The sequence below is a fragment of the Geofilum rhodophaeum genome (genome assembly GCF_002210225.1).
GTDB classification, from domain to species: domain Bacteria; phylum Bacteroidota; class Bacteroidia; order Bacteroidales; family Marinilabiliaceae; genus Geofilum; species Geofilum rhodophaeum.
On record NZ_MWUJ01000014.1, the window covers coordinates 1 to 105,075 of the forward strand.

The 105,075-nt window shown below is 49.9% G+C and carries 80 protein-coding genes and 5 tRNA genes; 40 read left to right on the forward strand and 45 right to left on the reverse strand.

What is annotated here, in order from left to right:
- Nucleotides 1–97: 97 nt before the first annotated feature.
- The 3 genes from trpB to B4W65_RS12350 are packed head-to-tail and all read right to left on the reverse strand — an operon-like array spanning nt 98 to nt 3,731.
- Nucleotides 98–1,306 (reverse strand): tryptophan synthase subunit beta, encoded by a 1,209-nt coding sequence (gene trpB, locus B4W65_RS12340; protein ID WP_088655476.1) that lies wholly within the window; start codon nt 1,304–1,306, stop codon nt 98–100.
- A 10-nt stretch (nt 1,307–1,316) separates the two neighbouring features.
- Nucleotides 1,317–2,294 carry an ROK family protein gene (locus tag B4W65_RS12345; RefSeq protein ID WP_088655477.1) on the reverse strand — a complete coding sequence of 326 codons (978 nt, stop codon included), beginning with the start codon at nt 2,292–2,294 and terminating at the stop codon, nt 1,317–1,319.
- 51 nt (nt 2,295–2,345) lie between these two features.
- A complete protein-coding gene (locus tag B4W65_RS12350; protein ID WP_088655478.1) occupies nt 2,346–3,731 on the reverse strand; it encodes an MFS transporter in 1,386 nt (461 codons plus the stop codon).
- A gap of 239 nt (nt 3,732–3,970) precedes the next feature.
- Between B4W65_RS12350 and rplS the strand changes: the two genes are divergently transcribed.
- Nucleotides 3,971–4,318, forward strand: a complete 348-nt coding sequence (gene rplS / locus B4W65_RS12355) for a 50S ribosomal protein L19 (protein ID WP_088655479.1) — start codon at nt 3,971–3,973, stop codon at nt 4,316–4,318.
- A 106-nt stretch (nt 4,319–4,424) separates the two neighbouring features.
- Here the strand turns inward: rplS and B4W65_RS12360 are convergent, their stop codons facing one another.
- The gene (locus B4W65_RS12360) at nt 4,425–6,965 is read right to left on the reverse strand and encodes an AsmA-like C-terminal region-containing protein (protein WP_088655480.1); all 2,541 of its coding nucleotides are present in this window, start codon (nt 6,963–6,965) and stop codon (nt 4,425–4,427) included.
- Nucleotides 6,966–7,161: 196 nt separating this feature from the next.
- Here B4W65_RS12360 and B4W65_RS12365 point away from each other — a divergent pair, with 196 nt between their 5' ends.
- Both B4W65_RS12365 and B4W65_RS12370 read left to right on the forward strand, forming a co-directional pair.
- Nucleotides 7,162–8,610: a PQQ-dependent sugar dehydrogenase gene (locus tag B4W65_RS12365; RefSeq protein WP_088655481.1), complete on the forward strand. Its 1,449-nt coding sequence runs from the start codon at nt 7,162–7,164 to the stop codon at nt 8,608–8,610.
- A 6-nt stretch (nt 8,611–8,616) separates the two neighbouring features.
- Entirely contained in the window at nt 8,617–10,734 is a 2,118-nt protein-coding gene (locus B4W65_RS12370; RefSeq protein WP_088655482.1) for a TonB-dependent receptor, read from the forward strand.
- Between the two features lie 17 nt (nt 10,735–10,751).
- Here the strand turns inward: B4W65_RS12370 and B4W65_RS12375 are convergent, their stop codons facing one another.
- From B4W65_RS12375 to B4W65_RS12390, 4 genes are all read right to left on the reverse strand, one after another.
- Nucleotides 10,752–11,486: a DUF3307 domain-containing protein gene (locus tag B4W65_RS12375; RefSeq protein WP_088655483.1), complete on the reverse strand. Its 735-nt coding sequence runs from the start codon at nt 11,484–11,486 to the stop codon at nt 10,752–10,754.
- Nucleotides 11,480–12,082, reverse strand: coding sequence for a transcriptional regulator (locus B4W65_RS12380; RefSeq protein WP_088655484.1), 603 nt, complete (start codon nt 12,080–12,082; stop codon nt 11,480–11,482). The genes B4W65_RS12375 and B4W65_RS12380 overlap by 7 nt, the downstream gene beginning before the upstream one ends.
- An 82-nt stretch (nt 12,083–12,164) precedes the next feature.
- Complete coding sequence (locus tag B4W65_RS12385; protein WP_088655485.1) at nt 12,165–13,100, reverse strand: YeiH family protein; 936 nt, start codon at nt 13,098–13,100, stop codon at nt 12,165–12,167.
- Between the two features lie 74 nt (nt 13,101–13,174).
- Nucleotides 13,175–14,062 (reverse strand): LysR substrate-binding domain-containing protein, encoded by an 888-nt coding sequence (locus B4W65_RS12390; RefSeq protein ID WP_088655486.1) that lies wholly within the window; start codon nt 14,060–14,062, stop codon nt 13,175–13,177.
- A gap of 122 nt (nt 14,063–14,184) precedes the next feature.
- Between B4W65_RS12390 and B4W65_RS12395 the strand changes: the two genes are divergently transcribed.
- Both B4W65_RS12395 and B4W65_RS12400 read left to right on the forward strand, forming a co-directional pair.
- Nucleotides 14,185–15,096, forward strand: coding sequence for a helix-turn-helix transcriptional regulator (locus tag B4W65_RS12395; RefSeq protein ID WP_088655487.1), 912 nt, complete (start codon nt 14,185–14,187; stop codon nt 15,094–15,096).
- Between the two features lie 85 nt (nt 15,097–15,181).
- Nucleotides 15,182–15,979: a hypothetical protein gene (locus B4W65_RS12400; RefSeq protein WP_088655488.1), complete on the forward strand. Its 798-nt coding sequence runs from the start codon at nt 15,182–15,184 to the stop codon at nt 15,977–15,979.
- Between the two features lie 113 nt (nt 15,980–16,092).
- Here the strand turns inward: B4W65_RS12400 and B4W65_RS12405 are convergent, their stop codons facing one another.
- From B4W65_RS12405 to B4W65_RS17615, 10 genes are all read right to left on the reverse strand, one after another.
- On the reverse strand, nt 16,093–16,581 hold the full coding sequence (locus B4W65_RS12405) for a cupin domain-containing protein (RefSeq protein WP_088655489.1): 489 nt from the start codon (nt 16,579–16,581) through the stop codon (nt 16,093–16,095).
- Between the two features lie 18 nt (nt 16,582–16,599).
- Complete coding sequence (locus tag B4W65_RS12410; RefSeq protein ID WP_088655490.1) at nt 16,600–17,325, reverse strand: carboxymuconolactone decarboxylase family protein; 726 nt, start codon at nt 17,323–17,325, stop codon at nt 16,600–16,602.
- A gap of 11 nt (nt 17,326–17,336) precedes the next feature.
- Nucleotides 17,337–18,980 (reverse strand): carboxylesterase/lipase family protein, encoded by a 1,644-nt coding sequence (locus B4W65_RS12415; protein WP_088655491.1) that lies wholly within the window; start codon nt 18,978–18,980, stop codon nt 17,337–17,339.
- A 75-nt stretch (nt 18,981–19,055) separates the two neighbouring features.
- Complete coding sequence (locus B4W65_RS12420) at nt 19,056–19,979, reverse strand: aldo/keto reductase (RefSeq protein WP_205741270.1); 924 nt, start codon at nt 19,977–19,979, stop codon at nt 19,056–19,058.
- An 81-nt stretch (nt 19,980–20,060) separates the two neighbouring features.
- On the reverse strand, nt 20,061–20,537 hold the full coding sequence (locus B4W65_RS12425; protein WP_088655492.1) for a nuclear transport factor 2 family protein: 477 nt from the start codon (nt 20,535–20,537) through the stop codon (nt 20,061–20,063).
- 13 nt (nt 20,538–20,550) lie between these two features.
- Nucleotides 20,551–21,861, reverse strand: a complete 1,311-nt coding sequence (locus B4W65_RS12430; RefSeq protein ID WP_088655493.1) for an aldo/keto reductase — start codon at nt 21,859–21,861, stop codon at nt 20,551–20,553.
- A 66-nt stretch (nt 21,862–21,927) separates the two neighbouring features.
- Complete coding sequence (locus tag B4W65_RS12435; RefSeq protein WP_205741271.1) at nt 21,928–22,989, reverse strand: alpha/beta hydrolase; 1,062 nt, start codon at nt 22,987–22,989, stop codon at nt 21,928–21,930.
- 17 nt (nt 22,990–23,006) lie between these two features.
- On the reverse strand, nt 23,007–24,368 hold the full coding sequence (locus B4W65_RS17465) for an alpha/beta hydrolase (protein ID WP_205741272.1): 1,362 nt from the start codon (nt 24,366–24,368) through the stop codon (nt 23,007–23,009).
- A gap of 44 nt (nt 24,369–24,412) precedes the next feature.
- Complete coding sequence (locus B4W65_RS12445; protein ID WP_088655494.1) at nt 24,413–25,264, reverse strand: aldo/keto reductase; 852 nt, start codon at nt 25,262–25,264, stop codon at nt 24,413–24,415.
- An 8-nt stretch (nt 25,265–25,272) separates the two neighbouring features.
- Nucleotides 25,273–26,355, reverse strand: a complete 1,083-nt coding sequence (locus B4W65_RS17615) for an alpha/beta hydrolase (protein WP_088655495.1) — start codon at nt 26,353–26,355, stop codon at nt 25,273–25,275.
- Between the two features lie 182 nt (nt 26,356–26,537).
- On the opposite strand from B4W65_RS17615, the gene B4W65_RS12455 reads away from it, so the two are divergent.
- Nucleotides 26,538–27,425: a helix-turn-helix domain-containing protein gene (locus B4W65_RS12455; protein ID WP_088655496.1), complete on the forward strand. Its 888-nt coding sequence runs from the start codon at nt 26,538–26,540 to the stop codon at nt 27,423–27,425.
- Between the two features lie 91 nt (nt 27,426–27,516).
- Here B4W65_RS12455 and B4W65_RS12460 read toward each other — a convergent pair whose 3' ends face one another.
- From B4W65_RS12460 to B4W65_RS12475, 4 genes are all read right to left on the reverse strand, one after another.
- Entirely contained in the window at nt 27,517–27,999 is a 483-nt protein-coding gene (locus tag B4W65_RS12460; protein WP_088655497.1) for a hypothetical protein, read from the reverse strand.
- Between the two features lie 138 nt (nt 28,000–28,137).
- Nucleotides 28,138–28,728 carry a hypothetical protein gene (locus B4W65_RS12465; protein WP_088655498.1) on the reverse strand — a complete coding sequence of 197 codons (591 nt, stop codon included), beginning with the start codon at nt 28,726–28,728 and terminating at the stop codon, nt 28,138–28,140.
- A gap of 59 nt (nt 28,729–28,787) precedes the next feature.
- A tRNA-Ser gene (locus B4W65_RS12470) sits at nt 28,788–28,878 on the reverse strand.
- 19 nt (nt 28,879–28,897) lie between these two features.
- Nucleotides 28,898–28,970 (reverse strand) — tRNA-Trp (locus B4W65_RS12475).
- 238 nt (nt 28,971–29,208) lie between these two features.
- On the opposite strand from B4W65_RS12475, the gene B4W65_RS12480 reads away from it, so the two are divergent.
- The 8 genes from B4W65_RS12480 (at nt 29,209) to B4W65_RS12520 (ending at nt 40,590) form a co-directional block, all read left to right on the forward strand.
- Nucleotides 29,209–30,099 carry a tetratricopeptide repeat protein gene (locus tag B4W65_RS12480; protein WP_146697785.1) on the forward strand — a complete coding sequence of 297 codons (891 nt, stop codon included), beginning with the start codon at nt 29,209–29,211 and terminating at the stop codon, nt 30,097–30,099.
- A 20-nt stretch (nt 30,100–30,119) separates the two neighbouring features.
- Nucleotides 30,120–30,668 (forward strand): nitroreductase family protein, encoded by a 549-nt coding sequence (locus tag B4W65_RS12485; protein ID WP_088655500.1) that lies wholly within the window; start codon nt 30,120–30,122, stop codon nt 30,666–30,668.
- 374 nt (nt 30,669–31,042) lie between these two features.
- On the forward strand, nt 31,043–34,114 hold the full coding sequence (locus B4W65_RS12490) for a SusC/RagA family TonB-linked outer membrane protein (protein ID WP_205741273.1): 3,072 nt from the start codon (nt 31,043–31,045) through the stop codon (nt 34,112–34,114).
- 24 nt (nt 34,115–34,138) lie between these two features.
- Nucleotides 34,139–36,148, forward strand: a complete 2,010-nt coding sequence (locus tag B4W65_RS12495; protein ID WP_088655502.1) for a RagB/SusD family nutrient uptake outer membrane protein — start codon at nt 34,139–34,141, stop codon at nt 36,146–36,148.
- 317 nt (nt 36,149–36,465) lie between these two features.
- The gene (locus tag B4W65_RS12505; RefSeq protein WP_088655504.1) at nt 36,466–37,605 is read left to right on the forward strand and encodes a hypothetical protein; all 1,140 of its coding nucleotides are present in this window, start codon (nt 36,466–36,468) and stop codon (nt 37,603–37,605) included.
- Nucleotides 37,606–37,607: 2 nt separating this feature from the next.
- Nucleotides 37,608–38,870, forward strand: a complete 1,263-nt coding sequence (locus B4W65_RS12510; RefSeq protein WP_088655505.1) for a quaternary amine ABC transporter ATP-binding protein — start codon at nt 37,608–37,610, stop codon at nt 38,868–38,870.
- Nucleotides 38,858–39,724, forward strand: a complete 867-nt coding sequence (locus B4W65_RS12515) for an ABC transporter permease (RefSeq protein WP_088655506.1) — start codon at nt 38,858–38,860, stop codon at nt 39,722–39,724. The genes B4W65_RS12510 and B4W65_RS12515 overlap by 13 nt, the downstream gene beginning before the upstream one ends.
- 2 nt (nt 39,725–39,726) lie before the next feature.
- The gene (locus B4W65_RS12520; protein WP_205741274.1) at nt 39,727–40,590 is read left to right on the forward strand and encodes a glycine betaine ABC transporter substrate-binding protein; all 864 of its coding nucleotides are present in this window, start codon (nt 39,727–39,729) and stop codon (nt 40,588–40,590) included.
- A gap of 68 nt (nt 40,591–40,658) precedes the next feature.
- Here B4W65_RS12520 and B4W65_RS12525 read toward each other — a convergent pair.
- Together B4W65_RS12525 and B4W65_RS12530 are read right to left on the reverse strand one after the other, a co-directional pair.
- Nucleotides 40,659–40,743 (reverse strand) — tRNA-Leu (locus B4W65_RS12525).
- Between the two features lie 8 nt (nt 40,744–40,751).
- A tRNA-Gly gene (locus B4W65_RS12530) sits at nt 40,752–40,824 on the reverse strand.
- Nucleotides 40,825–41,002: 178 nt separating this feature from the next.
- On the opposite strand from B4W65_RS12530, the gene B4W65_RS12535 reads away from it, so the two are divergent.
- Together B4W65_RS12535 and B4W65_RS12540 are read left to right on the forward strand one after the other, a co-directional pair.
- On the forward strand, nt 41,003–42,028 hold the full coding sequence (locus B4W65_RS12535; RefSeq protein WP_088655507.1) for a glycoside hydrolase family 16 protein: 1,026 nt from the start codon (nt 41,003–41,005) through the stop codon (nt 42,026–42,028).
- Nucleotides 42,007–43,845: a peptidase U32 family protein gene (locus B4W65_RS12540; RefSeq protein WP_088655508.1), complete on the forward strand. Its 1,839-nt coding sequence runs from the start codon at nt 42,007–42,009 to the stop codon at nt 43,843–43,845. Before B4W65_RS12535 ends, B4W65_RS12540 begins: the two co-directional genes overlap by 22 nt.
- A 12-nt stretch (nt 43,846–43,857) precedes the next feature.
- Here B4W65_RS12540 and B4W65_RS12545 read toward each other — a convergent pair whose 3' ends face one another.
- A complete protein-coding gene (locus B4W65_RS12545; RefSeq protein WP_088655509.1) occupies nt 43,858–45,906 on the reverse strand; it encodes a TonB-dependent receptor in 2,049 nt (682 codons plus the stop codon).
- Between the two features lie 159 nt (nt 45,907–46,065).
- Here B4W65_RS12545 and B4W65_RS12550 point away from each other — a divergent pair, with 159 nt between their 5' ends.
- From B4W65_RS12550 to B4W65_RS12565, 4 genes are read left to right on the forward strand one after another with little or no spacing between them, the layout of a single operon-like run.
- Nucleotides 46,066–47,145, forward strand: a complete 1,080-nt coding sequence (locus B4W65_RS12550) for a hypothetical protein (RefSeq protein WP_088655510.1) — start codon at nt 46,066–46,068, stop codon at nt 47,143–47,145.
- 19 nt (nt 47,146–47,164) lie between these two features.
- The gene (locus B4W65_RS12555; RefSeq protein ID WP_088655511.1) at nt 47,165–48,943 is read left to right on the forward strand and encodes an aminopeptidase P family protein; all 1,779 of its coding nucleotides are present in this window, start codon (nt 47,165–47,167) and stop codon (nt 48,941–48,943) included.
- 26 nt (nt 48,944–48,969) lie between these two features.
- Nucleotides 48,970–50,388 carry a redoxin domain-containing protein gene (locus B4W65_RS12560; RefSeq protein WP_088655512.1) on the forward strand — a complete coding sequence of 473 codons (1,419 nt, stop codon included), beginning with the start codon at nt 48,970–48,972 and terminating at the stop codon, nt 50,386–50,388.
- 36 nt (nt 50,389–50,424) lie between these two features.
- A complete protein-coding gene (locus B4W65_RS12565; RefSeq protein WP_088655513.1) occupies nt 50,425–51,456 on the forward strand; it encodes a DUF4465 domain-containing protein in 1,032 nt (343 codons plus the stop codon).
- A 23-nt stretch (nt 51,457–51,479) separates the two neighbouring features.
- Here B4W65_RS12565 and B4W65_RS12570 read toward each other — a convergent pair whose 3' ends face one another.
- Nucleotides 51,480–53,714, reverse strand: coding sequence for a T9SS type A sorting domain-containing protein (locus B4W65_RS12570; RefSeq protein ID WP_088655514.1), 2,235 nt, complete (start codon nt 53,712–53,714; stop codon nt 51,480–51,482).
- A 350-nt stretch (nt 53,715–54,064) separates the two neighbouring features.
- Between B4W65_RS12570 and B4W65_RS12575 the strand changes: the two genes are divergently transcribed.
- The 3 genes from B4W65_RS12575 (at nt 54,065) to B4W65_RS12585 (ending at nt 60,378) form a co-directional block, all read left to right on the forward strand.
- A complete protein-coding gene (locus B4W65_RS12575; protein WP_088655515.1) occupies nt 54,065–56,308 on the forward strand; it encodes a nitric-oxide reductase large subunit in 2,244 nt (747 codons plus the stop codon).
- A gap of 109 nt (nt 56,309–56,417) precedes the next feature.
- On the forward strand, nt 56,418–58,118 hold the full coding sequence (locus tag B4W65_RS12580) for a PepSY domain-containing protein (RefSeq protein WP_088655516.1): 1,701 nt from the start codon (nt 56,418–56,420) through the stop codon (nt 58,116–58,118).
- Between the two features lie 25 nt (nt 58,119–58,143).
- Nucleotides 58,144–60,378, forward strand: coding sequence for a helix-turn-helix domain-containing protein (locus B4W65_RS12585; protein WP_205741275.1), 2,235 nt, complete (start codon nt 58,144–58,146; stop codon nt 60,376–60,378).
- Nucleotides 60,379–60,434: 56 nt separating this feature from the next.
- Here B4W65_RS12585 and B4W65_RS12590 read toward each other — a convergent pair whose 3' ends face one another.
- From B4W65_RS12590 to B4W65_RS12610, 5 genes are all read right to left on the reverse strand, one after another.
- Entirely contained in the window at nt 60,435–62,801 is a 2,367-nt protein-coding gene (locus B4W65_RS12590) for a glycoside hydrolase family 31 protein (protein ID WP_088655517.1), read from the reverse strand.
- 244 nt (nt 62,802–63,045) lie between these two features.
- Nucleotides 63,046–64,062, reverse strand: a complete 1,017-nt coding sequence (locus B4W65_RS12595) for a glycoside hydrolase family 43 protein (RefSeq protein ID WP_088655518.1) — start codon at nt 64,060–64,062, stop codon at nt 63,046–63,048.
- A 78-nt stretch (nt 64,063–64,140) separates the two neighbouring features.
- Nucleotides 64,141–65,001: a mechanosensitive ion channel family protein gene (locus B4W65_RS12600; RefSeq protein WP_158522848.1), complete on the reverse strand. Its 861-nt coding sequence runs from the start codon at nt 64,999–65,001 to the stop codon at nt 64,141–64,143.
- 120 nt (nt 65,002–65,121) lie between these two features.
- Nucleotides 65,122–67,872: a phosphoenolpyruvate carboxylase gene (locus tag B4W65_RS12605; protein ID WP_240509572.1), complete on the reverse strand. Its 2,751-nt coding sequence runs from the start codon at nt 67,870–67,872 to the stop codon at nt 65,122–65,124.
- A gap of 513 nt (nt 67,873–68,385) precedes the next feature.
- Entirely contained in the window at nt 68,386–69,717 is a 1,332-nt protein-coding gene (locus tag B4W65_RS12610) for an acetylxylan esterase (RefSeq protein WP_205741276.1), read from the reverse strand.
- A gap of 106 nt (nt 69,718–69,823) precedes the next feature.
- Here B4W65_RS12610 and B4W65_RS12615 point away from each other — a divergent pair, with 106 nt between their 5' ends.
- The 8 genes from B4W65_RS12615 (at nt 69,824) to B4W65_RS12650 (ending at nt 75,632) form a co-directional block, all read left to right on the forward strand.
- Nucleotides 69,824–70,144: an ArsR/SmtB family transcription factor gene (locus B4W65_RS12615; RefSeq protein WP_088655521.1), complete on the forward strand. Its 321-nt coding sequence runs from the start codon at nt 69,824–69,826 to the stop codon at nt 70,142–70,144.
- Between the two features lie 77 nt (nt 70,145–70,221).
- A complete protein-coding gene (locus B4W65_RS12620) occupies nt 70,222–70,470 on the forward strand; it encodes a thioredoxin family protein (RefSeq protein WP_088655522.1) in 249 nt (82 codons plus the stop codon).
- Between the two features lie 112 nt (nt 70,471–70,582).
- Nucleotides 70,583–71,020 carry a nitrophenyl compound nitroreductase subunit ArsF family protein gene (locus B4W65_RS12625; RefSeq protein ID WP_088655523.1) on the forward strand — a complete coding sequence of 146 codons (438 nt, stop codon included), beginning with the start codon at nt 70,583–70,585 and terminating at the stop codon, nt 71,018–71,020.
- 22 nt (nt 71,021–71,042) lie between these two features.
- On the forward strand, nt 71,043–71,741 hold the full coding sequence (locus B4W65_RS12630) for an aromatic aminobenezylarsenical efflux permease ArsG family transporter (protein WP_088655524.1): 699 nt from the start codon (nt 71,043–71,045) through the stop codon (nt 71,739–71,741).
- An 88-nt stretch (nt 71,742–71,829) separates the two neighbouring features.
- Entirely contained in the window at nt 71,830–73,149 is a 1,320-nt protein-coding gene (locus B4W65_RS12635; RefSeq protein ID WP_088655525.1) for a permease, read from the forward strand.
- A 110-nt stretch (nt 73,150–73,259) separates the two neighbouring features.
- On the forward strand, nt 73,260–73,685 hold the full coding sequence (locus tag B4W65_RS12640) for an arsenate reductase ArsC (RefSeq protein ID WP_088655526.1): 426 nt from the start codon (nt 73,260–73,262) through the stop codon (nt 73,683–73,685).
- A gap of 16 nt (nt 73,686–73,701) precedes the next feature.
- A complete protein-coding gene (arsB, locus tag B4W65_RS12645; protein ID WP_088655527.1) occupies nt 73,702–74,733 on the forward strand; it encodes an ACR3 family arsenite efflux transporter in 1,032 nt (343 codons plus the stop codon).
- Between the two features lie 377 nt (nt 74,734–75,110).
- Nucleotides 75,111–75,632, forward strand: a complete 522-nt coding sequence (locus tag B4W65_RS12650) for a hypothetical protein (RefSeq protein WP_088655528.1) — start codon at nt 75,111–75,113, stop codon at nt 75,630–75,632.
- 183 nt (nt 75,633–75,815) lie between these two features.
- Here B4W65_RS12650 and B4W65_RS12655 read toward each other — a convergent pair.
- The 5 genes from B4W65_RS12655 to B4W65_RS12675 all read right to left on the reverse strand — a co-directional run bounded on the left by B4W65_RS12655 (nt 75,816) and on the right by B4W65_RS12675 (nt 80,519).
- Nucleotides 75,816–75,889, reverse strand: a tRNA-Pro gene (locus B4W65_RS12655).
- Nucleotides 75,890–76,051: 162 nt separating this feature from the next.
- Complete coding sequence (locus B4W65_RS12660; RefSeq protein WP_240509573.1) at nt 76,052–77,452, reverse strand: dicarboxylate/amino acid:cation symporter; 1,401 nt, start codon at nt 77,450–77,452, stop codon at nt 76,052–76,054.
- Between the two features lie 40 nt (nt 77,453–77,492).
- Complete coding sequence (gene aroC, locus B4W65_RS12665; RefSeq protein ID WP_088655530.1) at nt 77,493–78,569, reverse strand: chorismate synthase; 1,077 nt, start codon at nt 78,567–78,569, stop codon at nt 77,493–77,495.
- Nucleotides 78,570–78,947: 378 nt separating this feature from the next.
- Nucleotides 78,948–79,472 carry an FKBP-type peptidyl-prolyl cis-trans isomerase gene (locus B4W65_RS12670; RefSeq protein ID WP_088655531.1) on the reverse strand — a complete coding sequence of 175 codons (525 nt, stop codon included), beginning with the start codon at nt 79,470–79,472 and terminating at the stop codon, nt 78,948–78,950.
- A gap of 804 nt (nt 79,473–80,276) precedes the next feature.
- Nucleotides 80,277–80,519, reverse strand: a complete 243-nt coding sequence (locus B4W65_RS12675) for a GlsB/YeaQ/YmgE family stress response membrane protein (protein ID WP_088655532.1) — start codon at nt 80,517–80,519, stop codon at nt 80,277–80,279.
- Nucleotides 80,520–80,755: 236 nt separating this feature from the next.
- Here B4W65_RS12675 and B4W65_RS12680 point away from each other — a divergent pair, with 236 nt between their 5' ends.
- Together B4W65_RS12680 and B4W65_RS12685 are read left to right on the forward strand one after the other, a co-directional pair.
- Nucleotides 80,756–81,565 (forward strand): SDR family oxidoreductase, encoded by an 810-nt coding sequence (locus B4W65_RS12680; RefSeq protein WP_088655533.1) that lies wholly within the window; start codon nt 80,756–80,758, stop codon nt 81,563–81,565.
- Between the two features lie 8 nt (nt 81,566–81,573).
- A complete protein-coding gene (locus B4W65_RS12685; RefSeq protein WP_088655534.1) occupies nt 81,574–81,978 on the forward strand; it encodes an acyl-CoA thioesterase in 405 nt (134 codons plus the stop codon).
- Between the two features lie 116 nt (nt 81,979–82,094).
- Here B4W65_RS12685 and B4W65_RS12690 read toward each other — a convergent pair whose 3' ends face one another.
- The 3 genes from B4W65_RS12690 to B4W65_RS12700 form a co-directional block, all read right to left on the reverse strand.
- On the reverse strand, nt 82,095–84,200 hold the full coding sequence (locus tag B4W65_RS12690; RefSeq protein WP_088655535.1) for a glycoside hydrolase family 97 protein: 2,106 nt from the start codon (nt 84,198–84,200) through the stop codon (nt 82,095–82,097).
- A 195-nt stretch (nt 84,201–84,395) separates the two neighbouring features.
- Nucleotides 84,396–86,036, reverse strand: coding sequence for a DUF6377 domain-containing protein (locus B4W65_RS12695; RefSeq protein ID WP_088655536.1), 1,641 nt, complete (start codon nt 86,034–86,036; stop codon nt 84,396–84,398).
- A 15-nt stretch (nt 86,037–86,051) separates the two neighbouring features.
- Complete coding sequence (locus B4W65_RS12700) at nt 86,052–86,690, reverse strand: LysE family translocator (protein WP_088655556.1); 639 nt, start codon at nt 86,688–86,690, stop codon at nt 86,052–86,054.
- A gap of 161 nt (nt 86,691–86,851) precedes the next feature.
- On the opposite strand from B4W65_RS12700, the gene B4W65_RS12705 reads away from it, so the two are divergent.
- The 3 genes from B4W65_RS12705 to B4W65_RS12715 all read left to right on the forward strand — a co-directional run bounded on the left by B4W65_RS12705 (nt 86,852) and on the right by B4W65_RS12715 (nt 91,820).
- A complete protein-coding gene (locus B4W65_RS12705) occupies nt 86,852–89,098 on the forward strand; it encodes an inorganic phosphate transporter (protein WP_088655537.1) in 2,247 nt (748 codons plus the stop codon).
- 341 nt (nt 89,099–89,439) lie between these two features.
- Nucleotides 89,440–90,432, forward strand: coding sequence for a porin (locus tag B4W65_RS17395; protein WP_088655538.1), 993 nt, complete (start codon nt 89,440–89,442; stop codon nt 90,430–90,432).
- Nucleotides 90,433–90,476: 44 nt separating this feature from the next.
- A complete protein-coding gene (locus B4W65_RS12715) occupies nt 90,477–91,820 on the forward strand; it encodes a hypothetical protein (RefSeq protein ID WP_088655539.1) in 1,344 nt (447 codons plus the stop codon).
- A 426-nt stretch (nt 91,821–92,246) separates the two neighbouring features.
- On the opposite strand, the gene B4W65_RS12725 is transcribed toward B4W65_RS12715, so the two are convergent.
- The 6 genes from B4W65_RS12725 to argF all read right to left on the reverse strand — a co-directional run bounded on the left by B4W65_RS12725 (nt 92,247) and on the right by argF (nt 99,042).
- Nucleotides 92,247–92,960, reverse strand: a complete 714-nt coding sequence (locus tag B4W65_RS12725; protein ID WP_088655541.1) for a LytR/AlgR family response regulator transcription factor — start codon at nt 92,958–92,960, stop codon at nt 92,247–92,249.
- A 456-nt stretch (nt 92,961–93,416) separates the two neighbouring features.
- Nucleotides 93,417–94,100: a TrmH family RNA methyltransferase gene (locus tag B4W65_RS12730; RefSeq protein WP_088655542.1), complete on the reverse strand. Its 684-nt coding sequence runs from the start codon at nt 94,098–94,100 to the stop codon at nt 93,417–93,419.
- An 89-nt stretch (nt 94,101–94,189) separates the two neighbouring features.
- Nucleotides 94,190–94,462 carry an HU family DNA-binding protein gene (locus B4W65_RS12735; protein ID WP_088655543.1) on the reverse strand — a complete coding sequence of 91 codons (273 nt, stop codon included), beginning with the start codon at nt 94,460–94,462 and terminating at the stop codon, nt 94,190–94,192.
- A 202-nt stretch (nt 94,463–94,664) separates the two neighbouring features.
- Nucleotides 94,665–96,593 (reverse strand): LTA synthase family protein, encoded by a 1,929-nt coding sequence (locus tag B4W65_RS12740; RefSeq protein ID WP_088655544.1) that lies wholly within the window; start codon nt 96,591–96,593, stop codon nt 94,665–94,667.
- Between the two features lie 268 nt (nt 96,594–96,861).
- Nucleotides 96,862–97,902 (reverse strand): aspartate--ammonia ligase, encoded by a 1,041-nt coding sequence (gene asnA, locus B4W65_RS12745; RefSeq protein WP_088655545.1) that lies wholly within the window; start codon nt 97,900–97,902, stop codon nt 96,862–96,864.
- A 138-nt stretch (nt 97,903–98,040) separates the two neighbouring features.
- Nucleotides 98,041–99,042: an ornithine carbamoyltransferase gene (gene argF / locus B4W65_RS12750; RefSeq protein WP_088655546.1), complete on the reverse strand. Its 1,002-nt coding sequence runs from the start codon at nt 99,040–99,042 to the stop codon at nt 98,041–98,043.
- A 212-nt stretch (nt 99,043–99,254) separates the two neighbouring features.
- On the opposite strand from argF, the gene B4W65_RS12755 reads away from it, so the two are divergent.
- From B4W65_RS12755 to B4W65_RS12770, 4 genes are all read left to right on the forward strand, one after another.
- Entirely contained in the window at nt 99,255–99,968 is a 714-nt protein-coding gene (locus B4W65_RS12755) for a hypothetical protein (protein ID WP_146697786.1), read from the forward strand.
- A 121-nt stretch (nt 99,969–100,089) separates the two neighbouring features.
- Nucleotides 100,090–102,534, forward strand: a complete 2,445-nt coding sequence (locus B4W65_RS12760; protein WP_088655548.1) for an FtsK/SpoIIIE family DNA translocase — start codon at nt 100,090–100,092, stop codon at nt 102,532–102,534.
- Between the two features lie 544 nt (nt 102,535–103,078).
- Nucleotides 103,079–103,741: a LolA family protein gene (locus B4W65_RS12765; RefSeq protein WP_088655549.1), complete on the forward strand. Its 663-nt coding sequence runs from the start codon at nt 103,079–103,081 to the stop codon at nt 103,739–103,741.
- A 263-nt stretch (nt 103,742–104,004) separates the two neighbouring features.
- Entirely contained in the window at nt 104,005–104,973 is a 969-nt protein-coding gene (locus tag B4W65_RS12770) for a bile acid:sodium symporter family protein (RefSeq protein ID WP_088655550.1), read from the forward strand.
- The last annotated feature ends 102 nt before the right edge of the window (nt 104,974–105,075 follow it).

Here is a 105,075-nt window from a genome sequence, read left to right on the forward strand (position 1 = left end):
GTTTCAACCCTGGGGGGCCTGGGAGGCCTCTGAGGCCCGGGGAGGCCCGGGGAGGCCTCAGAGACGGAGGCCCGGGGAGGCCTGTGCCCCGCCCGCCCTACAAACCATAATCCTTCCCATAGTTATCCAAAACAAAGTCCACATCCTTGTCTCCCCTTCCGCTCAGGTTCACCAGTATGGACGTCTGAGGCTCACGCTGCGCCAGTTTAATGGCATAAGCCACCGCATGGGCACTTTCCAAGGCGGGAATAATGCCTTCGAGGCGACTCAGTTCAAAAAAGGCATCGATGGTTTCCTGGTCGTTGATCACATCGTAAGTTACTTTCTTCAAATCGTGCAACATACTGTGCTCGGGACCAACACCGGGGTAGTCGAGTCCGCTGGCAACGGAATAAACGGGACTGGGCTCTCCTTTTTCGTCCTGCAGCAAGTAGCACTTAAAACCGTGAATGATTCCGGGCTTACCCTGAGTCATGGTAGCCGCATGCTCTCCAATACTCATGGAACGGCCCCCCGGCTCAATGCCGTACAAGTGACACTCATCGTCATTTAAAAAGGCGGTGAACATGCCCATGGCGTTACTGCCGCCACCCACACAAGCCACCACACTGTCGGGCAACTCACCAGTCATTTCCTGAAACTGCTCACGGGCTTCAATACCCACCACCCGCTGAAAGTCACGCACCATCATCGGGAAGGGGTGCGGACCCACCACAGACCCGATACAATAAATCGAATTCTCGGGATCCTTCAGATAAGCTTCAAAGGCCGAGTCAACCGCCTCTTTCAAAGTTTTAAGACCATGAGAAACCGGGACAACTTCAGCGCCCAAAATTTTCATACGTACTACATTGGGGTGTTCTTTGGCGATGTCCACCTCTCCCATATGTATTTCGCACTCCAGACCAAAATAGGCGGCTGCAGTGGCCAGGGCCACACCATGCTGACCAGCGCCTGTTTCGGCAATCAGTTTTTTCTTACCCATATACTTGGCCAACAAGGCTTCTCCCATACAATGGTTGAGCTTGTGGGCCCCTGAGTGGTTCAAATCTTCACGCTTCAGGTAAATGCGACCGCCATACTTTTCCGATAAACGATTGCAATAGTACACCGGCGTTGGACGCCCCTGATAATGCTTACGAATACTGCGCAACTCGGAAATAAAATTGTGCGATTTACTGATGGCAAAATAAGCATCGTTGATGCGCTGCATTTCTGCCTCCAGGTTGGGCGGCAAAAAAGCGCCACCGTACTCTTTGTAAAACCCTTCTTTAGATGGGTAGGTCTTAAAATAATTTTCTGACATGATTGAAGGTTTATTTGTCTTGCTCCTTCCACACCAAAGCGCTGGCGCCCACTATGGCAGCATCGCCGGCACTCAGTTCGGAGGGCAGAATTTTTATCTTGTTCTTAAAGATGGGAAGCAAATGCGCTTCCAGACTCTCGCGCAAGGGTTTAAAAATGTAGTCGCCGGCGGCCGTGGGACCACCAAACAGAAAGATGGCTTCGGGAGAAAGGTGGTGCACCGTATCGGCCAAACCCTGGCCCAGATATTGCCCGGTTTTTTCAAACACTTCCAGGGCAACCTTATCGCCTTTTACGGCTGCCTCATAAATCATCTTAGACGACAGCTCGTTAAAGGACTTATCGGCCAGGAGGCTGTCGCTGGCATTATAATACGCCAACAGCTCAAAGGCGGTACGTTTCATGCCGGGAGCAGAGCAATAGGCCTCCAGGTGGCCATGTGCCCCACAACCACATACACGACCCCCGGGGATCAGCGTGGTGTGTCCGCATTCACCGGCAAAGCCATCGTGGCCGTAAACCAAATCACCATTGACCACCACGCCACTGCCTACCCCGGTACCCAGGGTGTACATTACGAAATTTTTCATGCCTTTGGCGCCGCCGTACACCATTTCACCAATAGCAGCAGCATTGGCATCGTTGGTCAATGCAACATACTGGTACTCGGGAAATTCGGCCCGCATCAACTCCACCAAATGTACTATGCCCTTGAAGGACAAATTGGGCGCATACTCTATGGTACCACTGTAATAGTTGCCGTTGGGCGCACCAATACCAATCCCCAGAATTTCTGAGTCGGGATTGGTCAGTTTCAACTTCTTGGCCATATCTTTTACCGAGGCACCCATTTCCTTTACATAACGTTCTGCATCGCCATGCGAGGGGGTATCGATCCCCCCCTTTACTACGACGTTACCGGCTTCATCAACAATTCCAATGGCGGTATTGGTTCCACCTATATCAATTCCAACTGAAAACATTTTCATACTCTTTAATCTTTAAAAATTAATTTCTCAATCGCTATCCATCAGCCAAAACTATTCGGCACTCGCAGTTCTGATTAAACTTCCTTTAACGGCGTAAAAGAAGATGTAAAGATAACACAGGGCGGGCACCACATAGGCATAGGTATAGCCATAATTATCAGCAATGGAGCCCATCAGGGGCGGAATTACGGCTCCACCCAGAATCAGGGCATTGATGATGCCCGAAGCAGAAGCCAATTCGCCACCCTTCAAATCTTTCACGGCCAGGGCAAAAATATTGGGGAACATAATGGAGTTAAACAAACCAATAGAAACTACGGTCCATAAGGCCACTTGCCCTTGGGTAAAAGTGGTCACCAAGCCCAACATACCGGCCACCAAAGCAAAAACGGCCAGGGTACGGGCAGGTTGTCCTTTTCCAATCAACATAAACACAAAGTTAACGGCTGAGGCGCCCATAAAAACAAGACCTATGGTCCAGTCCCAATCGGTTACAAATGCACCGGAAACCAAGGCCAGACCCAACACCAAAACGGCATACAAATACTTCTTTCCTCCGGCGATGTCCGAAAACATAATGGAGCCAAAGAATCGTCCTACCATAGCACCACCCCAATAAATAGCGGCATAGGTAGCAGCCATTTCGGCAGAAAGCCCCAAGGAACCACTCTTCAGATAATTGGTCATTAAGCCGGCGTTACCAGCCTCAGCACCCACATAGCAGAAAATAGCAAAGGCCCCTAACAATACGTGCGGATACTTATAAATGCTGCCGCCCTTCTCACTTTTTTCACTGATAATGGCAGGCAATTTCATCATAAGCAACACCACAGCAACTAAAACTACCACCAGCGCCATGGCAATAAAGGGGAAGGGTATGCGGCCGGCGACTTCCAAGCCATAGGTCAATTTTTCTGCATCCGTTGCATCGATGGGCAGATCCAGCCCTTTAAAAATTACCGTAGCAATCAGCCAGGGGGCTACCATTGTAGCAATAGAGTTCAAGGCCTGGGTAAGATTCAGCCTGCTGGAAGCAGAGCTTTCAGACCCCAAAGCAGTAACATAAGGGTTGGCCGATACCTGCAGGAAAACCACGCCGGTAGCCAAAATAAAGGTAGCCATTAAAAACAGCGGATACGATGGGATGCGGGCAGCGGGAATAAACACCAAACTACCCAGGGCCATCAATATCAGGCCGGCTACCACGGTATACTTGTAACCGATGCGATTAACCAGCCAACCGGTGGGTACCGACATAATGGGATAGGCAATAAAAAAGGCCGAAGTCAGTAACTGGGCCTGAAACTCAGTGAGGTTAAATACCGCCATTACAGGGGCACTGAGCTGAATGATAAAGGTGGTGGCAAATCCAAAAATGAAGAAGATGGCACCAAAGGCGGTCATTCCCACCAAGAAATTGTTGTTTTTCTGTTCCATAAAAAATAAATGTTAGATGTGTAGTGCAATGTTACTTTAAATTTCAATTTTTTACAAAACTTCAAGGATGGAAACAACGATAAAATATGCGGCCTGCAACTTTTTCACCGACATTACAGCAGCTGGTCTTTTAATATTAAAATAATTGCTGTACTTTTGCACCCAATTCGTGTAATCTCTTGCTGAACATGAGGGGTCATGCAATATTGCACTAAGTTTAATCTTCAAAAGCAAACAAAATGAACTTGATGAAAGTTGCTGAAGAAGCCTTCAACACAGGTGTTGAAGTTCCTGAATTCGGCGCAGGTGACACAGTTTCGGTGCACTACAAAATTAAGGAAGGTACCAAGGAACGTGTTCAGGTTTTTCGCGGGGTTGTAATTCAGGTTAAAGGTTCAGGCGCCGGCAAGCGTTTTACCGTTCGTAAAATGTCCGGGAACGTTGGCGTAGAACGTATTTTCCCCATCAATTCGCCCTTTATCGAGAAGGTGGAATTGAACCGCAGAGGAAAAGTTCGTCGTGCAAGAATTTACTATTTCCGCGATCTTACCGGAAAGAAAGCACGCATCAAAGAGAAAAGAGTTTAATCCTTCGGGAGGTCAATTCATTAAAAACGGCAGCTGTATCGGCTGCCTTTTTTTATGGCACTAAAATTAGAAAGCCTGCCGCAGGGCAGGCTTTCTAAAAATCATGTTATCGGAATAAATCGCGGAGCTTCTTCCCCGCCTCTTCTATTTTCTCCTTGGTCTCGGGATCTTCCATCAACTTCTCTACCGCTTTCTCGGCTTCCTTCTTCAGCTCCTCGCCCACTTCTTCAGCCGCCTTTTTCACCTCATCCTTCACTACATCGTTCAGCGCTTCGGCGTTCAGACTCAACTTTGGATCATCGGGAGTACCGGTTATGTTGATGCCAATTAAAACGTCCTCCCCGGCTGGCAAGGAAGTCCCCAAAAAGCCGGCAACACTATTGATCTCGTTGCGACTCACCGGCATCTTTATTAAAAAGTCCATGTTTTTATCCAGACTCTGTTTCCCGGAAATATTGGCGTTTTTACCAAAAACATTCACATCAAAAGGATCGACGTAAACATTTCCGCTGTCGATGCGGAAATTGACCAAAAAGTCGCGCGCTTTAGCCACCGCATACTTTTCGTCTTTCAGCAGGGAAACGAGGGCCGTTTGCGCCTTGGCACCGGAGACTTCAATCTCCTTAGAGCTGAGCTGTCCCCCGCCATTAAAGGAACTCAGAATGGGCGAAAAGTCGTCGCCCAACAGCGAACTGAACTTCATTTTGGTACTGATGCGTCCGTTGGCATTGCGGGCCACGGGCAAAAAGGACTCCACCATAGAGAACGAATGGGCCGCCTGATTGATGTCCACGGTATTCACCGCCAAATCAAAATCCATAAAGGGCTTCAGTGTATCCTGGGTATTGTATTCCCCATTCATCACCATATCTCCCTGCAACAGCTGGGTGCGTACATCATCCATCACCACACGGGCATCTTTTACCACCAAAGCACCCTGGGTATTTTCAAGCGTCAACTTATCGTAGAGCAGCTTGTCTATTTTGGTGGTCATGGTAAAGTCGATGTTATCGGGCACCAGCACCTTACCCATGGGGGCCTCTTCGTCTTCGTCCACCACCTCTTCTTCACCCGAGGCCATGGCCATCAGTTCATTGGTGTTGATGTAGCGCGAGGCATGCTCAAGTTTTCCTTTGAGCGTGCCGTCCTGCAAGGCATAAGCCAGGTAGTTTTCGAGGCGACCGGTTAGACTGAAATCGCTCTCGCCCATTTGCATATTAAAAGAACGCAGCTCTAAATATTGAGGGGAGAAAAACAGATCGGCCCCACTGATGAGAATGCCCATGGGGAGGTCGGGACTCCGAAACGCAAAGTCTTTCATATCCATTACCCCATTGGCTTTTAAATCTTCGTAGCGCTCCTGCTCAATCATCTCATAATCCCCGTCGAGGGTTAAATCGGCATTTACCACCCCTTTCAGCTCAATACTGTCCATAGGAAAAGCTTCGGCCAGGGAAGCAAAATCGATGGTTCCCTTCATGCCGCCCTTAAAGGTCGCATTGGACAGCGGGGTGGTCACCCGCAGCTGTGCCCCAAAAGGATTGTTGCCTACACTAAATCCGAAACGACTGATGTCGGTCACCGTAGCATCCATGGTACCACCGGGATTGTCGACCAGCATATGCACCTGAATATCGTCGATCGACTTGGGCAGATCGGGATACTGAATGCGTCCGTCCTTCACCTCCAAAAGCAGTTTAAAAGCAGGCAGATGGTCGGCATCCACAAACACCCCCTTGGCCGTCGCCTCCAGAGTCAGACCACCGGCTGTCTCCAAGCCCTCCAAATCGCTCATATATTCCTCAGGAACGAGGGCCAGAATGGTTTTAAAAGAAGTCTCACTGGCTGCCAAACGCAAATCCATGTCAAAACCCTCTTCCAACATCGCCAGGGTTCCCTCCATAAACAGGGGCAGTCCACTAAAATTCAAAGCATTGTCTTCAAAGGTAAAAACCATATTCTCCAGATCGGCACCAACATCTGCACGCAAATCCACCGGTGCTGCATTCACATACTTCACCCCCTCCATAATGACATCCAGGGCTTCGATGCTGCTTTGCAGCGAAAGCGTGGTGTAAGCTTCCGTCATATCGCCCCTTAGCTGCGCGTTAAAACCGCTTAAAGCGGTTTTAAAATCCATCGTTGCATCCGAATAACTCAAAGCCGCATCACGAATTTCAAAAGATTGCAGTTGTACGCTAAAAGAGGCCGCTTCGCCCTCCTCTTCTACCACCTCTTCCACCTCTTCCGACATAGGTACAATGTCCCAGTTGGCCAGACTATCGGCGTTTACTTTAAGATGCACCAGAGGCCGGTCGATGAGGACCGACTTCACGTCAATGGCCGCACCGCGCAGCGCGCTCATCACATCTACCGAAGCAGAAAACCTGCCGACATAAAGCAAGGTATCGCCGGCAAAAGGAGCAGCATTAACTACCGAAAGCCCTTCCATTCCCACCCCCAAATTGGGGAAGTTCCGGATGAGCGATACCGAAAAACCATCCCAGGCCACAGTCGCCTCCAGCTCTTCATTAATCAGCTCCTTGACCATGGTTTCAATTTTGCCTTTAAAGGCAAAGGGCAATATCAGGAGCAACAGAAACAGGCCCACAATCACCCCCAAAAAAATCTTAAGAAAACGTTTCATACAATTAGAAATTTGTTCTTTTGTTAAGGTTTCAACAGCTAACCAAATTTAGGCAATAGCCGCATCTTTTCCTACAGGAACCCCACCGAAATGCTCAAAGTCCCTCATTAAAGTGTCGCTTTTATAAATGAACCAAAAAGCTTAACTTTTGGTTTAATTGAAGTAGTGAAGTTTTTCATCCTAAAATCACCCACTCATGCAGAAAAAACACCGCTTTCTTTTTCTGGGACTCTCCCTAGCCCTTACTGCGCTTTGGCTGCTGACCGCAGCCCAATGCCAGCAGGGCAGTAAGTCTGCCAATTTTGACCTGAGCATCGGCAACAAGCAGTTGGCGGTAGATAATTACGCCCAATACTGTGCCTCTTGTCACGGCTTGAATATGGAACGTTTTGCCGGTGCCGACCGGCAAGCCCTCTTCGCTACCCCCATGGCCGATATGGTAGCTGTCATCAGCGACGGCGATATGGAGACCGGCATGCCGGCCTTTGGACACGTGCTGTCTCAGGACGAGATAGCCGATATCTCGGCCTACATCCTCACCGATATGAAGGAAGCGACCGACGGACAGGAACAGCGGCCCGCCATGGCCGAAATTCAGCAAAGCGAGAAGCTGGATTTTAATCTGGACACCCTCATTACCGGACTCGAAGTGCCCTGGGGCATGACCTGGCTGCCCGATGGCGACATGCTGGTGGCAGAGCGGGGGGGACAATTGTTTCGCTTTCGCAACGGCACTTTTGTAGCGCAGATCGAAAACCTTCCTGAAATATTTGTACACGGTCAGGGTGGCCTGATGGACGTACGTCTGCACCCCGATTACGAAAACAACGGCTGGCTGTACCTGGCCTACGCCACAACCGGAGAGGGCGGCAGCGCCCAGGGCGGCAATACCGCCATCATGCGGGCCCGATTGAAAGAGAACCGACTGACCGACAAGCAGCTCCTGTTCAAGGGCTTGCCCGATACGCGTGCCGGCGTGCACTTTGGCACGCGCATGGTCTTCGACAACGACGGCTACCTCTACTTTTCCATTGGCGACCGTGGACACATGCCCAACGCGCAAACCCTGGGCAACCATGCCGGTAAAATTCACCGCATCAAGGACGACGGAAGCATACCGGCCGACAACCCCTTTATCGACACCCCCGACGCCATGCCCACCATCTGGTCCTACGGCCACCGCAATCCGCAAGGGCTCGTTAAACACCCCCAGACCGGTGCCCTGTGGTCGCACGAGCACGGTCCTCGCGGCGGCGATGAAATCAACCTCATCCAACCGGGCCTCAACTACGGCTGGCCCGAAATATCTTACGGCATCAATTACGACGGTACCATCATTACCGAAGACACCACCAAAGCAGGCATGGAACAACCCATACATCAATGGACACCCTCCATTGCGCCCTGCGGAATGACCTTCGTCAGCGGAGAACCCTTTAAAGCCTGGGAAAATAACATTCTGAGCGGCTCACTCAGCTTCCGCTACCTCGTACGCAACGAAGTGGTTGGCAACGAAGTGGTGCACCAGGAAATCCTGCTTCGCGACATTGGTCGACTCAGAAACGTAGAACTGGGTCCCGATGGCCTCCTATACGTAGCAGTTGAAAATCCCGGCGTAATTTACCGCCTGAGTCCCCTTCCCTAACGGCCTATGAGGAAGTCGCTAAGCCCACTCCTGCTCACACTTTATCTTTCCGGAATCCCCTCGGTCGCCTTGACCGGGGGGACTCCGGATACTTCTTTGGCACCGGCCGACAGTCTTTCCCAAGCCCAACTCGAAGGCGGGCAACAGGAAAGCGCCCAACTCGAAGGCGGGCAGCTGGAAACCGTTACCGTAAGCGCCATCCCCTTTCGCGGCAGTCTCGGTACCACCACCGGCAGCCTCAGCTACCTCAGCACCGAACAACTCCGTGCCGGTCCCCAAACCCACATCCAGCCCCTCCTGCAGGAAGTCGCGGGCCTCCAAATGCAGTCCGCCACCCGCTCCACCGCACGCCTTACCCTGCGCGGCATGGGCAGTCGCACCCCCTACGCCTCCAACCGGGTAAAAGCCTATTTCAACGACATTCCCCTGACCTCCGGCGACGGCGCCACCATCATCGAAGACCTGGAAATCAGCACCCTCCAAAGCGTTGAAGTCCTCAAAGGCCCCGCCTCCGCCCTCTACGGACCCGCCCTTGGCGGCGTAATCGTCCTGCGCACCAGTCCCCCCACCTACGGCAGCCACTTTGGCGCCGAGCTCGAAACCGGCTCCTTCAACAGCTACAAAACCGGCGCCCAAATGAGTTGGGGCGCCCCCAACCACTACCTGCAAACCGCCCTGCACCACCAGCAAAGCGAAGGCTACCGACAAAACAGCAGCTACCGACGCAACAACCTTTTGCTGGAGGGGGGACTCACCCGTGGTCGCCACCACGTGGCGCTCACCGGCACTTACACCTATTTAAAAGCCCACATACCCAGCTCGGTGACCTACGACAGCTACCAAAATGCGCCCCAGAATGCCGCTGCCAACTGGCTGGAAGTGGCCGGCCATCAACGCTACCACAAAATTCTGGGCGGCTTGCGCGTCCGCTCCCAATGGACCCGGAACCTGTCCAACAAACTGGTACTCTACACCCTTTGGAAAGACGCCGGGGAAGTCCGCCCCTTCAACCACCTCAGCGAAAACACCCTTACTCTGGGCTTTAAGAACCAGCTGCAATGGACCCGGGGGGAGCAGCGACTGATGGCGGGTGTGGAACTGTTCCGTGAAGACTACCGTTGGCAGACCCACGAAACCCTGGAGGCCGGTGCCCGTGGCGACCTCCTCAGCGACAGCCAGGAAGCACGCCACTTCATCAACCTGCAAGTCCACGCCGAAACCCGTCTGGGCCCGCGCACCCTGGCAACCGCCGGTCTCAACCTGCACCATTTGCAGTACAGGCAGGGCGACCAACAGCAAGATGGTCCCCAACAAAGTCACAGCTACCGCTGGGTAGCCTCTCCCCGTCTGGGCCTGAACCACCGCATCCGACAAGGCCTCTACCTACACAGCTCCGCTGCCCACGGCTTTTCGGCCCCCACCTCCGAGGAAGCCCTCTTGCCCGACGGGAGCATCAATCGCGACCTGCAACCCGAACAAGGCTATAATGTTGAAGTCGGTCTGCGAGCAGCCGGAAACAAGCAACGCTGGCAGGCCGATGTCTCCGCCTACCACCTTTGGGTACGCAACCTGCTGATGACGAGGCGGTCGGCCGAAGACGTTTTTTACGGAGAGAATGCCGGGAAGACCCGGCATTCGGGACTGGAAAGTCAACTGAGTTACCAGCTTCTGGCCCCCGATCTAAGCGAAAGAGAATTAAGTCTGACCCTCACCCATACCTACATGCACAACCGCTTTGTGGTTTTTGAGGACGAGCAGGGCGACCATCGGGGCAACACCCTTCCGGCCCAACCGGCCCATATGCTGCACCTAAAGCTACAAATACGCAGTGCCCGCGGCGCCGGACTCCAAATCCGCTACCATTACGACGGTCGCCAATACCTGAACGACACCAACAGTCTGAGCTATCCGGGCCACCACTTGCTGCACCTGCATGGCGACTGTACGCTGCTGCGCCACGAAAAACAAAGCTTAAAACTCTACGCCGGCATGCGCAACCTCGGCAACAGCCATTACGCCGCCATGTTGCTGGTCAACGCCCCCTCCTTTGGCAACCAGCCCGCCCGCTACTACTATCCCGGCGAACCCCGCAACTTTTACCTGGGACTGCGCTACCAATGGTAAAAGCACGGGCCTTTTTGTCACACCAAGACCCACAACCATTTGAAGACGAGCGTCGCCAACATGGCCAGACCAAAACTCAACAAGGTTCCGATAAGAATGTATTCCGTTAATTTGCGGTCGCGCCCACGCGTGAGGTCGCCAAAACGGAAAATGGACTTTGCGGCCAGCAGAAAACCAATGCCCGACCATTGGTTAAGCAGAATAAAGCCAAAGATAAACAGGCGCTCGAGCATGCCGATGTACAAGCCTGCCGAAGCCAGGGACGTACCCTTCCTGCTAGATTTGGGCACCTCCAACTCACGCTGACTCCAACGCGACAAAAAATTCTTCACCATAATGGAAATCCCGTAAGTCATCAGCAGCACCGCAATGAGCGCCAGCACAAAGCGGTCCGACCCCAACCAGGCAAACGACCATTCATCGGGATAATACCAGTAAGCCAGTCCCACCAACACCAAAAAATGCAAGAGCTGATCGCCCACAAACAACAATACCGGCTGATCCAATCGGTTCAAATACAACTTGGCCGCATCAATCACAAAGTGCGTCACCACCATCACCAGCGCCGCCCAATAATAAGTCGGCTTAAATCCAAACACCAGCAAAAAAAGCAGCAGGTGCACCAAAACATGCGCATAGAGGCGATTCGAGCGCAGCTTGTGCTTTGCTTTGTGTCTGATCCACCCATCGGGTTGCAGCACAAAATCGCCCAGCACATGCACCAACACCATTTTTAACAAAAAACTTAACATAGCTCAGCAATACTTTTCGAATAATAAGCGAACAAGCGCTCCAAGGCCTCAAAACCCCCTCGCTTCAGTCCCTTGCTGATGTCGCTTTGCTGCTTATTGAGCCACTGCGCCACCTCCGTCTGTCGGGCCTCCGGATGCTCCAAAACCGTTTTAATAATCAGTGCCGAATTAACCGTCCATTCATCCGCCTTTAAAGCCGCCAGCTGCAACATCAAATCCAACACCTTATCCAGCTCAGGCCACGGGGTTTTAATGCCCAGCGTCTCCTTCTTTAATGCATCGAAACGTTCCCCGGAATGAATAAAGGCACTTCCGTTGGATTCCGTAATCTTTTCGCCGCGGTAGGCCACATCGCCCAGACCCAAAGCCAAACGCACATCCAACTCCTTAAACTGCTTAACAACCGCCTTTAGGTGAAACAGGGCCCGGAGCGCCTCCTGCGGAGGCAGCTCCAGCTGAAAACTATCGCCACGGAAAATCTCCCACTGGCGGGGACTGCTTCCATAACGTTGCAAAGCCTCTTTTAGTACATCCAGCCAAAGTGGCTGTTTCGCCTTACGCGACCCCACTATGTCGCCGGTAATAATTGCATTCATAACACAATGTTTCCCCAAATGTATCCTTTTAATACGGAATAGTCAACATTATGCATAAAAGACGGAATAAACAGCAATATTCCTAAACAGAAGAATATTTAAGCACCAACAAGGCGACCGACCCCACCAGCAACCAGAGCAAAACCCCCATCGCAAAACTGCGCCAGCCCGCTTTACGAGCCTCTTTAAAAGAAAGGCCCGACCCAATTAGAAACAAAGCCATGACCATGCCCCGCTTTCCGAGTGCCCCCAGCACACTGTAAACAGGCGCTGCCGAAGGAAAGAGCCACACCATGCCAATACTGCCAGCAAAAAGAAAGATGAACCAGGGCACCGAAAAGCGTCCCTTTTCGCCGCGCCCATACACCAGAGAAAGCACCAAAGAGAGCGGCAAAATCCATAAGGCCCGCACCAGTTTGGTGGTAGTGGCCACCTCCAGCGCCTGGGGCCCATAAACCGCCCCGGCACCCACCACGCTGCTGGTATCGTGAATGGCCAGTGCCGCCCACCAACCAAAGGAAGTCTCCGACAGCTGGAACAAATGCCCCAACCACGGAAAAAGAAACAGCGCCAAAGCATTCAGCACAAACACCACCACCAGCGCAAAGCTGGTCTGCTCGTTACGCGCCCGCACCAGGGGCGCTACCGCCGCAATGGCACTGCCCCCGCAAATGGCCGTGCCCGAAGCAATCAACAAGCCGGTAGTTCCTTCCACTTTTAAACAACGCGCCAGTACATAGCCGGCAGCCATAACCAGGACTACCGAAACGGCGGTACTGATCAGACCGGTTTGAGAAGCCTCGAGTACCTCAGCGACCTGCATGCCAAAGCCCATCAGCACGATGGATGCCTGCAACATAAAAGAAGCATAACGCGAAAACGACGGCAAACGCCAACCCAGCAAAGAAAAAAGAATGCCCACAGCCAAAGCCCCCGACGCAGAAAAAAATGGGAACAAACACAAAACCAACACGAGTGCATACAGCACTGCCAACTTTTGAGACCCAAAACGCATCATCCTACATTTTTTATAGGTTCAAAAGTAGCGTAACACTATAACACGGCAAAATACAAAATCCTGATTGGTAATAACTACAAGTTATAGTTCGTCAGAAAGTCGACAAACAAACGGGCCGGTGAAATCAAATGCCCCTGCCGCGTAGCCACGCGGAGCGAGCGACGGATGGAAAAGCCACGCAAGGGCAATTGCACCAGGCTGCGTAAGCGCAGCTCTTTATCAATGGCCTTTTCAGAGACCAGCGCCACACCGGAAAAACCGGGCAGAAAATTCTTGATGGACTCCGTGCTGCCCAGGTGCAAAAAAACATTCAATTGCTCCAGGTCCCACCCCTGCTGTAGAAAAGCCTGCTGAATCACCTCCAGCGTACCAGAGCCCGGCTCGCGCAATACCAGGGGAATGCTTTGTAAATCCTCAGCACGCAGTCCCCGCTCCCGGGCATACACCCCGTCGGCCGCCGTCACCGCCACAATCTCATCGCTGGCAAAATCCAGATACCGCAAATCCGGATGCACAGCAGCATTCTCGACCAGCGCCACATCCAAATCGTTGGCCAGCAGGCGACTTTCCATTTCCACCGAATTGCCGTTGAACAAGTAAAGATCGATGTGTGGATAACGCTTGTAAAAAGCGGCCAATACCGGAGGAATAACGTACTGCGCTATGGTGGAACTGGCGCCTACGCGCAAGCTCCCCTTATAATCGCCCTTGGCTTGTTCCAAATCAAAAAGCAACTCCCGGTACAAGGCACGAATGGGTTTGAGGTGACTGTACACCAGCTCGCCGGCAGTGGTCAGCTTGATACGAGGTCCCTTGCGTTCGAACAAATTGACCTCCAGTTGCGCCTCCAACTCACGAATGTGGCGGGTTACCGCAGGCTGACTGATGCGCAGCGCTGTACCCGCTTTCGAAAAACTCAAGTGCTCGGCCACCGCCAAAAACACCCTGTCTCTAAAATCCATAGTGCCGACTTAAAACAAATAAACGCCTCAAAGATACAAGTTCAGGGAGAAAACTTAAGCCTGCGACACCATTTGTCATACCTTGTGCCTATCTTTACTTCAGCACCTTTAAAACATACCGTATGGCCACCCGCGAAACACTCAACCGTTACAACATCATCATCAACCGTCTGCGCCAGAGTCCCGCCAGTTTTTCAGAAATTCAGGACCGGCTTCATCTGGAATCAGACATTCAGGGTTACGACTTCAACATATCCAAGCGCACCTTTCAGCGCGACATCGAAAACATCGAATCACTCTACGGCATAAGCATTGCCTTTGATTTTTCGCGCAACGAATGGTACATACAGGAAGAAGACAATACCGAAGCCAACACCCGATTACTGGAAGCCTTCGACACCTTCAGCGCCCTGAAAATGACCAATCGCCTGCCTCAGTTTATCGACTATGAAAAGCGGCGCCCACGCGGCACCGAAAACATGAACGGCCTGCTCCACGCCATTCAAAACACCCTAAAGGTGCGTTTCACCTACCAAAAGTTCTGGGCCGACGAAAAACGAACCCGCTTTGTGGCGCCATTGGCCCTCAAAGAATCGATCAACCGCTGGTATGTAATTGGCATCGATCAGGAAAAAAAAGTCCTTAGAAATTTTGCACTCGACCGCCTTTCCCAACTTGAGATTGGCACAGAAAAATTCAAACGACCGGCCGATTTTAATGTCAAACAAATGTTTAAGCACAGCTTCGGCATTATTGTGGGCGATCAGCTGGAGCCCCGTGAAGTACTCCTGGCCTTCCGCAAACCCCAGTCGCAATACATCCTCACCCTGCCCCTGCACCCATCGCAAACAAAAATAGAAGAAACCGAAAACGAAGTTGTTTTTCGACTTCAACTCTACATCACCGAAGATTTTGTTCAGGAACTAGTTTCCCACGGACCACGCGTAAGGGTATTGCAACCCCAAAGCCTCATCCGCGAAGTGAAGACCTATCACCAGCAAGCCCTGGATTTATATTCTGGAAAAACACCCTAACGGCACAATTATTGCAAAACCCAAGGCGTCCCATCGTTATTTAGCCGGCACACGATTGTACTCATTTGCCAAGCCCCAAATTACGATGACCCCAAAAAACTTCAAGTCCGTCCTGCTGCTTTTCAGTCTCCTGGCACTGTGTACGGCTCCAAGTCTTGCCCAATCCGACTCTTTAGTAGTGTGGGTCGGCAGCATCCGCTCCCAAAGCGACAACGCCCTCATACCCTACGCCACTGTAGCCAGCTACATGCAAGTCAGCGCTTTTGGCGCCGACGACCACGGCTACTTTGCACTTATGTTGCCCTACAACGACTCCATTCGCGTAGCCGCCCTGGGCTTTGAGCCACGCACCATCGTACTCAACCAAATGGAAAAGGACAGCAACGGCACCATCCAAATCAGACTGAAACAACACTCCTATGCCATTAAGGAAGTCACCGTTAAAGGCTACACCGGCATGCTCGACCCCCTCATTTTTCCTAAAATACCGGACGACCCCAACGCCCTCGATCTGCACCTGCCGGCGCACTTCGGAAGTAGAATCTCTAAACTGCCTCCCAACGAGCGACCCGACATCGGCAATGTAGGCCTGCTGGGCGCCATAAGAAGTCCCGCAGGCTTCATCTTTTCACGGACCAACCGACTTGAAAGAGCCAAAATCAATCTGCCTGAGGTCCGTGCCCAATCCACACTGTGGGACCACCGCGACGCAGTAGCCAACCCCGAAATCATCGCCCTGGTTTCCGGATATGAAGGCGAGGAATTGGAAAAATTTGTCATTTACTGCAACATCCACCTGAAAATCAACCTCAGCGACAACGGCATCACCGCCTCCCGAAAAATTAAAGTCCTGCTGGAAGAGTACGAGAGGGAGAATTTCTAAAATGAAACAGCTCCCCATAGTCTTATCTTAAAGCCCACACAGCCTAATCCCATTTGAAAGACCACTGATCCTTGAACACCTAACTTTCCATTATTCATTACCATGAAAGCATTTTACTTTGTTGCTTCAAGGTATTCTTCTTCAAGCACAGTACTAAACCAGACCGCTCCTCCTAAATCTGTGTTCAGGCTAACAGCAATATGTGCAAATTCGCTATCGGGAGCAGCTCCATGCCAATGGACTATATTGGGTTGGATTTCCACAAAATCGCCCTTTTGCAACAATTGGGAGGGTTGCCCTTTTGCCTGATAATAGCCCTTTCCTTTGGTGATAAAAAGAATTTGCCCTCCCGGATGTGAATGCCAGTTAGTTCTTGCTCCCGGCTCAAAAGTTACATTACCATAACTGGCATGTAAAGTAGTATCTTTGGCTCCCATCATATTCAACCACACTGTGCCGGAAAAATTCGGACTGTTCAATAATTCACCCTTGGGAAAACAAGTTTCGTTTAGCGCAAGGGGTTCATTGCTGCTTTTATTCATAGTGCACGATGCAACAAGAATCACACAAAAGAGTAAGCAGTATCTAAAAATATTCTTCATTATCAAATTGGTATTTAATTATCTGGATCTAAGAATTTCATTTAATACAACCTGAGCCGCCTTCGCCTCTTTTTTCCCCACGGTTGATTTTATGACACTTAAAAATTCATTCAATTGTTGTGGGCTTAAACCTAAATTAAGGCAAATGGCCAAATGACTTTTAAGCATTGGTTCGGCACCGCCAATTGCACTTATTACAGAGATGGTTACCAATTCTCGGTCAGCAAAGGTCAAAACATTGCGGTCGAAAATGTCGGCAAACAAATGCTCTTTTAGAAAGACCTCTATTGTCGGAGCAAATGCAGCATAACCAGTTTGTGGCCCGTTTAACGGCCTCCCGATTAGTTCTTCTAAATTTGCTTTCCCCCGGTCATATTTACTTCGTTCATCGCTTATTGGTGATGCATCCGCACCCAATTCATCTTCAATTTCTTTAGCCTTTCGCTCATCAAGAACCTCCATTAATGTCTGTAAACCACGAATACTGCGAGGAAATCCGCAATAGGCATACAGATGTACCATTATTTCCTTTATTTCATTGATAGTCAATCCCGCCTGCAAACCAGCGTTTAGGGCCGATTTTAAAGTTTGCAGTTCGCCTTGGGCTGTGAGCGCTGCAATGGCAACAATATTTTTCTGCTTCAAAGAGAGTTGCGAACCAGTAGTCGTTTCATTTTGAGCATTGAGCTGAAAACTTAGAAAGCTAAATGCAATTACTGCTTTGAGTAAATTACTAAAGTTCATATCGTTATCTTTTAAATTCCACCACGATTTTGCATCCGTTCCCTAAACTTAAAGGCCTTTTCAATAACATCCAACCTGGCTTTCCGGGGTTCGGGTTTCGCTATTGGATTACCGTCCAATTCAACATCCAGAATCTCTTCTTTTTCATAATTGTAGAGTGGCCAAACCGGAAGGCCTTCTCCATTTGGATTTCCTGTTTTGGCAAAGTTCACCCAATAAGCATTCATTGTTTTGGCCAAATCCTGGTCTTTGTGGGCTACTGGCGAACCATCGCGATTCATCAGGTTGTTGAATACAAAGCCAATCTCGGCTCCATGTCCGGCACCATAAGGCATCCAGTTTTTCATAGACGCAGGCACGTATCCGAATTGGTAAACGAAAACGGGTGTTTGGCTATCAACAAAAGTCCTCGCAGTAAACCGGGCAGGTTCAGCCCATACCCAATCGGTGTTGAAAAGAGTTTGCACTTCGGCAAATTCCTTTCTCCCTGACGGGTCATAGGCTGCTTTCGCATCCGCTTTAAGTTCACCAAATGATGAAAACAATGCTTCCTTAGTAGTACTCAAATTAACAAAGGCTCCCCCAATTTCACCACTACAACTCCCTATTACCAGAGGAACTTTCGCCTGTCTTCCAGCGTTATATGCGCTCTCCGCAGTTTCTGTCACCAGCTTACCATCGAGAATCGGGCCGGAATTAATTCTTTCTCCACCTTGACCATCGGTTTCCTGACCTCCAGCTACAATTTGCTCGACACTTAAGGCACGAAGTTTGGCCAGCGCAGCTTCGTCTGTACCTTCAATACCCTGTTTACGGGCAAAATTCACCCCGATGGTTTCAGCTGAAACAGGATAAAGTGCATCTACATTGTCTTCACTTAGTGGTCTGCCTGTAAGCACACCATTTCGTCCACCTCCTGATTGGCTGATTGCTTTATGAAAAAGTCCACGGGCATCAGGGATTGACAACAGTGAATGAACAGCAACTCCTCCGGCAGATTGGCCAAAAATGGTTACATTATCCGGGTCACCACCAAAAGCAGCAATATTCTCTTTTACCCATTTCAGAGCAGCAATCATGTCCATAAATGCGTAGCTCCCTTTGGGTTCGTCAGGATGCTCTTTGGTTAAAGCAGGAAATGCAAAATGACCCAAACGACCAAGCCTGTAATTAAAGGTCATTAAAATAACACCTTGTTTGGCAAAGGCTTCTCCGGAAGTAACCTGTCCGGCACCGCTACCTCCCGTAAACCCACCTCCATGAATCCAAACCATCACTGGAAGTTTTGCATCCGATTCGGCATTGGCAGGCAGCCATAAATTGAGGTAAAGGCAATCTTCCGAAGAACCCTCCTGAAGGGTGCCGGCAGCAGCTCCCCATCCTCCTTGTGCGCAATTTGAACCATACTTATTTGCATCGAGAATTTCATCCCAAGTTTTAACAGCTTGTGGTGGACGCCAACGAAATTCACCCACTGGTGGAGCTGCGTAGGGTATGCCTTTAAAAACCGACACGTCACCTTCAATTACCCCCCGAACTTGACCTGAAGATATTTTCACTATGGGCACTTCTATTTCAGAAGTTCTATTTGGTTTTTGAGCCTTTAAGCCACAAACAAAAACAAATAAAATAAGTCCTGACACTAAAGTCTTCATCTCAATACATTTATCAAAGGGTTGAGCAATAGCGTTTACAGCTGCCTGAAGCCATTTCGAGAATCGTCATCCAAATTATCTGTCAGCCCAGCTGTCAAGCTGCTCTAAGGTAACATTGAAAAAGCGTTTGTCCTTATTCAGAGAACGCATAGTGTCCATTTCTTCATCACTCAACTCAAAATCGAAAATACTGATGTTCTCCTTGATGTGGACAGGGTTTGTCGCTCCGGGTATAACGGAAAACCCCTCTTGAGTGTGCCAACGAAGAATTATTTGAGCTATACTTTTGCCATGTGCATCAGCAATTTCTTTAATTGCCGGGTCTGACAATAAACCGGCATCCCCATGCCCAAGTGGATACCAACATTCTATAACGATATTGTAAGGTTTTACCCACTCACGTATGTCATTGCGCTGCGCATAGGGATGACATTCTATTTGCAATGCAACAGGTTTAATCTCCATGTGGTCAACAATTGCATGAAAGCGTTCCTTGCTGGCATCAAAATTACTGATGCCTAACGCACGAACTTTTCCTGACGCAACTGCCTTTTCCATCTCTTTCCAGGCATTAACATAGTCGCCAATAGGCTGATGAATGTAAAGCAGGTCAATATAATCGGTCTGGAAGCGCTTCAAAATGCTGTCTATTGATGCGAGAGTTTTGCCATTGGCATAATCGGAAACCCATAATTTGCTGGTTATAAAAAATTCTTCACGAGGGATACCACTTTCCTTCATAGCTTCTCCAACTGCTCCCTCCACGCGATAGGCCGTGGCGCAATCAACATGACGAAATCCTTTACTAAATGCCTCAAGACAGGCCTCCTTCGCTTGTTCGTATGAAATGGCAAAAGTGCCTATTCCCAATTGTGGCATGTCAATGCCGTTATTCAGTTTTAACATTGGCACATATTCTTTCCCCTGTGCGTTAGCATGAATTATACCAACGGAAAATAGGACTGCAATCAGCAGAAAATAAGTTTTAACTGTTTTCATTTTTTCTTGATTTTTTTTGTTTGTAATCACTGCTTTCTTCGTTCGCTAATGCGAATTATTATTGTAGAGTATTATCTGTATTTATTGAGCAGGGGGAGTCATCAACCGGGTAAATGATAATGAACCTAATTTCCAGTTATCACCCTGTTTAATATACACCTCTGTTACCTCAAAGGGATTGGTAACCTCGTTGCCTCCCACTTCGGCTAATAAATCAATACGGTTTAACAGGATGGCGGTATTGTCAATAATATTTACAGATACTTCGTGAATATCAGCTCTCTTGTACCAAATACCACCTCCTATAATAATATTAAGTTCCTGTTCTGTTCCCCAAGCTCCTCCCATATGAACAAACACGGCTTTTTCGTGAAACAGCATGTATAGTTTATCGACATTTTTATCAGCCATCCATTGCCATTTATCTTTGGAAAGCTGAATGATTTCCTGTTCCGCAGCAGTGAAGGCTCTGTTGGTGGGGTTTAAAGCAGGATGTTGCCCAAAAGACATTTGCACACTAAAAAGGATTAAAACAAATCCGATAATTATTCTTTTCATTTAAAGTTTGTGTTTATCTAACAAATACTTTTCGGACAAATCCATCGCTTGGGCGGACTATGTTCAAGCCCTTTTGCAGGCGAAATACCCGTTTGCCGTCCAAAGTGTAAATTTGACTTTCACTGTTGTTGGTGTCGGTCTGGACAGATTCAATGAAAGCAGGCGTGTTGGTATGGTCATAGGTGTAATCCTGAAAGTTTCCGAAATTCCAGTTACCGTATGAAATATTGAATGACCTTCCCGCATCGCCAAGGTCAATGGCACGGATGGCCGACATTTCCTCATCGGACAGCTCAAAGTCGAATATGCTGATATTTTCGAGAATGTGATCCGGGTTAGTCGAACCGGGAACAGGACAAAGCCCTTCCTGCATGTGCCAGCGGAGAATGATCTGATAGACCGATTTTCCGTTTGCAGCAGCTATCTGTAAGAGTGTGGGATTACTAACGTCACCTCTGTTGTGATTAAGCGGATACCAACATTCCACCTGAATGTCGTAGTTGTCTGCATAAAGTTGTCTGGCCTCCTTTCTTTGAGCAAGTGGATGACACTCTATCTGTGCCACTTGCGGCTTGATTTCCGCATTTTGCATGATATAGTTGAACGCCTCCATGCGATTATCGAAATTACTGATACCGAGTGCACGTATTCTGCCTGCTTTGTACTCATTTTCCATCACACGCCAACAAGCAAGGATATCTTCCAAAGTGCCGGCGGGATGATGAATATATACAAGGTCTATGTAATCGACTTGTAACCGTTGAAGCATTCCTTCAAACGCATTTTGCGCATCCGCCAGGTTCCCGGATATTTTGCTTGTCACCCATATTTCTTCTCGTGGAATGCCGCTTTCCTTTATTCCCCAGCCTGCTCCACGCTCATTATAGTAAAACATGGCATCGTCCAAATGACGATAACCCGACCGGAGTGCCGAGATGACCATGCCACGAACCGTCTCATTAAGCAGCTGTCGTTGGTTTGCGCCTTCCAAACTCTGCACTTGGGTCCCCAGTCCGAAACGAGGCATCATGACGCTATTGTTGAGCCTTACAAGCGGAACTCCGGAAACTGATGTTATATTCGACACTGCCTGTGGCCCTCCATCGGAAGTGTTTCCACCCGGTGCCGGCTGGGTCACTTGATGGTCAAAATTCCCGAGCGGATAAAGCGATTCGCTACTACTGTTAAAATTTTGTGCCAGCGTATAGGCACTCAGCACGCCGGCAGCAATTATTGTTAAAACCTTTTTCATTGTTTCCTGTAGATATAACGTATTGCATACAGCCATTGCCGCGCTCAATACGGTTGTAATTGTCTTTTTCATTTTTTATTCGGTTATAAATACCCTACTTAGTTTTTTCATAGCACTTTAGTTTAATAATTGTTTACTTTATAAAAACTTACTGAAAAACACACTGAGTTTATCCATTGCCTGGTTTACATACTCAACAACATAATAAGTTTGTATATGAGTAGCTCCGGGTATCAAGTATAATTCCTTTTCGGTGGTTCCTGTTGCTTTACTGAAAGCATCTTCTGTCATGTAGTAAGTATCGGCTTTGCTTCCGGCCATCATTAATAATGGCTGGTTGATTAACGCCATATTGGTGCTTGTATCAAAAGCCATAAGGTCGAGCAGGCTGCTGGTGGTGTACCTGAAAGTAGAATTGGGGTGAGCGTGGGTACGGTTGTAATAATAATGTCCCTCGCGGTACAAATCAAATGGCATTTTGTCTGCCTGTTCATCGGTTGTTTTGGCATTGGCCGTGTATAACACTTCACCCCCTGCGGCTTCCTGTGCCCGGGCATCAGATGCCTGTTTTAAACGCTCCTGTATGGTTGAAAGTTGTGAGTCCATAAAACCATTGCGCCTTACTAAACCTGAATTAAACATGCTCAGGGTTGCTACTGCTTTAAAGCGTTTGTCGGTTTGGGCAGCGGCCAATGAATAACCACCGCCACCGCAAACACCTAATAAGCCGAGTTTTTCAGCATTTACACCAGCATATTGGGTAATATAATCGGCCATTCCACGTATATCTTCAATGCGATTGGCTGGTTTATCAACATTTCGAGGTTCTCCACCGCTTGCTCCCTGATAGGATGCATCGGCAGCAATGGTGATATAGCCCAATTCGGCTAAACGTTGTGCATATAATCCGGCCACCTGCTCTTTAACACCACCGTTGGGGTGCGCAATCACAACAGCAGGGTAACTCTTTGATGGGTCATAGTTAGCAGGTGTATAAACATTTGCTGCTATTTTTATGCCGTTTAGATAATAGTTTACAGGGTGAATATTTACTTTACCCTGAATATTTTCGTTTATAGCATCTTTGTAAACAAGTCCAAAAGGATTGTCTGTTTTATTTTGAGCCGAAGCAATTATACTTGTTGCCATACATATAGTACTCATAATAAATGTTCTAATTATTTTACTTATCATCAACATGTTCAATTGTTTAAGTTTTACATTATGGTGAATAAACTAAAATCGTCAATATTCAATTCCTTCGCATGACTACGTACAATTCTAATGGCACGAGCCAAATCCAAGGCTCCCTCCTGCATGGTGTATGGACGTAAGCGATAGTTTACTACAAAACTATGATACCCCAATGCATTTAGATATTCAGCCACAGGAGCACCATCATTCTCACTCCGAAATTGAAAAGCACCCCCAGCGCAAAGAAGTACCGCTCCTTTGGGTTTCACCCCTTTTTTTACGGGATAATAAACCATATTGGGTCTAAATTCCGGCGGATCGAAATAATTTGAATTGTTTACATTGTACACTGTCGTAGCCGGAATATTTCCTTCATTCCAGAAATATGTTATTTCCTGAAGAGTGGTCTGAATACTCCCGGAATCAATATGACGTTCCCAAAATTCAACAGCCAAATCAAGCCATCCTTCGGCATCACTTCCGGTGCCAAGTCCAAATCCATGACCAGCAGTTTCGTATCTTTGATACTCAACTTCTACACCTGCATTTCGAAGGTTTGCAACTCTGTTTTCCACAGTATTGATATTCACAATACCATCGTTAGCTGCCACAGCTATAAATGAAGGAGAGAAACCTCCTGAAAAGGTAGATTGACCTGTGTAAGCAATATCATCAGTATCTACACCTAACTCTTCAGCATTTCTAAAAATAAAGGAAATAGCAGCAGCCAAATCCTCTGTTGCTATCTGTTCACCACCAATTCGATATCGAAGTACAAAAGCATTATAGCCTTTTTCACTAATTACCTTTGCCAGTGGAAATCCTTCATGAAGTGAACCGACATAAGAAAAACCTCCGCCGGGGCAAATAATGGTAAAAGGGGCACCGGGATTACCCCTAAAGTAGAATAGCCCTATATTCCCTTTAGCGGTATTGCTTTGCTTTTGTTCTTCTGAATAAATATCATAGAAGATATTTCTGCCTTCATTTACATCGTCTATCATTCGATTAAGTGACCCAACAACATCATTTGGCACAACATGCCCGTGATAAGGCATTAGCGAACCAACATTATTTAAAGAGGTATTGTAATAGCTTGAATTATCATCGTGAGGTAACAATAATTCGCCAAAACCTTCGAATGCCGTGTGGTTCACAATATCCCTGACAAAATTATTTATTGAAAGATGGTTGTATATAGTGTCATCTACCTCAGAATTAGTATCATCAGTAATAATGTCATCATCATTCATCGAATTAAGCTCTGTACAACTTATAAATGTTGTAACAAACAATAATATGCAGATTTGCATCACAAATTCATGCATGACTTTATTAATCATGCTTAGAATTGAGGATAAATCTTTTTTATTCTTCTGATTCATAGTAGCATTATTAAAAAAATCATGCAATTAGTGTTTAATTAAAATTACAAGTCTGCCTTACTCTCACCAAGCCATTTAACCATCGCCGGGTCACGGTGGTCGAAAAAGCTTGTAGCTTTCATATCAAGCGTAGCTATTGCATCCATATCTTCGGTTGACAGTTCAAAATCAAGGCTGTTGTAGTTTTGCACAATTCTATCTTTGTGAACTGATTTGGGAATGGCAACAATTCCCCGTTGAGTTAACCAACGAAGAACAACCTGTGCAACTGACTTGTTATATTTCCTGCCAATTCCAGCCAACAAATCATTTGTAAAGAGCTTGTTTTTCCCTTCTGCAAATGGCCCCCACGATTCCAGCTGAACACCATTGTCGAGAAGGAATTTATGTGTTTCAGTTTGTTGATGAAATGGGTGCGTTTCAATCTGGTTTACCGCTGGAACTATTTCATTGTGTACAATAATGTCCATCACCCTGTCGGGGTGGAAATTACTTACACCAATAGCACGTATTTTTCCCTCCTTATACATTTCTTCCATCGCACGCCACGAGCCATGTACATCGCCATAAGGCTGGTGTATCAAATACAAATCAAGATAATCGAGTTGCAATTTGTTTAGTGATTTTTCGAAAGCTTTTTTTGTTTTCTCGTATCCGGCATCTTGTACCCAAACCTTGGTCGTAATAAAGAGGTCTTCTCTGGCAACACTACTCCTTTTGATGGCATTGCCAACAGCAGTCTCATTCAAATAAATCGCTGCCGTATCAATTAACCTGTAACCAGTCTCAATAACTGTTAGCACGCTATTTTCGCATTCTTTTAAGTCTGACATTTGAAACACACCAAAACCGAGGATGGGCATTTCTATGCCATTGTTTAATTTTACTTTTTTCATACTATCTTTTAATTATCTAATTCTTTTTCACTTAACCATTCCGACATTAAATCGGCAATTTCAACATTGTTCAAATCAGAAAACGGGAAATGGGTATTGCCTTCAATCCCGACTTCCGGCAAATGCACCACGGTGACATCGCCGCCATATTTATTGACACAATCGCGCCAGAGTCTCGCCATTTCAAGACGTACACGCCAACCATCCTGTCCGGGATTTGAATTTGGTTCTTTGGGGATGAAATCGCCATAGTAAATGACAATGGGAATTTGTGTTAACTTCATAAAATCCTGCATGGGAACACCAAATGCTTCCAGTGTTCCACCGGCACTTGGCATTGGTGCAGGGACTTCCCCTTCGGGAAATAAAAAACCACTTCCGGGTTCATAGGAAACAATGGCTTTAATATTTTGATTTTTGATTGCCGTTAACCAGCCCATACCGCCCGAATGCGAATGCGTAATCAAAATACCCTGACCAATTTTATCAAATAATGCTGATACGGCTTCTACATTGACATTTACATCAACAGCACCAACATCAGGGGTCATGCTGCGGAAATATTGTTCCAATGTTTGTTCGTCACGTGCAAATTGAACACCTTCAAAATAGTCTGGCCAAATGCCGATACGAAATGTTCCAAACCATTGCTGCTCATCAGAAATTGGGTCAATTTGAGCAGAAACTGTACTTCGTCCGGCATCGCCTCTTCTCGGCTGGTCAATTAAATAAACAGGAAATCGCCTACGCAAAAAAATGTTCTGATACCCTTCGCGCCCATCAGGAGTGGTTTCCCACGTTTTTGAAAACTGTCCAAAACCGTGCCACATTACCAGCGGATATTTGCGGGCATCCGCAGGGATTTGGTAAAAAACATAAGCATGGTCGCCATGCAAGGTTTGCCCCTCTGGAGTTGGATTATAAGGATTAAATGTTCCGGGGTTTGTAATTACAGAACCTCCAACCATAAAGCTGCCTTGTTCATGAATAATTATCGAATTATCCTTGTTTGTACATTGGGTAAATACCAATATTGAAATTGTGAGCAATATCAGCTTTGTTATTTGTAATGTTGTGGTTTTTGTATTCATAGTCAAACGAAGTTTTAATTTTCCTAATTTCTTACAGTACAAAAGTATGGCGATAAGGCTAGAAGGCTTGTATATGTATTACTGTATTTATTACCAATATTACTGATGTCGCAAGCATACTGTTCTTTCAAATGAATTATTACGTAAATTTGCATGAATAATTTATTTGAAATCAATTGGATATGACAACCTTTGAAACAATAAGTGATTATAATGATTTCAACAATCACGAAACACTTCATCCTTTAGTAAGTGTAATTGACTTTTCGAAAGCCGAAGTACGAATAGGAAAAAAAATGTACTTCGGTCTGTATTGTATTTTTCTAAAGGATGTGAAATGTGGTGACCTAATTTACGGACGAAATTACTATGATTACCAAAAAGGAACTTTGGTATTTGTTTCACCCGGTCAGGTTGTAGATGTTGCCAATAAAACCGAACCCTATCAACCAACGGGTCATGGATTAGTTTTTCATCCGGATTTATTGCATGGCACATCACTGGGTAAAAACATAAAATCCTTTCACTTTTTCAGTTACGACACCAACGAAGCGCTGCACCTTTCAGACAAGGAACAATTATTGGTTTTGGATTTGTTTTCTAAAATAGAGTCAGAATTGGAACTGGGTGTTGACAAGCATAGTAAAAAGCTGATTGCTACGAACATTGAATTATTCTTAAGCTATTGTGAACGTTTTTACGACAGACAATTTATTACACGTGAGGATGTTAACAAAGGAATTTTAGAGAAATTTGAAATTCTTTTGGATGAATACTTTCAAGGCGGCCTCGCTCAGGCTATTGGTTTGCCTTCTGTCGCTTACTGTGCAGAAAAGCTGAATCTGTCAGCTAACTATTTTGGTGACCTTATAAAAAAACTAACGGGCAAATCGGCTCAGGAGTGTATCCAAAACAAAGTTATTGAAGTTGCTAAAGAGAGGGTTTTTGACACAAATAAATCCATTAGTGAGGTAGCCTATGAATTAGGCTTTAAATATCCTCAGCATTTTAACCGATTATTTAAACAGAAAGTTGGGTTTACACCAAACGAATACAGGAATATAAATTAATCGAAGCCTGCCCCACATCGCTCTTTAAGCAACTGCAAACCTTTGACTGCTAAAGTTATTTCAACATCATCAAAAAACTCCGCTTCATTGGTCAATTGCGAAAAGTCTCGCCCAAATCAACAATGGTTCCCAACACATCCAGAACATCCTCAAAAGCTGTTTTAAGCAGCTCAGGTAAGGGCTTGCTACTGAGCACCGCCTCCAACAAATCGTTATTTAACTGATATACCGCTGTCCTTCTGGCTTTGCGAAATCCTGTGGTACTCTTCTTTTGCACCATAAAATTTCGCTCAACAAGATCCCCCAAATCGTCCTGAAACTTCAATAAGCGCAAAGCACTGCAATCGAAGTGCCTAAAAACCTCATCGAACGAGACAGTTTCTCCATCATGGCCCTTATCGAACAAGATCGATAAAAAAGCAGCCTGAAAGCGGTTCACCTTAAAATAATCACATAGAACATCCATCTCCTGACCGATGTCGCCAAAGGACGGGTCTTTCAGACGACTCTTCCTTATCTTGTTATAAACCTCTTCCAAACAACCCAACAACAAGTATTTAATTGACTGTGTCATAGCTTTGATTTTTCAACAAAGCTACGTCCAGCCTCTGCCAAAACATGTCGGACCTTCATCTCTCCAAAAAAAGCCACCCTGCTGCGCAGGATGGCTTTCTAAAGCTTATTGAAAAGTCGTTGTAACAATCAATCCCCCCTAAAACAAGTATCCAAAGGCTACTCGGCTGTTGAAAAGAACGTCTGAATCGGTATGGCTGTAGGTGCGCCCATCGGGATAATCGTATTTCTGAAATTCCCATCCATAGCCGAGACCAACAGCAAACTCGAAATTGAATCGTTTACCCATATTTCGCCGTAAGCCATAAGTCGGAACGATATAGGCCGCAGGAAAAATGTCAATATCGCCAGACGAGATGCCAAAACCGGGCTGATAACAGGCAAAAAGTGACCAGTAGTTTCCACTGTTTCCATCGATTCGCTTTCCTTTTTCGACACGACGGTTCAGATTATAGTAAAAGCGTGGCTCAACAATCGCGAAGGGCAGGGCTGCCCAACTCAGGGAACTTCTCGTGTTACTTCCAATGTAACTGTAACTGGTAAAACTGAGTCCAAAGGCCAATTCACTGCGCAGGGCAATGCTGTTGGTGAGTTTTGTTTCGTTGTAAACAGACAAGGGCAGCATCAATGCCTGCACGCCCCAAACATTATCTTCCACGCTGGCATTCTGAGCCTTACTGCCTGTAGAGAAAATTCCGAGAAGTAAAACGACGGTAAGTAGGATTTTCATGGGTAAAGAATTAAGATTATGGTATAAAAAAAGCCATCCTGCTGTACAAGATGGCCTTCTGGCGGAGAGTGAGGGATTCGAACCCTCGAAACCCTTGTGAGGTTTACACACTTTCCAGGCGTGCGCCTTCGACCACTCGGCCAACTCTCCAGTAATATTTCCACTAAAGCACGGGAGGAGAGACTCGAACTCCCGACACCTGGTTTTGGAGACCAGTGCTCTACCAACTGAGCTACACCCGTGTTTATGGTGCTGCAAAAATAGAACTTTTGCGCTACAAACCGCAAGCTTTGCACAAATATTTTGAGGGTCACAGCTAAGCGACTGAGTCTCACAAGTATTTTTTAATCTAAATTATGTCCCCTTAGCGTAAAGCCGTCTCTACGCTTGTAAACACCGCAGATACTGATTATTTTTACCGGTCTGCGCTGTTTGGTGCAAACTTTGCAGTATATTAACCTCACAAATAAAGAAAGTAAGATGCGAATGTTTAAGAATGTATTGTTGTTGTCCCTCGTCGTTTTGGCGGCCTGTAGTCCCGTTAAGAAGATCACCTCGCTCGAAGATGAAATGAACACTTTGTTCCGGCAGGAACAGTACAGCCAGGTTTTGGAGCGTTTCAATGAAGTTGAAGCATTAAGCATAAAGGGGAAGCTCCCCCTATCCGATGCCACCTTGCTGGTGGCCGCTCAGGCGGCACACCAGAGTGGCAATTACGAACAATCCGCCCAACTTTTTCAACAAATCGAGACTGCGCTTGATGGCGCCACGCTGATGATGGCGGGTAAAAACCTGCAGGAGTTGGGCCGATCGGCCGAAGAACTTGCTTTTTGGTCGGACAACCTGCCCTCGCTGACTGAAGAAAGCCATAAACTCAGTGCCTACAAGCGTCAATTTGCCTTGCACCAGCAACTGGGCAGTTATGAAGAAGCCGCTGCTGTTTGGCCGCTATTGCAGTCCTTAAACGATCCGGATTTGATGTACGCGCAGGTAGAGGTGCTGGATAAGCTGGATAAAAAGAGTGAGGCGCTGAAACTGAACGACCAGATTCTGACTGTGGACGACAAGCACGAGGGGGCCCTCTTTTTTAAAGCCGACTATTATTACCATAAGGCTGAGAACTGGTACCAGGACGAAATGACCAAGTACAACCGCAATGCCAACTACACGACTTATGCCTATTTGCGCCGCGAATTGAAGAAAATTTCCACAGATTTCAGAACGGCCCGCGACTTGCTTGAAAAGTTGCATCAGCTGCAACCCGAAAACAAATTGTATGTAGGCTACCTGGTCAACACCTACACCCGTCTGGAAATGCGTAACGAAGCCAATGCGATGAAAAACAAACTGCAAGCGCTGAAGAACCAATAACATCCCCTAAATTAAGCCTAATGGAAAAACCAGCCAACTTATCCAACAAGGTACTTCAGTGCATACAAAAGCGCCGAAGCTGTAGAAAATTTACCGCCCAGCCCGTGGAAGACTATAAGGTAGAAAGCCTGCTTAAAGCGGCTTTATGGTCCCCCACCTCCAAAAACAACCGCCCCTGGCACTTTGTGGTGGTTGACAACCCGCAACTATTGGGTAAGCTGTCCGAATGCAAGCCGCATGGCTCCGCCTTTTTGGCAGAAGCGCCACTGGCCATCGTGGTACTGGCCGACCCTTCAAAGAGCGATGTTTGGGTAGAGGATTGTGCCATTGCGGCCATTCTGATGCAAATAACTGCCGAAGACCTGGGACTCGGCTCTACCTGGATTCAGATTCGCCAACGCCTGCACAACGAAAAGGAAAGTGCCGGCGAATATGTCAAAAACCAGCTTAAGGCACCAGCAGGTTTCGAAGTAGCCTCCATCATTGCTTTAGGCTATAAGGAAAAGGAACGCGCGCCTTACTCTGAAGAATACCTCCTGCCCGAGCGTGTGCATCGGAACAAGTTCTGAGAGAGACAAGCTTCGAAAAAACCGATAAAAACGTTCAGCATGCTGAACGTTTTTTTTGCTACTGGACACCTCTGTTCCCACTCAAAACTCTTATCGATACGATACACATTTTGATTTATTTTAACCAATCAAAATATCAAAACAGAGCACATTCATCTACCCCAAACGCCCGGAATACCGCACAGGAAGCACCACACAGAACAAATTCAGAGCCATATAAAAACAGCACCGGTGTTAATTCAACCACCATTATTCGTCAAAAAAACACCCATAAAGACAGAAAAGCCTTTCTAGATTTGTGAATAATCCGTAATTTTTGTTGTGAATCCCTTAAAGCAGCAAAAGTAAATGACAAATCTTAAATTCTAATCAACATGAGAAAAACACTGCTTAAATGCATGACACTGGCCGGAGCGCTTCTGTTCTCCACCATGGTGTTTGCACAATCTTCACTCACCGTTAGCGGTACCGTCAGCGATTCCGGCGGCGTTCCTCTGCCAGGAGTAAACGTACTTATTGAAGGAACCACAGTAGGAACCATCACCGATATTAACGGTCAGTACAATCTGGAGGTACCCAATCCCCAGACCGCTTCACTGTTCTATTCCTTCATTGGTTTTCAGCATCTCACCGTACCGGTCAACAACCAAAGCACATTAAATGTCACCCTCCAGGAAGACTTTATTGGCTTGGACGAAGTCGTAGCCATTGGTTACGGCGTGGTACGCAGAAAAGACCTTACCGGTTCGGTAGGCTCGGTGGATTCCGAAGAAATTGCCAAAATCACCTCCAGCAACGCCATGCAGGCCATACAGGCCAAGGTGCCCGGAGTTGATATTCAGCAATCATCGGGCGAAGCAGGTTCCGGCGTCAGCATCAACCTGCGCGGTAACCGTTCGTTAACTGCCTCCAACTCGCCACTTATTTTGGTAGATGGTATTGAGTACGGCTCAACCCTCGACATCAACCCCTCCGACATCGAATCGATGGACATCCTCAAGGATGCTTCCTCTACCGCTATTTATGGTAGCCGGGGTGCCAACGGGGTTATTCTTATCACCACCAAAAAAGGAGAGGCAGGACAATCCAGGGTAACTTTCAACAGCTTTATCTCTTCCAATCAGCCCACACACGTTCCTCAGGTAATGTATGGGCGTAAAGAAGTACAGCGCTGGATTGATCGCGGCAACTACATGGCCGATGCCGAATCGGGCAACTGGGGCACCAGCAACCTAAGCGTTGAACAAGTCCTGACAGAAGAAGGAGAAGATTTTACCGAAATGGATGTTTACAACAACAATTCCTACACCGACTGGTTGGACATGATTCTGCAAAATGGCGTTACCCAAAACTATGAGCTCTCGGTTACCGGAGGTGAAAAAAACACCACCTTCAGCCTTTCGGCAGGTGCAATGTTTGAAGAGGGACTCATGAAAAACGACAAATTGGGACGTTACAACGGCCGAATGAGTGTTGATCACAAAATCAACGACTACATTAAAACGGGTGGTAGCTTGCTGGTTACTTACCGCGACCATGATGCCCGCAACTCCAGTGTATTTGGTCAAGCCCTTAAAATGACCAGTATTGCACATGCTTATACCCAGGATGGCGAGATTATTGAAACACCCAACCCCAGGTATGCAGCCCACGTGAACCCACTGCTCGACGAGGTAGATGGCGCCTATTCAAGAAATACGGAAAGCACTCGCCTCTTTGGTAATTACTATGTTGAGATCAGCCCCATTGAAGGCCTCCTTTTCAGATCAAACTTTGGATTGGACCGCAACAATATGCGTCGCGGTACTTACCAGGATTACAACAGCGTTGGACGTGCCCAATCCACAAGAACAAGCTACATCTCCAACGAAAATCAAGTTCGTACCAAATACACTTGGGAGAATGTACTGTCGTACAACACCTCTTTAGGCAGCGACCGCCACGACTTAACCGCTATGCTGGGACAAAGTATGGATCAGTCGGTTTATGAGCAAAGTATGGTTCAAGGAGATGCCGGTCCTGAGCATTATTACAACAGCACCTTTTACGATCTGAGCAAAATTGCACAGCTGACCCCGCCCACCAGCGATTGGGAAAAGATCAATCACCTTTCGTACTTCGGACGGATTAATTACCAGCTCGACAACAAGTATTTGCTTACCGTTTCCATGCGCGCCGATGGTGCCTCTCCCTTGGCCGAAGGCAACAAGTGGAGTTCTTTCCCGTCGGTTTCAGCTGCATGGCGAATCAACGAAGAGCGCTTTATGGAGGGAACCAGAACCTATCTCACCAACCTGAAACTGCGCGCGTCCTGGGGGATTACCGGAAACTCAGCCATTGAGCCCTATCAAACCCTGGGGACTTTAAGTCAAAGGCAATCGTATTACTATATGAATGGAAGCGACGTCGCTTTCAACATTCCCGATAACTTTGGCAACGATCAGCTCAAATGGGAGACAACCAAGGCTACAAACATTGGTATCGACTTCGGATTGTTCAACAACCGGGTTTCTGGTAACATCGACATTTGGAGCAGCAGCACCTACGATTTGCTGTACTTCAAAAGCGCTCCTCCTTCTTCTACCTATCCCAGCATCATCGACAACATTGGTGAGACCAAGGCCAATGGTATAGAAATAGGACTCAACACCGATGTGATACGTAACAGCTTTATTACCTACAACATCAACTGGTCGTACAGTACCTTCTCCGACGAGGTGGTAGCCATTGGTGATGGCCTTACTAAAAACCAGTTTGGTCGCCAGGCCCACATCGTGGGAGAGCCCGTATCGGTTTTTTACGACTATGAAGCAGACGGCAACTGGGATGTAGGTGAATTCGACGACTACCTTGCCGATTGGAATACTAAAAATCCGGATCAGACTGCTAACTACGCCTCAGGCTACGGCGCCCCCGGTACCATCAAGATTGTTGACCAAAACAACGATGGCCAATTGGACGACGACGATAAAATCACCTACAACCGATCGCCCAAGCACATTTTAGGTATGAACAACAGTCTTACAGTAGGCCAATTCGACTTATCGGTTTTGGTTTATGCCCGACTGGGTGGCTACCTCGAATACGGGATGAATTCGCAACTGAACTTTGAATCAGCCAACTGGGGCGATTTGGATTACTGGACGCTGGACAACAGGGGAGCCAAATTCCCTAACCCCGGCTCTGCCAGCTCAATGCATGCCACCTATGGTTCAGCCCTGCTTTACGAGGAAGCCAATTACGTAAAAATAAAGGACATTACTCTGGGCTACAATTTACCCCTTAATGCGCTTTCGACCGTGGGTTTAAGCAAGGTTCGGGTTTACGGATCACTGAAGAACTACTTTACCTTCAGCAGCATCGACAATTACGACCCCGAACGTGGCGGCTCTGTTAACTTCCCGCTGGCCAAGCAATTGGTGTTTGGTCTAAGCGTACAGTTTTAATCACAATCACTTAAATAATTGAAAATGATGAAGAAAATATTGATATCCTTTGCAGCTTCAGCGCTCATTCTGGCGGCCTCTTCCTGTTCCGATTACCTGGAAGAAGAAGTGAAGGTCGGCGCTGCTCCGGAGTTGGCGTTTTCAACAGCCTCCGGAATTGAAGGGCTGGTAGCCAACACCTATTCTTTTGCCCGCGGTTGGTATGGCAAAGAAGCAGGCCTGGGGCTTTCCGAAATGGGAACCGATTTGTTTTACTATGGGTACGACAACAAGCAAAAGTCGCTGAACTCCTACAACCTTACTGCAGAAAGTTTGGATGGCAATACCTCCGACAATGCCTGTCTGGACCAATACTGGGAACTTTTTTACAGTGCGGTAGATGTTTGTAACCGGGCTTTGAAGTATGTGCCGGTGAATGAATTCATCAACGACACCAAAAAGGACCAGTTTATGGCCGAAGCCTACTTTATGCGCGCCTTCTATTACTGGCACATGGTGAATATCTGGGGCCCCATTCCTTACAACGACCAGCCCCAGTCCGAAATCATCTATGCCCCCGAGCGCGTCTCTGAAGAAGTGATCTACAGCAACATGTTGGCCGATTTGGACGAAGCCATCCGCTTATTTGATGCCGCTGGGTACAACATTAAGACCGAAGGACGTGCCAATTACTGGGCCGCCCGGGCATTAAAAGCCAGAGTACTGCTCTACGCTGCCTCCTGGCTTGGTGAAAGCAGTCTCGGTGGCGATTACAGCGGGAACTTGTACGAAAAAGCGCAAGCAGAAGCAGAAGCTGTTATTGGAAGTGGCATTGCCAGTTTCTACGACAACTATTCAGACACCTGGACCATGGCCAACGAAGACATTCGCCAAAACCAGGAAGCCATTTGGGGCATCTCCTACTCCCCCGATGTATCTGGTCCGGCCAACACCATACCCAAGAGATATCGCAAGAACAACAGTGGCGACCCGCTTGATTACAACGGTCTGATTACCCGTACCGGTTACGGTCGCGGTGGCAGCGCAATGGTTCTGATGTTTGCCGGAATGTGGAACAACGGCGCCTCAGATCTTGGTGGGAACGGCAAAGAAGTCTTTGTCAGAGCCCTGGGCGAAAGCACCTTCTACATTACCCACTCCGTTACCGGCGAAAAAGTTTGGGTGGCAGAATACTACTCTCCCTACAGCCGGGGTTTTACCCGCTATTTACCTTCTCTGTATTTGTTCCAATCTCTGGAAGAAATACGTGCAACCGACCAGCGGCCCGAAGCCACGTTGCAAAATGCCTATACCATTGCACCGGGTTTGGAAGGAAGCGCCCAAAAGTATCCCAGCATTCAGGATACCGCAATCTACTATGCTCCGCTCGACGGCAATTCTCCGGAAGGGCAAGCACTACAGGCCTGGGCAAAGGATCGTTACCGGGTACAATTTATGGCTGGCGGTGATATTCCCTTGTACACCTCTATGGATCCGGCCTTCGCCCTACCCACTGAAGCCGCCAAGGAGACTTCTGATGTTTATGGAGACGATCGCTACAACACCTATAAAATTGGTGGATGGTGTTCTTTCCCGGGCATCAAAAAATTCCAGAACGACGTTTGGGATCCCAACTACCCGACGCCCGACATCTCGCACCGCGATGCCATTGTACTGCGCCTGGCTGAAATGTATCTTATTAAGGCCGAATGTCAGCTGTACACCGGCAACGGAAGTGCCCTGGAAACCTTGAACGAACTGCGTGAGGTTAGAGCCATTGAGGGTCAGGAAGAAGCCAACAAACTGAGTGGAACGGCAACTCTCGAAACCGTGTTACACGAGCGTGCTTTGGAGCTTTGCGGCGAGCAGCAGCGCTGGTTCGACCTCAAGCGTACACGTACCTTGGTTGACCGGGTGAAAGCTTACAATGCCCAGGCTGGTGGACAGGTTACTGCCAACCATCTCCTGCGCCCCATTCCACAGGCCCAATTCGATGCCATTACCAACGAAAGCAATACCCCTGGCACAGGTTTTTGGCAAAACAGTGGTTATTAATTTTGTATCTCTCTCTTTTCTTAAACACCAACAGGCGGTCCTCCGGGACCGCCTGTTTTATTTTCCAACGAAGGATCCCAAAGGTCAAATTTCCGTTTGTCCTTTTAAAACCTTATATTTGCAGGCTGTTATGCATGAAACCAAAAACAGCACACACTTCATCACCAGTCTCTCTCTCATTTTGAAGGTTCAATCGGGAAGGTACGTACCTCCTACACTTTATTGAACGATCTATCTGGTTCACTGCTCATCACACCTCCCCTGTTTGACTTTAGAACAGGAATTGTCGTATTTAGTATTAACCAAAATATATTTATATGAATTTCAAGAGAAGTTTACTTCTGCTTTTTATTCTGGCAGGCATTGGTGCAAATGCACAAAAAGAAGACTACGTTAAATTTGGCGGCGCACTCCGTTTTAACGTCTTCGACAAAAGCTGGGTAGATAATGCCACCCAGCCGGAGGCCACCCTGGATACCTGGCGCCTTAATGTCGATGCCCGCACCGCCGGAGTCGACCTCAGTTTTGAATACCGTTTTTATCCTACGGGAGATTATCACTTTCTGCATCACGGCTACCTGGGTTATGGGTTTAATGAAGACCTGTATATGAAACTGGGAGTTTCTCAGGTGCCCTTCGGGATCACAAGTTTTGCTTCGCACAACTACTTTTTCCAGATCCCCTACTATGTTGGTCTGGAGGACGATTACGACATGGGAATCAACTTTGACTATACGGGCATCGAAAACCTGGAACTTAATTTCGCTTATTTCCGCCAGCCCGAATTCAATGGAGGAATTGGCGCCGGCGATGAATATTTGGATCAAAATGCCTCGCGCTATTCCTACGACATTACCCCTTCTGAGGAGGCCTCCATTCGAGAGTTGAACCAATTTAACCTCAGGGCAGCCTACATGCTCAGCGACGAAATGGAAGTCGGCCTGTCCGGCCAATTCGGCGAAATTTATAACGATGTTTTAGAAGAAGGCGAATGGTCAACGGCTTTTGCTGCTCACCTGGAGGCCAACTACGGCAACTTCAACTTTAAGGGAGAGTACATTTACTACAACTATGCTGCCAAAGATAATGCCGGCAACACCCTTGACAAAATCCAAATGGGTGCTTATGCCTACAACTACAATGTTGCTGCCGAGGCCAGCATGCTGGTAGCTGGTGCCGCCTACACCATTCCGGTAGAATGGGGCCCCATTTCGAGCATTCAACCCTATATCGACTATTCTTTGATAAATAAAGCCGCAGCCGGTTTTGAAACCACCCACCACCTCATTCCCGGAATGATGATCACCGCAGGCAGTATTTACACCTATGTGGACTACGCCATGGGTAAGAACAATGCCTGGCTGGGTGGCGATACCTGGACCGACGGATTGGCTGAGGGCAATCCCGATGCCAACTGGGAAAAGCGTTTCAACATTAATCTAGGTTATTACTTTTAATTATGGCTGAAACGAACAGAAACGTAAAAATTGCGGTCAAGGATCTGACGCTTATTTTCGGAAAGAATAAAGCGCAGGCCCTGGACATGCTCAACAAGGGACACTCAAAGACCGAGATCCTGGAAAAAACGAAGTGTACCATTGGGGTCAGCAAGGCCAATTTTGAGGTTTACGAGGGCGAAATATTTGTGGTAATGGGCCTTTCGGGCAGCGGAAAGTCAACCTTGATCCGTTGCTTAAACCGTCTGCGTAAGCCCACCGATGGCCAGGTATGGCTCAACGGTCAGGACATTACCAAGGAGACCAACAACGAGCTTTTGGAAACGCGCCGTACCGAAATGAGTATGGTATTTCAAAACTTCGGCTTGTTGCCGCACCGCAGCATTATTGAGAATGCAGCCTTCGGCCTCGAAATACGGGGCGAAGATAAGGAAAGCCGCTTGGCCAAAGCGCAAAAAGCTTTGGAGACGGTGGGACTGCAAGGATACGAAAACCAATATCCTTCTGAGTTGTCGGGAGGTATGCAGCAGCGGGTGGGACTGGCCAGAGCTTTGGCCAACGATCCGGAGGTGTTGCTGATGGATGAAGCTTTTTCGGCCCTGGACCCGCTCATTAAATCCGACATGCAGGATGAGCTGCTGGCCATTCAGGAAAAGGTTCAAAAAACCATCGTCTTTATTACCCACGATTTGGACGAAGCCATTAAGCTGGGCGACCGCATCGTGATTATGAAAGATGGGGTAATTGAGCAAATTGGTAACGCCGAGGAGATAATGACGCATCCGGCCAGCGAATATGTAGAGGCTTTTGTGGAGAAGGTGGATCGCAAGACCATCATCACGGCAGAGTCGCTCATGTTCAAAAAACCAACCGTTGTGCAGTACGAAAAAGACGGCCCGGAAGTCGCCCTTCGCAAGATGCGCTCGGCCTCGCTGGATGTACTCCCCGTGGTGGATAAGCACAAAAAGTTTTTGGGTTTTGTGTGGCTCAACGATCTCATTGAGCTCACCAAAAACAAGACGCAAAAAATTGATGAGGCCATCAAGACGGAGGTCCACAGTGTGCAAAAGGAGTTCACCGTTGAAGACATGTTGCCCCTGATTTCCGGGATGCGCTCTCCCCTGGCGGTGGTGGATGAGAAGGATGGCAGACTCGAGGGCATCGTCTCTCAGACCTCCATCATTATCGAAGCCACCAAATACGACAAAAAGGAGATTAAGGATTTACAGGAACAAGCTAAAGAACTATTCAAATGGACAAAGTAATCGATTTAGGAAAACACATCGAGCAAGGGATCAATGCACTCGAAAGCAATTTTTCCTTTTTGTGGTCGGCCATTGATGAGGGCATTTCGTGGACCGTCGACACCATGAACGACGGCTTACTGGCCACCCCCTTTTGGATCATCATCTTGCTTGTTGCGGCCTTTGCCTACTATCTTAATGCGGGAACCAAAAGTTTCACCCGGGCAGGATTCAAAAAGGGAGTCGGCATTGCCGGGTTCATCATTTTTGGCTTCCTCCTCATCTATTTGATGGGCTATTGGAAGGAAACCATACAAACCACCACCCTGGTTTTGGTGGCTACCCTGATTGCCTTGCTGCTGGGCATACCCATTGGAATATGGACCGCCCGCAGCAAATGGGCAGACACCCTGATCAGGCCCCTGCTGGATTTTATGCAGACCATGCCGGCCTTTGTCTATCTGATTCCGGCCATCTTCTTTTTCAGCGTAGGCAACACCCCGGGTGTAATAGCCACCATCATTTTTTCCTTGCCACCGGCGGTGCGCCTGACCAAACTCGGCATACAAAACGTGCCCGGCGAGGTCATTGAAGCCGGCTATGCCTTTGGTGCCACGGAGAAACAAATTCTGTATAAAATCCAATTGCCCCTGGCCATGCCCTCCATATTGGCGGGTGTCAACCAGGTTATTCTTTTGTCGCTGTCGATGGTGGTGATTGCCTCCATGGTGGGAGCCAGAGGATTGGGCAGCATTGTTTACAGAGGCATTCAACAAAACAATGTAGCCTTAGGATTTGAGTCGGGTCTGGGTATTGTCATCCTGGCGATTATCCTGGACAGAATAACACAATCTATCGGACGTAAAAACAAATAAAAATGAAGAAAATGATTAATTTGAAGAAAATCAGCGGACTGCTTTTAGCCGCAGCCATGGTCTTTGGCCTTGGTTCATGCAACAGCCAAAAGGGCAACGACGCAGTAAAAGTCACCATTCTTTACCCCAACTGGTCAGAAGGCATCGCCATGTCGCATCTGGCTAAAGTTGCCCTGGAGGCAGATAGTTTTGAAGTGGAACTGATCAATTTGGAACCAGGTCTGATTTTTGGCGAGCTCTCCAAGGAGAACTCCAAAGGAGATGTTTTCCTGGATGCGTGGTTACCTCACACCCATGCGCCCTATTGGGAAGATTATGGCGACGATTTGGTTATGATGGGAAAAATATTCGAAGGCGGTACTACCGGTCTGGTTGTACCCAGCTATGTACCCATCAACTCCATTGAGGAATTGAATGCACATAAAGAGCAATTTGATGGTGAAATCATCGGTATTGGCAGCGGGGCAGGCATTCATGCCGCCACCCTTAAGGCCATCGACGAATACGAGCTGGACTTTGAGCAGATCACCTCCAGCGGACCGGCTATGGTGGCCAGCATTCAAAAAGCCGTTAGAGACGAGTCTTGGATTGTTGCTACCGGATGGAAACCTCATTACAAGTGGGCCAACTTCGACCTTAAGTACCTCGAAGATCCCAAGGGCGTTTATCCCACCGACTACATTGGCATTGTTTCGCGCAAAGGTTTTGAAGAAGATAAGCCTGAGGCAGCCCGGTTTTTCAAGAATTTTAAACTGAGTGAGGAGCAATTGTATGCTTTGATGGATGCCGTGGACAAGAACGGCGAAGAAGCCGGAGCAAAAGCCTGGTACAACGCAAACAAAGCCCTGGTTGACGGCTGGAAATAGCCTGAAATGAAGCAGCTGAGGATTATAAAAAAACCTTCTAAACATTTGATGTTTAGAAGGTTTTTTTGTGCCCAGAACAAGACTCGAACTTGCACGCCGTAAACCGGCACCAGCCCCTCAAGCTGGCGTGTCTACCAATTTCACCATCTGGGCAAAAGAAGAGCGAAAGACGGGACTCGAACCCGCGACCCCGACCTTGGCAAGGTCGTGCTCTACCAACTGAGCTACTTTCGCGTTTCAAAATTGCGTGGCAAAGGTATAAAAAATAACCAATCTCCAAAACCCCGACCGCAAAATTATTTCAATTTACTCCATTTCGTGATTTTTTACTAATTTGCCGCACCAAACTAAAACCACATGCGTTCTTATTACGTATGCAACTAGCGCAAAAGCTCATTAAACCGAACCAACTATGGCCAATATCTTTGGAATTCAACTGGGAAGCAAATTCAAGTCCACCAAAAAGATTGAAGCAGAACGCAGCAGTCTGCAAAGCGACTACGAAAGATTCAATACCCTTGCCGCCTCGGACAAGCTGCAACGCTTCCAGGAACTGGATCCTCTGGTACACTCCGGAGAATTTCAAAAGAAAGTACGCGAATACAAGCGCAAGGAGTACAAGCAGAGCGAGGAATACCATCAAATAAAGGAACATAAGGCGCTGAGTAAGGACAAGGACCTGAAATGGTATCAGGCTACCAAAAGGAACTACCCCTTTAAGGAGCTTGAAAAATGGGAAATTACTTTTGAAGACGACTTCGACAGTGCGCGACTCGACAGCTCAAAATGGATGACCTCCTACTACTGGGGCAAAGCCCTGATGAACGACTCCTACGTACTGGCGGGCGACAAGCAAAACTTCAACGACGACAACATTGAGCTGCGCGACAGTATGGCACGCATCCACGTAAAAAAAGAAGAAAGCAAGGGCAAAGTTTGGGACACCACCCACGGCTTTTTAATTCACCCCTTTGCCTACAGCTCAGGTTTGATCAGCACCAGCCAGAGTTTTCGCCAAAAACACGGCCGTTTCGAGGCCAAAATACGCTTCAGCAGCGCCTGGCCCCTCTTGCATGCCTTTTGGATGGTGGGCGAAAGCATGACCCCTCAAATCGACATCTTCAAAACCTCTTTCCGCAAGAATTCTCTGGTGGAATGCGGTCTGCATACCGGAGAAAAAGAGCAGAAGAGCAGCAAAATGCGCAAAATTAACGGCGCTAAGTTTGCCGGCAACTTCTTTATTTACAGTCTCGAATGGTCGCCCGAAAGCCTTATTTGGCGCATCAACGGCAAGGAGGTGCATCGGCAGACCAACAACATTCCGCAGGAAAGCATGTACCTGACCTTCAGCACTACCCTGCCAGCCGAACCAAAGGACAAGCAGGTGCCGGGATTGATGGAAATTGACTGGGTCAGATGCTACCGGAAGAAGGACTAACTCGTACGCTCGAGCTCCTGGCCCCGGCCAGAGATGCCGACACAGGAATTGCCGCAGTAGACCACGGAGCAGATGCCATTTACATAGGCGCCTCGCAATTTGGCGCACGCAAACAAGCCGGGAACTCCCTTCAGGAGCTGTCCCGGCTACTTGCCTATGCCCACCGCTTTAAGGCACGGGTGTACGTCACCCTCAACACCCTGTTGTACGACAACGAACTGGAAGCGGCGCATAAACTCATTTGGGAACTTTACCAACTGGGCGCAGACGCCCTTATTGTGCAGGACATGGGCATTTTGCAAATGGACCTGCCTCCCCTGCCCCTGCATGCAAGCACGCAGACCAACAACCGCAGCCTCGAGAAAGTACAATTTCTGGAACAGGCCGGTTTTCAGCAAGTGGTCCTGGCCCGCGAACTCAGTCTGCAACAAATTGCCCACATCAGCCAAAACACCCGTGTACCGCTCGAATTCTTTATCCATGGGGCCCTGTGTGTGTCGTACAGCGGACAATGTTACATGAGTCACCACCTGAACGGACGCAGCGCCAATCGTGGCGAATGCAGTCAACCCTGCCGCTTTGCCTACGACTTGCAGACCGAAGACGGCAAGACCCTGGTACGCGATCAACACCTCTTGTCGCTGAAGGATCTCAACCTGTCGCACCAACTGCAGCAGTTGGTGGATGCCGGCATCAGCAGCTTTAAAATTGAAGGACGTTTGAAGGATCCGGCCTATGTAAAAAACATCACCGCCCATTACCGGCGTCTGCTCGATAACCTCATCGAGCAGGATGTCCGACTCCGTCGCAGCTCCTCCGGGAGGGTGCAAACCGCCTTCACACCCGAACCACAAAAATCCTTCTCACGCGGCTTCACCACCTATTTTGTGGAAGGACGCCAAAAAAGCATCTGGTCGCCCCACACCCCCAAATCACTGGGCGAGAAAATAGGACGGGTACGCAAGGTACAGTCCCACCACTTCGAACTGGAGAACGGAAATCTGCTGAACAACGGCGACGGACTCTGCTTTTTAAACCGGAAGCAGAAACTGGTGGGACTAAGAGCCTCGCGGGTGGAAGGACAGAAGGTGTATGGCGACCGGCTGCAGGAGCTTTATGCCGGAGCAGTAATCTACCGCAATCAGAACAACGACTTTGAAAAGCAGGTCGATAAGAGTCGTGAGACCCGAAAAATAGCCATCCGACTGCTCCTGAAACAGCAAGGCAGCACCTTCAGTCTGCAATTGACCGATGAAGACGGACTGCAAAGCGAGGTACAACAAACCTTTGTGGCGGAAGCGGCTGAAAAGGCTGAAAAATCGCTGCAACAAATCCAGCAACAACTGGCCAAATGGGGCGGCACCCCCTTCGCGTTGGAGAGTCTGGTGTGCGACTGGCAGCAAGTCCCCTTTTTACCCGCGGGCTTTCTCAACCAATTGCGTCGGCAAGCCGGCGAAAAGCACCTGCAACTGCGAGACGCCACCTACGAGCCACCACGCTTTGTGCTGCAACGCAGCACCCATCCCTACCCCGAAAACTGCAGCGATTACCACAGCAACATCACCAACCAATTGGCCAGAGACTTTTACCGCCAGCACGGCTGTGAAACCCCTGCACCGGGTTTTGAACTGGAAGCACCCAAGGGTCCTAAAAAAGTCATGACCACCAAGCACTGCATTCGGCACGCCACCGACCAGTGCCCCAAAGAAAATCCCGGCGCTTCAGCAGCACCCTTGCTGCTGAAGTCCGGGAAAAACAACTACCGTTTAATTTTCGATTGTAAAAACTGTGAAATGCAGGTCTTTACACAGGATTAAGGGCGGGGCGACCTAGCGGGGGAACCTGCAACGCAGGCCCACTTTAAACCAACGGCCGGGCTGCTCCAGCTCGCCCAAATCGGCATAACGCACATCGGCCAGATTGGTCACCTCAGCATACACCTGCCACCACGAACGGGCGTAACGCACCCGCACATCGGTGAGCCAAAAAGGCGAGTAAGCCACATCCGAGCCGGTGAGCGACGAACGGTAAAAACCCTCCCGATCGCGCCACTGCACATTCCACTGTGCCGAAAGGCCCGGTAGGCCCAGGGAGTGGGCCAGACTCACATTCAGCTTATTGCGCAGATGGTCGAGCACGTAGTACGACTCATAGCCATCGCGCGCCTCTAAATCCTGCCAGACATAGGCATAAGTCGCCCGCAAATCCTGCAGCGGACCCTCCGACCACCATCCACGCAAGTCCACCTGCGCAGCCAGTTCCAGTCCCAAAGCCTCCACACGGTTAATGTTCGAGGTGGTATATTTGTCCTCCCCCGGCTGGCGTCCCCAGTCAATCATATTTTTACCCACCCGGTAAAAGCCCCCCAGCTGCACATCGGCCGTTCGTGGCCGCCAGCGAAAGGAAGTCTCCACGGTACGCGCCTCCTCAGGCTGCAGGTTGGGGTTGCCCTGGTTGGTGGGACCGGAATAAAACAAATCGGTAAAAGTGGGCAAGCGCAAGGAATGGTTGTACGAAGCCATCCACTTGAGCTCAGGCAACAGCCAGTAGCTGACATCCACGCCCGGAAACCAATCGAGGCCATAGCCACTCTGCGAAGCCCGGTTGAGCAAGACCCCGCCCGAAAGGTTAAAGCGCCCCAGCAGTACATTGTGCTCGGCAAAAATGGAAATATTGCCCCGGTGAAAGTGGCGCGTAAACTGGCCCTCCGGCTCGCCGGGCACTTCCATAGGGGCATCCATAGGCAAGCCCAATACATTGCTCCAAACAGCCTCACCCCTCACCTCGCCGCCCAGCGAAGTGGTACCTGCCGCCCAGCTGGTAGAGGCATTGACCGAAGCCCCTGCCACATCGGTCATGTGGTAATTGTGTCCCTGGTACCAATCGGGCCGCTCGTAACCCTTCCTGAACAATTCAAAGCGATCGTGGTGTCGTCGCCAATACACAGTGGGGCGCAGCTTAATGCGCCCCCCGCTTTCCATCGACAAGGCCCCAAACAGCGTGCGGGTAGCCTCAAACTGGTTGGGGTAGGTGGCCGAGTAGAAGGAATTGGCCCCAAAATCCTTTTCGTTGTAGCCCAACTGAAGCAACAACTTATCCGAGCCCAGTTTCAACTGACCCGAATAAAAAAGATTCAGCAAGTCAAAATCGGTATTGGCCCGGTACCCGTCGCTGCCTCCTTTCTGCACCGCCAGGTAATGGCCCAAAGCACCGCTTTGGGCACGCACGGACGCTGAGGTACTGTAAAGGGCGTGACTGCCGCCTTGCAGCGACACCTCCACGCCCTGTCCTTTGGCCTCCGTCGTTATAAAATTAATGGCCCCATTAAAGGCATTGGGACCATATACCCGGGCAGCCGGACCCTGAAGGACCTCTACCCGGTCGATCGACGCTAAGTCTACCGGCAAATTAAGGGCGTGATGCCCGGTTTGCGGATCGGTAATATTAACCCCGTTGAGCAGAATCATCACCTGATCAAACGACCCGCCGCGCATACTCACATCGGCCTGCATACCCAGCGGTCCCCGCTCCCGCACATCCACACTGGCGGCCATGCGCAGCAACTCAGGCACACTCTGCACCGGCATACTTTCGATTTGGGCCCTCGACAGCACAGTAACCACCCGTCCCGCCTCAGCGTATAAGGTTGGGGCGCGACGCCCCGCCACTTCCACCTCGTCGAGACGAATTTTAGTATTGATCGAATCGGTTTCGGTGGCGGCAAAGGTCGACAAATAGCCCAGACAGGTAAAATAACTCAGCACCAAGGCGCCGATGCGCACTTCGCGTCGCAGCGAAGCAAAAACGGCATAGCCGGTATGCTTCCATTGCTTAAAATAAACCAAGCCCTTAAGGGCAGAAAATAATTTCTTCTTCATACAAATACGACATTAAAAATTAAAACAAATGCAAGGGCCAAACGGTAGTCCAAGGCAGTTGCAGAGCGCAAATATACACATAAAGCAAAGGCGCTCTCCCTTAAAATTCCTACATTTGAACTACCTTTATTGGCACAAGTATTGCTAAACAGCTTAAACATGAATACAATAAAAGCACTTTTCCCATTCCTCTTGCTGGCGCTCGTTTTTCCGGCAAAGGATCTGCAGGCGCAGGACCAGGTGCAAGACCAAGCCCGCCGGCAGCACCAGACCCGCGACGATCAGTTTGCTGCAGCCGACGTGCAAAGTCTCAGCATCACAAACCGTCACGGCAGCATTTTTTATACGGGGTGGAACAAAGAGGAGGTCACCGTGCGCGTCCGCATTTGGGTAGAAGCGCCCAACCAGACGCTGGCCGAAGAAGTCCTGAACCTAATCACCGTATTGCAAGTCCCTGGCGGTAAGCAGCTCGATTACCGGACGGTGTTCGCCGATGAATTTTTCTCCAATTACCCCTTCGGCATCGACTACCACATTTATGGGCCCGATACGCTCGGACTGAAGCTCATCAATCGCCTGGGCAAGATCCAGCTCGAAAACTATAAGGGCCGTGCCCGGGTGGAGCTGAACTTCGGCAATTTTGAAATCAAGGATGAAAAAAGTCTGCCCGACTCACTTCACATTCAACTGACCAATGGCAATCTGAACCTGCAACAACTGCGTACGGCCAACATCCAGCACAGCAACGGCAAAGTGACCCTTGGCAAAGCCGAACAGCTGCAAATGCAGGCCGATTTCAGCACCATTCAAATCAAACAAGTGGCCGACCTGCAACTGGAGGCTACAACCAGCCATATTCAAATAGAAGAAGCGACCCATATTCAGGGTCACACCAGCAACAGCGAGCTGGAAATTGCCTACCTTGTAAGGGGTGGATTTTTAGAAATGGAACGCGGTGAAATACAAATCAAGCGCCTCAGCAACGCCATTCACGAACTGACCCTGGCCGGAAATCACACCAACATGCGCCTGCACACCGACAAAAACATGGATTATAATCTGCACGGACAAATCATCGATGGCAAATTACATTTTCCCGACAGCAAACAAATTACTATTTTAAGGGAAAATAATCTGCTGACCTTTTCGGCCAAAGCAAAGGTTAGACCGGCCAACGGGAATGCACCTGCCCTGATTCTTCTGAACAACAACAGCGACATTCACGTTTTAAACAAATAGTCAAACAAAAATCACAGCTATGCAAATATCTGAGCGACTCCTGGCCCTTCGAAACAAAATGGACGCCCTGGGCGTGGAAGCATGTATCATTCCTTCCGGTGACCCGCACTTAAGCGAGTACCCTTCAGAACATTGGAAAATACGGGAATGGTTCAGCGGGTTTACCGGTTCGGCCGGTACCCTGGTGGTAACCACCGAAGAAGCGGGTTTGTGGACCGACTCCAGGTATTTTTTACAGGCAGAGGACGAGCTCGATGCCCAATGCATTCAGCTGTTCAGAGAAGGCGACCCGGGCGTACCCGATTACACCCAATGGCTGGGTGAAGTGCTCATGCCCGGCAGTAAAGTAGCTGTCAACGGAGAAACCGTTTCGGTAAGCCTCCTGCGTCGCATCAGTCGCGAATTGCGCACCGCCCAGGTCAGCGTAGATGCGTCCCATGCGGCAGCTGAAGAAGTTTACGACGGGCGTCCCCCCATCCCCGAAAACGAAGTATTTCTGCACGAAGAAAAGTGGTGTGGCGCCAGTCGCTCCGAAAAACTGGAACAGGTGCATCAAATCATGCGCAAAAGCGGTGCCAGTCACTACATCAGTGCAGCCCTCGACGAAATTGCCTGGGTCCTTAACCTGCGGGGCAACGACGTTCCCTACAATCCGGTATTTCACGCCTTCATGATCGTAGAAACCAGTCAGGTCAAACTCTTCATCAACCCGCACAAGCTGACGGCCCAGATTGCACGTAAGCTGGAGGCCGACAACATTAAAGTGTCCCTTTACGAAGAAATTTACAAGCACATCCGCCACATTCCTGAAGACGCCACCGTGCTCTTGGATCCGGACCGGACCAACTCCGCCATCTTCGCGGCACTCTCCCCCAAGGTCACCAAAAAAGAACAACTCAGTCCCCTTACCCGCCTCAAAGCCCAAAAATCGGACACCGAGGTACAGCACCTGCGCGAGACCCTGCTCAACGACGGAGTAGCCATGGTGCATTTCCTAAAATGGCTCGAAGACCATGTGGGTAAAGAAAAAATCACCGAGCTCTCCGCAGCCCAAAAACTCAAGTCCTTCCGCGCTGCCCAGCCCGGATTCGTCGGCGAATCCTTCGGAACCATCTCCGGCTATGGGGGGCACGGCGCCATTGTACATTACAGTGTAAATGAAGAAAGCGATGTTGAATTGAAGCCCGAAGGACTCTACCTCATCGATTCCGGGGGCCAATACCACGGCGGTACCACCGACATCACACGTACCGTGCCCTTGGGTAAGTTTCCGGAGCAGGCACGCACCGACTACACCCTTGTACTGAAGGGGCACATTGCCCTGGCCTGTGCCGTATTTCCCAAAGGGACCCGAGGCGTCCACCTCGACATACTTGCACGCAAAGCCTTATGGGAGCATGGTCTCAACTACGGACACGGTACCGGGCACGGCATCGGCTACTTCCTTAACGTGCACGAGGGACCACAGAGCATCCGACCGCAAGACAACGGCATTGAAATGGAGCCCGGTATGATCAGCTCCAACGAGCCCGGGGTATACCGACGCGACCAATACGGCATTCGCATCGAAAACCTGATCCTCAGTCGCGTAAAGCAAGAAAGTGAATTCGGCACCTTTATGGACTTTGAAACACTAACGCTTTGTCCCATCGACAGCCGACTGGTCGATACCAGCTTACTCACACCCGATGAAAAAGCCTGGTTCAACAATTACCACCAAGGCGTTTACGAGCAATTGGCACCGCGTCTCGACCAGGACCACCAACAGTGGTTGAAAGAAAAAACCAAAGCAATTTAAACAAACCAAACGATTTGTCTTTTATCATGAGAAAACATATCGCTCTTTTGTTGTTGCTGGCAGCTGCAGTCGTCCTACCGGCGACTGCAGCCCAGGGGCACAACATTCAGGTACAACTCAACGGCTTTCAAAACCAGGAATTAATCCTGGGCTATTACTTCAACAAGCGCATGTACGTAACCGACACCGTACCCATCAGCGGGACGGGACTGGCCGTGTTTCAACAAGAAGAAGCCCTGCCGGGGGGATTGTATTTGTTTTACCTGCCCAACGGCAAGTATTTTGACGTTCTCATTAACGACGAACAAAACTTCAGCATCCAAACAGACACAGCCGATTTGGTTGGAAAAATGCAAATCACCGGCTCCAAAGAGTCCAGCCTGTTTCTCGACTACCAGCGCTTTTTAATGCAAAAACAAAAAGAGTCCGAAGCGCTGCGCAACGAAATTAAAGCCAACGAGGGACAACAAGCCAGGGTGGCCGACCTGAGCCAACAACTGCAAAAGGTCAACCAGGAAGTGTCCGACTATTGGGATCGCGTTATGCAAGAGCACCCCGGAACCTTCTTTGCCAGCTTCATAAAAGCTATGAAAGACCCGGAGATTCCCGATTTTGAGGTACCCGCCAATACCTCCAATCCCGACTCAGTGCTGCAGGTCAAACGTTACCACCATTACCGAGCACATTATTTCGACAATATTGATTTTCAGGACGAAAGACTTTTGCGCACACCCTTCTTTGTCAATAAACTGGAGCAGTATTTCGATCGATTACTGCCTCAGATTCCCGACACCGTGAGCGAGGCTTCCATTCATCTCATTGAACAAAGTCGCGGCAACGACGAAATGTTCCGCTTTTTGGTACAATTCCTCTTCAATCGTGCCAACGAAAGCAAAATTATGGGTATGGATGCCGCCATGGTCGCCCTGGCTGAGCGCTACTATCTTTCGGGCGAAGCCTACTGGTCGACCGACGAATTTTTGGAACAACTGCGCACCCGGGTTCGTGAAATTAAACCAACACTGCTGGGCAATACCGCACACGACCTGCAAATGGAAAGTCTCGACGGCGCCATCTACCGTTTGCACGAAGTACAGGCTCCCGTAACTATCCTGGTCTTTTACGAACCCTCCTGCGGACACTGTAAAACCGCCATACCCAAACTGTATAAGGACGTATTTTTACCCTACCGGGAGAAAGGCGTTCAGGTTTTTGCGGTTTACAGCATGGCCGACAAAGAAGAGTGGCAGGGTTTTGTGGATCAACACGGCATGTACGATTGGATCAATGTGTACGATCCTTACCATCAGACCCGATTTAGAGCCTATTACGACATCCGTTCCACCCCCATGATTTATGTCCTCGATCGCGACAAGAAAATTGCGGCCAAGCGCCTCGATGTGGAACAATTGCCGGGCTTCATCGATCACCTGCTGAAGCAATAATACAGGCTTCACAGCTCACCCAAGCAACAGCTGAAAATGAAAACTACAACAGCAAATAAGCGATCCGTACGCCATAGTTTAACGGGTCGTCTCCTTCGATCTGTCCTACTCGCCTTGCTGCTTGTTGCCGCCTCCTGCGCCAACAACGAGAAAGACATTCCGGCACCGGGGGCCCACATTAAAATGCCGGACAACGGTTTTGAGTTAGAGGTGGGCGACACCCTGCGCTTATCCCCGCGCGTTAGTTACGAAGTAGATGCCAGTTACCAGTGGCTGCTCAATAACGAGTTGTTGTCCACCGAAAAAGAACTGCTGCACCAGTCCCGGGAATTGGGACAGCTCGACTACCGCTTTGTAGTAAGCACCCCCTACGGGAGCGATACCCTAGTGATTCCTGTCAGCACCATCATTTGGGTAAATTTTCAGGAATTTGCGCTCAACAGCGACAGTCTTTGGTTGCAAATGCCGGAAAACCCTTCCAATGGTTTCAGCACCAAGAACCTCTTCTTTCCAAGCTACGGCAACCAGGAAGAAGACTGGACCGGTTTTGCACTCAGCAATCTTTCGGGACAAAGTTTCAGCACGCTCCCCTCTCCCTTTTCGGCCCATGCCCCCAAAAAAAGCGATGAAGTTTTCATGCTTATGCACCAGGACGACGAAGCCAGTGGCCGCAATTTTTATTTCCCTGACGGCAGGGAACACCAATTTCACAGCATCAGTCTGACCAACTCCGCCCTGACCTACCAATACATGCGCACGGGTCTGGAAAATTTCCCTCGCTTCGGCGATGAGAGTCAGACCGACCCCCTCGACTGGTTTTTAGTGACCATCGAAGGCTACGACAACCTGGGCAATAAAACTGGCGAAATCCCCTTTTACCTGGCCGATTTCCGTTTTGAGAACCGGCGCCGCAATTACCTTATTGAAGAATGGACGGTGGTTGACCTGCGTTCACTGGGAGCCGTTAATGAAATCAGACTGCGTCTGAGTTCTTCCAGAGACGAGCCTACGTCGGGCGCACGGCTACCATTCTACCTTTGCATCGACAACCTGAAAATAACCGGATAGACCGCTTTTGGGGCTGGGGGGGACTATTGTACCACCAGTTTTTCAACAAAGCGACGTTCGCCCATATTTAGGTGAAGGAGGTAAATCCCGGGAGCCAAAGTGCCGGTGGTCAAGGTGCCTCTGCCATTGTAGATCAGTACCTGCTGCTGTTGTACCCGCTGGCCCGACAGGGTATAAATGGAAACCCGGGCATGCCCGTTAATTTCGGGCAATAAAAGCGTTAAAGTATTTCCACGTAAAGGATTGGGAACCACGCGAGCAGCGCCTGCTGCCGGCGGTGCAACCAGCGTGTCGAGCAACTCCACCTCCGACAACAACACATCCACCCAAAAAGAGGCGGGTCCCACATCGGGATATCGCTCATCAAAAGCCAACCACTGGCCGTCTCCTCCTCGCAACCAGGCGGTATTCACTCGCTCCAGGGAGTAGGGCGACTGATACAAGGCAAAGCTGTCGATGCCGGCAGGGTAGTTCAGCTCCATGCCCACCCAAATTTGGCCACTCACTTCAAGCGGAGCAGCTAAAGATACCAGGTATTCGCGACCATCGGGCAATTGAGAAAGACGCAGGTTGTTGGCCGACCAGATCAGGTCTTCGGGCGCATCCACACCTTGCCAGATCTTCAGATTCAATTGCTGGGTACTGGCTTCGGGCACCGGCAAGGGCGATCGGGCCGGAACCACATAAAAACCATGCAGTTTGGCTTTGGCAAAGGTGCCGTACATCTCTGCAAAGGCCACATCGCGCGCAGCGTTATGTCCCGAATAAGGTCCACCACCAGTTGGCGGTGCCCACCAGCCGGCTGTTTCATCAATATGCTGGTTGGACCAGCGCTCCACCGGTTCAGAATAAAACCAGGTCCCCTCGAGGGACTGGGAATGGGTACCCTCCGGATCGAGCCAGGCCGCCAATTGGGCCTCGGCATCAGCGATATAATCCCAGGCTACGCCCAAACGGCCAAAATAATCGTTAACCGGATCGCTACAGGTGGCCCAACCACCCGACAAGTAGCCGATAAGTTTCCCCTCAGCATCAAAAAGTCCCCCGCCCGAAGAGCCGCCCTGCGTAGTTCCTTCCTCCCAACGCGCCACCTGCCAGTGTCCCTGCGGAGCAAAATACTGGAAAGTTGTGGCCACAGGGGCGCTTGCCGAACGGGACACGGATTTCACATCTCCTTCGGGATGATGAATGGAGCGCACAGGTGCCTGGGGCGACTGCGTGCGGGTCCACCCCGCCCAATAGGGACGATAGGCCGCCGGAGGCAGTTCAGACATCTCAAGAAGTGCCATATCCAATTCGCTTTTGAAGGCGCGTCGCGATGAGCCCGAAACCGTTTGAACAAAACTGCCCTCGATGGCGGCATTGCAGTTGGGCACCTGGTAATTAAAAGTAAAAACTACCGTGTTGTGCGAATCCTCCCCGGGCAAACAATGGGCTGCCGTCAACACATACGGCGTGCCGTCGTTACGACTGTTGTTCATAAGGGTTCCTGAACACAACTCGGTCCCGTCAATTATCAAGCGACAAACAGCCTGTCCGGCTGCCTGAATAAGTGGATCTTCCTCGCAGGAAACATCGGCATGGCAGGTGCCACGGCGACCAAAGCGACTGTTTTTCAAAGCCAGGAGGGAGCTCACATTCAGATAATCGTGATTGACTGCAGCTATCAGCAGGTCCGACTGCCGCTTAGACGAAGCTGCCACCACCAACTCTACAATTATTTCATCCCCGGGAATGGGCGCAGTGGCCAAAACACCGGAAGCCTGATTATTTTTTTGCGTAAAGGCACCCAACACCACCTCTTGCGATGGATTATACAAATAAAGACTGTCGCTCTCAGCGAGGGAAAAACGATCAAAAATCAGGTTAAGCGAATAGGCACCGGGCGACTGTAAAGCCAGTCGCCATACCCGGGTCCCGTCCTTTCGTTGCTGCCAAATGCCTGAGTTTTGGGGATTGTAATTTACAAAAAAGGGATGGGCGAAACGTAAGGGTTGTCCCTTACCGGCCTGTACCGCCGCGCGGTCGGCCGCCACCGATTGGGGCAAAGCCGGCATACGCTCAACCGGCACGCCGGCCTCATAGGCCTTAGTGGCAGGAAGCGAAAAAGGCTGCCCGCCATGCCCAACCTGGGCTTGCAAAGCAAGGGGACTGCCCCAACTTATTACAGTTAGGCCAACCACCAGCACCAGCAGCCTGATCTGCTGCAATAAACAAAACAAAAAACGAAACAGCATCTGGTCTTTATATTTTTTCATTTAATACCCAAAAATCAACAAAAAGTTGCAGCAGTCCCCCCACCACACACCAAACAAAGTAAAACATATTCTTCTTTAGTCCTTAATAACAAGCCCTAAACTTTTGCCCTCAGTACCAACATCAGACCCCTGCAGTTAGAATTATTCTAAATAAACCCAGGCAGGAGGGCCGAATAAAGACCCATATTATTCACATAATCAATCATTTTACCCACAACCATCAGGTTTTCAAATGAAAATCCTACCCTTTCAATGTGGACAATAGGGTCTTTTTATATTGTTTTAATATTAACTTTGCATCACACAAATTAAGGTTATACATAACCATCACAAACCAAAACTGAATACGTATGAAGACAAGAAAGCTGTGGTTGGGCTTCATAGCCGTAATGACCATCTCCTTTGCTGTACTCCTCTACTACGGCAGGGAAATTTACCGGGAGGCACCCCCCATTCCGGATAAAGTAGTCGCCAGCGACGGAGCTGTGCTGTTCTCCGCGCAGGACATAAAAGACGGACAGAATGTCTGGCAATCGACCGGCGGCCAGCAGTTGGGGTCCATTTGGGGACACGGAGCCTATCAGGCGCCGGACTGGACGGCCGACTGGTTGCACCGCGAGGCGGAATTTATGATTAACCGCCTGGCCAGAGAGGCTTACGGCAAGGACTATGGGGTCTTGGCGGAAGACGAAAAGGCTGCGGTTCAGGTACGTTTGCAACAGGATATGCGGACCAACACCTACGATCCGGAAACCGGTCTGCTTACCATCTCCGACTTACGTGCCGAAGCTTTTGCCCACAACAGTGCCCATTACGGGGGACTGTTTACCAACGATCCGGAACTGGCCCACCTGCGTGAGGCCTACGCCCTGCCTCAGGATGCCCTCAAGGATCCGGAGCGGGTACGCCTGATGAATGCCTTTTTCTTTTGGGCGTCATGGGCCTGTATTACCGAGCGACCGGGACAGGACATCAGCTATACCAACAACTGGCCGGCCGATGAACTGATTGGCAACAAGCCAACCGGAGCCATGATTTTGTGGACCGGCTTCAGCGTGATTATTCTGCTGGCCGGTATAGGCCTGATGGTTTGGTACTATGCCTCCAAACGCGAAGAGGAAGAACTTAAGGCTCCGGACAAGTCTCCGGTGGCCGATGCCAAACAAACGCCCTCTCAAAAGGCTACACTCAAATACTTTTGGGTGGTGACGCTGCTGATGTTGGTGCAAATTGTGATGGGCATAGTAACTGCGCACTACGGCGTAGAAGGGCACGCCTTTTACGGCATACCGCTGGCCGACTGGTTGCCCTATTCCATTTCGCGGACCTGGCACGTGCAACTGGCTATTTTCTGGATCGCAACCTCCTGGCTGGCCACCGGCTTGTACTACGCCCCCTTCATTTCGGGTTACGAACCCAGGTTTCAAAAGCTGGGCGTAGATGTCCTCTTTGGCGCTCTGCTGGTTATTGTAGTGGGCTCGCTGGCGGGACAGTGGTTTGGCGTAATGCAAAAACTGGGCCTGACCGCCAATTTTTGGTTCGGACACCAGGGCTACGAGTATGTGGATTTGGGTCGCTTTTGGCAGAGTTTCCTGCTGGCCGGTCTCTTTATCTGGCTCTTCTTGATGGCCCGTGCGGTTATTCCTGCCCTTAAAAAGCATCCGCAAAGCCGCAACCTGCTCATCCTGTTTTTAATTGCCTGTGTGGCCATTGCCTCTTTTTATGCGGCGGGACTGATGTGGGATCAGCAGACCAACCTGGCCATTGCCGAGTACTGGCGCTGGTGGGTGGTGCACCTGTGGGTAGAAGGCTTCTTTGAGGTTTTTGCCGTCACCATTATGGCCTTCCTTTTTGTACGTATGAACCTGATTCAGGTGAATACGGCCACCGTTGCGGTACTCTTTACCACCATCATCTTTTTAACCGGGGGTATTTTGGGCACCTTCCATCACCTCTACTTTACGGGAACGCCTACGGCGGTTATGGCGATAGGCGCCTCCTTCAGCGCGCTGGAAGTAGTGCCCCTGGTATTGGTGGGTTATGAGGCCTACGACAACCTGAAAATGTACCGCAGTGCCGAATGGGTGAAGGCTTACAAATGGCCCATCTACAGTTTTATAGCCGTGGCCTTCTGGAACCTGGTGGGTGCCGGCATCTTTGGCTTCCTCATTAATCCACCCATTGCCCTTTACTATATGCAGGGCCTCAACACCACCCCGGTTCACGGGCACACCGCCCTCTTTGGCGTGTACGGCATGTTGGGGATCGGACTCATGCTCTTTGTCTTGAGAGATATGAATCCGACGGTAGTCTGGAAGGACAAGTTTGTGAAGTGGGCCTTCTGGCTCATCAACATTGGTCTGATGGCCATGGTCCTCATCAGCGTTCTTCCCATTGGTCTGGCCCAAACCGTTGCCAGCGTTCAGGAAGGCTTGTGGTACGCCCGTTCTGCAGAGTTTCTGAATCAGGACTACATGATGACCCTCAAGTGGCTGCGCTCCATCGGCGATACGATGTTTGCCCTTGGGGTTCTGGCGCTGGCCTGGTTCATTTTTGGCCTAAAGGGTGGCTGGAGCATTGAAAAGAAACACTAGGCGAAACGCTTTGTGCATGCCGACTGGTCAACACGCAACTTTGTAGCGAAAGCCTTTTAAACGTGCTGTAAGCGACCACTGACAGCGCTAGAATTGAAGCTTCAATTTTATGCTGTACAACACAAATCCCGATAAAAGACTACAAAGTCTTTTATCGGGATTTTATTATCTTTGCACTCGCTTGTGGGACTTCGGCAAACGGGAAAACGGATGCGAATCGTGGAATGGGTTCGTTTTCGGATCCACAGAACAGCTGCAAGCAAATCAAATCACCATGAAAAAGAACTGGCTCCTTTACTATAAACTGCACCGCTGGCCGGGACTCATCCTGTCCTTTTTCCTTTTATACTTTGGCATTACCGGCATTTTTCTGAATCACCGGGAGACTTTCAGCGGGGTGGATGTGCGCAGGCAGGCACTGCCCAAAGCCTATCACTACGACAATTGGAACAATGCCGCAATAAAGGGGCAGTTGAACCTGGGTGGCGACAGTCTCCTGCTTTATGGCAGCATAGGCATCTGGCTGAGCGATACTGCCTTTTCACGCTACGAAGATTTTAACAGGGGACTGCCCCAGGGCTCGGATCCGCGAAGGGTTTTTGATATGCATCGCTGTGACCGGGGGCACCTATATGCCGCGACCCTCTTTGGTTTATATGCCTACGACCGTGAGCAGCAGAGGTGGCTGCCGTTTGACCTGGAGGTGGACATCAAGCGATTTGTGGGCATTGAAACGGTGGGCGATACGCTTTACGCCATTAACCGCTCCCACCTGTTTAGGGGACTGTCGGCGGGACCGGCAACGCAGTTCAGGAAAATGGAGCTGCAGGCAACGCCCGACTACCAACAAAGAGTCAGTCTGATGAAAACCATTTGGCAAATCCACTCGGGCGAAGTTTTTGGTCTGCCCGGCCAGCTGTTTGTGGACGCCCTGGGACTGGTCACCATCTTTCTCTCTCTCACAGGCATCGTTTGGTTTTTCTTCCCCGATTGGATCAAGCGACGCAGACGGGCCGGGAAACCGCGACGCAAACTCATCAAAATCAATACCTGGTCGCTGCGCTGGCACAATAAGATGGGCGCATGGACCTTTGTGCTGCTGGCAGTGCTGTATTTTACCGGAATATTTTTGCGTCCGCCCTTTCTCATAGCCATTGCCCGCTCGGAAGTACCGCCCCTGCCCTACACCCATCTCGATCAGCCCAATCCGTGGTACGACAAGTTGCGCGACCTGCTCTACGATGCGGAACGCGACCGCATGCTGGTCTCCACCCTCGACGGCATGTTTTGGCTCGACCGCCAAAGCAAGGCACTGCACAAGTACGAGAATCAGCCTCCGATAAGTGTAATGGGCATCAATGTCTTTGAGACCTACGAAGGCGGGGCCTACCTCATTGGCTCCTTCAGTGGTCTGTTTCTATGGCATCCCGCCCACCCTGAAATATGGAACTTTGCCCAGGGCAAGGTGCATGTGGACCAAAGCGGGGGGCGACCGGTGGGGGATTATAAGGTAACGGGGGCTTTGCGTGATGCAGCAGGCAATCGCTACATGGTGGATTACGACCAGGGGGTGCTTCCGCTGTGGCATGAAGCGCGTTTTCCGGCTATGCCGGAAAACATCCTCGAAAGCTCGGGGATATCGCTGTGGAATGTTTCGCTCGAAATCCACACCGGGCGCTTTTTCTCCTTTCTGTTGAGCGATTTTTACATTCTGATTGTCCCGCTTGCGGGACTGGCAGGAGTGATGGTGGTCATCAGCGGCTACATCCTCTACCGGCGAAAGTACCGGCGACGTTCTGCTAAAAAATAACTATTTTAGGCAAAAAATTGCCGAAGTGTATTGCTGCAACTTTAAGAAAACGCTGCTTTTCCTAAGCCTGGTTCTTGGGGTCTCGGGGAAGATGCTGGCCAACGACTTCCTTTTTACCCCTGTAAACACCTCCAATGGACTGAGCGACAACCACATTCGCTACATTATGGAGATGCCGGACGGGCGACTGGTTTTCACCACCCAAACGCACATCAATTTGTTTGACGGAGTGCACTTTAGCCACTATGCACGCAAACCGGAACATCGCTACCCACTCGAGGCGTACAGCGGGTTCACCCATCTGTATTTACAAGGCGACTCCCTGCTTTGGCTGAAAGACCACCATCAATTGAGCGCCTTTGATCTAAAAAAGGAACAATTTGTCAACGACCTCGAACAGTACTTTGTGCAACAGGGACTGACTGAGTCGGTAGACGATTTGTTTACCGATCAGCAGGACCGCCTGTGGCTGGTCAGCGGGGGTCAGTTACTGCAAGAAGACCTGCAGTTTAAGCTGGATCTGCCCCCCTCTCCTCAGCATTTGCAGGATTTGGCCAGCGACCATGAACACCTGTATTTATTCTTTAATACAGGTGAAGCAAGCTGTTACCAACTAAACGGTGGTCAGCGTCTCTACACACGTGCTGCCTACCCGGCTGCCGAAAGCAGTAATTTCGACAACACTTCCCTCATCATCCCTAAAGGTGAGGGCTTTTACCAACTGCGCAATGGCAGCAAAGGCGGCTTTTTCCATTTTGATGTCCCCTCACGAAAATGGACACGGATTATGGAGAAAGACTACACTTTAAACACCTTGATGATTACCGGGGACAATAAGGCCTACATCACTTGCGTTCAGGGATTTTGGATTATTGATTTAAACAGCCATGAACAACAACACCTGCCTGCTTTAAGGACGCAAAGAGGCAAGGTGCTGGCTACAGAAATCAGCACCATTTACCAAGACCATCAGGAAGCGCTGTGGCTGGGAACCTTCAGCCGGGGCTTGTTGTACCATCATCCCCACCGCTACCTTTTACTGAGCTTGGATAAAACCGACACCTCCTTATCATGGAAGCACCCGGGACCCACCACCTACTTTGGGGAAGACCGTAGCGGCAACATCTACCTGAACGACCGGGGCAAAAACTACCAACTGAACGTAGATACAAGCGGCAAGAGCCAACTCTTGCCGATAAGTCCGACCCAGGTACCCAAAGAATTGCAGAGGGAATACGGTTCGGACGCCGCTTTCAGCGCCTCCGACGGCAGCTTATACTTTGCCGACAAGGACGGCTATAGTGTTTATTTGTCCCATCCCGACCTGCCGACTCCTGCCCTCTCACACCCTCCCGTTTTTACCGCCTTTTACCTGCAGGGCGAAAAAATACTACCCAACAAGAGCTACCACAGCCGAGTGGTATTGCCCAGCCACCCCCCTTATGTCAATCACATCGAACTGAACCACAAACAGAACTTCATCATTCTTGAATTTTCGGCTTTAAATTATTTTGACCCCAAACGAACCCACTACCGCTACCAACTCGAAGGAATCGACGAAAACTGGGTTTATGCTACCCACAACCAACAAAGCAACGGCATACTGCAGGCCCACTACACCAACCTGCCCCCCAATGAATACCGTTTTAAAGTTGCCGCATCGGTAGCCCCTGATCGTTGGGACGAAAAAAATACCACAAGTATTCAGCTCGTGATCCATGCCCCTTGGTGGAAAACTCCATGGGCCTACCTGATTTACACGCTCCTTATCCTTTTAATCACTTATGCTGCGCTGCACCTTTATATTTATCAGACCAAAAAACGGCTGGAACGAAAAAACAAAGAGGACCTTTTGCTGGAGCGCATCCGCAGTCTTATTGAGGCCACCGCCACAGAAGACAACACCAAACCCGACCAAAACCAACCCGAATCGCCCTTTATTGCACAGGCGGTACAGCTCGTGGAACAAAACCTGCACCTACCCGGCTATTCGGTAGAACAATTGAGTCGCGATTTGTGCATGGACCGCACCGGCCTGTACCGAAAACTGGTCACCCTTCTGGACCAGTCGCCCAGCCTTTTCATTCGCAACATTCGCCTGCAGCGAGCGGCCCAACTTCTGCTCCAAGGCCAGCTGAGTATTGCAGAAGTGGCAGAACAAACGGGCTTCAGCAGCTCCAGTTATCTGAGCAAGTGCTTTCAGGAGAGGTATGGCTGTCGCCCCTCCGAATACGCCAAAACAAAAGAAAATGCCCGATAAGAGAAACCGCAGTTTCCCCATCGGGCATAAACATTATGGACTCAAACAGGGCTTATTTATAACTTCACAACCACTTTCTTGCCCTTGTAATCCACAGTTTTGCTTGATCCGTCAGAAAGGGTAATCGTAAATTTTCGCTCGCTAAGCATGCCTTCGAAAGTCCCTCTTCTGGCGCCAATGGTTAGCTTTTTTGCCCCATCGTTCCAGCTGATCGGAATCTCTGAAAAGGCCCCCTCCTCATAATTGTAGTTGTCCCCTTCGTCTTCATACAGCACAAAGCTGCCGTCGTCGCCGGCAAAAACCTTCAGCTCCAAATGGTCCCAAGGCTTTTCAGCCGCATACTGCACATCGGGTCCCAGTGGCAAAATGGCTCCGGCTTTTACATACAAAGGAATAAGGTCGATCGGCGCCTCCCGGCTTATGGTCTGTCCACCCTCCATACGCTCACCGGTCCAAAAGTCATACCATCCGGCGGCCTCCGGCAGATACAACTGGCGTGACTTCACCATGCTGAAGTCGGCTTTGCCATCAACGGTATACATTCCTTCGGTAACAGGACACACCAGAATTGATTTTCCAAACATAAATTGATCGTTGATGTCCAAAGCCTTGGTGTCGTGAGCAAAATCCATAACCAGAGCGCGAGTCATGGTCGATTGTCTGGCCGACACCTCCCACGAAGTAGAATAGATGTAGGGCAGCAAACTGTAGCGGAGACGAATGGCTTTTTCGAGGGCATCGTAAATCGGCTCGCCCTTTTCGCCGAACTGATAGATTTCACGCGGAAAACCTTCTCCGTGCGAACGCATCATAGGAGTAAAAGCCCCAAACTGCATCCAACGAACCTGAAGTTCGCGATAATCGGGATTGTTTAAGGGATCCCTGAACTCCCACAGAAAGAAACCACCAATATCGGTATTCCAGTGCGGAATGCCCGTCAACGAAAAGTTCAATCCCGCAGAGATTTGCTTCTTATAGTTCTCCCACGAAGCCACCACATCGCCGGTCCACGTATTGGCCCCATAGCGCTGCTGACCGGCAAAAGCCGAACGCGTTAATATAAACACCCGCTTATCCGAATCCAGCTCCCGCTGATTTTTATACACTCCGCCCACCGTCATCAAGGGGTAGGCATTGCGTACTTTTCTGAACGACCCCATATACGTAGGATTGTCGTAGTCTTCGGGTTGAATTTCGAGGTGATCAGGCTCTGTAGAGTCCATCCACCAGCCATCAATCCCCAACGACCACAGGCCTTCCTTTAAATGTTTCCAATAGATGTCGCGTGCCTCCGGATTATAAGCATCGTACACCCTTACACCGGAGGGATAATCCATATTGGGCGGCCATTTTTGTATGCCCGACTGGGGCCAGGTGGTGAAATCCATCAAAGCATCGATTTTCTCTAACTCGCGGTACTGCTTGGTATGGGGACCAAAAGAAGACCAGATGGAAATAATCATGTGGGCATTGAGATTGTGTGCATCGTCCACCATTTTCTGAGGGTTGGGAAACTCCGGATTCAGAAACTCCATGGCATTCCACAGGTAATTACTGCCCCAATACTGCCAATCCTGAATAATGCCGTCGAGGGGCACTTGCAAATCCCTGTACTTTTTCACCACCCCCAACAACTCATGCTGACTCTTATAGCGCTCCCGACTTTGCCAGAAACCGTAGGTCCACAAAGGAAACATTGGCACCTGTCCGGTTAGTTCACGCATGCAAGCCACCACTCCATCGGCATTTCCTCCATACATAAAATAATAGTCGATGCCGTCGCCGACCTCCGACTCAAAAGAAGTAGCTGCTTCACTATCGGCAAAAGTAGTGGGCGAATAATTGTCCCAAAACAAGCCATAGCCCTTATGCGATTGAATAAAAGGAACCACATCCTCCACATTACCCTGAATCAGGTATTTGGTCTGATGACGCTGCGACATTTTTCCATCCTGCATCAGGCCCAGCCCATAAATGGCCTCCTCTTTATCCAGCACAAAACTTTGCTTTACCCGGAAAGTTTCTTCTTCCACATCTTTAAAGGGCACAAATCCGGCCCCACCAGCCTGCTCTTGCAAAAGCGGCTGTCCCTTTGCATCGGCAAAGGACAGCTGGCCGGTTTCTAAATCGAGCTGCACCTGCATCTGCTTGCTTTTAACGCGAAGCACTTGCTTTACTTGGTCCACCACCAGGTTTAAGTTTTGGGGACTTGCAATAACCGACAAGCTCTCCTTGGTAAAAGTCCGATTGGCCGGCGATTTAATTATTCGTACAACTTTGGGCGAATAATACGCAATTTCGACCTTTACATCATCAACAACAGCTTTAATCCCATGTGTTGTTTGTTCAAAGTTTTGCCCCTTTACGGCAAAAACTACCGCGAGCAGCAGCAACAACACGCTTGCCCTTAAATTCATTTTCATAGTCGTCCATTAATAAGGTTAAACACTTAGGATAAAAGTAAAAAGAGTTGTTTTTGGTGAACAACAGTGTGGTTGAAACCTACAACAAATTTGTTGAATTCCTGCCAAACCTGTGGTCAGTAGGTCTGTAGACCTTGAATATTCTGTGTTTTAAACTTGTCTTATGAATACAATAAAAAAGGATGACTCGTTCTTTTGAGCCATCCTTTTAACAAATATCGTTTAGGTCAAGCCTAATGCATACTTAGTCGTTCACATCGTGACGAAAATCCGGAAAGCCGTCTTCGCTCCAGTGCAGCACCCGGGCACGGGTGTGCCGGTTGGGATCGTGTAAAGGTTCTCCTTGTATCTCTTTGTATTCACGGGCATGATAAATCATGATGTCGGTCTTGCCGTCCTCTGCAACGGTAAAGCTGTTGTGGCCTGGGCCAAAACGCTTGAACTCATCGTGGGTGGCAAATACCGGCTCGGAAGCTTTGTTCCAGGAGGCTGTATCCAGCAAATCGGCATTTTCATCGATCCACAGCAGGCCCAAACAATAATTGTGATCGGTGGCACTGGCCGAATAGGTGACAAAAATCTTTCCGTTGCGCTTGAGCACAGCAGGGCCTTCGTTGACTTGGTGGCCAATTTTTTCCCACTCGTACTCGGGTTCGGTAATCACCACTTGGGGACCTTCCAGGGTAACGGCATCTTTCATTTTTGATAGGATGAGTCCGGTATTGTAGGGTTTGGCCCGCTCCGCCCAAATCAAATAACGCTGCCCATTGTGCTCAAAGGTGGTGGCATCGAGGGCAAAATCGTCCCGCTCGGTCATTATTTGTCCCTCCTCTACCCATTCGCCTTCCATGGGGTTGGCGGAGGTGTTCGACAGTACGTGCATCCTGATTTTCCAACGTTCTTCAGCGGTGCCGGCTGCAAAATAGATGTGCCACTTTCCGTCGAAGCGATGCAATTCGGGAGCCCAGATGTGATTGCCCATGGGTCCTTCATTGTGTTTGCGCCAAATTACTTTGGCCTCGGCTTCTTTTAGTCCGTTAATGCTTGCTGCACTGCGGAGCTCAATACGGTCGTACTCGGGTGCTGTGGCAATAAGGTAGTAGGTGCCGTCCTCGGCTTTGTACACCCAGGGATCGGCTCGCTGAAACACCAGGGGGTTCTCAAAGGTGATTGCTTTGGTCTGGGCCTCGCTGCAACTCTGAGTGAATACGCCAAAAACCAGCGCAAAAGCCATCAAAGTCAGGTACTTTTTAATTTTCATATTCAATAGATTTAGTTTGTTATGATAAAAGCGGTATGTATCCTCAGCCAAAGATAGCATTCGTGGGGTAAAGGCGTGCTATTTTGTGAAAAAAAGCAGGTCGGAGAAACGAGCAGAGACCAACTCAATCAGGGATGATCTCACTTGAGCGCGCAGTTCAAAATCAACAACAAATTCTACCACCAGGAGTAATTTCTCCTGCTGCACATCACTGAATATCCTGGTGTACTCGTGTTGCACAGACAAATCAGCCAGGGATTCGCGCAAACCCTGTACCCGTGAAGCAAAGTCAGCTGGCAGGGCCGACAAAGGAAATCGCATACGATCGTATACCGATTTTTTGCCTATTACCTGAATGCTTTTTTCGAGAAAGAAACGGTTGGGCACCCGGGTGTAATCTTCCGGAGTGTTCTCCGTTTTGTCGAGGTGCACATAAAAGGTCCCGATATGCAACACCTTTCCCTCCTCTTCGCCTATGCGTATGTAGTCGCCTATGCGGAAGGGCTTTTTTCGGAGTACAATCATCCAGCCAAAAAAGGAGAGCAGGACTTCGCGAATGGCGAAGGCCAGACCGGTAGCCAGCAAACCCACAAAAAGGGTAAGATTGCCCAAGGATACGCCGGAGTGGTGCAAAAGCACAAGCGCCCCAACGGTGTAAACCGTCCAACTGTATATTTTGGTGTAAAAAATCCTTTCCTCAGGCCCCTCAAACCAGTTGAAAACCCTGCTGATGGTCAAACGCAACAACAAACTGGTGCCCAACCAAATGGCGAGCACAAGGGAAACATTGTTGATGATTTTTCGAACCAGATCGGGCAGCTCCACCATTTTGCGCAGCTCCATAAACAAGAGTCCCTGCAACACCAACAAAAGCACCAGTCCCAGCACTACCGAAAGACTAAGGAAGCGCACCCTGCGCTTTTTAAAACGCTTACTCATAACCATTGAATTTTGAGAAATACCCAAATCCTCATCGTAAAATCAAGCCATTAATACAACACCACTCATTTTCTGAAATCCTGCTGTTCTTTTGACAGAGCGCTTCTGGGAGTACCGGTATCAGCCGGTACTCTTAACGCCGCCCGAAATGGCTGTGGTAATGACCAGCAGCTTTTGCAGCAAAGCGTCTGCCTTCTGAGGATCTTCGTCCTTCAATTTACGCCACTCGCGCAACTTGTTAACTTGCAGGTGGTGCAGGGTAAACAGGGGCCGCTTGCGTCGGTCGATGTTGGCCAGGAGACTCACCCTTCGGCTTTCGGTCTGATCGCCCAAGAGGGAGGCTATGTGCTGCAGACTCTCGCGGTGCTCCTCCAAAATGCGCTCCATAAAGGTATTGCGCACCTTATCGTCGCTTACCAACGAAGCATACTCCTGCATCAAACGCGTATCGGCATTCAGAAGGTTGGTCTCTATATGAATGAGGGTGTAGCGCAAAAAGGGCCACGACTGGGCATAGTTGCGTAAGGCTTCATACTCCTGGGGATGATCTTTTTGCAGGGTGTTGAGGGCGTGCCCTACGCCATACCAGGCGGTGAGGTTGAAGCGCGACTGGTTCCAGCTGAATACCCAGGGAATGGCCCGTAAATCGTTGAGGGTCCGCTTGCCGGTTCGTCGCGACGGTCTGGAACCAATTTTGCTTTGCTCGAGCACGTCGATGGGGGTACATTCGCTGTAAAAACGAATGAAATCGGGGTGCTGTATCAATTCCTGGTAATGTTTCAGCGAAAGTTGATTGAGTAAATCCAGTGCATCCACCGGATACTGACGCGGCTCCACCGGATATTTGTAAAAGCCGGTCTGCAAGGAGGCCCCGGCCAGCAACATTTCGAGGTTGTAGGTGGCATTTACCAGGTTGGCAAATTGCTGGGCTATGGTTTCGCCCTGAACGGTCAGTTTAATTTCGCCGGAAAATGAACCCAGGGGCATGCTGTCCAAAAAGCGGTGGTACTTACCGCCTCCGCGACTGATGGTTCCGCCTATTCCGTGGAAAAAGCGCAACTTAATGCCGTGGCGATTGGCGACTTCGGTGAGGGCGCGCTCTGCCTTATAAATGTTCCAGCGACTGGCTACAATGCCACCATCCTTGTTGCTGTCGCTGTAACCCAACATTACTTCCTGTACGGTGCCGTTGTCTTGTTTCACCAGATGCACCGAGGGGTGCGACAGGTAACGCTCCATGATTTCAGGTGAAGCATGCAAGTCGTCGATGGTCTCAAACAAGGGCACAATCTGCAATCCTGCGTCTTGGAGACCAACCTCGCGCAAAAACAGCTGAACCACCAACAAATCGCTTACCCCACGGGTCATGCTCACAATCAGGGCGCCCAGGCCCTCGGTGCCGTATTTTTTAATGTGATCACGCAATTCGAGATAGCAAGCCAGCACCTGGTCGGCTTCGGGACCAACCGAAACGCCAGAAATTACAAAGGGGCGGCGACTTTCCAGTTCCTGACTCAGAAAAGCAATGCGCTTTTCTTCGTCCCACTTCGAAAAATCGGTATCTCCGGCCGAAGCAAAAGCGAGCATCTGCTCTATGGCTTTATCGTGAAAGTCACTGTTTTGGCGGATGTCCAGCTTGGCCAAATGAAAGCCAAAGGCCTTCACCTGGCGCTCTACGGGAAACAGGAAACCATCCACAATACGATCGGCGCCTATTTTTAAAAGGGTTTTTCGCAAAAACAACAGATCGGCTGCCAACTCCTCAGAGTTGGCGTACAGCGAACCCTTGCCCCGCTCTCTTTCCTTCCGGGTATTGCTTAATTTTACCAGACATAAATTGAGGTACTGCCGCCAGGGCTCGTGCAAGTTGCGCTCCAGGGCCTTTTTCCCCTGCTTTCCCAACTGAGCGGCCATTTGCTGAATGCGCTTCATCAGCTCGGCCGGCACATCGTTGCGCCCTTCCGAAAAGCTCATCTGCGTAACCAGATTGGTCAGTTGACCCTCCAGTAAGTCCAGGGCCCCCATGCGCAACTCCATCAGGGTTTGCCGCGTTACATCTGCCGTAACATAAGGGTGCCCGTCCCGGTCGCCCCCTACCCAGCTCCCGAAAGTCACCTTCGGGTAGTTATTGGGATCACGCAAAACCTGGCGATCAAAGCCATGCGCCCGCCAGGCAAAACGCAGGCGCTCGTCGCTCAACTTCAGTGCCTCAGGAAACACCTTCTTAAAATAGTGCATCACACTGCTGCGCTCCGAAGCCACATCGGGCTTCTCCAGATAAACCTCTCCCGTGCGCCACCAACGCTCCAGCAAAGCACGTATCTGCTCATTGATCACTTTTCGTTCGGTCTCCGACCAAACAGCATTCTCCTTTTTTACCAACAAAAGATAGAGCTCGCGGTGCAATTCCAAAATCGTAATCCGCTTAGCCTCAGTGGGATGTGCAGTTAGCACGGGATTGATATGAATATCAGGCAAGATGCTTGCAATCTGCTCCTGGGTAAGTCCCCGCTTCTCCCACTTTTTAAAAGTCTCGGCCCAGGAACCGCGAATTTTAGCGGCGCCCAAACGGTTCTCCACTTTTCGGCGAAACTGCACGGCAGCATTCTCCTCCACCAAATTCATCAGCTGAAACAGCACACTTAAGGCCTGCACCAGCTTATCCTCCGAAATCTTGCTCTTAGATATTACTTCCTCATCGTCGTTGATGGCCGACAAAACCCTGGCCACGGAGTCCTCCTTCAAGTCCTTCAGCATCTCTCTGAAATACTGACTCAAAGACCCCAGATCCTTTCCAATTTTCTGTAAGCCCTCCGACTCCACTTGCTGCTTCAACGCAGCCATATCCTGCAGGTCATTACCCTTTTTCATAAAATAAGCATTAGGTTCAATTCTCAAACAAGCCAACCCCTCCGCCGGTTCAAACACTCCACAAAGATACAAGATTTTCTTTCTGCCCGCAGCGCCGCGTGGACTTCAGTCCACTTACAAAAACAGGCGCATAGCGCCTGACAACTTCTTCCCAATCATAACCCAGGACTTCAGTCCTGGGGCCAGCGCCGGCCCCTCCCAGCCCGGCCAAACCCGTGGATATCCCCCACCCAAAAAGGCGGCTATGCCGCCGCGTGGACTTCAGTCCACTTACAAAAACAGGCGCAAAACGCCTGACAACTTCTTCCCAATCATAACCCAGGGTTTCAACCCTGGGCTTATTATGCAGAAGTGGGCCCCAAAAAAAGGCCCCACTTCTACATAATAAGAAAGGGACCCGCTACCGAAGCAACGTGATCCCTTTCTAACCTTAACCCTAACCCGATACAAACATACAACATCTGCTGTTACCCACCAAACGTTTTAAATGTTTTTCATACTTAATAAGAGACCTTAACGCAATTGACCCCGCAGCCAATCAAGGATGCGTTGCCTGGTGACCGTCGAAATCCAGTGCTCATTGACCGGCGTAATCAAGGCTTCTTTTGGGGCAGTCAGCACATTATAAGTGATGTAGCTGGTGGTGGGGGGACAAACATCATCGTTGTAGCCCCAGGTCATAAAGACGGGCACTTCTATAAAGCGGGCAAAATTCACCACATCGTAATAAGCCATCGTTTCCAACTTTTCTGGCGTATCCATCCCCTCAAAACGGGTAAAAAAGTGTGGATACCCGCCGGCTCTCCCCGCCTTATAACCGGCCATATCGGCCAAAGCAGGATGGTTGGCCGCGCAAGCAGTAATTCGCTTATCCAGCGCCGTCAGCACCAAGGCCAGGGCGCCACCCTGACTGCCTCCCTGTGCCAGCAGGTTTTTTCCGTCCCAGTTGGGTAAGGTGGTTAGGAAATCGACCGCACCCATCAAACCCAGATACACCTTTTTCATATAGTAATTATCGCGGTCGTCGAGCCCATTCACCAGATAGCTGTTGCCTCCCCGTGCAAAGGCGCGACTCACCTCCTCATAGGCGGCTCGGTCCATATCGGGACGAATGCCGTGAATCTCCATATCGAACCGAATGAAGCCCTGTTCGGCATAGAAAATATCCTTGAGGGGATCCATCGGTTTTACGCCGGCGCCCGGTGGTGCTATCACCACCGGGTACTTCCCTTCCGCCTTGGGCATCGTCAAATAGCCATACATAAATTGTCCCTTTTCAAACACCTGCAGTTTCACCAAATAACAATCCACCAGCTCGTTCGAGTAAGCAGGTACGTATTCTTTTTCAACTTTGGGGGGACAGGCAGCAGCTTTTTCCTTGGCGGCATCCCAAAAAGCAGTGAAATCATCGGGCAGTTGTGTATAGGGCTGTAACAAATGCGGATCAAAACCCACCTTCACATGGTGACGAAAGCGTTCTCCATCGAGTTCAACCCACAGGCGACAATCCAAAAAGCCCGGCTCATCAAGGGTTCCCAACTCCAACACAGCCCTGCCCTCTTTCAACTCCAGCACCCCCTTTTCACGCGCCGGAAACAACTCGGGTCCCACCTCATAATGCACCTTTGCGCCCTCCTTCAGCATCCCATAGTAATAAAGCGCAACATCCACACGCGCCACTTCTCCACAGGCATACCGCCAATCGTTGTGATCGGGGGTGGTTACCCAAAGCACATCACTGCGGTGCGGATAGTTTTGAGCGACACTCGTCCCGCTCACCAAAATCAAAAGGACCAGCATCCTTACAAATAATCTTTTCGAAAATGATACGTCCTGCTTTCTCATAACCATATAATAAAACCCATTTGTTTCAGTATGTACAACCAAAACTATAAAAAAGCCATTTGAAAAAAATACTTACTTTTGACAACAACCAGAATACAACACTAAAATGACCAAAAACACCAACAAAAACGCCTTTAACCCCATTCCCAGTCCCCAACAAAACCAAACGGCCCGCTATGCCAAGGCCCTGAGTCACCCCATTCGACTCTACATCCTCTCCCTCCTATCTAGCCAGAGCTGTTGCTACAGTGGCGATTTGTCGCAGGACCTGCCCATAGCCAAGTCCACCCTGTCGCAGCACCTTAAAGAACTCAAGGAGAGCGGACTCATTCAGGGAGAAACCGAAGCACCCCGCATCAAATACTGCATCAACAAAAAAAACTGGGAAGAAGCCAAAAATCTTTTCAAAGATTTTTGGAGCCTCTAAAAAATTTTTACTTTTGTTCGTAGTTTTACGAACAGCGAACAGTGAGCGGACAAACAGACACATTTAATAATACAATTATGGACATTAAAGTATTGGGCCCCGGCTGCCCCAAGTGCAAAACCTTAGAAAAGATAACCCGCGATGCGGTAGAAGAACTGAACCTGGATGCCCAGATCAGCAAGGTCGAAGACATTATGGAAATCATGCAGTACAATGTGATGAAAACGCCTGCCCTGGTGGTCAACGGAGAAGTTGTGCACAAGGGTGGACTCCCAGGCTATGAAGCACTGAAGGACCTGCTGCGTAAAGCTCAGGCCCAGGCCTGAGCAGACCGATAGGACCGAAGGCCCAACCAACAAAGAAGCAGCTCATCTGTAGGTACAGGCCTTTTCATACAAAACCATCTGCTGCACAAATCTGCCACAATAATCTAAAACCATGAAAAAGAAAATCACCCTCCTTTCCGGCTTCCTGTTTATGGCCCTTATAGCCATCACCGCCCAGTGTTGCAACACGGCAGCACCCAAAGCCAATGAAGCCAGCGAAGCGGGCATGCAAGTCGCTGCCAACGAAGAAAGCGCCATTGAAGTGTACTACTTTCATGCCACCCGACGCTGCGCCACCTGCAACGCTGTTGAGGAGGTCACCAAGGCAGCCCTCGCAGAAAAATACGGCGATACAATCAGGTTCTTTTCCATCAATCGTGAAGAAGAAAAAGACCATCCTTTGATCAAACAGCACCAAATCAACGGTCAAACCCTATTGATTATTAAGAACGATAAGGTAGAAAACCTGACCAACTATGCCTTTATGAATGCCCGCACGCATCCCGACCGACTGAAGGACAAGCTTATCGAGACCATCGCAGCGCTTTAAGCACCGCTCAAAAGCCACTAGCATGGAGTTTTTACAGAATCTGCTGGAGCAGACCGAACTGCCCATTTTAACAGCGTTTTTACTGGGACTGATGACCGCCATCAGTCCCTGCCCTATGGCCACCAACATCACGGCCATCGGCTTTATCGGTAAGGACATGAAAAGCAGCAAACAGGTGTTTGTAAACGGACTCCTTTACACGCTCGGGCGCAGCATTTCCTATACCGCCATTGGTCTGCTCTTCTTTTTTAGTGCCAGTCGCTTCGAATTTGCCGGCTTCATTCAGGAGTGGGGCGAAAAGGTCATTGGCCCCATTCTTATTGTCATCGGACTGTTTATGCTGGGCGTAATCAAGCTCAACATTCCGGGACTCGACGGGCTCAATAAAAACATGGAAGAGCGGGCCCAAAAGGGTTTTTGGGGCGTTTTGTTGCTGGGCATTGTTTTTGCCTTAGCCTTTTGCCCCTACAGCGGGGTCCTTTACTTCGGCATGCTTATTCCCATGACCGTGAGCAGCGTAAGTGGCCTATATCTGCCCATTGTGTTCGCTCTGGGCACCGGCATCCCGGTCATTGTATTTGCCTGGCTCATTGCCTTCTCCGTTTCATCCATCGGCAACACCTACAATAAAATCCGAAGCTTCGAAAAGTGGTTCCGGCGCATAGTAGCCATCCTCTTCATTGGGGTGGGCCTCTATTACACCATCCTTTTACTGCTCTGACAAACAAATTGTACTATAAAAACTAAATAGCGCTATAAAATCCAAAACAGCGCCATTCGTAAAAAGTAAGCAAACAACAACACCTACAATGGAAATCAAAAATGAATTCAAAATATTGGCTTGGATCATCGCCATTTTCCTCTTTGCCTTTTTTCTGCCCCTGGACAGTGCCCGTTTTCAGGAAGCGGTAACGGCTACCCTCGACTTGAGTAAATGGTATGCCCGCGAGCATGTGATCCTTTGCCTGCTGCCCGCCTTCTTCATAGCCGGCGTCATCGCCGTCTTTGTCAGCCAGGGCGCCGTTATGAAATATTTTGGCGCCAAAGCCAAAAAATGGCTCGCCTATACCGTCGCTGCCGTATCGGGCACCATCCTGGCCGTATGCAGCTGCACCATTCTGCCCCTGTTCTCCAGCATTCACAAACGCGGAGCCGGTCTGGGACCCGCCATCGCCTTTTTGTACAGCGGACCCGCCATCAACATCCTGGCCATCATCCTTACCGCCCGCATCTTAGGTATAGAGATGGGCATTGCCCGCGTCGTTGGTGCCGTCGTATTTTCCATCGTCATTGGCTCCGTGATGTCGCTCATTTACCGCAAAGAAGAACGTGCCAAACGCGAAGCCCAATTGAACTTTCCGGATGTGCCCGAGGAGAGGCCAATATGGCAGACCGCCTTCCACTTTTTTACCCTCGTCCTTATTTTGGTATTCGCCAATTGGGGCCAACCCGGCGAAGGAGTTACCAGTGGAGGTTTTTATTGGCTGTGGGCCAATAAATGGACCATCACCAGCTTCTTTGCCCTGCTGCTCGTATTCTCCCTTATTTACATTCTGAAACTCAAGTGGCAGCATGTGTTGCTGGGCGTTGCGGCTACCGCCGCTGCGGCCTTCCTCAGCACCTCTCCCCTGGTGCCCATGGTAGTAGGTATTGCCGCCCTCAGTATGGTAACGCTGGTCGACAAGCAGAACCCTGAGAACCGCGAATGGACCCTGTCGGCCTGGGACTTCACCAAGCAAATCATGCCCCTGTTGGCCATTGGGGTTGTCGCGGCAGGCTTTCTCTTAGGCTCTACCCACGACGACACCGCCCTGGCCGGCATCATTCCCAACGAATGGGTGGCCAGTCTGGTCGGCGGCAATTCGTGGACATCTAACCTCTTTGCCTCCGTTTTAGGGGCCTTTATGTACTTCGCCACCCTCACCGAAGTGCCCATCTTGCAAGGACTGCTGGCTGCCGGAATGGGCAAGGGTCCCGCCTTGGCCCTCCTGCTGGCCGGTCCCTCCCTCTCCCTGCCCAACATGCTGGTCATTAGAGGCGTAATCGGCACCCAAAAAACCCTGGTATATGTTGGCCTGGTAGTAGTTATGGCCACGCTTTCGGGTTTACTGTTCGGAACGTTCTATTAAAGAAATGCTTGGGATAAAAGCAGTCGCTCCTTTTTTGAGCTACTGTTTCAGAACCAGATTCAATGCAAATAAAACAATTAGAACACAAATAAATTTCAAAACCTCAGTTTATGAAAATTCTTATTCTTTGCACCGGAAACAGCTGTCGCAGCCAAATGGCCCACGGCTTTATGCAGTCTTTCAACAAAAACCTGACCGTTGCCTCAGCCGGCACCGAAGCCAGCGGCAAACTCAACGCCAAAGCCGTTAAGGCCATGGCAGAAATCGGAATCGACATCAGCGGGCATACCTCCGATTCGGTTTCCAAATACCTCAATGACGAGTGGGATTACGTAATCACCGTATGTGGAGGCGCCAACGAGGCCTGTCCCACCTTTTTGGGCAAAGTCAAAACCCGCCTGCACATGGGCTTCGACGACCCTTCTCACGCCACCGGTACCGAAGCATTCATCTGGAGCGAATTCATCCGCGTGCGCGACGAGATCAATGCCACCTTCTACAAATTCTACAAAGAAGAAATTGAACCCCAGCTTTAACCAAAAACAGCATAAGATGACAACAGAAAAACGACAAATCGGATTCTTCGAGAAATACCTCACCATTTGGGTCGCCCTCGGCATCCTCGGCGGCATAGCCATCGGTCACCTGGCCGGCGATTCCATGGCCTTTATCAGTAATCTGGAAATTGCCAGGGTAAACATACCGGTAGCCGTACTCATCTGGCTCATGATTTACCCCATGATGCTCCAGATTGATTTTTCAAGTATCAAGAAGATTGGGAAACGTCCCAAAGGTGTTGTCCTCACCCTCGTGGTCAACTGGCTCATCAAACCCTTCACCATGGCCTTCTTCGCCTGGCTCTTCTTTTCCAAACTCTACCAGGCATGGATCACCCCCGAGATGGCCGGTGAGTACATCGCCGGCGCCATAATTCTCGGTGCCGCCCCCTGTACCGCTATGGTTTTTGTGTGGTCCTACCTTACCAACGGCGACCCCAACTACACCCTGGTGCAGGTCTCCATCAACGACCTCATCATTCTGGTTGCCTTTGTGCCCATTGTTGGCCTGCTGCTCGGTATCACCAACGTCACCATTCCTTACGACACCCTCATTGCCAGTGTGCTCATATTTGTTGTAGTACCTCTTGTCGCAGGCGTGCTCACCCAAAAATTACTGGTAAAAAGTCGCGGAGAAGCTTGGTTCAAAAATCAGTTCCTGCCCAAATTAAAACCTGTAAGCATCGTAGCGCTGCTGGCCACTCTGGTGCTTCTTTTCGCCTTTCAGGGAACCAACATCATCAGCAATCCCTTCATCATTTTGCTGACCGCCATCCCGCTGATCATCCAGACCTATTTCATCTTTTTCCTTACCTGGTTTGCCGGTAAAAAACTCAAATTGCCCCATCCGGTATGCTCCCCCGCTGCTATGATAGGCGCCAGTAACTTTTTTGAGCTCGCTGTGGCCGTAGCCATCGCCCTCTTCGGCCTCCAATCCCCCGCCGCCCTCGTCACCGTAGTCGGCGTCCTTGTCGAAGTCCCCATTATGCTCTCCCTCGTTGCCCTCGCCAACAAGTGGAAGTACTAAGGACCTCCCATCCGTTCACACAGCCTGGGGGCACGGGTGCCCACAGGCCGTGGACTTCAGTCCTGGGACCAGCATGGGGGCCCTCCAGCCTGGCCAAAGGCGGCACAGCCGCCGCGTGGACTTCAGTCCACTTTCCAGAACAAGCGCAAAGCGCTTGACCTATTTCTCCCAATCATAACCCAGGGTTTCAACCCTGGGAGGCCCTGTGCGTCGGAGGACTTCAGTCCTGGGAGGCCCTATGCATCGCAGAAACTCAGTCCTGGCCCTGTGTGTCGCAGAGACTCAGTCCTGGACCCTGCTCCTGCCCACCCCTGGCACCTGCCCCCCTCCCCAACCTCCAAAAATCTCCTTAACTTTAGCCCTCAAAGCCATCACCTATGTCCAGAACCGAACTCCAGCATCTGCTCCTCCATGCCTCCAAGAAGGACACCACAGCCTATATGCAAGCCCATCCTCACCATTTCCAAGACGCCTTGGAAATGGCTTTAAGCGATCGTCAGCCCCTGGCCTGGCGAGCCGCTTCCCTGGTGAAAGATTGCATGAAACCCAACGACCCAAGGGTCAGTCAGCATCTGAATCGCATCGTCAAGCTCCTCCCAACCAAGAGTGACTCTCAGCTGCGCGAACTCTTGCTCATCCTACAAAAAATGCGTATTACTGAAGAGCTCGAGGGCCCACTCTTCGACCTTTGCCTACAGGCATGGCAAGCCGTCGACAAGCGACCTTCCATCCGCTACACCGCCCTTAAAACCATCCTTACACTGGTAAGGAAATACCCCGAACTCAGCAGCGAAATCAGCTTCCTTACCGAAGACCATTACCTCGAGACCCTGTCGCCCGCCATCCGACGCGGCGTCCAAAAATCAGTTGCCCAACTGGACCGTCCCCCAAACACCTGACCACCCCCTCCATCACCAAGGCGGCACAGCCGCCGCGTGGACTTCAGTCCACTTACAAAAACAGGCGCAAAGCGCCTGACCTATTTCTCCCAATCATAACCCAGGACTTCAGTCCTGGGCCTTTTATGGGGCCTAAGCCCCATAAAAAAAGCCCCCAGTAATACTGAGAGCTTCTTGAAAATGTCGGGGTGACTGGATTCGAACCAGCGACCCCTACGTCCCGAACGTAGTGCGCTACCGGACTGCGCTACACCCCGATTTTCAATGCTGCAAATTTATAAAAATATATCAACCATCAAACAAAAAACGTCGATTATATCTCACCTGAAGAGCGGCCACCTTGCCCCCTCTTCAACTCGATCAGATTAGAGGTCTGTATATTACAAGGACGGGAATGCAACTAAAAAAAAACGATCAGACTAACGCTTATCGATTTTATCCAAACCTGTTGATTTTCCAATGATTACACTTATCGCTGCATCGCCCGTTACATTAACCATGGTACGTACCATATCCAAAATCCGATCTACCGGCAGAATAATAGCCACCCAGGCAGGATTCAGTCCCACCGAACTCAACACCACCATCAGCATAACTATGCCTGCACCCGGAATCGCAGCCGACCCAATGCTGGCCAAGGTTGTAGTAAGCACCACCGTCAACTGTTGACCCAAGGTCAGTTCCACCCAATGCATCTGGGCAAGAAAAACCACGGCTATGGCCTGATAGAGACTGGTACCATCCATATTTAAGGTGGCCCCAATGGGCAATACGAAACTCGACACCTTGGGATCTACCTTCAAATTCTCCTCCACACACTCAATGGTTACAGGCAAAGTCGCAGCACTGCTGCTGGTCGAAAAAGCCAACATTTGCGCTGGACTGATTCCCCGTAAAAAGTCCATAAACGAAAAACGTTTGATGAACACACTCATAAATGCCGGATACAAAACAAAGGCAATAAACAGCAAGCCAGCCAGAACAGCCACCGAATACCAGGTCAGGCCAACAAAAAGCTCAAGCACTCTGGCAGGATTGTCTCCGGCCATTTCCCCCACCATGCCGGCCATCAGCGCAAAGACAAAGAAAGGCGCACCCTTCATCACCAAATCCACCATCTTAATAAAAGCCTCTGAAACAGCATCCATAAAACCAGTCAGGTAAACAGCTTTCTCTTTAGGCAGAAACAACACGGCAATGCCAAATAAGATGGCGAAAAAGATGACCTGCAACATATTGCGGTTATCGCTCAGCGACAAAAAGATGTTTTCCGGAACCATGTCTTCCAAAAAGGTAAGCGGTCCGCTTTCCCCTGCTTTTTGTGCAACGGCCAAACGATCGCGCACCTGACCAATGTTCTCGTAGCCGGTGCGACTGGCTACCTCTGCCAGTGTTTTTTCGTAGGCCTCATTCTGCATCAGCCAACGGCCATCGTGCGGCACCATACCCTCTTGCTGCAGCCACAACTCGTAGCTCAAACGATTTTCCAGTCGCGAAGTCTCATCAAAGCGCTTTCCGGGCTGCACTGTATTCACAATCAACAAGCCCAGACCAATAGCCATAAAAGTAGTCAACACATACAAACCTATGGTTCGCAAACCCAAACGCCCCAGGTTACGCGGATGCCCCAGCTGTACAATACCGCCAATTATGGAGAAAAAAACCAACGGAACGGCAATCAGCTTAAGCAAATTCAGAAAAATACGACCAAAGGGAGCAATCCATTGGGCAGTAAAGTCGGACCACCCCAGCCAGCCCCCAAGCAAGGCCCAAACAATGCCGGCCAGTAAGCCAACAATAATTTGAACATACAAAGGCACTTGTTTTAATCTGAAACCAAAAACCATCCGCTGCAATTCGTTAACGATAAGTCTTGTTCATTAAAAACGCATCGGCCAAAACCATGGCCGCCATCGCCTCCACAATGGGAACGGCACGCGGGACCACACAAGGATCGTGACGTCCTTTGGCCTTCATAACAATCTCCTGGCCCGACTTATCTACAGTGTTTTGATCTTTAAGAATAGTCGCTACCGGCTTAAAGGCCACCTTAAAATAAACATCCTCGCCATTGCTGATGCCGCCCTGTATCCCGCCGGAGCGATTGGTACGCGAACGCACCTTATCCCCTTCCATATAAAACTCGTCGTTGTGCTCCGAGCCCAACATCTCCACGGCTGAAAAACCCGATCCGTATTCAAAGCCTTTCACGGCATTGATGCTCAGCATGGCCTGGGCAAGACGGGCATGCAGTTTATCAAAAACCGGATCGCCCAAACCCACCGGCATACCGGAAAGCACACAGGAAACCACGCCTCCTACCGAGTCGTGGTCGCGTCGGATCCCATCAATGTAGGTAATCATTTCTTCGGCCAATTGAGGGTCGGGACAACGAACAATATTCTTTTCCGCCTCTGTCAGGTCCAGCTCCCGGTAATCTTTGGTCATGCGCAACTTGCCCACTTGCGACACGTAGCCGTTCACCTGAACACCCTCCTCGCGCAACATCAGCTTAGCCACAGCACCTGCCACCACACGCGCAATGGTCTCCCTTGCCGAAGATCGGCCGCCTCCACGGTGGTCGCGAATACCGTATTTCGATTCATAGGTATAATCGGCATGCGAAGGCCTGAAAACATCTTTCAAATTGTTGTAATCGCCCGATCGCTGGTCCTTGTTCCAAATTACAAAAGCCAACGGCGTACCGGTGGCTTTCCCATCCATTACTCCGGAGATAAATTCTACCCCATCCTGCTCATCGCGCGGCGTAGTAATGGCCGACTGCCCCGGACGTCTGCGATTCAATTCCTGCTGAATAAAATCCATATCCAACACCAGACCCGGTTTAACGCCTTCAATAATACCGCCAACACCGCGGCCGTGCGACTCCCCAAACGAAGTCAGTTTATAAAGTGTACCAAATGAATTCCCAGCCATATTTGTTATTCTTATTAAGATTTGGAAAGAATACAAAAATACACCATCCGTTCCACACTACAAAAGTCCGCCAACAAAAACAGGCGCTCCCGCGCCTGACCATCCTTCCTCCCAATCATAAGGCGGCTATGCCGCCGCGTGGACTTCAGTCCACTTTCAAAAACAGGCGCAAAGCGCCTGACCACTTACTCCCAATCATAACCCAGGGTTTCAACCCTGGGAGGCCCTGTGCGTCGGAGGACTTCAGTCCTGGGACTGGGACCTGCACCCTATACCCTGCACCAGCGCCTCTCACCCTGCTGCCTGGCCACCCATGACGCCCGACCTGTAGGCCCCCCGGGGACGCTGTCGCCCCCGGGACCCACAAAATCTTATACACTAGCAGCTGCAGCCTGAACCGCAACTTCCACCTTCGCAACCGTGACCGGCAGCCTCCATCAGTTCCTCTTCGGTAGCCTCACGAACCGCCAAAACAGAACCGGAGAAATGCAAATCATCACCAGCCAAAGGATGGTTAAAGTCCATTTTCACCTGCTCATCAGATACTTCCAAAACGATACCATTCAAGCGATTGCCCTGAGCGTCCTGCATAGGAATAGCATTACCCACAGTCAACATCTCCTCATCGATGGCACCATTCACCTCAAAAATATTTTTAGGCAATTCCACTACTGCGTCGGGATTCACCTGACCGTATGCTTCATCAGCCTTCAACTCAAAACTAAACGCCTCACCAGCCTTCATGCCTTCAAGTTTGTTCTCAAACATCTGAATCATACGACCGGCACCAAACAAAAACTCCAGTGGGCTATCTTTTGTAGTCTCTTCAACCATCTCACCTTCAGCGCCATTCAAACGCAGTTGATAAGTCAATGATACAAATTTGTTTCTTCCAATTTCCATGGTATCTCCTTTAAAAAATTACTTAGCGTCCACAAACCCAAGAGCATCCATCCCGACTCACAAAAGCCCAATTTCAAATCCCGTTTGTCGACAAAATTAAAGTTGCAAAGAAACAGATAATTTGACGCTTATCAAAAAGTCGCGCGCAAAAAAGTACACTTCCATCCGATTACCCAAGCCCACCAACGAAAACAGACGCTCCCGCGCCTGACCACTTTCTTCATATCATAACCCAAGAGACAGACACTACATCTACCTGGTGACCTCACACCCGCACAGCCGCAGGGGCACGGGTGCCACAAGGCCGCGGACTTCACTCCGCTTTCCAGAACAGGCGCTCCGCGCCTGACCACTTCCTCCCAATCATAACCCAGGGGACAGGCACTCCATCTACCTAGTGACCTCACACCCGCACACCCGCACAGCCGCAGGGGCACAGGTGCCACCAGGCGTGGACTTCAGTCCACTTTCAAGAACAGGCGCTCCGCGCCTGACCTTATTATCCCAATCATAACCCAGGGTTTCAACCCTGGGAGGCCCTGTGCGTCGGAGGACTTCAGTCCTGGGAGACCCCTGGGAGGCCCTGTGCGTCGGAGGACTTCAGTCCCGGCAGCCCCCTGGGAGACCTCTGGGAGGCCCTGTGCGTCGGAGGACTTCAGTCCTGAGAGACCTCTGAGAGACCCCTGGGAGGCCCTGTGCGTCGGAGGACTTCAGTCCTGAGAGACCTCTGGGAGGCCCTGCACCGACAGCCGGACCGCCCCCCTACAGGCCCAGCCCCAAAGGGCCTGGGCCTACTACCACCAGCTACTTCTTCCTAAACAAAGACACGATCCACAACAAAATGACCGCACCCACAGTAGCAGAAATCAATTGCCAAAGTAAGGTAGCTCCACCAACTCCCAACATACTGAACACCCATCCGCCCAACAAGCCACCAACCAAACCTATAATCAAATTCAGCAACAAACCTTGTCCGCTGCCTTTCATAATAAGACTACCCAGATAACCGGCAGCCAAACCAATCAAAAGTGACCAAAGAAGTCCCATGACTCAAAAATTTTAAGTTATACAATAACGCTTTCTAAATTTACCACTATTTTTGACAAGACAAACAAAACCGGGATGAAAACCCCAGTGCCCTATAAGTCCTCCCGGATCCGTTTATTAATTATGTTCCTGTAGATACGAAACCCGGTGGCATACTGGTTCATAAGGAGCCAGTAACAAAGCTGATACAGATTTACGCCATGGTTTCATCAGGCCCTAAACAGCCTTAAATAAAAATGAAAAATAAAGTAGTGATCATTACAGGCGCTTCCTCAGGCATTGGACTGGCAACAGCCAGAGAATTTGCCCGAAGAGGAGCTGCTGTATCTTTAGGTGCCAGGTCGGCCGACAAGCTGGAGGCCATCAAAGCAGAACTTCTGGAACAAGGGCATCAGGTTTCAGTAACACCTACCGATGTCAGCAATGAACAGGATTGCCAGCGACTGATCGAAGACACCATTCAAGCCTTTGGCAAAATAGATATTCTGATCAATAACGCAGGACTATCGATGCGTGCCCTTTTTAAAGATCTTGATTTGGAGGTGATGCGGCGCCTCATGAACACCAACTTCTGGGGCACGGTCTATTGCACCAAATACGCGCTTCCCTACCTGCTTGAGCAAAAAGGCTCAGTCGTCGGCATCTCCTCCGTAGCGGGCTACATCGGTCTGCCAGGCCGTGCCGGCTATTCCGCCTCCAAATTTGCTATGCACGGCTTTTTGGAAACACTGCGCACCGAAAATCTCAGGACCGGGCTACACGTTCTCATCGCAGCCCCGGGTTTTACAGCTTCCAACGTACGCAAATCGGCCTTAACGGCCGATGGTCATGCCCAAGGAGAAACCCCACGGAGCGAAGAGAAAATGATGTCGGCCGACGAGGTGGCTGTGCATCTTTATCGCGCCATAAAGCACCGAAAACGCACACTCATCCTCACCTTCATCGAAGGCAAATTTTCGGTCTGGCTCCGTAAATGGTGGCCCTCACTGGTCGATGATCTCACTTACAGAATCATGGCGCGCGAGCCGGACAGTCCCTTTAAATAAAACCAATTATGCTTTACAACAAAACCCAGATAAAAGTACGCTACGGCGAAACCGACCAAATGGGCATTGTCAACAACGCCGTTTACCCCAGCTGGTTCGAGATTGGTAGAACCGAGCTCTTCGACGAGCTAAAACTGCCATATTCGGAAATGGAGAAACAAGGTATTATGTTGCCCCTTTCCGAACTCCACATCAAATACCATTCACCCGCCTATTACGGCGACACGGTAAGTATTGAAACCTCTGTGAAAGAGATGCCGGGTGTACGCATCACTTTTGATTACCGGGTAACGCACAACGAGCGACTGATTGTTAGCGGCCAAACCGTTCAGGCCTTTATCAGTGCTGAGACCCGACGCCCCATCCGCATCCCGGATCACCTCCGTCACGCCCTCAGTCCCCACTTCCAGTAGACCTGGTCCCAATCAGAGGCGGCACAGCCGCCGTGCGGACTTCAGTCCTGGGACCTGGCCAGCCAAAAAAGGGGGCCTAAGCCCCCTTTTCCCCTTCACCCTTCTCTCTATACTCTTTACTCTGCTGGCCGGAAGCTGATCGCATAACCACCACCCGGAGCACATTGTATTTTCAACTTCGTCTTACTGCTGACCTTTTTCTTCTCAATTTTATAGGCCTGAGCATTGTTCTTGTAATGCGCATCCTTGGCATCCTTATATATAATGGCCTCATACTTTCGGTTCGCATCCAGAAAATCCAGACTAATTTCAGAAGTATGGCCATTTTCATCCACCGTACAGCCTACAAACCATTCGTCACGGCCCTTGGCTTTACGCGCATAGGTCACATAATCACCCGGTTCGGCCTCCAGTACACGACTGTCGTCCCAGTCCACCGCCACATCTTTAATAAACTGGAAAGCATCCATAAAACGCAGGTAGTTCTCGGGCAAGTCTGCCGCCATCTGCAGGGGACTGTACATGGTAACATACAATGCCAGCTGACGGGCAATGGTGGTATTTACCCACGAGTGATTATCGGGATTCAACTTTTTAATGTCCTGCTCAAAAATACCCGGCGTGTAGTCCATGGGACCCCCAATCTGACGGGTAAAGGGCAAAATGGTGGTATGATCGGGTTTGCTGCCGCCAAAAGCCTCGTACTCGGTACCGCGGGCCGACTCGTTGGCCAGCAGGTTGGGGTAAGTGCGCGACAGGCCGGTGGGACGCACAGCTTCATGTGCGTTCACCATAATTTTGTATTCGGCAGCCTTTTCCAGAGCATAGATGTAGTGGTTCACCATCCACTGACCGTAATGATGTTCACCACGGGGAATGATGTCGCCCACATAGCCACTCTTTACCGAATTGTATCCATGGTCCACCATAAACTGGTAGGCCGCATCCATATGTCGCTCATAATTGCGTACCGAGCTTGAAGTCTCGTGGTGCATCATCAAGCGCACCCCTTTTTCGGCCGCATAGGCGTTCAACATTTCCACATCAAAATCGGGATAGGGCGTTACAAAGTCGAACACATAGTCCTTCGACTTGCCAAACCAATCCTCCCAGCCCACATTCCAGCCTTCTACCAATACCGCATCAAAACCATGCTCGGCAGCAAAATCGATGTGCATCTTAACGTGTTCGTTGTTGGCCCCATGCTTACCGTTGGGTTCCACCTTCGAATAGTCGGTCACCCCCAGCTTTACCGCAGGCAAATCGCTATAGGCCCAGCTGCTTTTACCGGTAATCATCTCCCACCATACGCCAATGTACTTAATGGGCTTAATCCACGAAGTATCTTCAAAACGGGTAGGCTCATTCAAGTTCAGCGTTATTTTACTCTCCAAAATGGTGGCTGCCTTGTCGCCCACAATTACCGTACGCCAGGGCGAGTTAAAAGGGGCCTGAATGTAACCCTTATTGCCTTGTGCATCGGGTGTTAGGTGCGACTCAAAAACAAGACTGCGGTCGTCCAGCTCAAGGTGCATGGCGCTGTACTCCACCAAAGCCGCCTCGTGCAGATTAATGTACAAACCATCATCGGTCTTCAGCATCAAAGCCGTCTGCACGCCCGTCTCCGAAAAGGGGGTCTGTGAAGCATTCGGGGTTACCGCCTGCTTCATCAACCCCCTGATCTCTGTCAGGCGTGACGTAGTGTAGTCGTATTCTTGTGTATCGTAATCACCGGCTATCCAATAAGCGGTATGATCACCCGTCATCGCAAACTGCGTACGCTCCTCGGCAATTACAAAATAAACCAGCTCGTCCTGCTCCGGAAACTCATATCTGAAGCCCAAGCCATCATCAAAAACCCTGAAACGGATCACCATATCCCTTTCGGTGCTGGTCTGACTCAGCGTAACGGCCATCTCGTTGTAATGGTTGCGAATGGTCTTCCACTCGCCCCAAACCGGCTCCCAGGTCTCGTCAAAAGTACTGCGTTGTACATCACTCAAAACGAAACCCGTCAACAAATCGTCCACGTCCTTTAACTCCAAACCCAGACGACTGTCCCTAATCACCGGCTTGCCCTTGTAGTCCAATCGGTAAACCGGCGACCCGTTGCGCACTTCAAACCGAAGCACCATATTGCCATCGGGCGATTTAAGCTCCTCTGCTTTCATCGAAAGCGTAACTGTCATGACTGCCATAATCAGCAAAAAGATTTTTTTCATACTATCTGAATATTAGTGAGATCACAAATGCTTAGCAACAAAGTTAGGCACTCATCCACACCAATACCAGCGCACCCAGTAAAAAAGTAGTAAAACGCAGCAACAAATAAATCACAAAAACACTAGCAAACAACAACATAGACTTTAAACCCAGTGCACAAAGCCCCCTAAAAAAGTAGTAGAAAATAAAAGGGTTCAGGCCTTATCGAGGCCAATCTTCAGCACCTCGGCCTCCAAAAGTCCCCGTTCGCCCGCTGCTTTATTGCGGGTACGCGTACGGTAGTTGTAGATGGTCGAAACCGAATAACGAAGAAAGTGCGCAATCTTTTCGCTGTCGCTGATGCCCAAACGGATCAAAGCAAAAATCCTTAACTCGGTATTCATTCTTTCCCCCGGTTTCAGCTCAATGCGCTCAGGCGCATGGAGCAAGGCGTTAAAATCCTCCACAAAAGAGGGAAACAGCCGCAAAAAGGTTTCGTCAAAGCCCCGGTAAAACTCCTCCAACTCAGCGTCCACCCCCTCGTAAGTCTTCACAGCCTCCTGCAAAGCCTTGGCGCCGCCTGTCTGCGCCGTCTTCTTCAGTACCGAACGGTAATCCTCCAGCTTCTTCAGGTACAGCGAACATTGCTCCATGTAGCGACCAATGTACTCTTCCTTAATCATACTGCTGTCGCTGATCAGCCGATTCATTTCCTGCAATTGCCGGTTACTGTCGCGCAACTCACGGTTGGTGCGCTCCAACTCCACGTTGAGGACCGACAAGGCCTTTCGTGCTCTGCGCAAACGCTTCAGCTGCACCCCAACCAACACCACTGCCACCACCAATACCAGGGCCAACAAGGCGATTGCCAGTAAAAAACGGCGCAGTTGCTGCTGCTGCCCCGCAATCTTACTCCGGTAAGCTGCCTCAATTAAAGGATAAATGCGCGAAATACCAATCGTGCGCAAACGCGCATTCCCCGCCGTTGCATCGTCCAACGAAGTCTGCACATAACGGTAAGCCCTATCCACATCGCCCCGCTCATACAACAAACCCGCCAACTGCCAAAGCGAAATGTATTCCTTCACCGCCGATTTCAAATCCGACACCGACGACAAAGCCAGATAATGCACCGCACTATCGGCCTCTCCGGCACTCAAAAAAGCATTGCCCATTAAGTGATACACAATGGCCCTGTGATGCTCACCACCAGCCTCAAGTCCGGCATCATCTTGCAACAAACGCAAAGCCGCAGCATAATCGCCCTGCTCAGCCAAAACTTCAAAAGCCGCCATAACATAGCCCGATGCAGAAGGCACATCATACTTTAAAACCGAATCGCGGTACTGCACCCGCAAAGCCTCGTAATGCGCCTGTTCCGAAGCAAAAGGCACATAACGACTCAGCGACTCATAGAGAGAACGACTCAAATAGAACATCCGGAGGCGACGACCGACGTCGGTCGCGCCTTGCTCCACCTCAGCCAACAAGTCCACCGCCTCCCTATACAACCCCGTGGCATTATACACCGCCACACGGTCCAACAATGCATCCGTCCGCCAATCCTCCCGCCCCTGCTCAGTAGCCAAAGTGTAACGAAGACCTGCATAACGGTAGGCCGAATCGGCATTGAAAGATAAATTGGCAGCAAACAAGCGGCCCATCAAAGCGAAGCGAGCTCCAGGATCCCTTGTCAGCACCAGCACAGCGCGCAACTCCGTCAGCTCAGCCTCACGCTGCGCCACATAGTGTTCCCGCTCGTCGAGCACACGATCCAAGCGCTGCAAAACCTCTTCCGAGGCCTGCAACTCAAAAACCGCCAACAACGAAAAAAGGAGAACAAACCGGAGCACCATAGCGATATCCTATTTTTACAGCAAAAACTCTCGGAAAAGCCAGACCACCAAGCCCACAACAACCAAAACAATAATGGTCGCTCCGGCAATTTTATTGATCCAGAACAAACGCCGCAAATTCACTGCCTGCCTAAACAATCCCACCACCGAAGTCAACAGCAACCACCAGGTAGTTGCCCCCAAAAACACCCCCAAAATCAGCACCAGCTGCCCCGCCAGTCCCGAATTGGGCGCCACCACCCCAAAACCGGCAAAGAAGGCGATAAAAAGAAAGAGCGCCAGGGGATTAGATATGGTAAGCAAGAAAGTTGATACAAAATCCTGCAAGTACGAACTCTTGCTGCGCCGCTGCCGGCGCAGCTGAACCGCAGGATTCGAGCGATAAATGTGCGCACCCAGCAAAAAGAGAATCACCGCACCAAAAATCTGAATCCAAAAAATCTGTTCCTCAATAAAAGCAACAATAAAAGAGAGACTAAATCCAGCAATAACGGCGTAAATTGTATCCGAAACAGCAGCACCCAAACCAGAGAAGAAACCCGCCAGTCTGCCTCGCTGCAAGGTACGTTGGATGCACAAAACGCCAATTGGCCCCAAGGGAACCGAAGCCGAAAAGCCAACAATCATACCTTCAAATATGCCGCTCCAAGTCATATTGCAAATATCCGAAAAAAATCCAAAGCCAACAGGCAATATCACGAAAAATGGCCCTTTCAGCACTTAACAATTTCTTAACATAGGTTTAACAAACACACAATATCCACCACAAATTATGCACCTAAGTTTGCCGGCAATAAAACCACAGGAATAAAACAATGGAAAACATTTATCTGATTTTGGTCGTCGTACTGTTTGTACTGGCCATATCCGACTTGGTTGTAGGGGTCAGCAACGACGCCGTCAACTTCCTCAATTCAGCCATCGGCGCCAAAGCGGCCCCATTTAAAATCATCATGGCTGTAGCAGCACTCGGAGTCTTCATCGGAGCCACCTTTTCAGGCGGCATGATGGAAATTGCCCGAAAAAGCATGTTCAACCCCGAACATTTTTACTTTCAGGAAATCATGATCATCTTCCTGGCCGTAATGATTACCGACGTCGTGTTGCTCGACTTATTCAACACCTTTGGCATGCCCACCTCCACCACCGTATCCATAGTCTTTGAACTGCTGGGAGCCGCCGTTGGGGTAGCCATCATCAAAGTCATGAACGACCCTTCGGTATCCATGAGTCAATACATCAACTCCGCCAAGGCCCTGGCCATCATATCCGGCATACTTATTTCCGTAGTCGTTTCCTTCACAACGGGAGCCATTGTTCAGTACATCACACGAGCCGTTTTCTCCTTTCGCTACCAAAAGCGCATCAAATACCTCGGCGCACTCTGGGGCGGCATCGCCATTACCGCCATCACCTACTTTATTCTGGTAAAAGGCGCCAAAGGAGCCTCCTTCATGACTCCCGAAGCACAAAGCTGGATCAACAGTAACAGCAACCTCATCATTGTATACAGCTTGTTGGGGTGGACCGTCTTACTGCAGATTTTCCACTGGCTATTCAAGCTTAACATACTCAAACTAACCGTATTGGTAGGCACCTTTGCCCTGGCCATGGCCTTTGCCGGCAACGACCTGGTCAACTTCATTGGCGTACCCCTGGCCGGTTTCGATGCCTACAAAGCCTACATGGCCACACCCGGCGCCACACCCGCCAACTTTTTAATGGGCAGCCTGGCAAACCCAGTCAAAACAGAGACCTACATCCTGCTCATTGCCGGCCTGGTTATGGTAATTACCTTATGGACCTCCAAAAAAGCCCATCGGGTAGTGAAGACCTCCGTCGACCTGAGTCGTCAGGGCGAAGGCGATGAGCGCTTCGGCTCCTCCTTCTTTGCCCGCTCACTGGTCAGAGGATCCATTGCCCTGTCCAACTCAGTAAGCTCCGTAATTCCCGCTCCCATTAAAAACTACCTGAGTAAGCAGTTTGAAATGCCCGATGAGCCGGTAAGCAAAAAAGCGGATGCACCCGCATTCGACATGCTGCGCGCCTCCGTCAACCTGGTCGTTGCCAGCATTCTTATCGCCAGCGCCACCTCCCTCAAGCTCCCACTGTCCACCACTTATGTCACCTTTATGGTAGCCATGGGCACCTCGCTGTCCGACCGTGCATGGGGACGCGATAGTGCCGTTTACCGCATCACCGGCGTGCTGTCCGTCATCGGTGGCTGGTTCTTCACCGCCTTCTCAGCCTTTACCATCGCCCTGCTGGTAGCCCTGGCCATCAGCTTCGGCGGATTCTGGGCCATTGGCGCCCTCCTGGCCCTGGCCATCTTCCTGCTGGTACGCACCCACCTGTTTGCTAAAAAAAGCGACAGCCAGACAAAAGCCAGTGAGTTGGAAATAGAAGAAACCGAAGGCGAACTGGCCTCTGACCGCATTCTCGAACAATGCAAAGGCAGTGTAGCCGATGTATTGCAACAAGTATCGGGACTCTATCTGAAAACACTTATATCCTTTGAGTCGGAAGACCGCAAACAACTCAAGGAAGCCACCAAAGAAGTAGAGGCCCTGAATCAGCACACCAAAAAGATGAAAACCAACATCTACCGGACCGTGCGCAAGCTGCAGGAAGAAAGCATCGATTCGGGACTGTATTACGTTCAGGTTCTCGACTATTTGCGGGAAACCGCCCATTGCCTCAACTACGTAACCAAGCCCTGCTGGGAGCACCTCGACAACAATCACAAAATCTTCTCCGACGAGCAGTTCTACGACATCAACAACCTGCAGGTTAAAGTCAAAGGTATCCTGCAAAAGTCCGTGAATATAATAGAAGGCGACAATTACGACCAACTGCCTAAGCTCCTCGAAGAACAGGCCAAAATACTTGAGCATTTGCGCCTCCTGCGTAAAACCCAGCTCAAGCGCATCAAAAAAGAAAAATCGGGAACCCGCATCAGCATGCTTTACCTGGGCATTTTGCACGAAACCCAAAACATGATGCTGCATCTGGTCAACCTGCTTAAGGCCCAGCGCGATTTTGCCACACTCATTAAAGAATAGTAAACATAGAAGAGACCGTTTCCGGGGACGCCCGGAAACGGTCCTTCAATACAACCTAAGCAAAAAAAAACATATCTTAAGCACTTTAATCAGCCCCCGGTATGGGGCCACCCCAGCCCGGCCTTCTATGCAAAACCCACTTCTTTAAAGACTTTGCGTAAGCAGACCAACAAACATTTATTAATAATTTATTCGTCACCACCGGCCTGCATCTTCACAGGAATGCCTGCCGTAATTCAATAAATACAAATTCCTTTTGCACCAGCGACACGTAAAGCCCGTCGTCAACTTGCACAAATCAGAAAAAAAGGTTTTATTTATTGGGAAAAACCGTCGGGAAAATGCAAAACAAATTCATCCTTAGCAGCCTGGCTCTGCTCCTGCTGTTGGGTCATACCACCACAGCACAAAACCAGACCGAAGATAAAGGTTACGTATACGGCCGAATCTTCTCCGAATTCAACACCACCCTCGAAGGGCCCAATGACCAAACCGCCTTCGAAGTAAAACGTGCCTACTTTGGTTACTACCGCGAGTTGCAAGACGGTTTTGCGGCCGAAGTAACCCTCGATATTGGCTCACCCAACGACGTATCCAACTACTCCCTGCTGCGCCGCTTTGCCTATTTCCGCAACGCAGCACTGTACTATACCCACAACAACCTGCGACTCGAATTTGGTCTCATTGGCACCGCCCAGTTTAAAGTTGCAGAAAACTTCTGGAGTCGCCGGTACATCTACAAATCCTTTCAGGACGAATACAAATTTGGCCCCAGTGCCGACATCGGGTTAAAAGCCGTATATACCACAGGGGTTTTCGAATTTGATGCCGGCATTTTTAACGGCGAAGGCTACTCATCGCTCCAAAACGACAACACCTTTAAACTGGCAGCCGGCGCCACCGCAAAGCCACTAAAAGGCCTCACCCTTCGCCTCTATGGCGACCATGCCTCCAAAAGCATCGATCAGAGTACCATCAGCTTTTTTGCGGGACAAAAAATGGGCCCCTTTGCGCTTGGTGCCGAGTACAACTACCAATTTAACCGCAACTTTGAAGAGGAACACGACCGCTTCGGATATTCCCTGGTGGGCGGCTATACGCTGACCGAAAAATGGAACTTCTTTGGGCGGTACGACTACCTCGACTCCAATATTCCTGAAGGAGAAAACCTGCCCTGGGCGCTCGCCGACGACGGCTCCGCCCTGATAGGCGGAGTCGAATTCAAAGCCACCAAAGGCATTCGCTTCGCCCTCAACTATCAGGACTGGTACCCCGCAGCACAAAACAGCCCCAACGAGTCCTCCCTGCACCTCAACATCGAAGTACGGTTTTAAGCCTCCTGTCGTGCAGCAATCAACAACAAGTAAATCACTCCACCATGAAAAAATCGTTCCTCTTCCTTCTCATATTGACACTCAGTTACAGCTCCTGCCGTAAAAGCGATTACGAACTAAGCGATCAATACAGTCTCATTACCGACAATGGAAACGGCATTGGCACCACCACATGGACCGCCGATAAAAACTATCTTATCAGTGGACAAGTTTACGTAAACGACGGACAAACCCTCACCATTGAGCCAGGCACCATAATTCGAGCCAAAACAGGCCAGGGAGAAAAAGCCAGTGCCCTCATTGTAGCACGCGGCGGCAAAATCATCGCCAACGGCACCGCCCAAAATCCCATCATCTTTACCGTCGAAGGCGACGATCTGCAAGGATCCGTACCCATTGAATCCAACGGACTCTGGGGTGGTGTAATCATCCTCGGACACGCCCCCGTAAATGCCACCGACAACGAAAACTACATCGAAGGGATTCCCTTTGGAGAGTTGCGCGCCACTTACGGCGGCAACCAACCCGAAGACAATTCCGGCAGCCTCCGCTACGTATCCATCCGCCATGGCGGCACCCACCTAAGTGCCGGCAACGAAATCAACGGACTCACTCTCGGCGGCGTAGGAAACGGCACCACCCTCGAATACATCGAAGTCATCTCCAACCGCGACGACGGCTTTGAATTTTTCGGCGGCAACGTAAACGCCAGATACCTCGTCTCCGCCTACAACGGCGATGACGCCTTCGACTTTGATTTGGGCTACAAGGGCCATCTTCAGCACCTGGTAGGCATACAAGGACTCAAAGTAGAAGAAGACATCAACGACCCCGCTCTACTTATCGAACTCAGCGATCGCGAAGGCTATCCTCAAACCCGTCCCATTCTGGTCAACGGCACTTTCATCGGAAAAGGCCCCTCAGCCAACAACGCCATGCTGCGCTTCGACAAGAGCGCATCCGGGCACATTCTCAACTCCATTTTTATAGGCTCCTCCTACGGACTGCAAATCGAATATAAGGGACAGGCCAGCGACAGCTATCAGCTCTTCGTCAACAAAAACCTGCAAATCAACAACAACCTCTTTCACCATGTAGCCAACAACTCCTCCCTCCAAATATTCAGCGTTTACACAACCACCGGTCAGGACATAAGCGACGAGGATGCCCTCTTCAAAGCCCATTTTTCCGAAGGGCAAAACACCATCCTCGATCCCGGCCTCAACACCCAACTTCCCTACCAACTCCAACCCACAATCAGCGACCTTGGCCCCCTCGCCCCACTTCCCGACAGCCCCCACTTCCAAAACGTACCCTACAAAGGCGCCCTCGCCCCCGACCACAACTGGCTCCAAGGCTGGACCCTCCTCTCCACCCACCTCCCCTAGTCCACCCACATCCCATCTCTCCATAAACCACTTCCTCCAACATAAAGGCGGCACAGCCGCCGCGTGGACTTCAGTCCTGGGGCCTGCGACGACCCGAGAGACCTGCCACCTGCCACCTCACCCCACAGCCATAGGGCATGGATGCCCTATGGCCGCGGGTTTCAACCCGCTTTCCAGAACAGGCGCTCCGCGCCTGACAACTTCCTCCCAATCATAACCCAGGGTTTCAACCCTGGGAGGCCTCGTGCGTCGGAGGACTTCAGTCCTGGGACCTGGGACCTGGGCAGGCCCGGAGGGTCCTGGGACCTGGGCAGACCCAGAGGGACCTGGGACCTGGCCACCACCAGCACAGCCACCACCACCCACGAGCCCCCCCACAAAAAAAGGAGCCTCACGGCTCCTTTTTCTCTACAGTACACACTACTGCTATCTTGTAATCAAATTAATATCATCCAGCAACTTATCCCGGTACGACTTCCCAATCGGAATCACCTTATTCCCATTATCTGTCTTAATAATGACCGAGTTATCTTCAATCGCCTTAATCTTACCAAAATTCACAATATAAGAACGGTGAATCCGCATAAAACGATCCGATGGCATCCGATCTGCAATCGACTTCATCGTAAAGTGAATCGTATATTTCTCCTTAAAAGTATTCAGCACCACATAATTCTCCAGTGCCTCAATCCACAAAATATCGTCGTACTTCACCCTAACCAGTGAAGAATTGTTCTTGATAAAAATTTCGGTACTTTGCTTCACAGGATTTTCCTTCTTCTCAAAACGCTCCTTTGCACGAGTTACCGCTTTCAAAAACCGACCATAATGAACCGGTTTCAGCAAATAATCCGTCACATCATACTCATACGACTCCAAAGCGTACTTCTCCTGCGACGAATAAATAACTACCTGAGGAATAACATTTAAAGCCTTCAGAAATTCAATCCCCGACATTTCAGGCATCTCAATATCCAGAAAAATTAGATGCACCGGGTCACCAGAATTGTTGTTCAACATATTTACAGCTTCAACGGCACTCGAAAAAGAGCCCATAAGCCGTAAACCTTCTGTCCGCTGCACAAACTCCTCTACAATCTTAATAGACAGTTTATCGTCATCAACAATAATACAATTCATAGAGTCAGATTTTGTTCAAAAATACAAAATTAAACCATTAATAACGGCCCAAATCACCGATTTTTTACCGAGTTTTTCCCACCATGCCCCTCTACCTCTCCAGTACTGCGGCAGCACAGCTGCCGCGTGGACTTCAGTCCACTTTCCTACACAGGCGCAAAGCGCCTGACCTACCCCTCCCAATCACATATAGCCGAAGACTTCAGTCTGAGGCCGCGGACTTCAGTCCGCTTACATAAACAGGCGCCCAGCGCCTGACAACTTATTCCCAATCATAACCCAGGACTTCAGTCCTGGGACTTGGGCAGGACCAGGACCAGGGGCAGGGACCAGTCCTGGGACTTAGACCAGGGGCAGGGACCAGTCCTGGGAAGGGACCTGGGGACCAGGACCTGCGCCGCGACCAGGCCCACAGGCCACGAGAGGCCTACCACCGACCTGAGGCACCAGCTCCCCTTATCCCCTATCCTCAAAAAAACTCTCCTCAACCACACCAATCCGCTGAGTCGACTTCCGCAACCACTCCAACAACAACAACTCCCTGTCCTCAGCAGGCAGGCGCCAATCCACTTCCGAAGCACGCAAACGCGCCCCCAATTGCTGCAAAATAATCGCAACCGACACCGAAATATTCAAGCTCTCCGTAAAACCCACCATCGGAATACTCAGATACTCATCGGCCATAGCCCTCACCGTATCCGAAATACCGGTCATTTCGGTGCCAAAGACAAAAGCAACAGGCCCACCAGTCACATCAAAATCAGAAAGAGACACTGCCCCCTCATGCGGAGTAGTCGCCACAATCCTGTAACCACGCTTCTTCAAAGCCTTCAGGGCACGTTCACTATTTGAAGGCTGGCGATAATACCTGTTCAAAGTAAGCCACTTCGTAGCCCCCATAGTCACCTTCTTATTCACCTCATATACCTGGTGATCATCCACCAGATGCACATCCTGAATCCCAAAACAATCGCAACTACGTAAAACAGCACTCGCATTATGCGGATGCCATATATTTTCCAGCAATACCGTAAAATGCCTCGTACGACGATCCAACACCTCCTCCAGTCGCACCAAACGCTCCTCCGAGCGAATCGATTTCAAAAATGCAATATACTCCCTGCGAACAACAGGGGACATATCTTTAATACTCCTAAGCATAATACACCACAAAAAAAAAGAGAGCACCTTAAGAAGCACCCTCTTTCTAATTCCTTCGTGAGAATCGACTAGTTAACAGCGTCAGTCAACTCACTTCCAGCTTTAAACTTAATAACCTTTTTTGCAGGAATGGTAATCTCTTTACCAGTCTGAGGGTTACGTCCTGTACGAGCGCTTCTCTCAGAAACACCAAAAGAACCAAAACCTACCAAAGTAACACGATCACCTTTCTTAAGAGCATCACCGGTCACAGTAAGGAAAGCATCTAAAGCTTTTTTTGCATCAGCCTTGGACAATGAAGATTCCGCAGCGATAGCGTCAATTAATTGAGCCTTGTTCATAATAGTAATTAAATTTTAGGGTTAAAAACTATCGGTTTTTAATCTTACCTTCACAAATATAGAGTATTTATAGTGTCTTCCAAATTTACCGACAAAAAAAATCCGTCAAAAACCGCAATTTTTCAAGCCCTTAGCCACTTTCAGCCAATAAATCAGGTAAAAACGATTAAAAACAACAAGGGATTATTATCGCATATACCCCTCACCTACTGACAGTTAACCTATCCTCTATCATCCTATTATTATATTGTTGAATAACAGCCTTCATAAATGCCACCTCCTCCAGCGGCAAAGGCCTTTCATTCTTTAAATTACGCCTTAAAAGCGGATCAGCCAGACGATCATAAAATGCGACGACCTGCTTACCATCAAAATACAAGGCCCATTCGTTCATCAAAAACTGAAAAGTTTCATTCACAAAATTCAGCACAAAACGCTCTCCATTTTGCGACCCCTCCATCAGGTTCTTGCCAAACGCCACATAAGGATGCGGATAATCCAACAAAGATAAAACCGTAGGCAAGATATCCGTCTGTTGTGCCAAATCATGATTTAACCCCTGCAAACCCAAGCCCGGAGCATGCAACACTATAGGCACCGCAAAACCATTTATATTGGTCTTATACTCCACAAAATGGGAAGGTACACTATGATCTGCAGTCAAAACAAAAATGGTACGCTCATACCATGGCTCATCCCTCACCAAATCAAAAAACTTCCGCAAAGCCATATCCGTATAGCCTACACATTGGTGCAACGGCAAAGTCCCTTTAGGAAAAGCCCCCTGATATTTTTCAGGTACCTTAAAAGGATGATGAGAAGAAACCGAAAAGATGGCAGAAGCAAAAGGCTCGGGAAAAGCCTTTAGCTTTTCCCCAAAAAACTCGAAAAACGGCTCATCCCAAATACCCCATATCCCATCAAATTCCGTATCATTTCCAAACTCTGTCTTCCCATAATACTCCTTAAAGCCCAACAAATTGGCAATTGCATCAAAACCCATCGACCCATTGGGTGCACCATGAAAAAACGAAGTATGATAACCCTCCTGCTCAAGCAAACCAGCCAATCCATTGATCTTGTTCGATGAATATTCCGACACCACATAAGGCTGTACCAATGCCGGTAACGACGCCAAAATCGAAGGCATGGCATCAATCGATTTCCGCCCATTGGCAAAGCCCTGCGAAAAAGTCAACGACTCCCTCATCAAAGAATCCAGAAAAGGCGTGTAACCCGTGTAATTCCCATTGCCCAAATGCGGATTCAGGTAACCCGAATGCTCCCGGTTAAAACTCTCAAGAATAATAACCACCACATTTAAAGGCTTTAATTCCAACGATTCGGCCGGATAGACCTCTGGAGAATACACTGCAGCCACCTCCTCCGGATCATAATAGTTCAGGGCTTCAAAAGACTTCTTTCCAATGGTGCGCAACAAACTAAAAGGCGTATTCAGCACCAGTGCCATCTCCTCCGGAGAATCAACAAAACGCGCCGCATTACTCATATTGATGGGACGTGTACTGTGTCGATAGCCACCCCGCATACCCACCACCGTCAGTCCGCCAAACAAGGCAAGAAAAGCCAAACCACTCAAGCTGTACCACCAAGGAGCCAAAGCCCACGGCTTTGGCTTCAGCTTACCGTACAAAACAACCATCAGTCCAACCAACGCAAGCCAAAATACCAAAGCATACCAATAATCTACCAAAAACTGGAGCCACAAGCTCACCATATTCTCCTCATTGGCAAAAATATCGAAAACACTAAAAGTTGTTCGCTTCAGCGTAAACCTATAGTATATAATGTCACTCACATTCGCCCCCAGGCCAAGTGCATTTACACCAAAAAACAAATACCGCAAAAACCTTTGGTACCCAGCCCTAAACTTAATGCGAAAGGGCAGTAAAAACAACAAAAGGTAAAGCATATTCAGATACAAAAGAGCGCTGATGTCAAACATCATTCCCCCCTTCATAATCGTCAAAAAGCGCTCAAAACTCACATTCGGAAAAAAACTCGAATTGAAAAGATAAAACCCCACCCTGACCGTTGCATACAACAGCATCATCACAGCCATGCGATACACCAATACCACATACTCATTAATCTCCACCGACCGTCTCATAGTATCTCATTAAAAAAGGCAGCTCCGCTGCCACGTGGACTTCAGTCCACTTTCCAGAACAGGCGGCTCCGCGCCTGACCACTTCCTCCCAATCACATCACATTTAGACGAAGACTTCAGTCTGAGACCGCGGGTTTCAACCCGCTTACTAAAACAGGCGCTCCACGCCTGACCTATCCCTCCCAATCATAACCCAGGGTTTCAACCCTGGGACCCGGGGGGACACGGCCCGGGGGGCAACCCTGGGACCAGCGCGAGCCCCTACCCCCTACACCAAAAAGATATTGTTCAGCTTACACTTCTCACGCATATCATCCGGCCAAATACTTGCCTGAATCTCCCCAATATGCGCCTTACGTAAAAAGAACATACACAAACGCGATTGCCCAATACCACCTCCAATACTCAACGGAAGCTCATCATTCAGCAAACGCTTATGAAACATCAACTCCGACCTATGCTCCTCATTACGCAGCTTCAACTGACGGCGCAAAACCTCAGCATCTACCCTAATACCCATCGACGAGATCTCAAAAGCACGACGCAACGTGGGATTCCAAAGCAAAATATCCCCATTCAAACCCTCGTGTCCATTCTCCGTGGGAGTACTCCAGTCGTCGTAATCCGGAGCCCTGCCATCGTGTGGCTCCCCATTCGACAATTTTGCGCCAATGCCAATAATAAAAACCGCACCGTACTTCTTCACAATCGCGTCCTCACGTTCTTTCGAACTTAAATTCGGATACAACTGCAACAGCTCCTCCGCATGCACAAAAGTAATCTGTTCAGGCAACACCGGCCGAATTTGTGGATACTTCTCATAAACCACAAACTCCGTACGTTTCATCACCTCAAAAATGCGCGTAACCACCATTTTTAAGTAATCCAACGAACGCTCTTTAACCGTGATATGTCGCTCCCAGTCCCACTGGTCCACGTAGATACTGTGCGTATTATCCAAATCCTCATCCGGACGAATCGCATTCATATCCGTGTAAATTCCGTAACCAGGCTCAATGTCGTAATCGGCCAGCATCATCCGCTTCCATTTTGCCAGCGAATGAACCACCTCAACTTCACGATCGCCCATCCCTCTTACCGGAAAAGTCACCGGACGTTCAATTCCATTCAAATCGTCGTTCAAACCCGTTCCCTTCAAAACAAACAATGGCGCCGTCACCCTGCGTAAGCGCAAGTCGGCCGACAAAAATGTCTGAAACGAATCCTTAATAATGGTAATCGCATGCTCGGTTTGCTTCAGATCAAGCGGCGATTTATAATCCTTCGGTATATACAGTAAGTCAGTCATTGTACTGAAAAATAATTCAAAAAATACATTCCAAAATTTAACCAAAGCGCAAAAATAGCCGCATTAAACTTCAATTCAAAATGAAAACGGCAATATATTTGCTAAATTATAACAAATCAAGGTCCATAAATTAAACTCTCAATCCATCATTCCCAAAGTAGCCACCATAACCGCCTTAATAGTATGCAAGCGATTTTCGGCCTGATCAAAAACCACCGAAGCCTCCGACTCAAAAACCTCCTCCGTCACCTCAATGCCATCCATTCCAAACTTTCGGTAAATCTCCTCCCCAATCACCGTTTCCCGATTATGGTAAGCCGGCAAACAATGCAAAAACTTACACAAGGGATTATAGGTAAGTGCCATCAACTGCGCATTCACCTGATAAGGACGCAACAACTCAATCCTTTGTTGCCAGGCCCCCTCCGGTTCCCCCATCGATACCCACACATCGGTATACACAAAGTCCGCATTCCTCACCCCGGTGGCTACCTCATCTGTCAACTGGATAGAAGCCCCGGTATCCTCAGCCAAAAGACGACAGCGCTCCACCAAATGCTCCTCGGGCCACAAGGCCCGTGGAGCCACAATGCGCAAATCCATTCCCACCAAAGCAGCCCCCACCATCAACGAATGCGCCATATTATTACGTGCATCTCCCAAATAAGCCAGCGTCATCTCCTCAAAACCTTTGGGACAATGCTCCCGCATAGTCAATAAATCCGCCAATACCTGCGTTGGGTGAAACTCATCCGTCAAGCCATTCCACACAGGCACCCCCGCATACTTGGCCAAAGTCTCCACAACATGCTGACCATGCCCACGGTACTCAATGCCATCATACATCCGCCCCAAAACCCGGGCAGTATCCCTGATCGACTCCTTATGCCCCATTTGCGATCCGGCAGGACCCAAATAAGTCACACTCGCCCCCTGATCATGCGCCGCCACCTCAAAAGCACAACGCGTTCGCGTCGAAGTCTTCTCAAACAAAAGCACAATATTCTTATTCCTTAAATACTTAATCTCCTCCCCATTGCGTTTATCGTCCTTCAGCTGTGCAGCCAAATCCAATAAATAAACCAGCTCCTCAGGAACAAAGTCCAACAAAGTCAAAAAATTACGCCCAGCCAATCGCATATCAAAAATTTAAAATCAATCCAAATACCAGCTCCAAACAAAGAACCACTACTCCCAGCCGTCATGAATCCAAAAGAAACACAGCCAGTCACCAAGTAGAAACAAACTTTAAATATATAAGAATTTTGACAGAACGCCCCAATATCACCATTAAAGACACCCAGGCAAAAACAAAAAAAATTATCTTTGAACCTCAACCACAAAAAACAAATATGCAGTCAGCATCCCTACTCAAAATCAGTATACTCGCCAGCACCATACTGTTGCTCTTCAGCCAATGCCGACAGGCTGCCCCCGGGGGCCCGGAACAAGGCATCAGGCAGGGCACCATCATCTACGACATCACTTACCCCCGAAACCTCGACCTCGGCCCTCTGGCCTTCCTTATGCCGGGCGAACTCAAAGTACAATTTAACGAAGGCAAACAACGCCTCAGCTTCAAAAGCGACCTCAGTCTATACAACCTCGATTTTATACATACCAACCAAACCGACAGTTTCTATACCCTGTTGCGCGTACTCGACAAAAAACTATACGTCCCCAGCGAAAGCAACAGTCACCTCTTCCTCTTCAACCAGGAAGCCACCCAAAACATTCAATTTCACAAAGACACCACCCGCATCATCGCTGGTTACCCCTGCAACAAAGCCACCTACACACCCACCAACCCCCGTCATCCCGTAGTCAACATATGGTACACCAGCAAAATCGGCATTCAACACCCCAACCGCAACACCCCCTTCGAGCTCATACCCGGTCTCATGCTCGAATTTGAAATCACCTACAACAACATCACCTTCCACCTTCAAGCCACCCAAATTATGGAAGAAGAACATCCCGACAACCTCTTCCAAATCCCCAGTGACTACAAAGCCACCGACCTCGCCGAAATAGAACAACTCATCCAGTCCGTCCTCGCCACCTAGCCCTCCCATCATGAAGGCGGCTACGCCGCCGCGTGGACTTCAGTCCTGGGACTTGGGCCGCCCTCCCAACTCCCCCAAAAAATCATTACCTTTGCCAGCAACAGACAAAAACACCAAACCGATGTCCGCAAAACAAAAGAAAACCAGCAAAAGCAAAGGCAAAGGCAACCCCATCAAAAACCTCAAAACCAGCTTCAAAAGCTACAAAATACGCTTCACCGTCGGACTCCTAACCGTCGGACTCTCCCTCTACCTCAGCCTCGCCTTCATCTCCTTTTTAAGCAACGGCTACGCCGATCGCAGCAAATTCGACCTGCCCCTCAGCGACCTCCTCTTCAGCGCCACCGTACAAGTCGACAACATCGCCGGCAAATTCGGCGCCTGGGCCGCCGACCTCCTCATCAACCAATGGTTCGGACTCGCCAGCAGCTCCATCATCTTCCTCCTCTTCCTCATCGGCCTGCGCCTCCTCGGCACCAAAATACTACCCCTCAAACGCACCCTCTTCCACAGCGCCATCATCACCATTTGGCTCTCCCTCACCATGGGCTTCCTCTTCCTCCACAGCGTCGACGACCGCTACCTCCTCCTCGGCGGCGCCCACGGCTATCACCTCAGCACCTGGCTCCAAGCCACCATCGGCTGGGTCGGCACCCTCATCCTCATCATCCTCAGCCTCCTCACCTACATGGCCCTCACCTTCGACTGGTTCATCCCCTTCCTCAAAAAAAACACCCACATCAATCTGAGTAAAAGTGGAAAACAAGAAGAAGACCCCACAACCACCAGCCCACAAAACCCACAAACAGACACCCCCCAAGAACAAGAACAAGCCCTAAAACCCGAGCCCAGCCCCGAATTCGACCACACCATAAGTATTCCCAGCCAACCGGCCGCGGCACCACCGCAGCCGGACCAGCCAGAAACACCCACAGTCGTACAACTCGACCCCCAACACAACCTCCACAACCAAGACAGCGTCGAACCCGACCACGGCTTCCAAATCGAACAAGCCGCCGCCGAAGAAACCCTCAACAGCGCCGGGCAACAGCCCCTGGGCGACTACGACCCCACCCTCGACCTCTCCGCCTACAAAATGCCCACCTTCGACCTCCTCGAAGAGCACCAATCCAGCCAAGGCCGCGTCACAGAGCAAGAACTCATCCAATTCAAAAACAAAATCGTCAAAACCCTCGAAGACTATAAAATACAAATCAAAAGCATCAAAGCCACCGTAGGGCCCACCGTCACCCTCTACGAAATCGTACCCATGCCCGGCGTCCGCATCTCCAAAATAAAAAGCCTCGAAGACGACATCGCCCTCAGCCTCAGCGCCCTCGGCATCCGCATCATCGCCCCCATTCCCGGCGAAGGCACCATCGGCATCGAAGTCCCCAACTCCGAACCCGAAATCGTCTCCATGCGCAGCATCATCGCCAGCAAAAAATTCCAAAGCAGCAAATACGAACTCCCCATAGCCCTCGGCAAAACCATCTCCAACGAAACCTTCGTCTTCGACCTCGCCAAAGCCCCCCACCTCCTCGTAGCCGGCGCCACCGGACAAGGAAAATCCGTAGGACTCAACGCCATCATCACCTCCCTGCTGTACAAAAAACACCCCAGCCAACTCAAATTCGTCCTCGTCGACCCCAAAAAAGTCGAACTCAACATCTACAGCAAACTCGAGCGCCACTTCCTCGCCAAAATGGCCAACGAAGAAGAAGCCATCATCACCGACGTCCAGCACGTCGTCAACACCCTCCAGTCCCTCACCATCGAAATGGAAGAACGTTACGACCTGCTCAAAAAAGCCCACACCCGCAACATCAAAGAATACAACCACAAATTCACCAAACGCGAGCTCAACCCCGAAAAAGGGCACCGCTTCCTACCCTACATCGTCGTCATCATCGACGAATTTGCCGACCTCATCATGACCGCCGGCAAAGAAGTCGAAATGCCCATCGCCCGCATCGCCCAGCTCGCCCGCGCCGTCGGCATCCACATGATCGTCGCCACCCAGCGCCCCTCCACCAACATCATCACCGGCGTCATCAAAGCCAACTTCCCCACCCGCATCGCCTTCAAAGTCGCCTCCATGATCGACAGCCGCACCATCCTCGACAGCCCCGGCGCCAACCACCTCATCGGCCGTGGCGACATGCTCATCAACCAAGGCAGCGACCTCATCCGCGTCCAATGCGCCTTTGTCGACACCCCCGAAGTCGAGCGCATCAACGACTACATCGGCTCCCAACGCGGCTACCCCACCGCCTTCCTACTCCCCGAATACAGCGGAGAAGGCGCCAGCCAGGAAGCCGGCGAAATCGACCTCAGCAAACGCGACCCCATCTTCGAAGAAGCCGCCCGCATCGTCGTCGCCAACCAATCCGGCTCCACCTCCCTCGTCCAGCGCCGCTTCTCCATCGGCTACAACCGCGCCGGCCGTATCATCGACCAGCTCGAAGCCGCCGGCGTAGTAGGCCCCTTCGAAGGCAGCAAAGCCCGCCAAGTCCTCATCGCCGACGAACTCGAACTCGAACGCATCCTCACCACCCTCCCCTAACCCCCAAAAAATGGCCCACTTTTTGCATAAACATAGGCGGCAACGCCAACCCGCGGACTTCAGTCCGCCCGTGGACTTCAGTCCACTTACAAACACAAGGCGCAAAGCGCCTTACAACTTTGTCCCAATAATAACCCAGAGTTTCAACCCTGGGGCCTGAGCAGAACCTCAACCCTGGGACCTGAGCAATACCTCAACACTGGGGCCTGAGCAGAGCCTCAACCCAGCCGCCCGCGGACTTCAGTCCGCTTACAAACACAAGGCGCAAAGCGCCTTACAAAATTTGCCTTAATAATAACCCAGGGTTTCAACCCTGGGACCTGAGCAGAACCTCAACCCTGGGACCCGAGCAGAACCTCAACCCTGGGGCCTAGGCCCCAGCCCCGTCAACCCGCGGACTTCAGTCCGCCTGTGGACTTCAGTCCACTTACACAAACAGGCGCAAAGCGCCTGACAAAATTTGTCCTAATAATAACCCAGGGTTTCAACCCTGGGATAAACAACCCTGGGGAACCAGTAACAACCCTGGGATAAAACAACAACCATGACACACACACACCACATCATCGCCCTCACCATCCTCCTGAGCCTCAGCGCCAGCCTCCACGCCCAGAGTCCCGACGTACTCCGCGGCAAAGAAATCCTCGATCAAGTATCCCGGAAGACCAAAGCCTACACCAGCATCAAGGCCGACTTCTCCTTCACCCTCGACAACAAACAAGCCCAAATAACCGACACCCATAAAGGCAGCATCCTCATCAAAGGCGACAAATACAAAGCCGAAATCATGGGCGCAGAAACCTACTTCGACGGCCAAAACACCTACATGTACATGACCGACATCAACGAAGTCAACATCAGCGGCCCCGAAATGCTCGACGAAGAAGACAGCCTTAATCCAGCCACCATCTTCAGCATCTTCGAACACGGGCACCGCTACCTCCATGCAGGAGAAAGCACCATCAACGGCAAAACCGTCGACATTATCGACCTCTTCCCCGAAGAGCGCAACAAACCCTACTCCCGCATCAAACTCTACATCTACCGACACAACCAACAATTCGCCAAAATCGAACAAATAGGCAAAGACGGAACCAACTACATCATCGACATACACAAAATGGAAACCAACCTACCCGTCAACGACAGCGACTTCACCTTCGATCCCGCCCAACACCCCGGCATCGAAATCATCGACCTCCGCTAGCCCCCTTCACGGACTTCAGTCCGCCCATGGACTTTAGTCCACTTGCACAAACAGGCGCAAAGCGCCTGACAACTTTATCCCAATAATAACTCAGGACTTCAGTCCTGGGACCCGAGCAAGACCTCAACCCTGGGACCTGAGCAGGCCCCAGCCCCACCAACCCGCGGACTTCAGTCCGCTTACAAACACAAGGCGCATAGCGCCTTACAAAATTTGCCCCAATAATAACCCAGGACTTCAGTCCTGGGACCTGAGACCACACCATGAAACTCCCCATCGACAAGTTCGTCCCCGCACTCCTCCTCATGATCCTCATAGCAAAGATCTTTCCCGAGCCAGCAGTCAGTGAAGGCCCCATCAACCTGCATACCATAGGCGACATCGGCATCACCCTCATCTTCCTCTTTTACGGACTCAAACTCAACCCCAAAAAACTGCGGCAAGACCTCAGCAACTGGAAACTCCACCTCCTGGTACAAACAGCCACCTTCCTCCTCTTCCCCCTCCTCGTACTCCCCTTCTACTACGCCTTTGAAGACAGCAGTCACCACCTCCTCTGGCTCGGCGCCCTCTTCCTCGCCGCCCTGCCCTCCACAGTTTCCTCCTCCGTAGTCATGACCTCCATCGCCAAAGGCAACGTCCCCGGCGCCATCTTCAACGCCAGCATCTCCAGCCTCATCGGCATCCTTCTCACCCCCCTTTGGATGAGCCTCGTCATCACCACCGGCCCAACCCAAGCCAGCGACTTCAGCCACATCATCCTAAAACTCATCCTACAAGTCCTCGTACCCGTATTGGGGGGCCTCCTACTCAACCGTTACTTCGGCCACTGGGCACAAAAAAACGCACGCTTTCTAAAATTATTCGATCAAGCCACCATCCTGCTCATCGTATACCTATCCTTCGCCACATCCTTTCATCAAAAACTATTCGCCAACACCAAGCTCCTGCATCTCAGCCTCGTCATCCTACTAACAACCACCCTATTTTTCCTCATATACGGCATCATATCCCTCCTCTCCAAAAAACTAAAATTCGACAGAGAAGACCAAATTACCGCACTCTTCGCAGGCTCCAAAAAATCCCTCGTCCACGGCACCGTCATGGCCGGCATCCTCTTCCAGGGCATTACCGGAGTCGGCGTCATCCTCCTACCCCTCATGATCTACCACGCCCTCCAACTCATCTACATCGGCCTCATCGCCCAGCGCCTCTCCCGCACCACTTCATAGCCGGAGACTTCAGTCTGAGGCTGCGGGTTTTAACCCGCTTTCCAAAACAAGCGCAAGGCGCTTGACAACTTCCCCATCATAAAAGGCGGCACAGCCGCCGTG

Bases quoted from the DNA above. Each gene is read 5' to 3' on its own strand.
- trpB (WP_088655476.1), bottom strand. From the start codon at position 1,306: ATGTCAGAAAATTATTTTAAGACCTACCCATCTAAAGAAGGGTTTTAC.
- B4W65_RS12345 (WP_088655477.1), bottom strand. From the start codon at position 2,294: ATGAAAATGTTTTCAGTTGGAATTGATATAGGTGGAACCAATACCGCC.
- B4W65_RS12350 (WP_088655478.1), bottom strand. From the start codon at position 3,731: ATGGAACAGAAAAACAACAATTTCTTGGTGGGAATGACCGCCTTTGGT.
- rplS (WP_088655479.1), top strand. From the start codon at position 3,971: ATGAACTTGATGAAAGTTGCTGAAGAAGCCTTCAACACAGGTGTTGAA.
- B4W65_RS12360 (WP_088655480.1), bottom strand. From the start codon at position 6,965: ATGAAACGTTTTCTTAAGATTTTTTTGGGGGTGATTGTGGGCCTGTTT.
- B4W65_RS12365 (WP_088655481.1), top strand. From the start codon at position 7,162: ATGCAGAAAAAACACCGCTTTCTTTTTCTGGGACTCTCCCTAGCCCTT.
- B4W65_RS12370 (WP_088655482.1), top strand. From the start codon at position 8,617: ATGAGGAAGTCGCTAAGCCCACTCCTGCTCACACTTTATCTTTCCGGA.
- B4W65_RS12375 (WP_088655483.1), bottom strand. From the start codon at position 11,486: ATGTTAAGTTTTTTGTTAAAAATGGTGTTGGTGCATGTGCTGGGCGAT.
- B4W65_RS12380 (WP_088655484.1), bottom strand. From the start codon at position 12,082: ATGAATGCAATTATTACCGGCGACATAGTGGGGTCGCGTAAGGCGAAA.
- B4W65_RS12385 (WP_088655485.1), bottom strand. From the start codon at position 13,100: ATGATGCGTTTTGGGTCTCAAAAGTTGGCAGTGCTGTATGCACTCGTG.
- B4W65_RS12390 (WP_088655486.1), bottom strand. From the start codon at position 14,062: ATGGATTTTAGAGACAGGGTGTTTTTGGCGGTGGCCGAGCACTTGAGT.
- B4W65_RS12395 (WP_088655487.1), top strand. From the start codon at position 14,185: ATGGCCACCCGCGAAACACTCAACCGTTACAACATCATCATCAACCGT.
- B4W65_RS12400 (WP_088655488.1), top strand. From the start codon at position 15,182: ATGACCCCAAAAAACTTCAAGTCCGTCCTGCTGCTTTTCAGTCTCCTG.
- B4W65_RS12405 (WP_088655489.1), bottom strand. From the start codon at position 16,581: ATGAAGAATATTTTTAGATACTGCTTACTCTTTTGTGTGATTCTTGTT.
- B4W65_RS12410 (WP_088655490.1), bottom strand. From the start codon at position 17,325: ATGAACTTTAGTAATTTACTCAAAGCAGTAATTGCATTTAGCTTTCTA.
- B4W65_RS12415 (WP_088655491.1), bottom strand. From the start codon at position 18,980: ATGAAGACTTTAGTGTCAGGACTTATTTTATTTGTTTTTGTTTGTGGC.
- B4W65_RS12420 (WP_205741270.1), bottom strand. From the start codon at position 19,979: ATGAAAACAGTTAAAACTTATTTTCTGCTGATTGCAGTCCTATTTTCC.
- B4W65_RS12425 (WP_088655492.1), bottom strand. From the start codon at position 20,537: ATGAAAAGAATAATTATCGGATTTGTTTTAATCCTTTTTAGTGTGCAA.
- B4W65_RS12430 (WP_088655493.1), bottom strand. From the start codon at position 21,861: ATGAAAAAGACAATTACAACCGTATTGAGCGCGGCAATGGCTGTATGC.
- B4W65_RS12435 (WP_205741271.1), bottom strand. From the start codon at position 22,989: ATGTTGATGATAAGTAAAATAATTAGAACATTTATTATGAGTACTATA.
- B4W65_RS17465 (WP_205741272.1), bottom strand. From the start codon at position 24,368: ATGAATCAGAAGAATAAAAAAGATTTATCCTCAATTCTAAGCATGATT.
- B4W65_RS12445 (WP_088655494.1), bottom strand. From the start codon at position 25,264: ATGAAAAAAGTAAAATTAAACAATGGCATAGAAATGCCCATCCTCGGT.
- B4W65_RS17615 (WP_088655495.1), bottom strand. From the start codon at position 26,355: ATGAATACAAAAACCACAACATTACAAATAACAAAGCTGATATTGCTC.
- B4W65_RS12455 (WP_088655496.1), top strand. From the start codon at position 26,538: ATGACAACCTTTGAAACAATAAGTGATTATAATGATTTCAACAATCAC.
- B4W65_RS12460 (WP_088655497.1), bottom strand. From the start codon at position 27,999: ATGACACAGTCAATTAAATACTTGTTGTTGGGTTGTTTGGAAGAGGTT.
- B4W65_RS12465 (WP_088655498.1), bottom strand. From the start codon at position 28,728: ATGAAAATCCTACTTACCGTCGTTTTACTTCTCGGAATTTTCTCTACA.
- B4W65_RS12480 (WP_146697785.1), top strand. From the start codon at position 29,209: ATGCGAATGTTTAAGAATGTATTGTTGTTGTCCCTCGTCGTTTTGGCG.
- B4W65_RS12485 (WP_088655500.1), top strand. From the start codon at position 30,120: ATGGAAAAACCAGCCAACTTATCCAACAAGGTACTTCAGTGCATACAA.
- B4W65_RS12490 (WP_205741273.1), top strand. From the start codon at position 31,043: ATGAGAAAAACACTGCTTAAATGCATGACACTGGCCGGAGCGCTTCTG.
- B4W65_RS12495 (WP_088655502.1), top strand. From the start codon at position 34,139: ATGATGAAGAAAATATTGATATCCTTTGCAGCTTCAGCGCTCATTCTG.
- B4W65_RS12505 (WP_088655504.1), top strand. From the start codon at position 36,466: ATGAATTTCAAGAGAAGTTTACTTCTGCTTTTTATTCTGGCAGGCATT.
- B4W65_RS12510 (WP_088655505.1), top strand. From the start codon at position 37,608: ATGGCTGAAACGAACAGAAACGTAAAAATTGCGGTCAAGGATCTGACG.
- B4W65_RS12515 (WP_088655506.1), top strand. From the start codon at position 38,858: ATGGACAAAGTAATCGATTTAGGAAAACACATCGAGCAAGGGATCAAT.
- B4W65_RS12520 (WP_205741274.1), top strand. From the start codon at position 39,727: ATGAAGAAAATGATTAATTTGAAGAAAATCAGCGGACTGCTTTTAGCC.
- B4W65_RS12535 (WP_088655507.1), top strand. From the start codon at position 41,003: ATGGCCAATATCTTTGGAATTCAACTGGGAAGCAAATTCAAGTCCACC.
- B4W65_RS12540 (WP_088655508.1), top strand. From the start codon at position 42,007: ATGCTACCGGAAGAAGGACTAACTCGTACGCTCGAGCTCCTGGCCCCG.
- B4W65_RS12545 (WP_088655509.1), bottom strand. From the start codon at position 45,906: ATGAAGAAGAAATTATTTTCTGCCCTTAAGGGCTTGGTTTATTTTAAG.
- B4W65_RS12550 (WP_088655510.1), top strand. From the start codon at position 46,066: ATGAATACAATAAAAGCACTTTTCCCATTCCTCTTGCTGGCGCTCGTT.
- B4W65_RS12555 (WP_088655511.1), top strand. From the start codon at position 47,165: ATGCAAATATCTGAGCGACTCCTGGCCCTTCGAAACAAAATGGACGCC.
- B4W65_RS12560 (WP_088655512.1), top strand. From the start codon at position 48,970: ATGAGAAAACATATCGCTCTTTTGTTGTTGCTGGCAGCTGCAGTCGTC.
- B4W65_RS12565 (WP_088655513.1), top strand. From the start codon at position 50,425: ATGAAAACTACAACAGCAAATAAGCGATCCGTACGCCATAGTTTAACG.
- B4W65_RS12570 (WP_088655514.1), bottom strand. From the start codon at position 53,714: ATGAAAAAATATAAAGACCAGATGCTGTTTCGTTTTTTGTTTTGTTTA.
- B4W65_RS12575 (WP_088655515.1), top strand. From the start codon at position 54,065: ATGAAGACAAGAAAGCTGTGGTTGGGCTTCATAGCCGTAATGACCATC.
- B4W65_RS12580 (WP_088655516.1), top strand. From the start codon at position 56,418: ATGCTGTACAACACAAATCCCGATAAAAGACTACAAAGTCTTTTATCG.
- B4W65_RS12590 (WP_088655517.1), bottom strand. From the start codon at position 62,801: ATGAAAATGAATTTAAGGGCAAGCGTGTTGTTGCTGCTGCTCGCGGTA.
- B4W65_RS12595 (WP_088655518.1), bottom strand. From the start codon at position 64,062: ATGAAAATTAAAAAGTACCTGACTTTGATGGCTTTTGCGCTGGTTTTT.
- B4W65_RS12600 (WP_158522848.1), bottom strand. From the start codon at position 65,001: ATGAGTAAGCGTTTTAAAAAGCGCAGGGTGCGCTTCCTTAGTCTTTCG.
- B4W65_RS12605 (WP_240509572.1), bottom strand. From the start codon at position 67,872: ATGAAAAAGGGTAATGACCTGCAGGATATGGCTGCGTTGAAGCAGCAA.
- B4W65_RS12610 (WP_205741276.1), bottom strand. From the start codon at position 69,717: ATGAGAAAGCAGGACGTATCATTTTCGAAAAGATTATTTGTAAGGATG.
- B4W65_RS12615 (WP_088655521.1), top strand. From the start codon at position 69,824: ATGACCAAAAACACCAACAAAAACGCCTTTAACCCCATTCCCAGTCCC.
- B4W65_RS12620 (WP_088655522.1), top strand. From the start codon at position 70,222: ATGGACATTAAAGTATTGGGCCCCGGCTGCCCCAAGTGCAAAACCTTA.
- B4W65_RS12625 (WP_088655523.1), top strand. From the start codon at position 70,583: ATGAAAAAGAAAATCACCCTCCTTTCCGGCTTCCTGTTTATGGCCCTT.
- B4W65_RS12630 (WP_088655524.1), top strand. From the start codon at position 71,043: ATGGAGTTTTTACAGAATCTGCTGGAGCAGACCGAACTGCCCATTTTA.
- B4W65_RS12635 (WP_088655525.1), top strand. From the start codon at position 71,830: ATGGAAATCAAAAATGAATTCAAAATATTGGCTTGGATCATCGCCATT.
- B4W65_RS12640 (WP_088655526.1), top strand. From the start codon at position 73,260: ATGAAAATTCTTATTCTTTGCACCGGAAACAGCTGTCGCAGCCAAATG.
- arsB (WP_088655527.1), top strand. From the start codon at position 73,702: ATGACAACAGAAAAACGACAAATCGGATTCTTCGAGAAATACCTCACC.
- B4W65_RS12650 (WP_088655528.1), top strand. From the start codon at position 75,111: ATGTCCAGAACCGAACTCCAGCATCTGCTCCTCCATGCCTCCAAGAAG.
- aroC (WP_088655530.1), bottom strand. From the start codon at position 78,569: ATGGCTGGGAATTCATTTGGTACACTTTATAAACTGACTTCGTTTGGG.
- B4W65_RS12670 (WP_088655531.1), bottom strand. From the start codon at position 79,472: ATGGAAATTGGAAGAAACAAATTTGTATCATTGACTTATCAACTGCGT.
- B4W65_RS12675 (WP_088655532.1), bottom strand. From the start codon at position 80,519: ATGGGACTTCTTTGGTCACTTTTGATTGGTTTGGCTGCCGGTTATCTG.
- B4W65_RS12680 (WP_088655533.1), top strand. From the start codon at position 80,756: ATGAAAAATAAAGTAGTGATCATTACAGGCGCTTCCTCAGGCATTGGA.
- B4W65_RS12685 (WP_088655534.1), top strand. From the start codon at position 81,574: ATGCTTTACAACAAAACCCAGATAAAAGTACGCTACGGCGAAACCGAC.
- B4W65_RS12690 (WP_088655535.1), bottom strand. From the start codon at position 84,200: ATGAAAAAAATCTTTTTGCTGATTATGGCAGTCATGACAGTTACGCTT.
- B4W65_RS12695 (WP_088655536.1), bottom strand. From the start codon at position 86,036: ATGGTGCTCCGGTTTGTTCTCCTTTTTTCGTTGTTGGCGGTTTTTGAG.
- B4W65_RS12700 (WP_088655556.1), bottom strand. From the start codon at position 86,690: ATGACTTGGAGCGGCATATTTGAAGGTATGATTGTTGGCTTTTCGGCT.
- B4W65_RS12705 (WP_088655537.1), top strand. From the start codon at position 86,852: ATGGAAAACATTTATCTGATTTTGGTCGTCGTACTGTTTGTACTGGCC.
- B4W65_RS17395 (WP_088655538.1), top strand. From the start codon at position 89,440: ATGCAAAACAAATTCATCCTTAGCAGCCTGGCTCTGCTCCTGCTGTTG.
- B4W65_RS12715 (WP_088655539.1), top strand. From the start codon at position 90,477: ATGAAAAAATCGTTCCTCTTCCTTCTCATATTGACACTCAGTTACAGC.
- B4W65_RS12725 (WP_088655541.1), bottom strand. From the start codon at position 92,960: ATGAATTGTATTATTGTTGATGACGATAAACTGTCTATTAAGATTGTA.
- B4W65_RS12730 (WP_088655542.1), bottom strand. From the start codon at position 94,100: ATGTCCCCTGTTGTTCGCAGGGAGTATATTGCATTTTTGAAATCGATT.
- B4W65_RS12735 (WP_088655543.1), bottom strand. From the start codon at position 94,462: ATGAACAAGGCTCAATTAATTGACGCTATCGCTGCGGAATCTTCATTG.
- B4W65_RS12740 (WP_088655544.1), bottom strand. From the start codon at position 96,593: ATGAGACGGTCGGTGGAGATTAATGAGTATGTGGTATTGGTGTATCGC.
- asnA (WP_088655545.1), bottom strand. From the start codon at position 97,902: ATGACTGACTTACTGTATATACCGAAGGATTATAAATCGCCGCTTGAT.
- argF (WP_088655546.1), bottom strand. From the start codon at position 99,042: ATGCGATTGGCTGGGCGTAATTTTTTGACTTTGTTGGACTTTGTTCCT.
- B4W65_RS12755 (WP_146697786.1), top strand. From the start codon at position 99,255: ATGCAGTCAGCATCCCTACTCAAAATCAGTATACTCGCCAGCACCATA.
- B4W65_RS12760 (WP_088655548.1), top strand. From the start codon at position 100,090: ATGTCCGCAAAACAAAAGAAAACCAGCAAAAGCAAAGGCAAAGGCAAC.
- B4W65_RS12765 (WP_088655549.1), top strand. From the start codon at position 103,079: ATGACACACACACACCACATCATCGCCCTCACCATCCTCCTGAGCCTC.
- B4W65_RS12770 (WP_088655550.1), top strand. From the start codon at position 104,005: ATGAAACTCCCCATCGACAAGTTCGTCCCCGCACTCCTCCTCATGATC.